Genomic DNA, 113488 nt, shown 5'->3' with positions numbered 1-113488 from the left:
GCCAGGATCGCCGCGGCGCCCACGCCGAGCGGCGCGATCCGGCGGATCCGGGAGCGCCGGGCCGACGCGGCGCGGTCGATCTCGATCACGGTCGAGTTCCCGGCGCGGCCGCCGGCGGGCCGGTCGTCCGGCTCGTGCAGCTCGGCGATGGCCAGCGCGGTCGCCGTGCCCGCCGCGCCTGCCGGGTCGGCTGTGTCTGCCGCGTCCCGTGCGCGGCGGTGCCGGCCGGACGCCGAGACCGGGGCCTCCGCGAGCAGGGTCGTCGCCGGGACGGCCGACGCTGCCGCGGGGTCGGCATGCCGGCCCCGGGGGGAGGGCACAGAGGGGGAGCTGTGCTCTGCGGCGACCCGCTCGATCAGGTAGCGGGGGTCGACCTGATCAGCCGCAGCGGAACTCTTCCGTCGCATGATCGAAGACTCTATGTAGCGTGACCCAGTGTGAACAGCCTCGCTGAGAAGGGTGGTTGCCTCCCCGCGCCGACAGGTAGCGAATCAGCGACGATCTGCAGAATTCGACCAAATCGGCAGGATCTCTGCGCCGAACGGCGCAGTAGCGGTCTCAGATTCACTCGTTCGACGTACGCCGACACAGTGCGTCGCACCGTTAGCCGATTGTGACCGGCTACCGGTCGCGGGAGGGTGACACCGATGTGCTCCCCGCCTTCCCGAACCCGACCGTCCGTGCCGTGAAGGACCACGCTCCCCGTGTCCTTCCCGGCCCCGCCCCCGGTGCCCCCGCCGGTCCTGCGTCCGGTGCTGTGTCCGGTGCGGACCCCCGTCCGTACATCCCGGCGCCGCGCGCCCCGTCGCGTCCGCTGACCGTGCTGCTCGCGGTGCCGCCGTCCGCGGGATCGGCCTCGCTCGGCCGCGGCCTGCGCCAGGATCTCGGCGCCGAGGGGCTCGACCTCGCCGTCGCCGCCGACGGCATCGAGCTGCTCGACGCGGTGCGCGCCGGAACCGCCGATCTCGTCGTGCTCGATCTCGAACTGCCCGGCCCCGATCCGACGGTCCTGCTGGGCGCGGTGCAGGCGGAGTCGCCGCCGACGCCGGTGATCGCCGTCGTCCCGCGCGAGCGCCGGGCGGGGGTACTCGGACTGCTCCGCGGCGACCGGGACGACTTCCTGGTCCGGCCGTTCGTGCCCGACGAGCTCGCCGCGCGGATCCGGCTGCGGCTGCGGGCCGCCGTCGGGCTGCCCGCGCCCACCGTGATCGGCCAGGGCGGGGTGTCGGTCGACGTCGACTCCGGCCAGGTGTTCGCTGACGGCCGCCGGGTCGCGCTCTCGCCCACCGAGTACGCGCTGCTGCTGGCGCTGGCCGAACGGGCCGGCGAGGTCGTCACGCACGACGAGCTCGCCCGCCGGGCCTGGTCCGAGCCGGTGTCGGCGAACCTGGTGCAGGTCTACATCTCCTACCTGCGGCGCAAGATCGGCCCCGAGCGGATCCGCACCGTGCGCGGCACCGGCTACCAGCTGGAGGGGTGAGTCAGAGCGCGAAGGCGCCGGCGACGTCGAGCAGGGTGTCGTTCTCCTGCGGGGTGGAGACGGTGACCCGCACGCCGTCCGACGGGAACGGGCGCACGATCACCTTCCGCTCGGCGCAGTGCGCGGCGAACTCGGCGGCCCGCTCCCCGAGCGGCAGCCAGACGAAGTTCGCCTGGCTGTCGGGGACGGTGAAGCCGCTGCCGCGCAACGCGTTCGCCACCCGGTCGCGCTCGCGGACGACGTCCGCGCAGCCGGCCAGGATCTCCGCGCTGTGCTCCAGCGCGGCGATCGCGCCGGCCTGCGCGACCGCGCTGATGCTGAACGGCGGGCAGACCTTCCGCAGCGCCGTCGCGACCTCGGCGGACGCGAGCGCGTAGCCGACCCGCAGGCCGGCCATCCGGTACGCCTTGGAGAACGTCCGCAGCACGACCAGGTTCGGGTGCCCGTCGAGCAGTGGCCGCCCGGAGACGGCGTCCGGGTCGGTGACGTACTCGGCGTACGCCTCGTCAAGCACGACCAGCACGTCCGGCCCGACGGCGGCCAGGAAGCGCTCGAACTCGGCGCGGTGCACCGCGGGCCCGGTCGGGTTGTTCGGGCTGCACACGAACACCAGCCGGGTGCGCTCGGTGACGGCGGCGGCCATCGCGTCCAGATCGTGCCGGAAGTCCGCGGTCAGCGGCACCGTGCGGACCGCGGCCGCGCCGATCTGGGTCACGATCGGGTACGCCTCGAACGAGCGCCAGGCGAACAGCACCTCGTCGCCCGGCCCGACGCAGGTGGCCTGCACGAGCTGCTGGCAGAGCGTCACCGAGCCGCAGCCGACGGCGATCCGCTCCGGCTCCAGGTCGTGCACCGCGGCCAGCCGCGCGGTCAGCTCGACCACCCCGAGATCCGGGTAGCGGTTGGCGCCCGCCGCGGCCCGCGCGATCGCCTCGAGCACCGGCGGTGCAGGTGGATCGGAGACCTCGTTGCTGGCGAGCTTGATCGCCCCGGGCACCGTCCGGCCCGGCACGTAGGCGGGCAGCGTGTCCAGATCGGGACGGATCGGCGTCATGCGGGCAACGGTAACGGGCGGGGGTCGAAACCCGGACGCCTGCTCTGGTTGAGTGACGCCCATGACGACGGGCATCCGGATCGAGGGCGTTCCGCTGACGGACGGGGGAGAACTCCGGCTCAGCGTCGCCGAGCCCGACGGTCCGGTGCGCGGTGGCGTGGTGGTGCTGCACGAGGCCCGGGGGGTCACCGAGATCGTCCGGCGGATCGTCGACCGGCTCGCCGCGGACGGCTGGCTGGCCGTCGCACCGCACCTCTACCGCGGGGACGACGATCCCGACGCCGGCGACGACGACACGGTCGCCGAGCGGGTCGGCAGCCTGACCTTCCAGCAGGTGATGGACGACTGCGACACGACGTTCGGCTGGCTCGCCGACACCGGCGTCGAGGCCGACCGGATGGGCGTGCTCGGGTTCGACCTCGGCGGCACCGTCGCGCTGCAGGTCGCGGCCCGGCGCACCTTCGGCGCGGCGGTCACCGTCGCCGGGGAGGGCATCGAGTCCTCGCCGTCGCCGAGCGTCCCCGCGCTGGTCGAGGCGGCGCCCGACCTGACCTGCCCGTGGCTGGGGATCTACTCCGAGGCCGACAGCGACGCCGTCGGGCGGCTGCGCGCCGCGGCCGAGTCCTCCGGTGTCGCGACCGACGTGGTCGTCTACCCGAGCACCGGGCACCGGTTCGACGACGACCCGGAGTCGGCCGCGGAGGCGTGGGAGCGGGTGCTGAACTGGTTCGACTCGCACCTGCGCTGATCGCGTGGGTCGGGGTGCGGTCCGGTGCGGCCGCGTCTCCGGATCGGCGTCGCGTCCGCTGACCCCGGCGCCGCACCTGCCGGGTCGGCGTAGCGCCTGCTGAGCCGATGCGGCGCCCCTGGCTCGGCCCCGCCCGCCTGGTCCGGGCGTCGCACCTCTGGCCCGGCGTCGGGCCTCTGGCGCGGGCGTCGGACCTCTGGCTCGTTGTCGCACCCCTGGCCCGGCTTCGTACCCCTGGCTCGTTGTCGCACTCCCTGGAGCAGGTGCGAGGTCGCGCTGGGGTGCGAATGCCTGGGCCGGGCGGAGTGCCGCACCCCCAGTTCGTCGCCGCACCTGCTGGAACGGGTGCGAGGTCGCGCCAGGGGTGCGGCGTCGCGCAGCGACCCGGCGCGGCGGTCACCGCCTCGCGCAGCGCAGCGGCGGGCCGACCGGCCGTCGGGACCCAGCGCCGGGCCGGCCGGCGCCCGCCGCTCAGCCCGCCCGCCGCGCAGCGGGCCGCGACCGCGACGGCACCGGGAGCGGCCACCCGGAACCCACCACCGGGGTGTGGTGCACCCCCAGCTCCGGAGCGGGGATGTGGGGCGCGACCACTGGTGCCGGGCCGGTGCGGTCAGGGAAGCTGATGCCATGGCGTCAGTGCAGACCGTGACCGATCCGGAGACCCCCGAGCTGCTGTGGAGCCCGGACCCGGAGCAGGTGCCGCACACCGAGATCGTGCGGTTCGCGACCTGGGCCCGGGACGAGCGGGGCGCGCCGATCGAGGACGTCACCGACTACCGGCAGCTGCACGAGTGGTCGGTGACCGACCTGGAGGGCTTCTGGGGCGCCGTCGCCGAGTTCTCCGGCGTCATCTTCCACGACCGGCCCACCGCCGTGCTGGGCTCGCGGGACATGCCGGGCGCCGAGTGGTTCCCCGGCGCGACGCTCAACTACGCCGAGCACGCCCTCACCCCCGGGCCCGGCCGGGCCGACGCCGACGTGGCGATCGAGTTCGTCCGCGAGGACGGCCTGACCCGCACCGTCACCCACGCCGAGCTGCGCGACCAGGTCGCCAGGACCCGCGCCGGGCTGGTCCGGGCCGGCGTCGGGCAGGGCGACCGGGTCGTCGCGCTGGCGCCCAACTCGGTCGAGACGCTGGTGGCCTTCCTGGCGACGGCGAGCCTGGGCGCGATCTGGTCGTCCTGCTCGCCGGACTTCGGCGCCCGCGCCGTGCACGACCGGTTCGCCCAGATCGAGCCGACGGTGCTGGTCGCCGTCGACGGCTACCGCTACAACGGCAAGGGCTTCGACGTCCGGTCGAACGTCGCGTCCCTGCAGCAGCAGATGCCCTCGCTGCGGGAGACCGTGCTCGTCGGGTACCTGGACCCGGAGGCCACCCTCGACGGGACGACGCCGTGGAGCGAGTTCACCGCGCAGGCCGGCCCGCTGGAGTTCACCCCGGTCCCGTTCGACCACCCGCTGTGGGTGCTGTACTCGTCCGGCACGACCGGCCTGCCGAAGGGCATCGTGCACGGCCACGGCGGCATCGTGCTGGAACACCTCAAGGCGATGCGGCTGCAGCACGGGCTCGGGCCGGGGGAGCGGTTCTTCTGGTTCACCACCACCGGCTGGATGATGTGGAACTTCCTGGTCGGCGGGCTGCTGGTCGGATCCACGATCGTGCTGTTCGACGGCAGCCCCGGCCATCCCGACCTGAACGCGCTCTGGGCGCTGGCCGCCCGCTACCGGGTGTCGCTGTTCGGGGTGTCCGCGCCGTACGTGCAGTCCTGCATGAAGGCCGGCCTGCGCCCCGGCGACGACCACGATCTCTCCGCGCTGCGCGCGCTCGGCTCCACCGGCGCCCCGCTGTCGGTGGAGGGCTTCCGCTGGATCGGTGAGGCCGCGGGGAGCCACATCCAGATCTGCTCGGTGTCCGGCGGCACCGACGTGTGCGCGGCCTTCCTCGCCTCCGCGCCGACCGTGCCGGTCTGGCTGGGCGAGCTGTCCTGTGCGGCGCTGGGCGCCGACGTCCGGTCCTACGCCGAGGACGGCACCGACCTGCTCGACGACGTCGGCGAGCTGATCATCACGACGCCGACGCCGTCGATGCCGGTGATGTTCTGGAACGACCCGGACGGCAGCCGGCTGCGCGAGGCCTACTTCGAGGACTTCCCCGGCCGCTGGCGGCACGGCGACTGGGTGCGGCGCACCCCGCGCGACTCGTTCGTCATCTACGGCCGGTCGGACTCCACGCTGAACCGCGGCGGCGTCCGGATGGGGACGGCGGACTTCTACTCCGTCGTCGAGGGCTTCGAGGGGGTCGCCGACTCGCTGGTGATCGACACCACCGCGCTGGGCGCCCACGAGGAGGGCGCGCTGCTCTGCTTCCTCGTGCTGGCCGACGGGTACACCCTCGATGACGTCGAGCCCGGCCTGCGGACGGCACTGCGCAAGGAGCTCTCGCCGCGGCACGTGCCGGACCGGTTCGTCGTCGTGGACGCGGTGCCGCGCACCCTCAACGGCAAGAAGTGCGAGGTCCCGGTGAAGAAGATCCTCTCCGGGACCCCGGCGGAGAAGGCCGTCTCCGCGGGTGCGCTGCAGAACCCGGAGTCGCTGAACCCGTTCGTCGAGCTGGCGGGTCGCTGAGCCGAACCGTCCCGGGGCCCCGTGCGGGGCCCCGGTTCAGCGGCCGGGGAGGCGCCGTGTAGTGTTGTCCTCGCTGGTGGCCGTAAGGCACCGAGGAGGCTTCGCCTAGTCTGGTCTATGGCGCCGCACTGCTAATGCGGTTTGGGGTAACCCCCCATCCCGGGTTCAAATCCCGGAGCCTCCGCAGCGGCACGGCGGACCTACCGGACCGGCGGGTCGACAACTGAATGATCATGCGCCCGTAGCTCAACGGATAGAGCATCTGACTACGGATCAGAAGGTTAGGGGTTCGAATCCCTTCGGGCGCGCACATGTGACCTGCGGAAACGCTCACGGTCACCGCCTCAACAGCTCAGGTAGATGCGACTGTGGTCGCACTGTGGTCGCCTGGCTGATCTGGGCCTCCGCGGCCCGCTCCGCTGCTGCGGCGTCCAGGACGGCTGCGAGGCCGTCCGCTGCGGCGTGAGAAGCCTCACGGGTCAGGTGCCCGTAGAGGTCGCTCGTGATGCCGACCTTCGAGTGGCGGAGCATCTTCGAGGCGACCGGCAACGGCACCCCGGACGTCAGCATGATCGTGGCGGCCAGGTGCCTGAGGTCGTGGATCGTGCACTGCGGCAACCCGGCCTCCTCGGTCAGCTCGTGGAACCTGCGCAACACGTACTCGGGCCGCAACGGGGATCCGTTCTCGCGGCAGAACACGAGCTGGTCGTCCTCGTAGGCGGAGCCCCACTGCTGCCGCAGCACGCTCTGCCGCTCCGCCTGCCGAGTCAGGGCTGCGACCACGCGGGCGGACAGGCCGACGCCGGCCGACGAGCCCGCTGTCTTCGGGGCGGTGAACTCCAACCTGCCAGAGGCCCCCGACAGGTTCCCGCGCTTCGGGTCGATCCACAGACTCCGCGCTTCGACGTCGACGAACGGCCACCGCAGGGCGAGGGTCTCGCCGCGGCGCATCCCGGTGCCGATGATGACCTCAAAACACTCGGCGAGTGGGTCCTCCTTCGTGACGACGAAGTCCAGGAACTGCACCGCCTGCGCGGCGGTCCACACCTTCCGCTCGGCCTTCTCGACCTTCGGGAGCGTCACGTGCTCACAAGGGTTGCGCTGCAGCCGGCGCTGTTTCACAGCGTCCGACATCGCCGAGGACAAGGTGGCCACGATCCGGCGGACCGTCGTCGCCCCCTTCCCGTCGCGGACCAGGTCGTCGACGAGCTGCTGCACGTGCTCGTGGCGAAGGGTCTCCAAGCGGATGCTGCCGATCCGCGGCACCAGGGTCTTGTTCACGTACTCCGAGTACATGTGCGCCGAGCTGGGCTTCAGCGCCTGGCACTTCACCGGCAGCCAGGCGAGCAGCCGGTCCCCGGTCGACTCGCGGTCGTCGAACGCGATCCCGCCCTCGTGCCGGGCGACCACGTCCTGCAGGGCGGCCTCGGCGAGCTTCTTCGTGCGGAACCCGCGCCGGTGCACCTCGCGTCGTCGGCCGTTCACGCGGGGCAGGTCGACTTTGAAGCTCCACGCTCCGTGCTTGCCGTCGCGCGCGAGCTGCGGGCACTTCGTCCCGAGCTGCTTCCCGTCGTCGCCGCGGCAGGAGCAGTAGCGGCGGACCTGGCCCCTCACGACTTCTCCTTCGGCGGGGCGAAGACCTCGCCCTTCTCCTGCATGACCTCGATGCCGCGGCCGCGGGTCGCCTTCCATGCCTCGCGGGCGACGGTCCGCAACGAGTCTCGGTGGCGCCGTACCTCTTCCTGGACGTCCTCGAACTGGTCGCGGCTCGTCTGTACCGCCTCGGCTAGGGCGAGGAGGTCCGCATTGGTCGCGGCTGCGGCGCGGAACTGGCGGGCGTCAACTTCTGCCCCTTCGGCCAGTTCGATCGTCTCCACTCCCTCCGGAGGTTCGATCAGCGTCTCGACGGTGCACCCCAGGGCGAACGAAAGGGCGACGAGTTCGGAGACCCCGAAGGCTCGTCCGCCCTTCTCGGCGTTGGAAACGGCCTGCCGGGGCCACGGTTTGTCGAGGTACTCGCCGAGACGCTCGCCGAGCTCCGCCTGAGTCAGGCCGAGCTCGGTGCGCCCCGCAGTGATCCAGTGAGCCACCACGTCTTCGATCCGCACGCCACCTCCAGGGAGTCCAGTTGAGGATGACACGACTTTCAGTACTGGACAAGGGCGGACCTGTGCTGTCACTCTCGAATGGCGCTGACATTCGCTACTGGACAGGGGGCGCGCCATGCCAACCATCAAGGGCGTCGAGGAGCTGCTGCGAGAGGCAGGGCTCACCGTCGACATCCCCACAGTCGCCCGCTGCTACGGGATCCACAGGGTCACGGCCTATGAGCTGGCGAAGCGCGACGAACTCGGCGTACCGGTGCTGCGGCTTGGTCGCACGCTGCGGGTGCCCACCGCTGAGCTGCGCAGGGTCCTCGGCCTGGAGGTCGAGCCGGAGGGTGACGCGGCGTGAAGAAAGAGAACAGCGCCGGTCGGGTCACCATCCCGACCGGCGCCACCAACCACGAGAAGGCCGCTCAGCCCACGTCGAAGGGTACCCCCAGCAAGGGGATCCCGGTGGTGTTCGCGGTCCTGTATCTCGCCACCGGCTCGGCGATCTACGACTGGCTGGTGGTCCGCACCTGCCCGTTCTGCGGTCACGCGCACCGCCACCTGCGGCTCGAACAGAACGCGCAGACCATCGAGCGGTCCCCGAGCTGCGCGGCGCATCGGAGCTACCTGGTCAAGGTGTCCGACGTCGTTCCCGCCCGCCGAACGGGGAGGGCCGCATGACCTGGGAGCGAATCGAGGCACGCCTTGGTCTGCGGCTCACAGAACGCGAGCGCACCTTGATGCCGGACGTCGATCCGGACGGTCCCGGAGACCCGGTGAAGATCGGAATCTGGCTTGCCAACGCACCGGCCGACGACGCGGTCGTGTGTGCTGCCCGCCTGGCGTTTCAGTTGCGCGAGGAGCGGGCCGCGATCCGTCAGGCCGGCCTCGACGTCCACGGTGGCGACACCGCGTACTGGAGGGCTGCAGCCGAGCGCAGCCGCGTCCAGTCGCACAACTTCGTGCCCCGCCAGCCCACGCGCTGCGATGCGTGCCACGACCGTCTCAACGCCACGACGCGGGACGGAGGGCTCGCTGCGTGACTATCCCCTACCCACCCACCGATCCCGACATCGACGGCGCGGCCATCCTCGATGCCGTCGAGAACGTCTTCCGCAAGTACGTCGCCTTCCCGTCGCAACACGCCTTCACCGCGGTCGCGTTGTGGGCCGCCCACACCCATGCGGAACAGGGGACTTGGTACGTGACGCCGAGACTGGTCCTCGACTCCGCCGAGCCCGGATCCGGGAAGACTCGAGTCCTCGAGCTTCTGGGGCTGCTGGTCCGCAATCCGGAGATGACCATCAGCGCCACCGTCGCGGCAATCTTTCGCATGATCGCCGACCAGCAACTCACCCTGCTCTTCGACGAGACGGACGCCTTGTGGAACCCGAAGAACAGCGGCAACTACGAAGACCTCCGCGCGCTGCTGAACGCCGGCTACAAGCAGGGCAACACCATCGCCCGCTGCGTCGGTGACGCGAAGAAGATGAAGGTCGAGCGGTTCGCCGTGTTCGCCCCGGTCGCGCTGGCCGGCCTCGCCGGACGGATGCCGAACACCATCACCACCAGAGCCGTCACCATCCACATGCGGCGTCGCGCCCCCGGCGAGCACGTTCCCCCGTTCCGGGAACGGGACGCTGAACACGCGGTCGAGCCGATCCGCGAAGCTCTCGCCGAGTGGATGGCGGCCGTCTCGCCCGTCCTCGCCGACGCCCGACCGACGATGCCTGACGGTGTCACCGACCGGCCTTCCGAGGTGTGGGAGGCGCTGCTCGCGGTCGCCGACGAAGCCGGTGGTGACTGGCCCGACCGCGCCCGGTCAGCGTGCCGCTACTTCGTGCTCGACGCCAAGCCGGATGAGATGTCGCTCGGCGTGCGACTGCTGGCCGACCTGCAGGCCGTGTTCCACCGGGCGGGCGACCCGGATCGGATGGCGACCAACACCCTGCTCGAACGGCTGCGCGAGATCGAAGAGGCCCCGTGGAACGACCTCTACGGCAAGCCGATCGACGCGCGCAGGCTCAGCCGAGAGCTCGGCCGCTACGGGGTCGAGTCGAAGAACCTCAAGATCGACGGCTCCGTCCGGAAGGGCTACTCGACTACCGGTGAGGACGGGCTACGCGACGCCTGGATCCGCTACCTGGATTCCAGCGCGACCAGCGCTACCGGCGCTACTTCGCAGGTCAGGCCGGTAGCGGATGAAATCCCGGTAGCGGATACATCCGCTACCGCTCAACTTGCCGCTACCGGCCTGACCTGCGATGTAGCTGAAGTAGCGGATGTAGCGCACGAATCCGGTAGCGGCTATTGGCGGGTCTCCGGCCAGCCGATCGACCGCTCCGCCTGACCCCGAAGGACGTTCCCCCATGGCTCACCGCTCCCCGGTCGCCCAGTCCGTGGCGACCACCCTGGCCCCCGTGCGCGGCAAGGTCGTCATCGCAGCACCCGAGCTGCGCGACGCCGGCCACCTGCACGACACCTGCCCCGGCTGCCAGTCCTCGCTCCCACCGGCCGCCGTGGTCGACGACACCAGTCCCGACCCGTACCCCAGCCGGCTCACCGTCCACTACTGCGCGCCGTGTACGACGTCGTGGCTCGCGTGGTGGTCGAACCGCGGGCGACAGGTGACGGTGAATCACCGTCACCTAATGGCCGGCCACGGCCACGCGAGCCCGAACCTGCCCTGAAGGAGCTCCCCATGCATGACGACGACGTACAGGACGCTCTCGCGCTCCTCGCCCAGCACCTCCCCGCCAGCATCGAGATCGGCACCGTCCTGGCGGTCACCCGCGACAGCGACGATGACAGCACGCTCACCGTCACCACCGACACGGCCGTGTTCATCATCTGGCCGGACATCATCTGCCGCGCCCAACGGCGCGACGACGGCGGCGGCGAACTCGCCACCTACGCCGCCGGCAACCTCATCGACACCCGCATCGGGATCCCGAAGGAGATCACCCCGTGAACCGCATGCAGCTCCTCCACACCACCCCCGACGCCGCGCTCGCCCTCGTCGAGCAGATCACCGCCCACGTACCCGGTGACGAACCCGCCGGGAGACCACACATCGTCGCCCAGAACAGTCTGATCACCGTTGACGACGAACGTTTCACCCTCGAAATCGACGCCGAAACTGGAAATGCCTTCGTCACCCGAGTCCGATCAGCCGGCCCGAACCTCGCCGAAATGACCGTCTGGCAGCACGGGCAGGAACTGTCGAAGACCACCGCACCATGGGGCGACCCGGCAGCCTGAACCGGGAATGGTGACCGGGCATCACCCATCCGGTAAGATCACACCGCAGTCGCTCATAGTCGGAACCGTCAGTCATCTCGGTTCCGGGTGGTCCGCCAAGCCAGCCCCGACAAGGGGGTCCGCGGGCCGGCCACCCGGAACCCACTGGCCACACCCACCTACCGGCGACATCACGCCCGCTAGTTGGCCGCCCGCCTCGCCCAGCCTCTCCTTCTGGTCCGGCAGTGCCAGCCCCGACAGCCCGGCGCATTCACTTTCCGAATCGCACCCCTGTCGGGAGACCCCCCGTAATGGACAAGAACCAGCTCCTCGGCGAGCGCCGGAAGCACATCGACGCCGCCCGCGCGATCCTCGCCAAGCAGGAAGCAGGCCAGAAGCTCACCCCCAGCGAGAACGCCGCCGGCCTCCAGCACATCGACGAGGCAAAGCGGCTCTCGAACCAGCTCAAGCAGGTTAACGGGGACGCCGCCGTCCACGCCGCGATCGCCGCGTTCAGCGACGGCACCACCGGGTCCGGCACGAAGAGCACCCCCACCTGGGCAGTGAAGTCGAGGCCCACCAGCCCGTGGGCGAGGGAGACCGCCGATAAGCTCCTCAAGGCCTCCGGTGGCCACGGGCAGAAGGCAGTGGTAGGCGGCGCCTACGAGACCTCCCAGGTGCTGCTGTCCGGGATCGACCAGGCACCCCAGTACCCGACCCGCATCCTCGACTTGCTGTTCAACATCCGCACCGTCACCAGCCAGACGTTCAACTGGCTCCACCAGACCGTGCGAACCAACAACGCCGCCCCGGTCGCCGACGGTGCGCTGAAGCCGACCTCCATCTACACGATCGCGGAGCGGGAAGGCCGGGTGTGCGTCATTGCGCACGTCTCCGAGGCTCTCCCCCTGCGCCTCGCCGACGACATCGACACCCTCTTCCCATTCCTTGAGTCTGAGATGGCGGAGGGGCTGCGCCGCGCCGTCGAGCAGCAGGTCCTCAACGGCAACGGCACCGGCGAGAACATGACTGGGCTGCTGAACACCTCCGGGATCCGCGTCCAGACGTGGGACGAGGGCGGTCTCCTCCACACGCTGCGCAAGGCCAGCACCGTCCTCGAGGTCGCCGGGGAGACACCGACCGCGTGGGCGATCCACCCGACCGACGTGGAAACCCTGGACCTGCTCACCGACGCCGACGCACGCCACTACTTCAACGGCCCCGCGCAGCAGCTCGGGCAGTCCGCCCCGGTTTGGTCGCTCCCGATCGTCCGGTCCGTCGCGGTCCCCCCGGGTAAGGCCATTCTCGGCGACTGGTCGCAGGTACAGCTGATCGTCCGCGAAGGCATGAAGATCGACGTCAACACCACGGGCGGCGACCTGTTCGAGAAGAACCTGTTCAAGCTGCGCGTGGAAGGCCGATACGGCAACGCAGTCCTGCGTCCGTCGGCGTTCGTGGAGGTCGCGACCGCAGAGCCGGAGGAGGAGCCGGGCGGCGGCGACTAACCGCCCCCTCTCCTCCTCCCACACCAGCCCCCCGGGTCGCTCCCGGGGTTAGGGCCGGCCTGCGGATCTCGCGGGTCGTGGGCCGGCCGGCCCTCCCCGCGAGGGAAGTCCCGGTGAAACCGTGGCACGTGATCTGCGTTTCGACGTATCCGCATTGGATCGGGCGAGTCAGGTGTTCGCCCGCATGGGGCGCGCCGTCGAGCAGTTCGAACGACGCCTCGACGACCTCGACAACAAGTCTGTTGACGTCAACGTCGACGTCGACACCCGACGGGCCGAGAACACGATCGGCCGGTTCGCGACCGACATGCGCCGCCGCATGCAGTCCGCCATCGAGAACATCCCGCCGATCGAGATCGACGCCGACAGCTCGGACGCCGACCGGAAACTCGCTGATGTTCGCCGGCGCATGGAGGAGCTCCGCGACGCCCGCATCGGGATCGACCTCGACGCTGACGAAGCACTCCGTCGGGCCCGCGAACTGCAGGACGAGCTCGAGGAGATCTCCCGCTCCGACCCCCGCGTGGATGTGCGCGCGAACACTGATGCCGCCGCCCGCGACCTGCGCGAAATCAACCGCGAAGTCGACCGCCTCGATGGGCGCACCGCGCACGTCCGCGTCGACATCGACCGATCGATCCTCGACTCCGTCCGCCACATCACGCGCCTCGGTCAGGCGATGCGGCGCCTCGCGATCCCCACCGCAATCATCACCGGCACACCCGCCCTCGTGTCCCTCGGTGGTGCTGCGGTCGTCGCATCCGGCTCCATCGGGTTGATCCCGGCCGCAGCGAACGCCGCCGGCCTCGCCGTCGGAACACTCGTGACCGCGTTCAACGGGTTCGGCGACGCCCTGTCCCGGAACCCGGAGACCGCCGCCGAAGGGCTGCGGAACCTCACCCCCGCGGCTCGCGAGGCAGCACAGGCGATCCGCGGCATGTACCCGGCTCTCACCGACATCCGCCGCGGCGTACAAGAGGCGAACTTCGACGGCCTCGGCACCCAGATCGCGGAGCTTGGTACCCGCTACCTGCCCCTCGTCGAACGCGCCATGACCCGCGTCGCCACCCAGTTCAACCTGGCCGGCGACCAGGTCCTGCAGTTCATGAACCACAGCAAGACCGTGGCGCTCGTACGGGCCGGGTTCGACCACCTCGGCACGACCATCGGGAACCTGGCATCGACGGCGATGCCGCTCACGTCGGTGTTCACCGACCTCGGGTTCGTCGGCGCGAAAGTGTTGGCCGACATCACCGGCGGCGCCGAACAAGCCGCCACCAACCTCGCCCGGATGGTGTCGGCGGCCCGAGAATCCGGGGCTCTCGAAGCAGGGATCCGCGCCGGCCTCGAAGAGCTCCGCCGGTTCGGGCAGCTGGCAGGGAACCTCGGCGGGATCCTGCGGTCGATGTGGACGGCCGCGTCATCTGCCGGCATCGACTTCCTCGGAACCCTGATCCAGGTCACCGGCCGCATGCGGGACTTCATGTCCAGCGCCCAAGGCCAGGCCGCCATGGTCGCGATCTTCACCGGCGTCAACTCCGCGGTCACCGCCCTACTGCCCGGTCTCGAAGCCGTCGGGAAGGCGATGGCGCAGATCGCGACCGACCGGGCCACCTCCGGTGCGCTCACCGCGATCGCGTCGGCGTTCTCCGCGCTCCTCGAGGCCGCCGCACCCACCGTCGTCGCGATCGCCCGCGTCGTCTCCGCCGGGATCCAGCCCCTGGCAGCCGCGCTGCAGTTCCTCGCGCCAGTGATCGGCCCCGTCGTCGGTGGGCTCATCTCGTTGAAGATGGCCACGTCGGCGCTGAATTTCCTCGGCGCTGCGACCGGGTTGAAGACCCTCGGAACGGCGATGGCGACCACCGCCGGCCAGATCCCGGCCGTGGCCCGCCACCTACCGCAGGTCGCCACCTCCGCCGCCGCTATCGGCGCTGCCGCCGGCGGCGCAGCAGCCGGAGTCGTCGCCGTCGGCACCGCCGCGGGGAGCGCAGCAGGGAACACGAGCAAGATCGCGACTGCGCTCGGCAAGGTACAGACGGTGGCCGGGCAGATCGGGCGGGCTCTGCCGCTGGTCGGGCTCGGATTCATCGGCGCCGATATAGCGGTGCGGGCGGCGACCGTATCGCTCACCGACGCCGTCACCGCCTACAACCAGGGCGGCGCAGCAGCCGACGAGATGCGCCGCAAAGTCGAGAACCAAACGAAGTCCCTGCACGACACCGGATACGCCCTGCAGGACGTCGTGAACGCCGCAGGCGACTGGATCATGTCCAACGCCTTCGGCATGGCCACCGTCGACGACCTCAACGCCGCCATCGAAGAGCAGAACCGGCTCATGCACGAATCCGTCGACGCGACGAACGTGTCCCGATCATCTTTCGACGAGATCACCGGGGCTATGGACCGGTCGAAAGAGTCCGCCCAAGCAGTCACCGACAGCCTCGCGCTGATCGGGCCCGCCCTCGGCGGAATCAAAGACGGTGTCGCACCCACCAAGGAACTCGAAACCGCCCTCGCCGGGGTCGGCACCGAGGCCGGCACCGCCGCCACCCAGATGGGCCACTCCGCGCAGGTCCTCGGTTGGTGTCGAGGCCGGCGCGAAAGCTGCAGCATCGAGCATGCAGGCCTCCCGCACCGCGTTCATCGAATCGGCGCAGGCCGCCGGCCTCACCGAAACCGCCGCGATCGCGCTCGCCGACAAGATCGGGCTCATCCCCGACAAGGCCCGCGTCGACTTCGAAACCAACGCCACCACCACCGCGATGGAGATCGAGCAGGTCGGCGACAAACTCGACGCCGTCCCCCTCGACAAGGCCGTCACCGTCACCGCGCTCACCGCCACCGCCGAAACCGCCCTCACCACCCTCGGCGTGCAGGTGACCCGGATGCCCGACGGCACCGTGCAAGTCACAGCGAACACCGAAGCCGCCCGCCACAACATGCAGTCCTTCGTTGCCGGGGTTCGAGACCAGCGCGCCACCGTCACCGTGGACGGGCAGATCCAGCCCGCCCAGACCGCACTCAACACCATCCTCGGCGCCATCCGGCAGGGCCGCGAGACCGTCACCATCGACGGCCAGACCCAACCGGTCATGCAGGCGCTGAGCTACGTGCTGGGCACCGTCGGCGGGGCGCAGGGCGACGTCACGATCGGCGCGCAGACGATGTCGGCCGAGGCGGCACTGACCCACTACCTGACCGCGGTCAACTCCGCGGACGGCACGGTGAAGATCGGCGCTGAAACGTTCACCGCCGACCAGATCCTCTCCGCGTTCATCAGCCGCGCCCAGACCCCGGCCACCAAACCGCTGCTCGCCGACCCCTCCGACATCCACGCCAAGGAGGCCGAGGTCGCCCGGGTCGTAGGCAACCCAGCCACGAAGCCGATCCACGGTGACCCGTCCCAGGGCCTCACCCAGGAACAGCGACTCGCTGAGGCAGTCCGGTCGCCGTCGATGAAGGCGATGTTGGGCGACCCGAACCCCGGGCTCGGTTCGAACGCTGCTCTCGTCGCAGCCGTGCAGGCCCCCGCGACGAAGCCGTTGGACGCCGACCCGTCCCGGGCCAACGCGAAGATCCACGGCGTGGTCGGGCTGGCGAACCAGTCGACCGGGACGCTCACGATCGACGGCAACCCGACCATGGCCAACGGGAAGGTCACCACCGCGGTCCGGTTCGCCGACGGGTCACGGGGCACGATCACTGTCGACGCGAACGAGCAACCCGCCAACGGCAAGATCAACGCGACGGTCACCTACGCGGACAGGTCAACCGGCACGGTGACGGTGAACGCAGATGATGCTGCCGCCCGCCAGGCGATCTCCAACCTGCAGAAGCCCACCTACTCCACGCACACCGTGCGCATCGCCACCGTCGGCCGTATCGCCGACGCCAACGTCGCCCTCGCTCGCGCCAACCGCGCCGAAGGCGCCTACACCACCCCGAGCGTTACTGCCTACGCCAACGGCGGCTACCGCAGCATGTCCGCCAGCCGCGCCGAAATCGTCCCACCACGACACCTGCGGATCATCGGTGACCGGATGCGCGGCGACGAAGCCTTCATCCCCATCAACCAGTCACCCCGCAGCCAGTCCATCCTCGCCACCACAGCAGGCGCCATGGGCTACGGCATCCACCGACTCACCACCAACCCCAGCGCCCTCGCCGCCGGCATCCACGACCAGACGAGGGCCGCAGCAGCAGCCGTGCGCGCCCGGGCCGCATCACCGTCGATCACCATCCGAGGTGGAGACAACGGCACGAACACTGCGTTGCTCACCGAGGTGCGGGCACTGCGCGATGCGCTCGCAACGCGAGGCGTGGAGATCACACAGAACTTCGCGGTCGCCGAGCTCGGACGAGCAGCCGAAGCAGTCGCGATGGCGAACCGTCGCGCAGCGGCGTTGGGTCTGTTCACAGGTGGACGATCACAGCGATGAACACGAAGCGTGACGATCAATGGAGATCATCAACAAGCATGATCAACGAGCAATGATGATCGACATGGTGATCCACATTCCGCAACGCTCTGACCTGCGGAAACGCAGCGCCGGGTAAGGGGGTCAGCATCATGACCAGCGGAAACAGCCATAGACGCCGCAGTCATTTTCGTTTCTCTCCCCGGTAGCCAGGGGGGCAATCACACACAGTGAGGTTGAGCTGGTGAGTACCTGCCTGGACTGCCCGGCCGAGCTCGTCCAGAGGGCGGGTCGTGGCCGTGCTCGGCTGCGGTGTGATGCCTGTCGGGACGCTTTGCCGCATCGTCGGACGCCGCGCCGGTGCCGGCGCTGTGCGGTGCTGTTGCCGGCGGGGTCACGGCGGTTCTACTGCGCTGAGCATCGAGGCGAGTGGGTCGGGAAGCAGTCCGCGGTCTAGTTCGCGTACTGCGGCCACACGATCTCAGGACGTCAGGTGTAGGTGCGTGACGCTGCTCAGGCCGCCGTTGACGAGGGCGTAGGCCTCGGCGAGCACCCGGATTTCGGCGGGTGACAGGTCGCGGTTGGTGAGCTGCGCGGAGATGGCGTCGAGCAACTCCACGCCGACGGTTTCGCTGCGCCGGTCGATGTCATTCATGAGTCGCAAGGTAGCTGCTACGGCGGGCGGGTCTACCGTGCGATCTCGTGGCCACCTGGGAGGAACACCTGGCGTCGCAGGCCGAGGCCGACCAGCTGGCGATCGCTCTGGTCCGCGCCTACCTCGACGAGGACGACACCCCGTACGAGGTGTTGACGGATCAGCTCGGTGAGCTCGCCGCCAGCGGCGCGGGGCCTCGGTTGGAGGAGGTCCACGCGGCGCTGGCGATGTTGGCGGTACAGCTGGGTACGGCGCTGCACGGTTCCGCGCCGGCGCTGGATGAGGTGCTCGCGCAGACTCAGCGGGAGATCGCCGCCCGTGAGGCGTTCCGCAAGCCCCCGACCTACTAGCCCCCACTGAGGGCCTCGTAGACCCGTCGCCCGATCCGGACCCGCCTTCCGGTGCCCGCGCAGCGTGGACACGGCCGCCACGCTTTCCCGCTCGGTGAGCGGAGCTTCGAGGTGCCCTCGCAGCGTCGGCAGGCGGCGAATGGCCAGAATGCGCACGCCGCGATGTAGACGATCAGGGCGGCTAGCGCTAGCAGGGTCAGGGTTCCCATGGTGGCCTCCTGGGCCGGTTCGGGGTGGGCCAGGCAGGGGCCCGCTAGACGCTAGTTCCCTGGTCAGCACCGTGTTCGGGTGCTAGCGGGGGTGCTAGGTCTAGCGGGCTGTCCTGCTAGGCGTTGATCGCGGTCGGGGTGTTCTTCTCGACCGCGGCGAGCACGTCGGCGCGGGTCACACCCCGCCGGTTCGCGCCGTCTCCGTCGCCGGTCTTGCCCCACACCTGTCCGGTGGAGATCCCCAACGGTTTGAGTGCCGCGGCGAGGATCTCCGGGGTCCAGCCGGCGTAGCGGGCCGGGGCGTGCTCGGCGAGTTTGGCCAGCACGGTCTCCGACCACACCCGCTTGTCGGTGACGGTCGCGAAGATGACAGCGAGGTCGTCGAGCAGCTGCGCGGCCGGGGCGAGGGTGTCTTCGCGTTCACCGGCCGCGTATCCGGCGATCGTGCCGGCCACTTCCCGCGCGGCACGGGCTCGTTCGGCGACCTTCATCGCGGCTGGGCCGTCGATGTAGAAGGTGCGGACGACCTGGGGTTCGTCCCCGGCGCCGACGAGGTAGCCGATGCCGCGGTCGGACGGGCTGAACGTCGTTGCCCTGACCCCGCCCTTGTAGGCGCTGGTGCCGAGCACCATGTCGTTGGCGACCTGGTCCATGACACGCAGGCAGAACCGCAGCCCGACGTTCCCGGACACCCCGGACGGGACGGACTTGGCGTCCGGGCGCTGCGTCGCGATCACCAGGTACACCCCGAATGCTCTGCCGCGCTTGATGATCCGCTCCGCGGTCTCGCCGGCCTCCTTCCCGAACTCGGGGTGGGTGAACAGCTCTTGGGCTTCGTCGATGACCTGCACGATCGGATGCAGCCCGGACCCCTTCTTCGCCGCGAGCTCCGGGGTGACCTTCTTGTCCGGCACCAGGTTGCGAGGCAGCTTCGCGACGACCTTCGCCCGGCGGGCAACTTCGTCGAGTAGCTCCTTGAGCGAGGCCAGGGTCTCGGCCAGGGCCTCGTCGTCGACTCCGGAGGAGTACCGGTAGGCGACCAGTTCGAGCGCCTCGAGGTCTCCGGAGCCCTTGTGCTCACCGATGCGGAGCTCGCAGTGCACGTCCAGTGCTGCGGCCAGGGCCAGGACCCGCACTGCGGCGGTCTTCCCGCCACCGGGAAGTGCCCCGATCAGCGCGTTGGTCTCCTCCAAGCTGACCTTCACCGTGCGTTGGCGCTGGTCGGTGCCGAACGGGAACACCCCGCCGATCACGTCGACGCTGCCGGTCTTGGCCAGCGGCCACGCGACTGGGCGGACCTTGTTCAACGGCTGGTCGCCCACCCACAGGATCAGCCGGCCGGCGTGCTGCTCGGCGGCGGGCTCGGGCCACACCGCGGACAGGGGGCGTCGCAGCCCGGAGGCGAGCCGGTCGCGGCGTTCCATCACGTCGGCGACGGTGACGCCGTGAGGGAGGTCGACGTCGGCCCGCCACCCGGGGCCGTCGCGGGTGATCGGGGCAACGAACGCGGGCGCCTGCGCCTTCGGGCCGGCGCTCATCGCGGCGATCCCCAACGCCTGCAGCGCCCGGGTCACTACATCGGCGGTCAACCGGGGTGGCGCCGCCGAGGAGGTGGTGGCCACGTCGGTGACCCGCCGGTCCCGCGGGGTGCCGACCTTCCCGAGTACGGCGACGGCCAGGACTGCGACCAGCACCTGCACCCATCCCGGGAGCCACCACCATCCCGCCACCACAGCGACGAGGGCGAGGATCGCCACCATGGCGGCGATGATCGCCCGCTCGTGCACCCGCCGGTTCCGTTCCCGGGCGAGAGTCATGTAGCCGGCGGAGTCCCCGCGGGAGACCGCCGCAGCTCGCAACGGGGCGGCCTCGGCGTCGAACTCCCACCGGGCGAGCGCCACCACCGCCACCCCGAGCCCTCGCGGGGCCCGTAGGAGCAGCCGTAACGCGTAGAGCGGCGCCCGGGTGAGGTGGTAGAGCGTGACGTGGGCGCCGAACTTCGCCAGCCACCCGGCGAGGTGGCGGGCCTCGTCCCGGTTGCGCAGGTACGCCGGGATGATCGGGCGCCGCTCGGTGTCGCGGGTTGACAGTGCTGTCGCGTAGATGGTCCGTGGGATCGGCTCCGGGTCGACCGAGACCCGCTGCACGGGTAGGTCGTCATCCCACCCCGCCCGGTCCGGGCGCCCAGCGGGCGACACAGCGGGCGTTGAGGTGCTCTCTACGGCGTCGCTCACGACGACGACACCTCCACCCGATGGCCGTTACGGCGCTCGGCGAGCAGCTCGCGGGCGGCGTGCTCGGAGATGGCGAGCTCGCGGGCGAGACGTCGCCGTCCGGCGCCGGCGGCGATCAACTTCCCGGCACGGTCTGCACCAGCCTCTGCCTGGTCCAGGTCAGGGGTACGGACAGTGTCCGTACCCTCTGCGCCGCCTTCGGAGCGGTCCAGGCCCGGGGTGTGCGGATCCTGCACACCCTCTCGATCGACGGTTCCCGGCGCCGGGAAGCTCGCGTCACGCTCCGCGACCATCGGGCTCAGCCCCACGGTCGCGCTCCCCGGCACTGTGCTGCGCCTAGCATCTGCCAGGTCCAGGGCGCTGGCCTCGGACTTTGCGGGCGCCCGCAACGGGGTCGGAGATAGTCCGGACTCCGAACGGGTGACTCGGTTCGGGGCGTCCCGAAGCGTCGCGTCCGGCCGGCCAGCCAGGACGGCGAGGTGGACCACCGCACCGAGCACTGCCGGCGGGACCGCGGACACCGCGACGACCACCCACCACGCCGGGGCGACCGAGTAGGCGCCCAACCCGTGGGAGAGAGCGTTCCCCGCGACGGACCCGCCGAGCAGGGTCAGGGCGAGGGTGCGGCCGAACCGCCGGGCAGCGCCTGGTGGACGACCGAGCCACGCCAGGGAACCGGCTGCGGCGCCGGCGTCGATCGTCAGGGGTAACAACCACGCCAGGATCGGAGTGAACCCGCACAGCAGGGCCAGACCGACCAGGGCGTCGAACGACAGGACCGCAGCGGATGCGGCGACCACGAACAGCAGCACGTAGAGGATGCGGGTCATCAGGTCACCCACCACCCTGCTCGCCGAGGGTGTCCGCCAGCTGGTCCCGCAGCACGACGGCCTGGTCGGGGAGCAGCGCCAGCTGCACACCACCGAGGCTGACGAACAGGATGTCGTTGTGTGGCTGGTCGTCGTCCCACACCCGCCGGGTCACGGTGATCTCCTCGGAGTGGGCGATGCTGATGCTGACCGTGGTCATCGCCGCACCTCCGCGAGGGTGTCGACCAGGCTGTTCAGCACGTCCCGGACACGGGAGTGGAGCTCGGTGACGTCGCTGCCGGTGTCGGCGAGCATCGACACCACCAGCGTTGCGGCCCGATCCAGCGGGGACACCAGGTACTCGCCGGCGGCGAGGTCGGCGTGGTTCAGCAGCGCCTGGGCGAGCTGCCGCGCCTCGGTTGGGGTGAGGTCCCAGCCGTCGTGGCCGTGCTCGCGCAGGAACACCGCCGGCCCGGCTGCGCCCTCGACTGGCTTCATCCGGCCGTCATGGTCGGCGGAGAAGAACTCCTGCGTGGTCACGTCGAGCTCGGCGTGCGGCCCGGCGGCCGTGGTCACCGTGGACGTGACGGACTGGTGGATCACGTTGGTGTCGTCGGCGACGCACTCGTCGGGGCGGCACCAGTAGTGGTGATCGGCCGGGTTGAGCGAGTCGAGCACGGTCCCGCCGGTGTCCTGACCGTTCATCGGTCGCCACCCGCCTCGATGCGCTCGGCGAACCCGATGAACAGGGCGGCCAGGATCCGCAGGTCGTTCGCATCGGCCCACCCGTCGACCGCCCGCAGGGTTGTCGGGTCGACGAGAATGTTCTCCGGGTCCTCGAGTCCGATGACGGCGTGCAGCGGCTCGGGGTCGCAGCCGGCGCTGTCGTGGCTCTTGATGATCCCGATGCTCACCACGGCATCCGATGCGGCCAGCCGGTAGGTCGCAGGGGTGCCGGCGTGCACGGTGGCCTGGCCGCGGTCGTCGCAGACTCGCGGGTCACACCACGCGGGGTGCTGGACAGGCTGGTGGATAGGTTGAGACATGGGTCAGCTCCTCGGGCTGATCAAGTCCCCGGGGCCGGCGTTCTGAGCGCCGCCCGGGGGCGTCTGATTTGGCTGGGTAGATCAGCCGAGGAGGGGGACCACGTGGTCTCCACGTGGTCGCAGACTGCGACCAACAGACCCGATCAGGACCGTATGTCGAGGTGACGGAAACGCCGTCTGACCTGCGGCGGACTGAAACGCGCACACAGGTCCAGACATCCAGAAGATGTCTACGGATCAGAAGGTTAGGGGTTCGAATCCCTTCGGGCGCGCACACCGAGATCCGGCCCTGACCAGCACGAGCGGTCAGGGCCGGATCTCTGTCCGGGGCCGGACGTGGAGCTCCACGGACCGGCTCACGCCCCTGGCCGACCCGTCCCGGCGGGACGTCGTTGCAGGGCTGCTCAGGGTCCTTCGGAGTCCTGCCGGAGGTACGGCTTGGCTCTGCGGTGCGCGGATGACCGGGCTACACCGGTAGCCCGCTCGATGGCGGGCCAGGACAGGCCGCACCGGTCGTGCAGCTCTGCGAGCAGGCGGCCGGACACGGCGAGGGTCTCGGTGCGGGTCGCTTCCGTCTCCCGGACGGCAGCGACCAGCGCGTCCTGGTCCAAACCGGAAGGGTCCACGCGGCGACCCTATGTCCAGAGAGCTCCGGCGCTGGAGATGTCACGAGGCCGACCGTCTTCGCGGTTCATGTGCTCAAGCACGGGGATGGAGTGGCCGGGCAGAACCGGCGGCCGCCTCGTCGATGGGCTCCGGGGCCGGTAGAGGTCGTCTTCGGTGACGAGGACGCAGCGTGCGCCTACGCGACCGGTCGGTCGACCGATCACCTCGTTGTGGCTGCGTCGGTGACCCGCCACCTGCTGGACGCTCCCGGCACGCGGACGCCGGTGGCCTGGGTCCGGGCCGGTGAGCGGCAACCCGTGCAATTCGATCGAGCGGGTCTGTACGGGAGGTGAACGAGCGCCCCGTGTCCGCAGGTGCACCCGAGTCGCTCGACGGCCGCGGGTCTCGCAGCTCTTGCGCTCACAGGCGACCTTCGAACTGAATCCACAGAATCGGGTACAGCAACCGATGGATTCCCTGAACTTCACCGATGAAATTACGCCGAGCCGGTGATACCTGTTCCCGGCACTGGCCGTGTGGTCGCTGCAGGTCGGGGCGGCATCGATTGCAGTCATGTCGGGACTGGCGACGACGTACATGCTCCTGCAGGCACCAGTTCCATGTGGGGCGCCCATCCGGAAGCGCGGTCGTGACAGCGAACAGGAGTACTGCCGCAGGAACGCCCGTGGCTTGCTCGGCGGGTGCAATCAGAATGTCCAGCACAAGTGGGCGAATGCAAGACTGCTCGCCAGTCGCAGCAAGTGGGGCGAGTTCCTGGGCAACGTCATGAACAACAGTAAGGGCGTCGCCGCCGGCGTCAGCGCTCTTGCTACGTCATTCGCCATGGTGATCGCGTTGGGGCGCTCGTGGTGTCGGTGCTCGCGTAGCCGAGTGGTCGTGTCCGGGGTGGTCACGGACTGCCGCCACCCCGGCTCACCCCCGCACGGTCTCGAACCGCTCGCCGATCCACCCCTCGATGATCTCCGCCGCGGCCGCGTAACCGGTCGGCTCACTCGGCGCGAGCGGCTGCCCGAAGTGCGCCCCGCGCACCCGGTGGCGGGTCTTGTCCCGGGCGGCGATCGACGCGAACATCCGGTCGCTGTCGTCCGGGAACGCGGCCTGGTCGCCGGTGAGCTCGACGAACGCGGTCGGCACGTGCACGCCCGTCGCGCACCGTTCGAACCCGGCGTTGCCGGCGAACGCCGACCAGGTGGACAGCCAGGCGTCCGGCGTGGTGAGCCGACCGAAGCCGACCAGGCCGGAGTTGGTGAGGTCCGGCCTGCGTCCGAACAGCGAGCCGTACGGGCGGTCGTTCGGGTCGATGGACGGGTCGACGAAGCGGGGATCGGCGTCGGTCCGGTAGGTGGTGATGATCCGCGGCGCCAGTGCCGCCCGGCGGTCCCGCGGGTCCGCGGTGCGGGCGAACCGGGCCCGGTGCCCGGCGGCCCCGGCCGCCCACTCCCGGGCGACGGCGTCGATCCGGGCGACCCGGCGACGCTGGGCCGCGCGGTACTCCCGGAGGAACCCCGGCTCGTACGACGACGCGTCCGGTGCCGGGACGAAGCCGTTGCCCGGGTCGTACATGTCCAGTTCCGGCACGACCGACAGCGGATCGGTCTCGTCGCCGACCGAGGGATCGATGCAGGTCAGGAGCAGCTGACCGGGCCCGGGATGCGGGGCGAGGAACAGCGCGCCGTCGGGCACCGGCAGCTGCGCACCGGCCAGCGGGACCGGCCTGCCGGCCGGGGTGACCTCGATCCGGGACCCGGGCTCCAGCCCGGCCTGCTCGATGTAGAAGGCCATCAGGGCGCCGCCGCCGGAGTGCCCGAAGGTCAGCACCGTGCCGAAGCCGAGCTCGCGCAACCGGACCTGGCCCGCCGCCAGGTCGAGCAGGGCCTGCTCGTGCACCAGGTTGATGTCGTTGTTCGGCGACCGGGTGTCCTGCGTCCAGACGGACACGCCCATCTGCAGCAGGTGCGCCACCATCGGATGGTGGGCCAGCACCTGCCGCGGATGGGCCAGCGCGACGACCGTCGTCGAGCCCTCGATCGCGTGCAGCACCCCCGTCACGCGGGCGCCGTCGGCGGTGGTGAGCTCGTGCAGGCTCGTCGTCACCCCGGCCGGTGGCTGCACCCGGTCGACGTCGCGGCCCGCGCCGAGCCGGTCCACCGCGCGGCCGGTCGGCGCGCTCACGTCGCGTCCCGGTCCGGGCCGGCACCGGGGACCGGGACGGCCGGGCGGGCCGGGCGTCCGGCCCGCCGGATCGGGTGTGCGGGTTCGGGCACCTCGGCTCTCCTGTCCGGTGCACGGGTGGCCCCGCCGCCCGCCACCTTCCGTGCGATGTCGGCGGCCAGCCGCTTCTTGTCCGTCTTCCCGACGAGGGTGCGCGGGATCTCGGGCAGGTGCTCGAGGCGTTCGGGCCATTTGAACGTCGCGACCCCGAGCGCCGCGAAGTGCTCCTGCACCGCGGGCAGCGCCAGCTCCTCCCCGTCGACGACGAGATAGGCGCAGGTCCGCTCGCCGAGCCGCGGATCCGGCATCGGCACCACGGCGGCCGCGGTGATCCGCGGGTGCCGCAGCAGGATCAGCTCCACCTCCTCGGCGTTGATCTTCTCGCCGCCGCGGTTGATGAGGTCCTTGATCCGGCCCTCGATCGACAGGTAGCGGCCGCCGTCGATCGTCACGAACGCGGCGAGATCGCCGGTGCGGTAGAAGCCGTCGGAGGTGAAGGCGCGGGCGTTGTGCTCGGGCGCGTCGAGATAGCCGCGCAACGTGTAGGGGCCGCGGGCGCACAGCTCGCCGGTCTCGCCGTCGCCGACCGGGCTCTCGGTGCCGGGTTCCAGGATCCGCACCTCGTCCAGTGTGGACAGCGGGGTGCCCACGGTCGTCAGCCGGGCCGCCCGCGGCGCACCGGGACGGGTGGTCAGGAACAGGCCCTCGCCCATCCCGAACAGCTGGCCGATCCAGAATCCGCGGGCCTCCAGCGCGTCGAACAGCGCCGGTGGCACCTTGCTGCCGGACAGGACGATCCGCTCGACCGCCCGGGTGGCGGCGGCGAACCCGGGATGGTCGACGGCCCGGTAGTGCCCGTGCCCGAGCAGCACGTCGGTGGCGGCCTCGCGGGCCATCAGCGGCAGCGACTCGTCGAGATCGGGGGAGCCGAGCACCAGGCAGCCACCGACGCTGTGCGCGGCGTGCACCGCGCAGACGATCCCGGCGTTGTGGATCACCGGGATGAGGTGTGCGATCCGGGACCTGCAGGTCCAGCCCCAGGACCGGGCGTACTCGGCGGCGTTGTACCAGTACTCGGCGTGCAGCCGGGGGATCACCTTGGGCACGCCGGTGGTGCCGCCGGAGAGCTGGTGGGCGGCGACGTCGTCCGGGTCGATGCCGGTCTGGATCCGCTCGACGACGGCGCGGGCCCCGGCCGGGTCCCGGTCCCGGCCGAGCGAGTCGACCGGCACGCCGCGCGGGTCGTCGCCGAGCACGAGCACGTGCCGCAGCGTCGGGTGGTCGCGCCGGGTCGCCTCGGCGAAGCCGACGAGATCGAAGTTGCGCACCCCGGCGTCGACCAGGTGCGCGACCGCGCCGACCCGCCTGCTGATGTCGCCGATCTCGTGCGCCCGGTGCGCGGCGAGGGTGGCGACCGGGACGAGTCCGGCCTTGAGGACGCCGTACCAGGCGACGACGGCGCCGAGCCGGTTGGTGACCTGGAACAGCACCGGATCGCCGGGGCGCAGCCCGAGCCCGGCCAGGCCCGCGGCGAGCAGGTCGGTGCGCTCGTCGAGCTCGGCGAAGGTGAGCCGCCCGTCCAGCGCGACGACGGCGTCCCGGTCCGGGTGGGCGCGGGCGATCCGGTGGAACTCGGTGGCGATCGTCGCGGTGCCCCACAGGCCGCTGTCGCGGTAGCGGCGGACGGCGGCCTCCGGGTAGGGGACGGGTGTCATGCGCTCTCCTCGGTGAGGGCGACGAGATCGGTGCGGCCGCTGATCAGCCCGGCGGCGAGATCGTCGCGCAGGCCGGCGGTCCCCTGCACGGCGGTGAGCACGCCGGTCTCGCACCGGACGCGTTCGGCGAGATCGAGCCGGGTGAGCAGGGCGGGCCGGTCGTCCGGCCCGGTGATCAGCACGCCGTCGGTGCCGCGGGCGCGGGCGACCAGCGCGTCGCCCTCCGGTGACCACGGGTCGTGCAGGTCGGCGTGCAGCCGGGGGAGGGCCGGGACGGCGGTGCGGTCGGGGAACGAGCGGGCGCCGTGCACGAGCGGGGTGCCGATGATCCGGTCGACCAGGTCGTCGGTGCCGGGACCGTCGTCGCCGTACTGCCGCAGGGCCGCGCCGACGACGTCCGGGCTGGTCCGGGCGAACCGGTCCAGCGGCACGTTCCCGGCCCGGGACATGTAGGCCACCATCAGCCGTTCCACCGGCAGCCCCAGCCGGGACGGGAACGACTCCCACCACAGCTGGCTGCGCCGGGCCAGCTCCTGGAGCCGTTCGACCCACGGCCGGCGGGCCGCCTCGTAGCGGTCGAAGGCGGTGCCGGCGTCCGGCGCCTCGCGCAGCGCGTCGACCAGCGCGATGGCGTCCTCCATCGCCAGCTTGGTGCCGGAGCCGACCGAGAAGTGCGCGGTGTGCGCGGCGTCGCCGAGCAGCACCGTGTTGCCCTCCGACCAGCGGTCGCAGCGCACGGTGCGGAAGCGCAGCCAGCGCGTCCGGTTCCCGATCAGCGGCCGGCCGCGCAGCTGCCCGGCGAAGACCTGCTCCAGGTAGCGCAGCGACGTCTCGTCGGAGTCCTCGGGCCCGGTCGCCGCGGTCGTCGCGTCGAACCCGGCGCGCCGCCAGGTCCGCTCGTCGGTCTCGACCAGGAAGGTGGAGCGGCCGCCGGAGTAGGGGTAGGCGTGCGTGACGAACACCCCGTGCTCGGTCTCGACCGGGGCGAACACGGCGTCGTCGAGCGGGAAGTCGGTGCCGCACCACAGGTAGAGGCCGCGCCCGGTCTCGATCCGCCCGCCGAAGCCGCCGCTCGCGCGGGTCGCGCTGGACACGCCGTCCGCGGCGATCACGACGTCCGCGTCGAGCTCGGCGGCGCTGCGCCGGACCCCGAACCCGAGCTCGACGCCGGCCTTCTCGGCGTGCCGCTGCAGCACGGCGAGCAGGTCGGTGCGGGCGATGCCGATCAGCCGGTCGTTGCGCACCCGCGCGACGCGCCCCCCGACCTGCATCGTCGAGTCGTGCCGCAGGCCGGTCGCGACCAGCTCGCGCAGGGTGTCCGGATCGGCGGCCGCCAGCCTGCGCTGGGTGCCGGCGGCGAGCCCGACCCCGAACCCGAAGGTCGTGTCGGCCCCGCCCTGCTCGTGCACCCGGACCTCGCAGGCCGGGTTCGCGAGCTTCAGCAGGCGCGCCGCGTAGAGCCCGCCGGGGCCCCCGCCCAGTACCGCGACCCGTCGTGGCTGCATCGGCGGACCTCCGTGACGTCGTGCTCGACAGAATGCTTGACGGAAACGTCGATTATTCGACGACGACTGGGCGCAGAAGTCAAGATTGACCCTGTCGTAGATGTAGAATACTCTACGCCATCGTCAGCCATCCCACTGCGCGAAGGAGCGCCAGCCATGGCCTATGTCATCGGCGTGGACGTGGGCGGCACGTTCACCGACGCCGTTCTCGACGACGACGCCGGAACCGTGCTCGCCGCGAAGTCACCTTCCACCCCGCCGGACTACTCCCGGGGCGTCCTCGACGTCCTGCGGCTGCTGGCCGAGCAGCTCGGGACGAGCCTGTCCGGGATGCTGGCGCAGACCCACCACATCGCGCACGGCACCACGTCCTCGCTGAACGCGCTGGTCATGGGCGACGTGCCGCCGGTCGGGTTCCTGACCACGAAGGGGCACCGGGACTCGATCTTCATCATGAACGTCGAGGGCCGCTACCTCGGCCGCTCCCCGCACGAGCTGCAGTACGTCCTCGGCCAGGACAAGGACCACGCGCTGCTGCCCAAGCGGCACGCGCTGGAGGTCACCGAGCGGATCGACCGGGACGGCACCGTCGTCGTCGGGCTCGACGAGGACGAGGCGCGCGCCGCGATCCGCAGCCTGCTGGCCGACGGCATCCGCGCGATCGCCGTCTCGCTGCTGTGGTCGTTCCGGAACCCGGCGCACGAGCGCCGGCTGCGCGAGCTGATCGCCGAGGAGGACCCGGACGTCTTCGTCGCGCTGTCCTGCGAGGTCAGCCCGCGGATCCGGGAGTTCGCCCGGAACGCCACCACGATCATGAGCACGCAGATCGGGCCGGGACTGCGCGACTACCTGGGGACGCTGGAGAGCTCGCTGCGGGAGGGCGGGCTGCGCGGCCCGCTGCTGGTCATGCAGTCCAACGGCGGCGCCGTGGCGGCCAAGGAGGCCCCGGCCGCCGCCATCTCCACCGTCGGCTCGGTGCTGACCGGCGGCGTGATCGGGAGCGTCGCGCTGGGCCGCCAGCTCGGCCACCGCAACATCATCTCCACCGACGTCGGCGGCACCACGTTCCTGGCCGGCCTCGTCGTCGACGGCGAGCCGGTGCGGGACACCACCACGGTGATCAACCACCACCCGATCAACGTCCCCACGCTGCGGGTCGACGCGATCGGCTCCGGTGGCGGCGCGATCGCCTGGCTGGACGCCGGCGGGAACCTGCGGATCGGCCCGCGCAGCGCCCAGGCCGTCCCCGGCCCGGCCTGCTACGGGGCGGGCGGCACCGAGCCCACGAACACCGACGCCAACCTGGTGCTCGGCATCCTGCCGGAGAAGGGGCTGCTCGGCGGGCGCAAGCCGCTGTCCCTCGAGCTCGCGCGGCAGGCCATCGACACCCAGATCGCGAAGCCGCTCGGCCTGTCCGTCGAGGAGGCGGCCGCCGCGATCTACACCGTGCAGAACGCCCAGACCGGTGACCTGCTGCGCAAGACGGTCGTCGAGTCCGGCCACGATCCGCGCAACTTCGTGCTCTACGCCTTCGGCGGGGCGGGCCCCGCGCACTGCGCCGGGTACGCCGCCGAGGTCGGCTGCGCCGAGGTCGTCGTCCCGCTGGGACCGGTCGCCAGCGCGTTCTCCGCGTTCGGGCTGGCGTCCAGCGACATCGTGCTGGCCGCCGAGCTGTCCGATCCGCTGACCGTGCCGTTCGACCCGCAGCGCGCGGAGCGGAACTTCGCCGAGCTGGAGCAGCGGGTCCGGGCGGGCCTGGAGCGCCAGGGCGTGACGTTCTCCACGGTGGAGCTGCACCGCGAGATCGACATGCGGTACTCGATGCAGCTCGCCGAGGTCACCGCGCCGGTCGCGGACGGCCCGCTCGGCATGCCGGAGGTCGAGGCCGCCGCGGACGCGTTCGAGAAGCGGTACGCGGAGCTGTTCGGCCGGGACGCCGGCTTCCGCGAGGCCGGGATCCAGGCGATCACCTTCCGGGTCCGGGCGGTCGGCGTGCTGCCGTTCAGCCCCGAGCTGCCCCCGGTGCCCGCGGCGACGTCGGAGGCCGTCGGGTTCACCAGCCGGCCGGTCCAGCTCGACGCCCGGCTCGGCTACGTCGACACCCCGGTGCACGACTACCGCGAGCTGCGGGCCGGCCACGTGCTGCACGGACCGGCGATCGTCGAGGTGCCGACCACCACCGTCGTCGTCCCCGGCGGGACCACCGGAACCGTCGACCACCTCGGCAACCTCTCCATCCGCAGGAGCGCCTGATGACCATGCCGATCCCCGGCTCGGAGGTCTTCTCCAGCCGTCCCGTCGATCCCGACGAGCTCGCCCGCTCGCTGCCCTCGGCGCTGGCCGTGCACACCGTCGGCCAGGAGCAGATCGACGCGCTGGACCCGCTCACCTACGAGGTCGTGCGGCACCGGCTGTGGTCGGTGACCGACGAGATGGGCGAGGCGCTCAAGCGCATGTCCGGCTCGCCGATCGTCACCGACGCCAACGACTTCGACTTCGCCATCTCCGACGAGCTGGGTCAGGAGGTGCAGGTCGGGCTCTACAACACGATGCTGGTCGGCGCCGTCGACCTGGCGATCTACTGGACGCTGCGGAACCGGGCGGACAACCCGGGCATCGAGGCCGGCGACATGTTCCTGTGCAACGACCCGTGGGTCGGCGGCGGGCTGCACCAGAACGACGTGATCGTCTACCAGCCGGTGTTCCACGACGGGAAGCTGTTCGCCTGGACCAGCGCCGTCGCGCACCAGCCCGATCTCGGCGGCGTCGGGCTCGGGTCGTTCTCACCCGCCGCGCAGGACGTGTTCTCCGAGTCGCTGCCCACCCCGCCGGTCAAGGTGGTGCGCGGCGGTGAGCTGCAGCGCGACGTCGCCGATCTGTGGGTGCGGCGCTCCCGGGTCCCGATGCTGGTCGGCCTGGACCTGCGGGCCAAGATCGGCGCGAACAACGTCGGCGCCGAGCGGCTGGCCGCGCTCGTCGAGCAGTACGGCGCGGACACCGTGAAGGCCGTGATGAAGCGGATGATGTCCGACGCCGAGTCCCGGCTGAAGGACAAGCTCTCCGCGCTGCCGGACGGCTCGTGGACCGCCACCGGCTACCAGGACCAGTCGCACGAGGGCGACCGCGGCCTGCACCGGATCGCCGTGCGGACGACGAAGACCGCCGACCGGCTGACCTTCGACTTCACCGGCACCGATCCGCAGGCCGGCGTCATCAACTGCACCTACGCCGGCATGGGCGGCGGCGTGATGCTGGCGCTGCTGCCGATCCTCGCCCACGACATCCCGTGGTCGGCGGGCGGGCTGATGCGCTGCTTCGACCTGGTCACCGAGGAGGGCACGCTCAACAACGCGACCTTCCCGGCCGCCGTCGGGCGCGGGCCGATCGGTCCGGCCTGGCTGACCGGCAGCCTGATCGCCGAGTGCCTGTCCCAGATGCTCGACCGCGACCTGGAGCTCGGCAAGAACGTGCAGGCCACCTGCTGCGGCACCTGGGACACCGCGGTCATCGCCGGGCTGGACGAGCGCGGCGAGCAGCCCGCGCCGTTCCTGTCGATCATGATGGAGCCGATGGCCGGCGGCTACGGCGCCCGGCCGCACGCCGACGGCGTGGACACCGGCGGGCTGCTCGGCATCCCGATGGGCCGGGTCCCGGACGTCGAGATGACCGAGTTCATGTACCCGGTCCTCGCACTCTGGCGGCGCGAGGTGCGCGACTCCGGCGGCCCGGGGCGGCACCGCGGCGGCCTCGGCGCCTCGATCGCGCTCACCCCGCACGGCACGAGCATCCCGATGGGCCTGGTCCTGGCCTCGGCCGGCAAGGCCGTCGCGCAGAACGCCGGGCTCTGCGGCGGGCATCCCGGCAACAGCGGGCTCGACGTCGTCGCGCGGAACAGCCGGATCGCCGAGCTGCTGGCCGCCGGCCGGCTGCCCTCCGAGCTCGACGAGATCAGCGACACCCTCGAACCCGGCCAGAACTACGTCTCCAGTCATCTCGCCCCCGGCGAGGTGTTCGCGATGACCTGGCAGGGGGGTGGCGGCTACGGCGACCCGCTCACCCGCGATCCCGCCGCCGTGCTGCGCGACCTGCGCGAGCAGAAGATCACCCCGGCCGCAGCGGCCGAGGTCTACGGGGTGGTCGCCGCGGACGGGGCGGTCGACCCGGACGCCACCCGGGCCGAGCGGGACCGGTTGCGGGACGGGCGTCGCGCGCGGTCCCGGACCGTCGGCCGGACCCGCGGCCGGGCGGACCTGACCTCGGCCAGGCGGATCGACGACAACCTCGCCGAGGTCGGCGACACCATCGTCTGCGTGCACTGCGCCGAGATCCTCGGCGACACCGGCGGCGGATCACCGCTGGCCCTGGCCGTGTACGACGGCCCGCCGACCGACGCCGGGCCGCAGATCATCGCCGTCGCGGCGGACTACGTCGACGCGCCCGTCGTGTTCCGCCAGTACAGCTGCCCGTCCTGCTGGACGGCGCTGTCCTCGGCGGTCGTCCCGGCCGACCACCCGGACCACGCGACCACCCTGGGCCGGCTGACCGTCACCACCGGATAGCGGACGACGGCCGGCCGGGGACGGAACGGGGCGGGCGGTACCGGGAGACCGGGGCCGCCCGCCCGGCGTCGTACCGGCGAACCGGGCGTCACCCGCGGCCGGGCTGCGGCCTCACGCCGCCTGCCGCACCACCCCGACGGCCCCGCGCAGGCCGACGCACCCCACGCAGCCGACACAGTCGACACAACCCGCGCAGCCCACGCAGTCGGTGCAGCGGACGCAGGCGGCGCAGCCGATGCAGCGGCGGCAGAACACGCAGGCGGCGCAGCCGACGCAGCCGAGCAGCCCGATGCCGAGGAACGTCAGCACGCTCCCGAGCACCGCGACTCCCGCCGAGGTGGCGACGCTGCCGAGCACCCCGGCACTGCCCGCGGTCGCGACGCTGCCGACCACCCCGGTGCTCCCCGCGACGGCGACGCTCCCGGCGACGCCCGCGCTCCCGGCGACCGCGACGCCGCCCGCCACCCCGACGCGGTCGGTGACCCGCACGCCGGGCCGCTTCCTCGATACGAGCATCCCGCAACGGTGCCCGAACGGCGCCGGCCGCACAGCCGTCACCAGGGTGGACTGCGGCGGATGGGGTCTTGACCCGGTGCCGTCCGTCCGAATAATTTGACTAGACGTTACGACAAATATCAACCGCCTTGCGGTACAGGACGCCGCGCCCCGGGTGAGGGGTCCCGGCGCGCGGCGTCCCGGCTCGTGACACCGGGGGGACCGGCGGCCGTGAACCGACGATGGCCCGACGAGCCCGCCGCCGGCGGGGACGGCGTCCCGGCCGGTCCCGGTACGGGACCGGAGGCGCCCGGCGCGGTGCCGGGACCGACCGGCCCGGCCGGTCCCGATCCGGTACCCGGGTTCGTGCCCGGGCCCGCAGCCGATCCCGAGCCCGCCGCCGGGTTGCTCGCCGCGCTGTGGGCGCGGTTCGTCGGCCAGAGCCGGTTCTCCTGAGCAGCCCGGCCCGCCGCACCGTGGATCATGCGTCCTGGGTGCCCCGGGTGTAGGTGCAGAGCGCCGCGATCACGAAGACGTCCAGCACGATGATCAGCAGCGACCACACCGGGTAGTAGGGGATGAAGACGAAGTTCGCGAGAATGCTCAGGATCGCGATCGTGATCCCGACCACCCGGTCCCAGGTCTGACCGGTGCTGCGCGGCCCGTGGGAGTGGGACGTGAAGCGGCTCGTCACCAGCGTGGAGATCGCCGCCCGGGAGGGCGGTATGCCGAAACGGGACCGGCGCGCGCTCGCCGGCACGGCCGCCCGCTCCTACCGGCTGGCGATGCGCCGGTTCGCCACGACCACCGCCGACGGGCTCCGGCTGACCGCGGCCCCGCCGCTGGTCGTCCCGCTGCGCGAACTGCTCCCGGCCCGGGCGGTGGCCGACCAGGAGGCGCTGCTGCGCCGGGTGCTGTTCGATGGCGACCACCTGGTGGACATCGCCCGAAAGGTGGTGGGCGTCGGGAGCGTCGGGACCCGCTCCTGGATGATGCTGCTCGGCCGCGACGACCGGGATCCGCTGTTCCTGCAGGCGAAGGAGGCGGGGCCGTCGGTGATCGAGGAGTACCTGTGGCCGGCGCCGCAGGACTCGCCGGGCCGCCGGGTGATCGAGGGTCAGCGGCTGATGCAGGCGGTCGGCGACATATTCCTGGGCCGGCAGTAGCAGCTCGGGCTGGGACGGCGTGCGGCGGAGGTCGAGACGATGGTCCCGCAGGGCATGGCGGTCGACGCGGAGCTGTGCGGCTGGACGCTGGCCCGCGCACGCCGCGCTCCGGCGACCGGGTCGCCGTCGCCCGCCAATCTCGGCTCGGGCAGCGCGTTCGACCGGGCGATGGTCCGGTTCGCCCACCGCGCTACGGCGACCTGAACGACCGGGACCACCGGAGCCTGCTCGAGGCCGTCCGGGACGACCGGGTCGAGGCGACGACCGGCGTGTGAGTCAGCCGGCCGGCCGGCCGCGGAGCACCCGGAACAGCGCGGTGACGCGCCCCGCACCCCGGCGGCCGCGGCGCCCGGCAGCGACCGGAACCGCAGCGGCGGCCGCAGCTGCAGGGTCTCCCCGTCCACGTCGACGTCGAGCAGCGGATCGGCGGAGCGCGCCTCGAACGGTCCACGCCCGGTAGCCGCGGAACCCGTCCAGCCGACCGCCGTCGATCCGCTCCCGGGTGCCTAAGCCGTTCAGCCTGCTCAGCCGGTAGGCGCCGTTGGAGACGAGCAGGACGTCGCTGCTGTGCCGCAACTCGCCGCCCGGGCCGGTGAAGCGCAGGTCCGGCCGGCACGCGTCCGGACCCAGCAGGTCGGGCAGCATCGCGGTGGCCGTCGCCAGCTTCGCCTCGCGGTACGCCTCGGACCGTGCGACGGCGGCGTACGCGCCGAGCGAGGCGTTGTTGACGAACACCCGGTCGCCGACCAGAGCGAGATCGATCCGCCGCTCGACGGCCGCCCCGAACGCGTCCAGCGCGGCGGCCTGCTCGGCGAGCGCGCGCATGTCGTCGCCGGGGCGCAGCAGCACCGGGCGGACGCCGATCCGGCGGGCCGCACCCATCAGGCCGTACCGGCCGACCTTCCCGCCGCCGGACCGCGGGTTCATCAGCAGCACCCCGGACCGGGCCGGGCCGACCGCCCGGGCCGCGGGCGGCTCGGGTGCGAGGTCGCGGCCGATCGCGATCCGGGCCGCCGCGGTGGCGAGCGGGACCAGCACGACCACCGCGACCAGCCGCAGCACCGAACCGGCGAGCAGCAGCACCCCGACCGTCGACAGCAGCGCGGCCACGGCGACCACGGCGGCGACGGCCCGGCGGGCGCCGCGCCGGACCAGCGCGGTCCAGCCGGCGAGCACCGCGAGCACGACGAGCAGCACGCCGGCCACCATCGCGAGCGGATCGGTCAGCAGCGCGAGCACCACCAGCGCGGCGGCCGCGACCAGGGCGGCCAGCGCCAGCGCCGCGGCCAGCCGCCGCCGGGTCGAGGGGCGCGCGCCGGATGGTCCGTCCGGCATGGTCATCACACTCCGGCTGCTCGGGGACGGCGTGTGCCGACGATGGCCGCGGGACCGGCGGGTCGCATCACCCGCCCGGGATGACCTGCCGGGCCCGGCCGGGGGCGTGCGCGGGCCGCCGGGTGTGCGGACGCGGGCCACGGGTGGCCGACCAGGACCGCGGACGCGGGTCAGCCGTCGTCGGCGGGGCCCAGCGCGTCGAGGTGCAGCCGGGCCCGCTCGCTCATCCGGCCCAGCGCGGCACGCCCGGCCCGCGGATCGCGGCCGCGGACCGACTCGACCATGTCCCGGTGGTCGGCGTGCGACCGGACGAGGTCGCCGCGGTCGGCGATCTCGGCCTCCAGCCGGTTCGCCATCAGCCGGCGCATCGGGCTGCGGATGGCGAGCATGTTCCGCAGCAGGATGCGGTTGTGCGCCGCCTCGGCGAGCACGATGTGGAACTCGCCGTCGGCGGCGAGGAAGCGCGGGATGTCCGTGCCGGCCTCGAACATCGCGTCGAGCAGCTCGTCGAGCCGGGTGAGCTGGGCGTCGGTGCGGCGCTGCGCGGCGAGATCGACGATCGCGGACTCGATGGCCTCGCGGGCCTCCACCATCTCGACGTACTCGGAGACGTCGGAGGCGCCGAGCGACCACGGGACGAACCGGCCGTCGTGCTCGACCTCCAGCACCACGGTGCCGACGCCCTGCCGGGTCTCCACCCAGCCGCGGGCCTGCAGGGTGCGGACGGCCTCCCGCACGGTGAGCATCGAGGTGCCGGTGTCCGCGGCGAACTCGCGCAGCGAGGGCAGCATCGTGCCGGCGGGCCAGACCCCGGTGACGATCTTCCTGGTCATCTGCTCGACGAGCTCGTCGACCACGCTGACCCGGCGGACGCCGGCCAGCCGGCCGTCCCGCTTCGGCGGTCCCGGGCGGCGGGGCCGGCCGGTGGTGGTGCCTGCGGACGACGACATGGGGACGACCCTAGGGCAGCCGCCGCCAAGATCACAGGCACGTTGAGAACGTGCCGGGCCCGTGCCCCGGCACGGCTCACCCGCCGATCGCCCCGGACCGGCTGCGGTGCAGCCCCTGGACCGTGCGCGCCACCGCGATCTCGTCCTCGATCACCCCGGCCAGCCGCCGGACGAACCGGATCGGATCGTCCGCGGCATCCGGTACCTCCGCGACGATCCGGTCGACCGCGCCCAGCGCGGCCAGCTCGCCCGCCGTGACCTGCTGGGTCCCGGCGACCTCGACCGCCCGGTCCGGGGTGCCGTGCACGATCGCGCTCGCGCCCTCGGGCGGCAGCGGCGCGAGCCAGCCGTGCCCGGCCGCGAGCACCCGGTCCGCGGGGAGCAGGGCCAGCGCCACCCCGCCGGTGCCGCGGCCGAGCAGCACCGACACCGTCGGGACGGGCAATCGCGTCATGGTCGCGAGACAGCGGGCGATCTCCCCGGACAGGCCGCCGTTCTCGGCGGCCGGACTCAGTTCCCCGCCGACGGTGTCGACCACGGTGACCAGCGGCAGCCGCAGCTCGCGGGCGAGCTGCATGCCGCGCTGCGCGACCCGCAGATCGGCCGGGCCGGGCGGGCGGCGGGCCGCCCGGTCCTGCCCGACCAGCACGCAGCCGGTGTCGCCGAGCCGGGCCAGGCACAGCACGGTGGCCGCGGCGATCTCGCCCGCGCCGGTCCCGTGCAGCTCGACGACGTCCCGGGCGTGGGCGAGCAGGTCCCGGACACCGGGCCGGTCGTCCCGGCGGGTCGCCGTGATCGCGGTCCGGGCGTCGGCGGGGCGGACGCCCGCTTCATGGGCCGGGGCCGGGCCGGATCCGGGGGCCGCGGGGGTGCGGGGCGGCCGGGCGCCCCGGCCGGTGCAGCGCACGATCCCGGCCACCCGGTCGCGCAGGCCCGCCGCGTCGACGACGCCGTCGACCAGGCCGTGCGCGTGCAGGTTCTCCGCGGTCTGCACGCCGGGCGGGAACGGCTCGCCGTGCAGCGCCCGGTGGACCTTCGGCCCGAGGAAGCCGATCAGCGCACCCGGCTCGGCGAACACCAGGCTGCCGAGGGACCCCCAGGACGCGAACGCGCCGCCGGTCGTCGGATGACGCAGGTACCCGACGACCGGGAGGCCCGCCTCCCGGTGCGCGGCGATCCGGTCGGCGATGTCGACCATCGCCAGGAACGCGGCGTTGCCCTCCTGCATCCGGGTGCCGCCGGAGGCCGGGGAGAGCACCAGCGGCAGCGTCTCGGCGGTGGCCCGGGCGACGGCGCGGATCACCCGGTGGGCGGCGACGGTGCCGACCGAACCGGCGAGGAAGGCGAACTCGCTGCACACGACGGCAACCGGGTGACCGTCGATCCGGCCCCGCCCGGTGATCACGGACTCGTCGGTCCCGGCAGCGCGGGCCGCGTCGTCGAGCTCGCGCCGGTGGTCCGGCCCGGCCCCGGCGGGCGGGGCCGCGGGGGAGTCCCACGGGTGGAACGAGCCGGGATCGAGCAGCGTGGTGAGCAGAGCGGCCGATCCGGGCGTCCGGATGGCCGGGGACGGAACCGGCTGCGGTGGCATGCGACCCCCTCGGTCACGGGTCACCGGCGTCGCTGCGATCGCCACCCGGTGGCGCAGTGGACAGTCCAATACGTCCAGTGGACTATCCACTCGCGCTACGGTGGGTGTCAACGAGATGCGCGGAGGTACCGGTGCCCGCAGAGCCCCGACGTCCGGCGACGCTGCAGCCGCTCACCCGGCCGCGGCTCTACGAGCAGCTGGTCGAGCGGTTGCTGGAGCACGTCACCGAGCACCGGCTCGGCCCCGGCGACCGGCTGCCGCCGGAGCGCGAGCTGGCCGGCCGGCTCGGCGTCTCCCGCGCCTCCGTCGTGCAGGCGCTGGTCGCGCTGGAGGTGCAGGGCGTGATCGAGGTCCGGCACGGCGACGGCGCGGTGATCCGCGAGGTCCCCGCCGACCGCCAGGTGCTCGCCGCGGTCCGCGCCCGCGAGCACCGGCTCCGCGAGGTGATCGAGGCGCGCGAGGCCCTGGAGGTCCGGATCGCCGCGCTCGCCGCGCAGCGGCGCACCGAGCAGGACCTGCGGCGGATCGACGAGTCACTGGCCGGCATGGCCGCCGACATCGCGGCGGGCGGCCGCGGCATCGCCGCCGACGAGGAGTTCCACGCCGCGGTCACCGCCGCCGCGCACTCCGGCCTGCTGGCGACCCTGATGGGCGAGATCGCCGGATTGATCCGGGAGTCCCGGATCGAGTCGCTCAGCCGGCCGGGCCGCCCGGCCGAGTCGCTGGCCGGGCACCGCGCGGTGCTGCTGGCGATCCGGGCCGGCGACCCGGTCGCGGCGTCGGCGGCGATGGGGGAGCACATCGCGGCGGTGTCGGACGTCGCGCTGGGGGAGGACGGGTAGCCGGGCTGCTGCTCGGCGAGCGGCCGGGCCTGGTGCTCGCCGCCGCGGCCCTGCTGCGTCCGGGGGCACCGGTGAACCGACCGGCGCCGGCGTGCGTAGCTCCAGGTGCGGGAGGTGCGCAGTGGCGGACGAGATCGACCTGGCCGAGCACGCGCGGCTGGTGGAGGAGATGCCGGTCCGGCTGACCGCGGCGGTCGCCGCCGGGGTGCTCGGTCCCGACGAGGCACACGAGCTGTTCCGGCGCGCCCGCACGGTGCTGCGGACCCGCACCGGGGACCAGCCGAAGTGATCAGCGCTTCGTGGGGGTCCGGTGCCACCAGTGGCACCGGACCCCCACCGGACGGCGATCAGCGCCCGGCGGCCGACTGCCACCCGGCGAACACCGCCACCACCACGGCCTGGGCCAGCAGGAACGCCGTACCGAGCGCGGTCGGCGCGGCCACCTGAACCAGCGCGACGCTCGCCACCACCCAGGCCACGTTCACCGCGACCACCGCCCACACCCCGCCGGGCGGGACCGGTCGTCGGGCGGCCAGCAGGAGCAGTCCGCCGGCGAAGAGCACCAGGAACGCCCCGGCCCCCACGAGCAGCGCGACCGGCAGCCCCAGCAGCCGTGCCAGCGGGACCGCCCCGGCGGCGGTGGCCGCGCCCAGGGCGCCGGACGCCAGCGCGTCGACCCGCAGGGCCGGACGGATCGCGATGACCGGGCGGGTGGTGGGGTACGTGGTGGGGTTCATGGTCGCCTCCTGGACGTCGCCCGGGGTGCGTCCCCGGTGTCTGCGTCCACCATCGGCGGGCCCGCGCCCCGGGTCGATTACCTGCGAGGTCGTGCCCGCGACGCACCGGTTGTGCTGGAATGCGGCCCCGTGAGCACCTCGGCGAGCACCCCTCCCATGACGGCGGCGACCCTGGCGGCGCCCGGCGTGTCGGTCGTCGGGTCGTTCCCGCGGCCGGTCCCCGGGCCCGGCGAGCTGCTGGTCGAGATGCACTACTCGTCGGTGTGCGGCTCGGACGTGCACTCGGTCTTCGACGGCTTCCACCGGCCGGACATGCTGGGCCGGCCCGGGTACCCCGGCCACGAGGGCACCGGCGTCGTCGTCGGGCCGGAGGACGCGCCGCTGCCGCCCGGCACCCCGGTGCTCACCGTCCCGCCCGGGACGACCGGGCAGTGCTTCGCCGAGTACCAGGCGGTCCCGGCCGGTTACCTGGTCCCGCTCGCGCCCGGCACCGACCTGCGCCGCGCGGTCACCGCGCAGCAGCTCGGCACCACGCTGTTCGCGATGCGCCGGGTCGGCCGCCCGGACGGCGACGTGGCCGTCGTGATCGGGGCGGGCTCGGCGGGCGGCTACTTCGTGCAGCACCTGTGCCGGCTCGGGTACCCGGCCGTCGTCGTGACCGACCGGGACGCCGATCGGCTGGCCGTCGCCGCCCGGCTCGGGGCGACGCACACCGTGCAGGTGCCCGGCGGGAGCCCGGAGGAGCTGGTCGCCGATCTCACCGGCGGGCGCGGCGCGGACGTCGTCGTCGAGGCGGCGGGCTACGACGACTGCCGGGCCGCCGCGATCGGCATGGTGCGCTGGGCGGGCACCGTCTGCTTCTTCGGGTACCCGGAGCGCAACGAGCCGAGCGCGTTCCCGGCGCACCTGGCGTTCCAGCGCAACGTGACGATCGTCTGGCCGAGCGGCGCGCAGTACGAGCCCGGCCTGCGCTCGTTCCACGAGGCGCTCGAGCTCGTCGACGGCGGGCTGGTCGAGGTTGGCCAGTGCCTGGAGCGGGAGCTGCCGCTGGCCGAGACCCCGGCCGCGCTGGAGCTGGCCCGCCGGGCGGGCGACGGCGCGACGAAGATCGGTATCCGGATCGCGCCGGTCAGCGGCCGGTGAGGCGGCGGTAGAGCTCGGGCCGCCGGTCGGCGAGGAACGGGTTCTCCCGGCGCGACGCGGCCAGCGCCGTCCGGTCCAGCCGGGCGTGCAGCAGCTCCTCGCCGCGCCCGGCTCGGGCGACGTCGGCGCCGTCCGGACCGGCCACGCAGGACAGTCCGCCGTAGACCGGACCGGCCTCGGCGCCGGTGAGGTTGGCGTAGCCGACGTAGATCTGGTTCTCGTACGCCCGGGCCGGGACGAGGGTGGTCGGCACCCGGTCGTAGCCGGTCATGTTCGCGGTCGGGACGAGCACCGCGTCCGCCCCGGCGAGCGCGAGATCGCGGACCGCCTCCGGGAACTCGACGTCGTAACAGATCAGCAGGCCCAGCCGCCAGCCGTCCAGCTCGACCACCGCGGGCCGGTCGGCACCCGGACTGAACTGCGCCCGGTCCAGCTCGCCGAACAGGTGCGTCTTGCGGTACCCGGCGAGCCGGGAGCCGTCCGGCCCGACCAGCGCGACGGCGTTGAACACCTGCCCGCCGTCGGACTCGGGATAGCCGTAGAGGACCGCCGTGCGGTGCCGCCGGGCCAGCGCGGCCACCGCGGCGGCCGACGGCCCGTCGGCCGGTTCGGCGAGCGCCCGCACCGCGTCGGCGCCGATCGCGTAGCCGGTCAGGAACATCTCCGGGGTGACGACGAGATCGGCGCCGGCCGCGGCGAACCCGTCGAGCCGGTGCAGGTTGCCCGGCACGTCCCGCGGCCCGGGGACGCACTGGGCGAGCGCGATCCGCATCAGTCGGGCAGGGCCGGCGGGGCGAGCTCGGCGAACCGGTCGCCGGGCCCCGGGTTGTCCGCGGGGCAGCTGCCGCCGAGGTGGTGCATGATCCCCCAGACGGCGTTGAGCGCGGTCTGCACCGCGCCCTCCGCCCAGGCCGGCGTCCACGACACGTCGTCGCCGGCCAGGAAGATCCCGCGCTCGGCCGGCGGCAGGTCGTCCTGCACGAACTGGCAGTACATCCGCCGGTTGTAGCGGTAGTGGCCGGGCAGCGCACCCTTGAACGCGCCGAGGCTGTGCGGGTCGGACTCCCAGGTCACGGTGATCGGGTCGCCGATGACGTGCCCGGCGATGTCGACGCCCGGGTAGATCTCACGCAGCGCGCGCAGCGCCAGCTCGACCCGCTTCTCGACCGGGTACGGCAGCATCTTCAGCGAGTCGCTCATCCAGGTGTAGGACAGGCAGATCACGCCGGGCCGGTCCGGGCCGTTGTCGAACAGGTAGGTGCTGCGGGTGAGCCGGTCGGTCAGCGTCATGCTCATGACGTCCCGGCCGGTCGCCGGATCGACGTCCCGCCAGAACGGCCGGTCGACCATCACGAACGTCTTCGTCGACTGCATGTAGCGGGTCCGGTCGATCGCCATCCACAGCTCCTGGCTGAACAGCGACTCGTCGGTCTCGATCTGGGTGGACAGCAGCCAGCCCTGGCAGGTCGCGAGGACGGCCGGGAAGTCGCGGACACCGCCGTAGACGTCGGTGATCCGGATCGTGCCGTCGTCCACCCGGTGGATCCGGGCGACGCCCGGCCGGGTCCCGCCGCCGTGCAGCGACGACAGGCTGGTCCCGGCGGGCCAGTGCGCGATCCCGTCCGGGGCGCGCCGCCACAGGCCCTGCGGGACCTGCTCGACCCCGCCGACGACGAGCAGCTGGTCCTCGTCGCAGGCGGTCGTCACCACCCGCAGGATCTCCAGCATCGAGTTGGGGAAGTCCGAGTCCCAGCCGCCGGTGCCGAAGCCGACCTGCCCGAACGCCTCCCGGTGCGCGAAGCTCAGCTCGGCGAACGGCTTCGAGGTGGACACGAAGTCGTAGAACGTCCGGTCGTCCCACTGCGGCACCAGGTCGTCCCACAGCCGCTTCAGGGTCGCCGTGTCGCGGTTCCGGATGGCGTCCTGGATCGCCGAGAACCCGACGCGCTCCTCCAGCGCCGCCGCCCAGGCGTCGGCGACCTCGGTGAAGAACGGCGGCAGATCGGCCAGGGTGCGGCCGTAGTAGGTCCGTCCGTGCAGGTCGATCACGGTGCTGCCGGACGCCGGGGTCAGCGGGTTCGGGAACGGCTCGGTGCGCAGCCCGAGCAGGTCCACGTAGTGGTGGAACGCGGTCGACGAGCGCGGGAACCGCATGCCGCCCAGCTCGGCGACGATCCCGTCGGCGCCCTCGAACGGCTGCGACCGCAGCCGCCCACCCAGGTGCGACGCCTCGTATACCACCGGCCGCAGTCCCAGCCGCATCAGCTCGTAGCCGGCGACCAGCCCGGCGATCCCGGCGCCGACGACGGCGACCTCGGTGCCGAGCCGGTCGGCCGGGATCCGGCCGAGCCCGGCGGGATGGGCGATCCAGTCGTCGAACGGGAACGGGAAGTCCGGACCGAAGGCGGTGACCGGAGGCTGCTGGCCGGGGCTCATCGGGCGGCTCCTGGGGGTCGGGCCGGGGACCGCCCGGCGGGGATGAGGGTCTCAGCTCCGCCGGGACCGGACGACCCCGGTGACGATCCGCTGGTAGGTGGTCGGCAGCAGCCGCACCATCGAGTCGATCGCCCAGGCGTCCGGTCCGATGAGGACCCGGCGCCGGTCGCGCAGCACGCCGTCCAGGATGGTCCGGGCGGCCCGGTCCGGCGTGGTCAGGAAGAGTGCCTCGAACTCCTTCGACGCGTCCTGCGGCGACCGCCCGGTGGCGTCGGCGACGCTGGGGTCCATCCGCGCGGCCCGCGCGATGTTGGTCTTGATCCCGCCCGGGTGCACGCAGGTCGCGGACACCCGGGAACCGGTCAGCTCCAGGTCCTGGCGCAGCGACTCGGTGAACCCGCGCACCGCGTACTTGCTGGCGTTGTAGCCGCTCATCAGCGGCTGGGCGGCGAGGCCGAACACGCTGGACAGGTTCACCACGTGCCCGTCGCCGGACTCCTCCAGGTGCGGCAGGAACGCCTTGGTCCCGTACACCACGCCCCAGAAGTTGATGTCCATGATCCACCGGTAGTCGTCGAGCGACAGCCCGGTGACCGTTCCGGACAGGGCGACGCCGGCGTTGTTGACGAGCAGGTCGACCGCGCCGTGCTCGGCGACGACGGTGTCCGCCCAGGCGTACACGGCCTGCTCGTCGGCGACGTCGAGCCCGGTGGTGGTCACCCGGACCTGCGGCCCGGCGAGCGCGGCGGTCTCGGCGAGCCCGGCGGCGTCCCGGTCGGCGAGCGCGAGATGACAGCCCTGGCCGGACAGCCGCAGCGCGAGTGCGCGGCCGATCCCGGAGCCGGCCCCGGTGATCGCCGCGGTGCGGCCGGTGAACGTCTTCATGCCGGGAGCCTCTCCATCGGGGGTGCTGATCGCCGAGCCTAATCTGATGACGGCTGATTCCCCATTTGGGGGTGACCGGCGTCGCTCGGCCGGTGGGCCGCCCCCGCGCCGCCGACCAGGAAGCGGGCGAGCGCGTCGGCCACCCGCGCCCGGGGCGGGGTGAACCCGCGCGCCGTCCAGGTCATGACGACGTGGCTGATCCCGCCGATCAGCGCGTCGGCGGTGAGACCGTCGTCGTCGACGTCCAGCGCGGTCCCGGTGTGCTCGGCGGCCAGCGCCGCGAGCAGCCTGCCGAAGTCCGACTTCGTCCGCAGCGAGGTCCGCTCGACCCGCTCGCTCACCCCGAGCACCTCGAACCAGACGACCCTGGCCAGCCGCGGGTCGTCCTCGACGACGGCCAGGAACGCGTCCAGCCCGGTCCGGGCGAGGCCGAGCGGATCGGCCGGCCGGCGCCCTCCGGCCGGCACCGCCAGCGCCGCGGACACCGCCGCCCGCAGCCGGTCGACACACTGCGCGTGCACCGCGAGCAGCAGGTCCTCGGTGCCGTCGAAGCACTCGTAGAAGTAGCGGTCGGCGACCCGGGCCGCCCGGCAGATCCGGCGCACCGTCGCCGCCCGGTACCCCTCGGTACCGAGCACCTGCAGGCCCGCGTCCAGCAGCCGGCGGCGCCGCTGCTCGGCGCGGTCGGCGGCCGACTCCCCGGCGTAGGTGCGGCCCGTGCTCACCCGGCCATTCCAGCACGGTCCTTGCGATGTCACCCACCTGCCGCGTAACGCACCCGCCCGATCGCTTCGATGGGCAGAGTGACGACGAGAGCGGCGGGGCGGGTGGATGGACGACGGCGGACCGTACGAGCGCTACTACGCGGACCGGCAGGCCGCGGGGGAGCGGACCGTCCTGTGGCCGTGGGTGCTGCTCGCGGTCGTCGTGCCGCTGCTGGTGGTCCGCTCGTTCGTGGTCCCGGGTGAGTCGGCGGAGGCCACCGCCACCCAGGCGTTCGCCGCGCCCGTGGCGGTCACGACTGCCGCGGACGGCGGGTTCCGGGTGGGTGCCGCACTGGAGCCGGGGGTCTACGGCACCCCGGGGCCGGTCCGGGGCGCGGCCTGCGAGTACACCCGGATCGGGGCGGACGGCGTGGAGGTCGCCCGGGCCGTGCTGAGCGGGCCCGGAGCGGTCCGGCTGATCGCGGGCGAGACCGTCACCTTCGCCGGTGGCTGCGCCTGGTCCCGGAGATGACCGTCCGGGCGTTGCGGTGGCGCCCGGGGCATGGTGCAGTGGACGGCGTGTCCGTCACCGGTCCGTCCACCGATCGCACGTTCGTCGTGTGCCTGATCGCGGTGGAGCTGCTGTCGGTCGACGACCGTCGCTGTCGCCGGGGGCCCTGCGCGGGCTGAGTGCCGCCGGTCCGGCGGTCCGGCCCGCTCCGTAGACCCGTCAGCCCCCGCCGCGACGCCCCCGGAGCCGATCCGCCGTGAACCCCGTGCTGTCCCCGCAGGTGGACGCGCCGCCCGCCGGTCCCGTTCCGGCGTCCGGCGCGGGTCCCGTGCCGCCACCGCCCGCCGAGCCGTCCCCGTCCGGCGACGGCGGGGAGCGCCGGCCCGGGCTGCTCGCCCGGATCGCCGGTGCGGCCCGCGCCGCACACACCGCGCACGTCCCCTTCTGACCGGCGCCCGTAACGCAGGTCACGTCCGGTGACGCCGGCCCTCCCGGACAAATGACCGTACATTAACGGGCATGACGGGGAACGGTGGTCCGGCGGCACTGCACCGCACCCCGGACCGCCGGCTCTGGCTCCAGCTGCTCGACGACCTGCGGCGCAGGCTCGACGCCGACGCCTTCACCGACGGCTTCCCCGGCGAGCTGGCGCTGGTCGAGGAGTACGGCGTCAGCCGGCACACCGTCCGGCAGGCGGTGAAGGTGCTGCGCGAGGAGGGTCTCGTCGTCGGGACCCGCGGCCGCCCCTCCCGCACCGCGGAACCGGTCGAGATCGTGCAGCGGCTCGGCGCGCTCTACAGCCTGCACGAGTCGGTCCGCGCGATGGGGATCGAGCAGCGCAGCGTGGTCCGCGCGCTCGACGTCCGCCGCGACGGCGTCGTCGCCACCCGGCTGGGCCTGGAGGAGTCCACCCCGCTGGTGCACCTGGAGCGGCTGCGGCTGGCCGGCGGCGATCCGCTCGCCCTGGACCGGCTCTGGCTGCCGCACGAGCTGGCTGCCCCGCTGCTGGAGGCCGACTTCAGCAGCGGCGCCCTCTACGAGCGCTACGCCGAGCTGTGCGGGGTGGTGCTGACCGGCGGCGAGGAGACCATCCAGCCGATCCTGCCGACGCCTGCCGAGCACCGGCTGCTGGGCGGCAGCCCGTCCACCGCGGCCTACTCGATCCGCCGGCTCGGCACCGCGAAGGGCCGCCGCGTCGAGTGGCGGCACACCCTCGTCCGGGGCGACCGGTTCGTGCTGCGCGCCGACTTCGCCACCCGTGACGGCTACCAGCTCGAGCTGCTGGGCAGCCCCGACCGGGCGGACCCGCGCCGGTGACCGGGATCGTCGCCGGGGTGCTGGGGCTGGTCGTCGGCCTGGTCATCGGCGCGCTCGGCGGCGGCGGCGGGGTGCTGTCGGTCCCGGCGCTGGTCTACGCGCTCGGCCAGGACGCGCACGCGGCCACCACCGGCAGCATCGTCATCGTCGGGATCATCTCCGTGGTCGGCGTGCTGAGCAGGCTGCGGGACCGGACCATCGACTGGCGTACCGGGCTCGCGTTCGGCGCCGTCGGCCTGCCGACGGCCTGGGCCGGCTCGGTGCTCAACCGGGCCGTGCCGCAGCCGGTGCTGCTGCTGTCGTTCGCCGGGCTGACCCTCGCCGTCGCCGCGCTGATGCTGGTCCGCGGCGGCGACGCCCGGGAGGAACCGGCGGCCGCGACCGGTCCGGCGGGCCGGTCGGTGCCGGCCGAGGACGGCCCGGACGGTCCGGCCGGCCCGGACGGCCGCACCGCGGTGCTGGTGCGGCCGCACCGCCGGGCGCTCGCGGTGCGCACCGCGAAGGTGCTGGCCGCCGGATCGCTGATCGGTTTCCTGACCGGGTTCCTCGGCGTCGGCGGCGGGTTCCTGGTGGTCCCCGCGCTGGTCGTGCTGCTCGGCATGGGCATGCCCGCCGCGATCGGCACCTCGCTGCTCGTGCTCACCCTGAACGCGGCGGGCTCGCTGGCCGCCCGGGCCGGCCACCTGCAGCCGGACTGGACGGTGCTCGGCCCGTTCGTCGCGGTCGCCGTGCTCGGCGCGCTGGCCGGGAAGCTGGTCGCCGACCGGCTGTCCGCGGCCGCGCTGAACCGGTCGTTCGCGGTGCTGCTGCTCCTGGTCGGCGGGGGCGTCGGGGTGCAGAGCGTGCTCGCGCTCGTGGCCTGACACCGGCGCCCGGCGTGCACCGCCTGGTCCGGGCTCCCGGCCCGGCTCAGCCGACGACCGCCGGATTGCCGCCCCAGCGCTCACCCGGGCCGGGGTGGCGAGCAGCGTGGGCACGCAGCACAGCGCGCTGATCCGCCGCTCGGCCAGGAAGACGTGCCGGTCCGCACCCACCAGCGAGACCCCGGCCGGCTTCGGTACCAGCGTCGCGCCGGTCAGGAACGTCGTCCAGATCTCCTCGACCGAGAAGTCGAAGGCCAGGGTCAGTCCCTGGTACATCCGGTCGTCGGCGCGCAGGCCGTAGCAGTCGGCGGCGACCCGGACGAAGTTGCAGATCGCCGGGTGCGAGATGACCACACCCTTGGGCCGGCCGGTCGAACCGGAGGTGTAGATCAGGTAGGCGGGGGTGATCGCCGCCGTCGCGGCGGTCCGCGGGATCGAGCCGGTCCGCCGGGCGCTGCGCGATCCGGGCGGCCGCGGAGCCGGGGCCGGAGACCACCAGCACCTCGACGCCCGGGTCGAGCCGCTCGGCCACCGGACCGGTCGCCAGCAGCAGGCCGGCCGCGGAGTCGTCCAGGATGTAGGAGATCCGGTCGGCGGGGAAGGCGGCGTCCAGCCGGTCGACCGCCTCCTCGAACACCTCGGCGAGCTGCTCGCCGGAGCGGGTCCGGGGCGGCTCCAGCGAGTCGCCGGGCACCAGGACGCGCTCCGGCCCGGCGGCCTCCGGGAGGTCACGGCGGACCACCTGGGGTGCGTCGTCCGGCGCCGCTGCGCGCTCGTCGTGGGCCGGGGCCGTTCGGTTGGACACGTCCGTCATACGATCGGGCTACCCGCCCGATGCACGGTGAACGTCCGCGGCCGCGGTGGGAGTCGTCACCGCCCCGGCGGTGAACCGGATGCGGGCCCGTCCCGTAGGTGCGGCCGGCCGGGGCCGTCGGCCAGCGCGCTGTCGAGATCCGGGAACCAGCGGATCACCTGGTCCAGGCCGGTCATCCGGACCGGCCGCAGCACCGCCCGGTTGTCCGGCCCTGTCACCCCGGACAGCAGCACCCCGAGCTCGACGGCGGCCCGGGAGGAGCGGACCACCGCGGTCAGCCCGTGCGACCCGAGGAACCCGACGCCGGACAGGTCGAGCACGGCCCGCGCCGCCCCGGTCCGCCGCAGGAGCTCGACCATGCGCAGCCGGATCGCCTCCGCCTCGGCCTGGTCGATCTCACCGATCACCTCGAGCACGGTGATCCCGGGGCGCGGGGCGTGGTCGCGCAGCCGCACCTTCGACGCCGGCCGCTCGGGGACCGGACCGGGGCTGCTCACCGGGCGCCCCCGGTCGCGGGCACCGGCGCGCGCCGGGCCTGCCGGGCGGTGCGGGCGGGACCGTGCGTCCGGTTCGGTGCGGCGCTGCGGATGATGCGGTCACGGTACCGAGCGCGGACCGGAAGTCCATCCTCCGACCTGCGGAACGCCCCGACGGGTCAGGTCGTGCGGCGGGCGCGGGTCCGGGCGGCGAGCGCGCCCAGCGCGGCCGGGAAGATCCCGGCCGGCGGGGTCACCAGCCCGGCGCCGACCTGGCCGGTCCCGGCGACCCGGCCCGCCATCCCGGTGTTGATCTGCGGCAGGATCCCGGTCCGGCACACCTTCGTCACGTCGATGCCGCTGGGGACGCCGGCGAACTCCAGCACCGGGACCGTCCACCGCGGGTTCGCGCCGAGGGTGATCTCGCGCATCCGGCGGGTGGTGGCCAGCGCGTCCGGCACGGTGCCGCCGACGAACCGGACGATCGCCGGGGCCGTCGCCATCGCGAACCCGCCGATGCCGGCCGTCTCGGTGATCGCGGAGTCGCCGATGTCGGGGTTCGCGTCGGCCGGCCCGTAGTCGCCGAGGAACAGGCCGTCGGCCAGCTGCGCGGGGCCGGTGAACCACTCGTCGCCGGTGCCGGAGACCTGGATACCGAAGTCGGTGCCGTTGCGGGCCATCGCGACGACCATCGTGGAGCCGTCGACGTCGCGGGCCGCGTCCAGCGCGAGCTTGCAGGCCGGCATCGCCAGGTTCAGGAAGAAGTGGTCGTTGCCGCCGACGAAGCGCAGCGCCGCGGCGACGTCGTCGGTGGAGCGCCCGGCATCCGCCGCGCCGGTGACCATCGCCGGGGACAGGTCGCGCAGCAGCATCAGGGTCCCCGCACGGTTGCGGTTGTGCGCCTCGTCGCCCATCTGCAGCATCTGGGTCAGGATCGCGGTGACGTCGACCGGATCGCCCGCGTCGCGGGTGGCGCGCACCGCGACCCGCAGCAGCGGGCCCAGCACGTCGCCGAGCCAGCGCAGCCGCGCCAGCACCTCGGGACCGTAGGCGCCGTAGCGCAGCACCTTGCCGAGGCCCTCGTTGAGCGAGCAGTACGTGCGCCGCCCGGTCGCCGCGTCCTCCAGCACGAACATCCACATGCCGGACGTGACGACGCCGGCCATCGGGCCCACCGTCGCCCGGTGGTGGCACGGCGCCAGCGACACCGAGGTGCCCGCCTCGAACAGCGCCGGGGCGTCCTCCGGGTCGTCGACCAGGCCGTCCAGCACGGCGGCGCCCATCAGCGCGCCGCGCAGCGGCCCGGACGCCCGGTCCCAGGTGATCGGCGGCCCGGCGTGCAGGAACTCGCCGGGCGCCAGCCCGAGGACCTCGGCGGCGGGGGCGACGTCGACCAGGGTCGCGGTCACGCCGAGCATCGCGGCCAGCGCGCGCTCGTTCGCCGCGGCCCGCAGCGGATCGGTGGCGACCGTCGCCAGGTCGTCGGCGGTGCCGTCCATCGGCGGCCGCCAGTCGACCCGGGTGACCGGGACGGCCTGGTCCTCGACGGCGTCGGCGAGCAGATCGGTGCCGGTGCTCACCACGGCGTCCGGGGTGCGGGTGGTGCTCACTGGGCGGCTCCGAGCAGCTCGACGGCGCGGCGGGTGGCGCCGGCCTGGGACAGGTGGACCTCGGCGCCGGCCGCGACCAGCGCGCCGACCTGGCGGTGCAGGTCCTGCGGGTCGGCGGCCGTCCCGACCACGGTGACGACGACCGGTGGCCGGGCGCCCGACAGCACCGGGACGAGGGCCGCGGCCGGATCGGGCTCGGCGCCGTGCCCGAGCACCACGTCGAGCAGCACGACGGCGGTGTCCGGATCGGCCAGCGCCGCCCGCAGGTGCTCCAGCCGCAGCGTCGGGTCGATCATCGGATGGGCGCGGCCCGCGGTGTAGGCGTCGTCGCCGAGATCGAGGAAGGTGTGCCCGGCCCCGGCCCCGGCCCCGGCCGCGACGGTCGCGGCCTCGGTGGCGAGGGTGCCGCCGGCGAACAGGCCGCGCAGGTACCGGCCGCCTGCGGCGGGCCGGGCGGAGCCGTGCACCGGCCAGTCCGGCACCGGCCTGCCGAGCCGGGCGAGCACCGAGCCGGCGGCCGCGGTCAGGTCCGGCCGGCCCGGCCCGAGCAGGGCGAACTCGACCGGGGTGGCCAGGCCGGCGGCCAGCGCGCGGATCTCGTCGGCGACGTCGTCGGCGGGGGGTTTGGAGACCAGCACGATCAGCTCGATGGCCGGATCGGCGTCCAGCCGGCGCAGCGCCTCCCGGGTGGCGAGCCCACGGACCTCGGCGGAGAGGTCCCGCCCGCCGACGCCGAGCGCCGAGGTCACGCCGACGCCGGCGTGGTCGAGCAGGGCGAGCAGCTGCTGGCAGCCGGTGCCGGAGGCGGCGACGATCCCGACCGGGCCGGGCGGGACGGTGTTGGCGAACCCGAGTCCCAGGCCGTGCACCACGGCCGTCCCGCAGTCCGGGCCCATCACCAGCACCGACCGCTCGGCGGCGGCCCGCTTGAGTGCGATCTCCTGCTCGACCGGGACGTTGTCGCTGAAGATCAGCACGTCGCAGCCGGCCTCGATCGCGTCCATCGCCTCGACGGCCGCGTGCGGGCCGGGCACCGAGACCAGCGCGATCGGCGCGGCCGCCCGGTCCAGCGCGGAGCCGGTGGTCCGCGGCGCGGCGGTGCCGGTGCCGTCACCGCTGCCCGCGGCGGGCCGGTTCGCCTCGGCGAGCGCGGTGTCCACCCCGGCCAGCGCCGCCGGGAGCTCCGCGTCGCCGGTCACCCGCAGCGCCACGACCAGGTCGTTCGGGCCGGTCCCGGCGGGGACCTCGAACCCCATCCCGGTGAGCACGTCGACGTTCAGCGGCGTCGCCATCGCGACCTGGGCCGCGGTCACCCCGTCCAGCCCGGCCACCGTGCGGCTCACCCGGAGCAGGGTCACCGAGTCGGCGTAGGCGCCGGGTCGTACCTCGACGTGCGTGCTCATGCGGCGGTCCCTCCAGGGTGCTCGTCGGCCGGGGGGCGGTGGTCGTGCTGCGCTGGGTCGAGCCGCGCTGGGTCGAGCCGCGCTGGGTCGTGCCGCGCGTGATCGTGCTGGGCGGGGTCGTGCCGCCGGCCGGCCCGGCGGGCCGGGTGCAGCTCCCGCAGGGCGAGCCGGGCGCCGTGCAGCATCCCGGCACCCGAGGTGTGCCCGACGGCGGTGAGCGCCGCGGTCGCGTGCTGCTCGGCGGGCGAGCCGAGCGCGGCGACGAACCGGGCGAACCGGTCCACCACCTCGCCGTCGAGCGCGCAGCGCAGCAGCGTCGCGGACAGCAGCGTGGTGCGGTGCAGGTGGGCCCGGACGGCGGCGTCGACGGCCGGGGTGGCCGCACCGGCGGCGCGGTGCAGGGCCAGCCAGCCGCACAGCACGTCGTCGCCGAGCGGGGTGAGGCCGTCGCCGCTGCCGACCAGGCCGGGCACGGTCGCCGGGCACACCCGGCCGGGCAGCACCGCGATCGCGGACGTGGTTGTCGTCGCGGGCCGGTGCCCGGTCGCCGCGCCCGGCTCCGCCGGGCGGCCGGTCCCGCCCGCCCGTGACGTGCCGGGCCGGGCGAGGGCGCCGGCCGGCAGCGGCGGGACCCGGGTGTCGGCGAACCGCCGGATCCGCAGCGGCTCGCCGTCCAGGTGCAGCACACCGTCGCGCAGCTCTGCTCTGCTCACCTCGAGCCGCTCGAGCCGGGTGTGCAGCGCACACGGCACGGTGACCGCGTCCCGCGCGGTCACCCCGACGCACTCCCCGCCGACGGCGAGATACACCGCGGCGGGCCCGCGGTGCACGATCCGCAGCGGGCCGTCGGCGGCCGACCGGAGCCGGTCCCGGACCCGGACGGGCGCGCTGACGGCGATCACGGAGCCGACGCTAGCCTGGGCAATCCCGCGATCCGATGTTAATTTGTGCCACCTTCGGCTCCGAGGGAAGGCAACTCTTGCTCAAACGAGATGGTCCGGATCCGGAGTTGCCGGCGCGGGCCGCGCTCGCCCGGGTCGACGCCCTGCACACCGGGCTCACCCAGATCGCCCTGGAGGGCGGCGATCTCGACGGCATCGCGGCGGAGGTCGGGCGGGTGCTCGGCGTCGGGGTCGCCTTCACCTCGACCGACGGCCGGGAGCGCGCCTCCGCGCTGTCCGGCGAGCTGCGCGAGCTGCTCGCCGAGCACGAGCTGGTCGACCCGACCGGGCGGCTGCGGGTCGAGCGGATGGGCGCCGACGGGATCGCGATCGGCGGCGGCGAGGCCCGCACGCTGCGGGTCGCGGCCGGGGGCACCAATCTGGCGCGCCTGGTCTGCCTGCGCCGGGGTGCCCGGCTCACCGCGGACGACGTGCGGGCGCTGGAGCGGGCCGCCGCGGTCGCCGCGCTGCTGATCGTCCGGGAGGAGGCGGTGACCGCGGTCGAGACGAAGTACCAGGGCGACTTCCTGCGCGACCTGCTGCTGCGCCGCACCGCCGATCCGGCCTACGTCGCCGAGCACGCCGACACCTTCGGCTGGGACCTGCGCCGGCCGATGGTGGTGGTCTCGGCCGAGCTGGACCCGACCGACGAGCCGGTGTCCGGCGAGCAGCGCCGGGCCTGGCAGAAGCGCTTCTCGGCCGCCTGGCGGCAGGTGTGCGCCGGGGTCGGCGACGGGATCCCGACCGTCGACTTCTCCTCCGAGGTGGTGGCCCTGCTGCCGGTCGCCGCGGACCGCGAGGCCGGTCCGGCGGGCCGGGACATCGTCCGGCGGGTGGTCACCGCGGTGGCCGGGGACAAGGGTGGCGGGCGCAGGCAGTTCTCGGCCGGGGTCAGCCGGCCGGCGGCCGACGTCGACGCGCTGCCCGCGGCCTACGGGCAGGCCCGCCGCGCGGTCGAGGTGGGTCGCCGGATCGGTGGCGGCGGCGGGACGACGTTCTTCGACCAGCTCGGCCTGCACCGGCTGATCGCGCTGATCCCGGACCCGGCCGAGCTGCGCTCGTTCGTGCGGGACGCGCTGGGCCCGCTGGCCGAGCCGACCGCCGAGGCGGCCGAGCTGCGGGAGACGCTGCAGATCCTGCTGGACACCAACTTCAACGTCGCCGAGGCCGCCCGGCTGCAGTTCTTCCACTACAACACGATGCGCTACCGGGTCTCGAAGCTGGAGCGGCTGCTCGGGCCGCTGTCCACCGACCCGAACCTGCGCCTCGACGTGGCGGTGGCGCTGCAGGCCCGCAAGATCGAGTACTGACGGTGGAAGGCGGGATCGACTACCGGGGCCCGCGGCTGCGACATCCCGGACATCCGCCGGAAACCTGCACGGGAACGCACGGGGCGAGAGTGTTCGCGTCATCAATTCGTGCCAGCGGATCCGGCGGACGATCGGCAAGGATCGCCGTCGAGGTGCGACCTGGGTCTCATTAGCTTGAGTCAGGTTCGCGAGGCACCGGACCGGAGGGACCAGCATGTCGATGTTCAAGTGGGAGGTGGTCGATCCCGCACCCGGCGAGCCGGTCGGAGCCCGCCAGCGCCTCCGCTGGGGGAAGACCGCCGGGCTGGGGATCCAGCACGTCGTCGCCATGTTCGGCGCCACCTTCGTCTTCCCGGTGGTGATGGGGCTCGACCCGAACCTCGCCATCCTGTTCTCCGGGCTCTGCACGATCCTGTTCCTGGTCGTCTGCAAGAACCGGGTCCCCAGCTACCTGGGCACCAGCGCCGCGTTCGTCGGTGGCGTCGCCGCGATCCGGGCGATGGGCGGCGACTCCGCCGACGTCACCGGCGCGATCATGGTGGCCGGCCTGGTGCTGCTCGCCGTCGGCGTGTTCGTGCACTTCGCCGGGCCGCGGATGGTGCACGCGGTGCTCCCGCCTGCGGTGACCGGCGCCGTCGTCATGCTGATCGGGTTCAACCTCGCGCCGGTCGTGGCGTCGGTCTACTGGCCGGTGGACCAGTGGACGGCGCTGCTCACCGCGACGTTCCTGGTGTTCGCCGCGGTGCTGTTCCCCGGCTTCTGGGGCCGGATCGCGGTGTTCCTCGCGCTGGTGTTCGGCTTCCTGCTGTCCTACCTGTTCGACGTCCTGCTGGGCCCGATCACCTCCTGCGGCGGCGACGGCTGCACCCCCGAGCCGCACCTGCGGGTCGGGTTCGACGGGCTCGCCGAGGCGGCCTGGTTCGGGCTGCCCAGCGGCACCCTCGACGACGGCGTCCCGGCCGTGCACGGCCCCAGCGTCTCGCTGGTGTTCGTGCTGCTGGTGCTGCCCGGCGTGATCGCGCTGGTCGCCGAGAACCTCGGGCACGTCAAGGCGGTCGCCGAGATGACCGGCGACGATCTCGATCCCTACATGGGCCGCGCGCTCGGCGCCGACGGTGCCGCGACCGCGCTGGCCAGCATGTTCGGCGGGTCCCCGACGACCACCTACGCCGAGAACATCGGCGTGATGAGCGCGACCCGGGTGTACTCCACCGCGGCGTACTACGTCGCGGCGGGCGTCGCGATCGTGCTCGGCCTGTGCCCGAAGTTCGGGGTGCTGGTCGCGGCCATCCCGGGCGGCGTGCTGGGCGGGATCACGCTCGTGCTGTACGGGATGATCTCGCTGGTCGGGGCCAAGATCTGGGTGGAGAACGGCGTCGACTTCGCCGAGCCGCGCAACCTGGTCGGGCTGGCCGCGGGCATGGTCGCCGGGATCGGCGGTGTCGCGCTCGACCTGGGCGGCGGCTTCGAGATCGGCGGAATCGCGCTCGGCACGATCCTGGTGATCGTCTACTTCCACGTCGTCGCGCTGCGCGACCGGCGGGTCGGCGCCGGGACCCCCGCCGAGGGTGTTCCGGCCGGCCGGATGGAGACCGAGGTCCCCGAGCAGGACGGGGAGGCCGGGAGGAAGCCGTGAAACCCCCGCCCTTCGACTACGTCCGTCCCGATCGGCTGGCCGACGCCGTCGCCGCGCTGGCGGCACCGGAGAGCAAGGTGCTGGCCGGCGGCCAGAGCCTCGTCCCGCTGCTGTCGATGCGGCTCGCGTCGCCGTCGCTGGTCGTCGACATCAACGGTCTGCCCGGGCTGGACGCGATCACCGTGACGGCCGGCGGGGTGCAGGTGGGTGCGCTGGCCCGGCACACCGCGGTGCTGGAGTCGCCGGAGGTGGCGCGGGTCCAGCCGCTGGTCCCGATGGCGCTGGAGCACGTCGCGCACGCCACCATCCGCAACCGCGGGACGACGGTCGGCTCGCTGGTGCACGCCGACGCCGCCGCCGAGATGCCGGTGGTGCTGAGCCTGCTCGGCGGGTCGGTCGAGGTCGCCGGGCCCGCCGGGCGGCGCACCATCGCGGCGCCGGAGCTGTTCGTCGGCCCGCTGGAGTCGTCGGTCGCGCCGGACGAGATCGCCCTCTCGGCGTTCTTCCCGGCGCTGCCCCCCGGCGCGGGCGTCGCCTTCGACGAGATTGCCCGCCGGCACGGCGACTACGCGCTGGCCGGGGCCGCCGCGCTGGTCGAGGGTGAGCGGATCCGGGTCGGGTACCTGTCGGTGAGCGACGTGCCCACCGTCGTCGACCTCACCGGGGTGCCGCCGGCCGATCGCGGCGACGCCGCCCTGGAACGGCTCGACCCGGTCGGTGACATCCACGCCACGGCGGCCTACCGGCGGACCCTGGTCCGGGTGCTGACCGACCGGGTCGTGGCCGCCGCCATCGCGAACGCCCAGGGAGGGACGCCATGAACGAGATCCGGCGCGAGACCCGGCACGAGATCCGGTTGCGGGTGAACGGGGTGACGCACGAGCTGCGCGTCCCCGCCCGGCGCCTGCTGTCCGACGCGCTGCGCCACGACCTGGGGCTGACCGGCACGCACGTCGGCTGCGAGCACGGCGTCTGCGGTGCCTGCACGATCCTGCTCGACGGCGAGCCGGTCCGGGCCTGCCTGATGCTGGCGGTCACCGCCACCGCGCACGAGATCACCACCGTCGAGGGCCTGGCCGGGCCGGACGGCGAGCCGAACGCGGTGCAGCGCGCGTTCGCCGAGTGCCACGGCCTGCAGTGCGGCTTCTGCACCCCCGGCTTCCTGACGACGGTCACCGCCGGGCTGCGCCGCGATCCGCGCCCGACCCACGAGGGCGCCCGGGACATGATCGCCGGGAACCTCTGCCGGTGCACCGGCTACCAGAACATCGTGCGCGCGGTGGAGCGCGCCGCCGAGCTGGAGTCGAGCCGGTGACCACGAGGCTGATGGGGCAGCCGGTCGCGCGGGTCGAGGACCGCCGGTTCCTGCTCGGCGAGGGCCGCTACGTCGACGACGTGCTGACCGGCCCGGACGGCCCCGGCACGCTGCACGCAGCCGTGCTGCGCTCCCCGCACGCGCACGCCCGGATCCTCGACATCGACGTGTCCGGCGTGCTCGACGTGGACGGGGTGCACGCCGTCTACACCTACGACGACCTGACCGGCCCGATGGCCGAGCCGCTGCCGGTGCTCATCCCGCATCCCGCGCTCACCCACGGCCGCACCCAGTACGCGCTGGCCCGCGACGAGGTGAACCACGTCGGCGAGGCGATCGCGTTCGTCGTCGCCGAGGACCGCTACCTCGCCGAGGACGCGGTGGACCGGATCGTCGTCGACTACGAGGTGCTGCCCGCCGTCGTCGGGCTCGACGCCGCCCGCGCCGCGGACCGGCTGGTGCACGACGACGTCCCGGGCAACGTCGGCGCCCGCCTGGAGCAGACCGTCGGCGACGCCCCGGCCGCGATCGCCGCCGCGCCGCACCGGCTCGCGCTGGACCTGGAGATCGAGCGCAGCGCCTGCATGCCGATGGAGGGCCGGGGCACCGTCGCCCGCTGGGACCGCGACGCCGACCGGCTGGTCCTGTGGTCGTCCACCCAGACCTCGACCGGCGTGCGCGCCGCCGTCGCGGCGAAGCTCGGCCTGGACATCGGCCGGGTCGACGTGATCACCCCGGACGTCGGCGGCGGGTTCGGCGTCAAGATCGTGCACCCGTGGCCGGAGGAGCTGCTGGTGCCGATGGCCGCCCGCGCGCTGGACCGGCCGGTGAAGTTCACCGAGGACCGCCGCGAGCACTTCGTCTCCTCGGCACACGAGCGCGGCCAGACCCAGCACGTCGAGGTCGGGTTCGACGACGACGGCCGGCTGCTCGGCCTGGACGTCGAGTTCTGGCACGACCACGGCGCCTACACGCCGTACGGGCTGATCGTCCCGATCATCACCTCCACCCAGCTGCTCGGCCCGTACAAGCCGGGCGCCTACCGGGTCGCCTTCGAGTCGATGTACACGAACACCGTGATCGTCACCCCGTACCGCGGCGCCGGCCGGCCGCAGGGCTGCTTCGCGATGGAACGCACCATGGACGCGATCGCCGCGTACCTGGGCCGCGACCGCGCCGAGGTGCGGGCGGTCAACTTCATCCGGCCCGACGAGTTCCCCTACGACCACGGCCTCGTCTTCCAGGACGGCCGGGCGCTGGAGTACGACTCCGGCGACTACCCCGCCTCGCTGGACAAGCTGCGCAAGCTGATCGACTGGGACGGCTTCGCCGGGTTCCGGCGGGCCTGCGCCGAGCAGGGCCGCACCGTCGGCATCGGGCTGGCCTGCTACGTCGAGGGCACCGGCGTCGGGCCGTACGAGGGCGCGCACGTGCACGTCGAGACCAACGGCAAGGTGAAGGTCGCGACCGGCCTGACCACCCAGGGGCAGAGCCACGCCACCGCGTTCGCGCAGATCGTCGCCGACGAGCTCGGGGTGCGCTTCGACGACGTCGAGGTGGTCACCGGCGACACCCGGCGGATGCCGTACGCGGTCGGCACGTTCGCCTCCCGGGCCGCGGTGATGTCCGGCTCGGCGATCCACAAGGCCGCCCGGCGGACCCGGGAGAAGGCGCTGCGGCTGGCCGCCGACGCGCTGGAGGCGTCGGTCGAGGACCTGGAGATCGTCGACGGGATCGTCGGCGTCCGCGGCACCGACCGGTCGATCCCGCTCGGGACGCTGTCGGTGCTGTCCAATCCACTGCGCTACGCCTTCGACGAGGCGTCGCAGGCCGCCACCCAGTTCTCCGTCGGGGACTCCGAGCTGCCGCCGGTCGCCGAGGGCGAGCAGCCCGGGCTGGAGGGCACCGACTTCTACAGCCCGGTGCACGCGACGTTCGCCTCCGGGATGCACGCCGCGATCGTCGAGACCGACCCGGCCACCGCGGAGATCCGGATCCTGCGCTACGCCGTGGTGCACGACTGCGGGAACCTGATCAATCCGATGGTGGTGGAGGGCCAGATCCACGGCGGCGTCGCCCAGGGCATCGGCGGCGCGCTGTACGAGCGGATGGCCTACGACGACTCGGGGCAGCTGCTCAACGCGTCCTTCATGGACTTCCTGATGCCCTACGTCAGCGAGATCCCGGACGCGATCGACATCGACCACCTGGAGACGCCCTCCCCGCTGAACCCGCTCGGGATCAAGGGGGCGGGCGAGGCCGGGGTGATCCCGGTGTCCGCGGTGATCGCCGCCGCGATCTCCGACGCCGAGGGCTTCCCGATCACCGCGATGCCGATCTCGCCGTCCGACCTGCACACCCTGCGTGAGGAGCACCGAGCGTGAAGATCAGCGGAACCGACGTCGTCCCGCACCCGGTCGAGCACGTCTGGGCGGCGCTGCTCGACCCGCGGGTGCTGGTCACCACGATCCCCGGCTGCGAGAAGCTGGAGTCCACCGGCGAGAACGCCTACGCGATGACGGTCACCGCCGGCGTCGCCGCGATCAAGGGCACCTACGCGGGCAGCTGCGCGCTGTCCGATCTCAAGGAGCACGAGTCGCTGGTGATGACGCTGCGCGGGTCCGGCGGGCCGGGCACCGTCGACGCCGTCGTCGACGTCGGGTTCGACGACCTCGGCGACGGCGGCACCCGGATCTCCTACGCCGCCGACGCCACCGTCGGCGGGATGGTCGGCGGGGTCGGGCAGCGGATGCTCGCGAGCGTGTCGAAGCGGATGGCCGCGGAGTTCTTCGGCAACGTCGGCAGGGCCATCGCCGCGCCGCCAGGCGCGGCCCCCGGCGCTGTGCTGCCCGGCGCGGTGCCGCCGACCGGCGGTGCGTGGTCCGCCGATCCGGCGGGCACGGCGCGCGTGGGCGATCCCGGGTCCACCGCACCGGCGGGGGTGTTCGCCGCGCCGCGCGCGAGCGGACCGGGGCCCGGATCAGCGCCCGAACCGGGGCCCGGCTCCGGGGCCGGCGACTTCACCCGGGGCGTCGGCGTCGGCGCCGCGGTGGCGCTGCTCGGCGTCCTGGTCGGCGCCGCGATCGGGCGGCGCCGGTGACCGGGCCGACGGTCGACTCCACCGCCCGCGAGCAGCTCGCCGCGCTGCGCGCCAAGGAGATCTCCGCGCGCGAGCTGACCGCCCTGCACCTGGACCGGATCGCCGAGCGGAACCCGGAGCTCACCGCGATCGTGTCGCTCGATCCCGAGCGCGCACTGGCCGGCGCCGCGGCCGCCGACGAGCGGTTCGCCTCCGGCGCCGAGGTCGGCCCGCTGCACGGGCTGCCGTTCGCGTTCAAGGACACGCACGCCGCCGCCGGCTGGCGCACCACCTACGGCTCGCCGCTCTACGCCGAGCACGTCCCGGACACCGACGACCTGATCGTCGAGCGGATCCGGCGGGCCGGGGCGGTGCCGATCGGCAAGACCAACGTGCCGGAGTTCGCGGCCGGCTCGCACACGTTCAATCCGGTCTTCGGCACCACCCGCAACCCGCACGACCCGTCCCGCTCCGCGGGCGGCTCCTCCGGCGGTGCCGCCTGCGCGCTGGCGGCCGGGATGGTGCCGCTCGCCGAGGGCTCGGACATGGGCGGCTCGCTGCGCAACCCGGCGTCGTTCTGCGGGGTGGTCGGCCTGCGCCCGTCCTGGGGGCGGGTGCCGGAGTGGCCGTCGCAGAACATGTGGGAGACGACGTCGACCGGCGGCCCGATGGCGCGCACCGTCGGCGACCTCGCGCTGCTGCTGTCGGTGCTGGCCGGGCCCGATCCGCGGGCGCCGCACGCGCTCGGCGACCCGGGCGAACTGTTCGCGGCGCCGCCCGAGCCGGTCGCGCCCGGCGGGCTGCGGGTCGCCCTCTCGACCGACCTGGGCGGCGCCTTCGCCGTCGATCCCGCGGTGGCGGGCGTCGTCGAGGCCGCCGGGACGGCGCTGGCCGGGGCGGGCGCCTCGGTCACCGGCGCCGCTCCCGACCTGTCCGGTGCCGACGAGTGCTTCCGGACGCTGCGCGCCTGGCACTTCCAGGCCCGGTTCGGCGAGCTGCTCGCGGCACACCCGGACGACCTCAAACCGTCCCTCGCCGCGAACATCCGGGCCGGCGAGTCGCTGACCGGCGCCGACGTCGCGCTCGCCTACCGGCGGCGGACCGCGCTCGCGCACCGGATGCGCGAGTTCTTCACCGACCACGACGTGCTGGTCCTGCCGGTGTCGCAGGTCCCGCCGTTCCCGGCCGACCAGGAGTTCCCGACCGAGATCGACGGCCGCCCGATGGAGTCCTACCTGGACTGGATGCGCTCGGCCTACCTGATCACGGTGACCGGCTGCCCGGCGATTTCGGTGCCGTTCGGCACCACCGCCGACGGACTCCCGGTCGGCATCCAGATCGTCACCCGGCACGGCGCCGACCGGTACCTGCTGGAGGTCGCGGCCGCCGTCGAGGCGCTCGTCGGCCCGACCGCGCCACCCGGGCCACGCTGAGGCAGCGGGCCGGAGAGCCTGCCGAGCGAGCTCCGCCTCCGCGCCCGGCCGACCGGGGCGGGCCGACGACGCCCGTCGCCGCGAGAACGCCGACGAGCTCGCCGCACTGACTCAGGAGCTGGATCTCGGTCCGGAAGCGAGAGCGTCCCGCCCCGGGTAACCCGAAGATCCACGTCTGTGGAGTGCACAGGCGCCTGGCGCACACCTCCACTCCCACGACACGGATCTTCGTCGGCGTCCTCGCGCCCGTCACCCGTCGGGGTAGAGGTTGGGCCGGTCCAACCGGACCGGCTGCTCCTCCCCGTCGACGTACCACGCGACCCACTGCCGGGTACCGAGCTCTCCGATCCGGAACGCGGTGGTGCATGATCGTGCTCGGTGATCCGCGGTCGGCGGCGCCGCTGCTGGACGCCGCGATCGACGGCTATCCCCCGGAGCATGCACGCGAGGTCGCGCTCTACCTGACCTGGCTGGCCGAGTCCTGCCTGGGGATGGGCGCGCTCGACGCCGGACGGGAGGCGCTCGACCGTGCCCGGCGCGCCGCGCAGGGTGTGCACTCGGCGCGGCCGGACGCCAGGATCGCCGCGGTGGAGCAGCTCGCGGGTGCCCTGCCCGGGTAACCCGACGATCCACGTCTCGGGAGTGCACGGGCGCCGGGCGCGCACCTCCACTCCCAGGACGCGGATCGTGGTCGGCACCGCCCCGGAACCATCGGCAGAACCTGTCAGTTGATTGCCGGTTCTTCGGCATTCCTTGCCATGTCAGCTCGGCGTGGGGGCCGGTTGAATCGGAGCCAGCGACGCGTGAGCGGGAGGAGCCCCATGACCCGGCGGATCCGGATCGGCATCGACACCGGTGGCACGTTCACCGACGTCGTCGCCTTCGACGAGGGGACGGGCGAGCTCGTCACCACCAAGACCCCCTCCACCCCGGCCAACCCGGCCGACGGGTTCCTGGCCGGGATCGACAAGGTGCTCGACCTGCTGGGGGCGACCGGCGCCGACGTCGAGGCGGTCAGCCACGGCACCACCGTCGCCACCAACCAGCTGCTGGAGGGCAAGGTCGGCCGGCTCGGCTTCGTCACCACTGCCGGTTACGAGGCCATGCTGGAGATCGCCCGCCAGTCCGTCCCGGACGGCTACGGCAACTCCTACTTCTGGGTCAAGCCGAACCGGATCGTGCCGCGCGACCTGGTGAAGGGCGTGGAGGGCCGGCTCGACCACACCGGCGCGCAGGTCCGCCCGTTCGACGAGGCGGGCGCCCGGGAGGTCGCCCGCTGGTTCCGCGACCACGGCGTCGACACCCTCGGCGTCTGCTTCCTGCACGCCTACGCCGATCCGTCGCACGAGGAGCGGATGCGGGAGATCCTCGCCGAGGAGCACCCGCGCGCCGTGGTGTCGCTGTCCAGCGAGGTGCTGCGCGAATACCGCGAGTTCGAGCGGGCCACCACCGTGCTCGTCGACGCCGCCGTCAAACCCCGGCTGTCGGCCTACGTCTCGAACATCAAGGACCGGCTCACCCGCTACGACGACCGCGAGATCCCGTTCTACGTGATGAAGTCCAACGGCGGCGTGCTCTCCGCCGACGAGGTCGTGCACCAGCCGATCACCACCGTCCTCTCCGGACCGGCCGCGGGCGCGCTCGGTGCCGGGCTGATCGCCCGGGAGGCCGGCTTCGACAAGGTGCTGACCTCCGACGGCGGCGGCACCTCCACCGACGTGTCGGTGGTGATCGGCGGCGAACCGACGCTGACCACCGAGGGCACCGTCGGCCGGTTCCCGTCCAAGATCCCGATGATCGACGTCGTCACGGTCGGTGCGGGCGGCGGGTCGATCGCCTGGATCTCCCCGGAGGGCACCCTGAAGGTCGGCCCGCACTCGGCGGGCGCCGATCCGGGCCCGCTCTGCTACGGCCGCGGCGGCACCGACGTCACGATCACCGACGCGCACGTGTTCCTCGGCCGGATCCCGCCGCACCTGCTCGGCGGCGAGATCCCGCTGGACGTCGAGGCGGCCCGCGCCGGGATCGAGCGCCTCGCCAAGGAGCTGGAGCTCACCCCGGAGGCGTGCGCCACCGGCGTCCTGGAGATCTCCGCCTGGAACCAGGCGAACGCGCTGCGCCAGGTCACCGTCAAGCGCGGGCTGGACGTGCGCGACTTCGCGCTCACCACGTTCGGCGGCTCCGGCTCGCTGCTGCTGTGCCGGCTGGTCGACGTGCTCGGCGTGCCGACCGTGCTGGTGCCGCCGAACCCGGGCAACGTCTCCGCGTTCGGCCTGCTCACCGTCGACGTCAAGAACGACTACGTGCGGACCCACGTCGCGCTCGCCGACCGGCTGGACCCGGCCGCCGTCGCCCGGATCGTCGACGACCTGACCGGGCAGGCCGCCGCCGCGCTGACCCGGGAGGGCTTCGCCGCCGACCGGCACGGCTTCGTGCGCTCCGCCGACCTGCGCTACTTCGGGCAGGCGTTCGAGGTGCGGGTCCCGGTGCCGGACGGCCCGGTCACCGCCGCCACCCTGGACGAGGTCGCCGGGTCGTTCCACGCCGCGCACCGCGCGCTCTACGGCTACGACTTCGCCGGCGACGACGACCAGCAGGTCGAGTGGGTCAACCTGCGGGTGTCCGGGATCGGGCCGATCCGGCGCCCGGAGATCCCGCGGCACGACCCGGTCGCCGATCCGGTCGTGACACCGGTGGGCAGGCGCCCGGTCTGCTTCGCCGCGGCTGACGGCTTCATCGACACCCCGGTGTACCGGCGCACCGACCTTCCGCCCGGCGCGACCGTCGACGGCCCGGCGATAGTCGAGGAGTTCGGCTCCACCGTCCCGCTGCACCCGGGCTTCACCGCCCGCGTCGACGGGTTCCTGAACATCATCGTGACCCGGAAGGCCCAGTCGTCGTGACCGGTTCCCGCCGCGCCCCCACCCAGTTCCCGTTCGGCGCCCTCACCGACGACGCCGGCGCGAGCGCCGATCCGGTGCTGGTCGAGATCGTCCAGGGCTCGCTGGCGAGCGTCGAGATGGAGGTCGAGACCGCCATCGCCCGCACCAGCCGCAGCCCGATGATCCGCGACGCGCACGACTTCCGGGCCGGCATCCACGACCGGCGGCTGCGCAAGCTCACCGGCCGCTCCTACTCGGCGCTGGTGCACCCGATCGCCCGCGAGTTCCCGCTGGAGCAGATGCGCGAGGGCGACGTCTTCTTCCACAACGACGTCTACCGCTCCGAGGGCGGCATCGGGCACCTGCCCGACCTGTGCGTCACCGTGCCGGTGTTCGCCGGGGCGGCCGGAGACCGCCGGGTGGTCGCGTTCGTGCAGGCATTCGGGCACCACGACGACATCGGCGGCGCGGTGCCCGGCTCGATGCCGTCGAACGCGACCAGCGTGTTCGAGGAGGGACTGATGGTGCCGCCGATCCGGCTGTGGGACGAGGGCGTCCCCAACCGGGCCGCGCTGGCGATCATGACCCGGAACTCGCGGATGCCGGAGTCGCTCTCGGCCGACCTGGACGCCGAGTGCTCCGCCTGCCTGATGGGCGCGCGCCGGCTCGGCGAGCTGTTCGACCGCTACGGGGTGGAGACCGTCGAGTCCTGCTTCGACGCGATCATCGCGCGCACCACCGAGACCTACCGCCGGGAGATCCTCGGCCGGATCCCGGTCGGCAGCTGGACCTGGGAGGACTACGCCGAGCACGACGGCGTCGACGCGCCCCGGCTGCACACCCAGCGGATCACGCTGACCCGCACCGCCGCCGACGACCCGGACGGCGAGCGCCTGATCATCGACTTCGACGGCACCTCACCGCAGGCCAAGGGGCCGATCAACCACTGCGGCGACTACTCCGACGGCGTCTTCCTGAAGAAGTGGCTCGCCCCGATCCTGCGGAACCTGGCCGACTCGCCGGAGCGGATGGCCGAGCTCGACGTCAACGAGGGCATCGTCCCGCTGATCGAGATGCGGTTCCCGCCGCCCGGGACACTGCTCACCCCGGTGTTCCCGGCCCCGACGAACGCCCGCACCTTCGTCATCCTGCGGCTGCTCGGCGTGCTCGCCGGGGTCGTCGCGAAGGCGGTCGACGGCCGGATGCCCGCCGACCAGGAGACGATCCGCTACACCGGCGTGTACGGCGAGGACGTCGACGGCCGCCCCTACCTGATGCGCGAGGTGCTCGGCGGCGGCTCCGGCGGCCGCTACTACGCCGACGGCGAGGACACCATCCACGTCGTCCCGGACTCCCGGAACCTGCCGACCGAGTTCACCGAGGCCCGGTTCCCGTTCCTCGTCGAGTCGCTGTCGCTGGCCGTCGACTCCGGCGGGCCGGGCGAGTTCCGCGGCGGCCTCGGCTACGAGAAGCACATCCGGATGCTCCGCGACGGCCACTTCATGTCGATCGCCGACCGCTCGATCCTGTCCTGCTGGGGGGTGCGCGGCGGGAAGGCCGGGCGGCCGTTCGAGGTCGTGATCGACCCGGGCGGGCCGAACGAGCGGCAGGTCGACGCGCTCGCCGACGCCGAACCCGTCGCGGCCGGCGAGATCATCCGGGTGCGCACCACCGGCGGCGGCGGCTGGGGTGACCCGCTCGCCCGCGATCCCGCCGCCGTGGTGCGGGACGTGCTGTGGCACAAGGTGTCCGCCGCGTCCGCGCTGGCCGACTACGGCGTCGTGCTGACCGGCTCGATCGACGACGACACGCTCGGCGTCGACGAGGCGGCCACCCGCGCCGAGCGGGCCGGGCGGGCCGCCTGGTCGGCGACCGACGACGCGTTCTTCGATCGCGGACCCGGCTACGCGACCCTCGCGGGCGCCGCGCACGCCGGCGTGGACCGGTTGTAGATGGGCGCCGCACAGGTGCGCATCGCGATCCCCGGGGGGAACGGGGTGACCGGCCGGGCGGTGCGGGCGGCGCTGCGCGGGCGCGGTGCCGACGCCGTCCCGCTCGGCCGGGCCGATCGGGTCCGTGACGCGGCCGCCGGCTGCGCCGCGGCGTACCTGATCGCGCCCAACATGCACCCGGACGAGCCCGCGCTGGTCGGCGGATGGCTCGACGGGCTGCGCGCGGCGGGCGTCGGCCGGGTGGTCTACCACTCGGTGGCCTCGCCGTACGTCCCGGCGATGCCGCACCACCTGGGCAAGGCCCGGTCCGAGGACCTGGTGCGCCGCTCCGGATTGCGCTGGACGATCCTGCAGCCCGGCGCCTACCTGCAGAACCTGGACCTGTCCGGGCCGGTCCGGGTGCCCTACGACGTGCACGCCCCGTTCGGTTTCGCCGACCTGGCCGAGATCGCCGAGGTCGCCGCGACGGTGCTCACCGGGCCCGGTCACGAGGGTGCGACCTACGAGCTGGCCTCGCGCACCGGCACCGTCGCGCAGCTGGCCGCCGAGGCCGGGACGACCGCCGAGCGGGTGCCCGGCCCGTCCGGCCGCGGCGCCTGGTTCGACGCGATGTTCGGCTACTACGACGCGCACGGCCTGCCCGCCGGGACGCGCACCCTGGACGCGCTGCTGGGGCGCGCGTCGTGAGGGTGCTGCTGGCGCTGGGCGGCAACGCGATGACCGCCCCGGACGGCCGCGCCCGGCCGGAGGACCAGGTGGCCGCCGCGCAGGTCGCCGCGGGTGCGGTCGCCGGGCTGCTGGCCGCGGGCACTGAGGTGGTGCTGACCCACGGCAACGGCCCGCAGGTCGGGAACCTGCTGGTGAAGAACGAGCTGGCGGCCGCCGTCGTCCCGCCGGTCCCGCTGGACTGGTGCGGTGCGCAGACCCAGGGGACGCTCGGCTTCGTGCTGACCACCGCGCTGGACGCGGCGCTGGCCCGGGCCGGGATCGACCGGCGCAGCGCGGCCGTCGTCACCCGCACGATCGTCGCAGGCGACGATCCGGGTCTGGTGCGGCCGAGCAAGCCGATCGGGCGCTACCTCCCGGCCGCCGAGGCGGCGGTGCTGGTTGAGCACGGCCAGCACTGGGAGGACCGCGGCGAGCGCGGCTGGCGCCGGGTGGTCGGCTCGCCGGAGCCGCTGGAGATCGTCGACGGCCCGGCGGTCCGGGCGCTGGTCGACGCCGGCTTCGTCGTCGTCGCGAATGGCGGCGGGGGGATCCCGGTCGTCCGGCAGCTCACCGGCGATCTGACCGGCGTCGAGGCCGTGATCGACAAGGATCTCGGTGCCGCCCTGCTGGCCCGCACCGTGCGGGCCGACGTGCTGGTCATCGGCACCGACGTGCCGCAGGCGGTGCTGCGCTTCGGCACCCCGGACGCGGAGCCGCTCGGCGTCGTCGGGGTGGGTGCGCTGCGCGCGCACGCCGCCGAGGGCCACTTCGCGGGCGGCTCGATGGGCCCCAAGGTCGACGCGGCCTGCCGGTTCGTCGAGGCCGGCGGGACCAGGGCCGTCATCACCGATCTCGATCATCTCCCGGACGCCGCCGCGGGCGCCGCCGGGACCGTCGTCGTCCCCGACTGAAGTCCGTCAACGGAAGGAGCCGTCATGCCCGACGCCATCGAGGTGCGCAAGGTCCCGATCCACTCCGTCGCCGACGCGAGCGAGCTCGCCGCGCTGATCGACGAGGGGGTGCTGCGGGCCGAACGGGTCGTCGCGATCATCGGCAAGACCGAGGGCAACGGCGGGGTGAACGACTACACCCGGATCATCGCCGACCGCGCGTTCCGCGAGGTGCTCGTCGAGAAGGGCGCCCCCGCCGAGCAGGTCCGCGAGGTGCCGATCGTCTGGTCCGGCGGCACCGACGGGGTGCTCAGCCCGCACGCGACGATCTTCGCGACGGTGCCGCCGGAGGAGGCCACGCCGTCCGAGGAGCCGCGGCTCACCGTCGGGTTCGCGATGAGCGAGCAGCTCGCGCCGGAGGACATCGGCCGCACGCCGATGATCACCAAGGTGGCCGACGCGGTGCAGGCGGCGATGAAGCGGGCCGGCATCACCGACCCGGCCGACGTGCACTACGTCCAGACGAAGACCCCGCTGCTCACCATCTCCACCATCCGCGACGCCAAGTCCCGCGGGAAGACGGTGTGGACCGAGCACACCCACGAGTCGATGGACCTGTCCAACGGCTGCACCGCGCTCGGCGTCGCCGTCGCGCTCGGCGAGATCGAGATGCCGACCGACGACGACGTGATGCACGACCGGGACCTGTACTCGGCCGTCGCGTCCTGCTCGTCCGGGGTGGAGCTGGACCGGGCGCAGGTCGTCGTCGTCGGCAACGCCCGCGGCGTCGGCGGCCGCTACCGGATCGGGCACTCGGTGATGACCGACGCGCTGGACGCCGACGGCATCTGGAACGCGATCCGCGACGCCGGGCTGGACCTGCCCGAGCGCGCGCACACCTCCGACCTGGAGGGCCGGCTGGTGAACGTGTTCCTCAAGTGCGAGGCGTCCCAGGACGGCACCGTCCGGGGGCGGCGCAACGCCATGCTCGACGACTCCGACGTGCACTGGCACCGCCAGATCAAGGCGTGCGTCGGCGGCGTGACGGCGGCGGTCACCGGCGATCCGGCGGCGTTCGTCTCGGTGTCCGCGGCGCACCAGGGGCCGGAGGGTGGCGGCCCGGTCGCGGCGATCGTCGACCTCGGCTGAGCACCGGCCGGGCACCCGTCCGGCACCCGGCTGCGCGGTGTCTCGGTGGCGGTCTCCGTGGCAGGACCGCACGGGGACCACCACCGTGCACCGGCCCGCCGAGGCGTGACGGGGCGGATCCCGGGTAGCCCCCGGACATGCAGATCGGCTACAAGCTCTTCGCCGAGGCCTTCACACCGCAGGAGATGGTGCGCCAGGCCGTCCGCGCCGAGGAAGCGGGTTTCGACTTCGTCGAGATCTCCGACCACTACCACCCGTGGCTGGAGAGCCACGGCCACTCCGGTTTCGCCTGGTCCATCCTGGCCGCGATCGCGGCCCGGACCGAGCGGATCCACCTGGCCACCGGGGTGACCTGCCCGATGATCCGCTACCACCCGGCGATCATCGCCCAGGCCGCGGCGACCACCGCGCTGCTCGCCGACGGCCGGTTCACCCTGGGTGTCGGCTCGGGCGAGCGGCTCTCCGAGCACGTGACGGGCGCGGAGTGGCCGGTCACCGGGGTGCGGCACGAGATGTTCCGCGAGGCACTGGAGATCATCCGGCTGCTCTGGTCCGGCGGCTACCGCAGCTACCGGGGCAAGCACCTGAGCATCTCCGACGCCCAGGTGTTCGACCTGCCCGATCCGCTCCCGGAGATCGCGGTCGCCGCGGGCGGGCCGAACGCCGCGCGGATCGCCGCCGAGCTGGGCGACGCGCTGTTCGTCACCGAGCCGCGCACCGACCTGGTCTCGGCCTACACCGCCGCCGGCGGCACCGGTGCCCGCTACGCCGAGGTGCCGCTGGCCTGGGCCCGCACCGAGGACGAGGCGCTCGCCGCCGCGCACGAGAAGTTCCGGTTCGGCCCGACCGGCTGGAAGGTGCAGGCCGAGCTGCCGAACGTGCGGAACTTCGAGGCCGCGACCCGGTTCGTGCGGGTCGAGGACATGGCCGACGTGTTCGGCGCCGGTCCCGACGTGGAGCGGCATCTCGCCGTCGCCCAGCAGTTCGTCGACGCCGGCTACGACCGGCTCGCGCTGATCAACGCCGGGCCCGACCCGGACGGCTTCTTCGACTTCTTCGAGAAGGAGCTGGCCGGGCGGGTACGCGAGCTGACCCCGAGCAGCTGATCCCGGGCTGCCCGGCCGGGCAGCCCGGGCAGCCCGGTCCCTCAGCCGTCGAGCTTGGCCGGGTCCAGCGTCGTCTTCCGCACGCCCAGCCTGCGGTTGAGCAGGATCGTGATCCCGTACAGGATCAGCCCCAGCAGGAGCAGCAGGCCGGCCAGCTCGTACTGGATCGCGTCCCGACCGGAGAACGGCAGCACCAGGTAGGCGCTGGTGATCACCCCGACCACCGGCAGCCCGGGCGGCGCCCGGAAGTGGTCGGCGTCGACCCGGTCGCGGCGCAGCACCAGCACCGCGATGTTGACGATCGTGAACACCGCGAGCAGCAGCAGCGAGGTGGTGCCGCCGAGCGCGGACACCACGTCCGACTCGTCGTCCAGCGACACGTAGGTGATCAGCGCGAACGCGATCAGCGTGGTGAAGATGATCGACACCCACGGGGTGCGGCGGAACGGGTGCACCCGGGCCAGCTGCTTGGGCAGCACCGCCTGGTTCGCCATGCCGTAGAGCAGCCGGGACGCCATCAGCATGTTGATCAGCGCCGAGTTCGCGACGGCGAACATCGAGATGAACGGCAGCACCGCGTCCGCCGGGATGCCCGGCGCGCCGGCCCGGACCACCTCGACCAGCGGCGTCTCGCTCGCGGCGAGCGGGCCGACCGGCACCAGCGCGACGGCGCAGATCGCGACCAGCACGTAGATCACGCCGGTGATGGTCAGGCCGGTGAGCATGATCTTCGGGAAGATCCGCCGCGGTTCGTGGCACTCCTCGGCCATGTTCACCGAGTCCTCGAAGCCGACCATCGCGAAGAACGCCAGCGACGTCGCCGAGGTGACGGCCAGGAACACGCCCTTGTCCTCCGGGGTGTCGAACGCGACCACCCGGGCCCAGTCGGCGTTGCCGCCGGCGATCGCGAACACCCCGACCAGGATCACCAGCAGCAGGCCGGAGAGCTCGACCAGCGTGAGCACCACGTTGACCTTCACGCTCTCGCCGACGCCGCGGAAGTTGACCGCCGCGACCAGCACCATGAAGCCCAGCGCGATCAGCACGATCCCGCTGTTGCCCAGGTCGAGGCCGAAGCCCTCGTTGAGGTTCGAGGCGAACGCCCGGGACGCCGTCGACGCCGAGGTGATCCCCGAGCACATCACCACGAAGGTGACCATGAACGTCAGGAAGTGGATGCCGAACGCCTTGTGCGCGTACAGCGCGGCGCCGGCCGCGGCCGGGTACTTGGTGACCAGCTCCAGATAGGAGAACGCGGTGACCATCGCGACCGCGAAGGCCACGAGGAACGGCAGCCACGCCGCCCCGCCGACCTCCTCGGCGACCTGGCCGACCAGGGCGTAGATCCCGGTGCCGAGGATGTCGCCGACGATGAACAGCAGCAGCAGCTTCGGGCCCATCACCCGCCGCAGGGCGGGCGGGTCCTCCCCGGTCCTCGTGGTGACCTCGGCCATCGGTCCCGTCCCCCTCCCGCGGATGGACCCACGTCCACCGCGACCGGGTCAGCCTGGTCGCCCTCTGTCACCGTGTCGAATCGAAACCGTTTCGTCGCGATCTCGTTCGGTCCCGCGGAACGGGTCCCGCGGAACGGGTCCCGCGGAGCGGGCCCCGCGGTCGGACTCGCGGTGCGGCCGCGGTCAGCCGCGGTGCCGGGACCGGCGCGGCGCGTCCGGCGGGTACGGCGCCGCCGGCCGGCCCGGCGGGACCGGCTGGGCCTGGGGGACCGGCTGGCCGTGCGGCGGCCACGGCCCGGCCGGTGCCGGTGCCGGGGCCGCTGTCGCAGTCGCTGCCAGGGCGCGCTCGCGCTCCCGCTCGGCCTGCTCCTTGAGCAGGTCCCGGATCTCGGCGAGCAGCTCGCTGTCGGTCTTCGGGGTCTGCTCGTCGGCCTTCTTCCGGCGCTCCTGCAGCCACTTCATCGGGAAGACGACCAGGAAGTAGATCACTGCGGCGGTGATCATGAACTGGATCATCGCGTTGAGGAACGCGGCGTAGTCCAGCCGGACCTCGTCGGTGAGCGGGATGGTGCCGGGCGGGACGGCGTTCTCGCCGCCGGAGAACAGCCGCAGCAGCGGCTCGAGGAACGACGTCGTGAACGCCGTGACCACGGCGGTGAAGGCGGCGCCGATGACGACGGCGACCGCGAGATCGATGACGTTCCCGCGCAGCAGGAACTCCTTGAAACCCTTCAGCACGCCGGCGCACTCCTCGATCGTTCGGGGTGAAATCGCGTCCGGCGAGGCAGGCTAACCGCGGTGCGGCCCCGGGTGCCGGGCGCCCGCGCCGTCCGCCGTCGTCGCTCGGCGGGGTGGATCGCCGGCTCGGTGAGCGGTGGCCGGGCGGGCCGCGTCCGCCCGGTGGCTCAGCCCCGGCGGTCGATCAGCCGCTCCAGGAAGTCACCGGCCTCGCGGGCGGCGCGCTCCACGTCGCCCGCCTCGATGGCCTCGACGATCCCGGTGTGCGACACGTCGTCGTCGGTGCCGACGGTGCTGGGCATCGTCGTCACGACACTGCCCGCGACCGCCTCGACGACGCCGCGGTACAGCTCGACGAGCAGGCTGTTGCCCGAGCAGCGCACGACGGCGAGATGGAAGTCGGTGTCGGCCCGGGCGGCGCGTTCCAGCTCGGCCGTGCCCGGCTCGGTGCCGCTGCGGGTGGCCGCGGCGACCGCCTCGACGGCGACGTCCCGGTCGGCGAGCGAGCGGCGCAGCAGCGCCAGGTCCTCGTCGGTGCGCCGGGCGGCGGCCAGCCGGGCCGCCTCGACCTCCAGGGTCCGCCGGACCTCCAGCACCTCACGCAGCTCCGGCCCGCACAGCGTGCGCAGCGCGCCGGACAGCTCCGAGGTCGCCCGCACGTAGGTGCCGTCGCCCTGCCGCACCTCCAGCAGGCCGCCGTGGGCGAGCGCGCGGACCGCCTCGCGGACGGTGTTGCGGCCGACCTCCAGCCGCGCGGTCAGCTCGGCCTCGGCCGGGATGCGGTGACCGACCGGCCACTGCCCGGACGAGATGGCGTCCCGGATCTGGGCGATGACCTGGTCGACCAGGCTGCCGCGACGTGCTGTGACGAGAGGCACCGGGACATCCTTTCATCCGAACATCCTACGTCTGTAACAATATCGTTTCGTGAGCATTGCTGATCAGGGGACCCGGGCCGGGGAGACGAACACCACCGGCCGGGCCGCGTCGCACCGGACCGGGGCGCTGGTCGGCACCCCGCTGCTGGTCGTCGGCGTGGCGCTGGCCGCGACCAACCTGCGCCCCGCCGTCACCAGCATGGCATCGGTGCTCGGCGAGGTGCGGGACGGTCTCGGTGCCTCCGCACCGTGGACCGGGCTGCTCACCGCGGTGCCGACCATCTGCTTCGGCCTCGCCGCGATCGTCGCCCCGCTGCTCGGCCGGCGGCTCGGGGTGGCCAGGGCGATCGGCGTCGCGCTCGCCGTGCTCACCGCGGGGCTGGTGCTGCGGGTGGTCGACGGGCCCTGGGTGGTCCTCGGGGGGACGTTCATCGCCGCCTCCGGCATCGCGATCGGGAACGTGCTGATCCCGGTCGTGGTGAAGGAGTCCTTCCCGCACGCCGTCGGCCGGGTGACCGGCATCTACACCGCGGCGCTCGCGGCGGGCGGCGGGCTCGGCGCCGCCTTCACCCCGATCCTGGAACCGCTGCTCGGCTGGCGCGGCGCGGTCGGCGCCTGGGCGGCGCTGTCCGCGGGCGCGCTGGTCGTCTGGGCGACCGGTGCCCGGCACGGCGCCGCGGCCCCGGTCCGGACCGACGGGGTGCAGCGGCGGTCGATGCTGCGCCGCCCGCTGGCCTGGGCGCTCACCGCCTTCTTCGGGCTGCAGGCCTGCGTCGCCTACGTCGCGATGGGCTGGCTGTCCGAGCTGTTCGTCTCCGAGGGCATCCCGCGCACCACCGCCGGGCTGATGCTCGCGCTGATCAACGTCATCGGGATCCCGCTGAGCTTCCTCATCCCGCCGATCGCGCTGAACCGCAGCTCGCAGTCCGGCTGGATCGTCGGGCTGGCGTTCTGCTCGCTCGCCGCGATCGTCGGGCTCGCCGTCGCCCCCGCGGCGGCGCCCTGGTTGTGGACGGTGCTGCTCGGCGTCGGGATGGCGGTCTTCCCGCTCGGCCTCGGCCTGATCGCGCTGCGCACCCGGGAGACCGCGGAGACGACCGACCTGTCCGCGATGGCGCAGGGCTTCGGTTACCTGCTCGGCGCGGCCGGCCCGTTCCTGTTCGGCATGCTGCACGGGATCACCGGGACCTGGACGGCGTCGCTGGCGCTGCTCGCCGCGGTGATCGTCGCCGAGATGATCCTGGGCTGGGTGGTCGGCCGGCCCCGCTTCGTCTGACGCCCGCCGGGACGCCCGGTCCGGCGTCCGTGCGGCGCAAAGTCGGTGGTGGGCGCGGTGTACCGTCGGGTTGCACCCGATCGGACCGGGGTCCGTCACCGACGTGCGGCGCCCGGCGATCGCGGGTTTCCGCAGATCCGTCAGGGAGTGACTCGTGACCGACACCGCCCGCCCCCCGGCCGGGGGCCCGGCGCGGCTGGTCGACCAGACCGGCCCGTACTTCGGCCGCTTCGGCGGCCGCTACGTCCCGGAGGCGCTGGTCGCCGCCCTGGACGAGCTGGAGCAGGCCTACCACGCGGCGATGACCGACGAGGCCTTCCAGGCCGAGCTCGCCGAGCTGCACCGGACGTACTCCGGCCGGCCGAGCCTGCTCACCGAGGCGCCCCGGTTCGCCCGGCACGCCGGCGGCGCGCGGATCCTGCTCAAGCGCGAGGACCTGAACCACACCGGCTCGCACAAGATCAACAACGTGCTGGGCCAGGCGCTGCTCACCAAGCGGATGGGCAAGAGCCGGGTGATCGCCGAGACCGGCGCGGGCCAGCACGGCGTCGCCTCCGCGACCGCGGCCGCGCTGCTCGGCCTGGACTGCGTCGTCTACATGGGCGAGGTCGACACCGAGCGGCAGGCGCTGAACGTCGCCCGGATGCGGATGCTCGGCGCCGAGGTCCGGCCGGTCGCCTCCGGCACGCGCACCCTCAAGGACGCGATGAACGAGGCGATGCGCGACTGGGTCACCAACGTGGCCGACACGCACTACCTGATCGGCTCGGTCGCCGGGCCGCACCCGTTCCCGGCGATGGTCCGCGACTTCCAGCGGATCATCGGCGTCGAGGCGCGCGAGCAGGTCCAGGCCCTGACCGGGCGGCTGCCCGACGTGGTGTGCGCCTGCGTCGGCGGCGGCTCCAACGCGATGGGCATCTTCCACGCCTTCCTCGACGACGCCGGCGTCGAGCTGGTCGGCTTCGAGGCGGGCGGCGACGGCATCGACACCCCGCGGCACGCGTCGTCCATCGGCGGCGGCGACGTCGGGGTGCTGCACGGCTCCCGCAGCTTCATCCTGCAGGACGAGGACGGCCAGACCCGCGACTCGCACTCCATCTCGGCCGGCCTGGACTACCCGGGCGTCGGGCCCGAGCACTCCTGGCTGCACGACATGAAGCGTGCCCGCTACGAGTCGGTGACCGACGCCGAGGCGATGGAGGCCTTCCGGCTGCTCTGCCGCACCGAGGGCATCATCCCGGCGATCGAGAGCGCGCACGCGCTGGCCGGGGCGCTGCGCGAGGGCCGCAGGCTCGGCGAGGGCGCGATCGTCCTGGTCAACCTGTCCGGCCGCGGCGACAAGGACGTCGACACCGCCGCCACGTACTTCCAGCTGATCGACGACGAGGGCCGGGCCGTCACCGACGAGACGGTGGCCGACGGGGAGGTCCGATGACCGGCGTGCGGAGCGTTGCCGAGCGGATCGGCGAGATCCGCGGCCAGGGCCGGGCGGCTTTGATCGGCTACCTGCCGGTCGGCTACCCGGACGTCGCCGGATCCGTCGAGGCGATGCGGGCGATGGTCGAGGGCGGGGTGGACGTCGTCGAGGTCGGCCTGCCGTACTCCGATCCGCTGATGGACGGCCCGGTCATCCAGCGGGCCACCCAGCAGGCCCTGGACAACGGTGCCCGCAGCCGGGACGCGTTCACCGCCGTCCGCGGGGTGGTCGAGGCCGGCGCACCGGCCGTCGTCATGACGTACTGGAACCTGATCGACCGCTACGGCATCGAGCGGTTCTCCGCCGAGCTGGCCGCGGCGGGCGGCTCCGGGCTGATCACCCCGGACCTGCTGCCCGACGACGCCCAGGAGTGGCTGGACGCGTCCGACCGGCACGGTCTGGACCGGATCTTCCTGGTGGCCCAGACGACGACGCCGGAGCGGATGGCGCTCACCGCCCGGGCCAGCCGCGGGTTCCTCTACGCGGCGTCGCTGATGGGCGTGACCGGCGTCCGGTCGGTCGGCGCCGAGGCCCGCGACCTGGTGACCCGGGTCCGCGAGGTCGCGACCCTGCCGGTCTGCGTCGGGCTGGGCGTGCGCACCGCCGAGCAGGCGGCCGACATCGCCGGGTACGCCGACGGCGTCATCGTCGGGACGGCGTTCGTCGAGGCACTCGGGACAGGCGGGCCGTCCGCGGTGCGTGAGCTCGCCGCCGAGCTCGCCGAGGGCGTCCGTTCGGCTACCCCGGCGCCCGCCTGACGCACGGTCCGGCGGGCCGGCCGTCGCCGCGGGGGCGGCCCGCCGGGTGTCCGGTGCGGCTCGGCGGGGGACAGGACGCCCACCGTCGGTGAACGGCCACGCCTGAGAGTGACGGCTCCATCCGGACGGACAGCACTACTCCGGGCGGCCTGATCGGTTGCCGTTCGCCGGACGGCGCCGCCCGGACGGCGGTGACGCCTCTCAGGAACGCAACCTCGGCGCCGCACACTTCCTATGTTCGACGCTGCCGGTCGGCGGCCCGCTCCCCCCAGAGCCGCCCCGGTGGCCGGGAACCCCCGCCCGGCCCGCTCCCCGAACCGGAAGTGACCCGATGAACCACCCAGGTCCTCTGCTGCCCGGACGTGTTCCCGACGTCCGCGCGACCGTAGCGGGTCGATCCCCGCGTGTCGCGCAGCCCCGCCCACGCACCGCCCGCCGGGCTCCCGCCACGACCGCCGGGCCCGCGCCCGGCACGCCGTGAGCCGGCCCGGCTCGCACCAGGTCACCGCACCCGTCCGGCGCGACGATCCCGCCGACGCCTGGCTGGCGCACCGCCGCGCCCGCCTGATCTGGGGATCGGTGCTGGTCACGGCCCTCGTCGGGCCGTCGGTGATCTGGATGCTCCGCTCCGGTCCGCAGCCGCTGCTGCACCAGATGTCGGTGCTCACCGGGCTGCTCGCGCTGTCCGCGCTGGTCGTCGTCGCGGTGCTGCCCTCCCGGGTGCGCGGCCTGTCCGGCGCGCTCGGGCTGGAGACGCTGCTCGGCCTGCACCGCAGGCTCGGCATCCTGGCCGGTGCGCTCGTCGCGCTGCACCTGGCGTGCGTGGTCGCCGACCACCCGGAACGGGTCTGGCTGCTCGTCCCGATGTCGGCGCCGGCCCGCGGGCAGGCCGCCACGATCGGGACCGTCGCGATCGCGGTGCTGCTGCTCTTCGCCGTGCGCGGGGTCCGCTCCGGCACCCACGAGGTGTGGCGGTGGGTGCACCTGAGCCTGGCCGCGCTGGTCGTCGGGGCGTCGTCGCTGCACGTGCTGTGGCTGAACAACCTGGTGACCGACGCCGTGATGGGCCCGGTGCTCGGCATCCTCGGCCTGCTCCTGGTCGGGGTGCTCCTGGTGCGCTGGGGGATGCGGGCGGTCGGCGACGCCGGCGAGTTCCGGGTGCACGTCGTGCGGCCGGAGAGCGCGACCGTGTCGACGCTGGTCCTGCAGAGCCGCGGACGGCACTCCGGTCCCTGGTTCCGGCCCGGGCAGTTCGCCTGGCTCCGGCTGGAGCGGATGTCGGTCGAGGAGCACCCGTTCACGATCGCCTCGTCCGCGGTGGACGGCGGCCGGATCGAGTTCACCGTCCGGCACACCGGTGACTTCGCCTCCCGGCTGCGCGAGCTGCACCGCGGCGATCCGGTGTGGGTGGACGGTCCGTACGGTTCGTTCACCCCGGACGCCGTGCCCTCGACCGGGTTCGTCCTGATCGCCGGCGGGGTCGGGATCACCCCGATGATGAGCATGCTGCGCACCGCGGCGGATCGCGGTGACCGGCGCCCGTACCGGCTCGTGGTGCACGCCCGCGACCGTGCCGACCTGCTGTTCCGGGCCGAGCTCGCGCACCTGCGGACCCTGCTCGACCTGCAGGTCACCGAGGTGCTGCGGCGCCCGTCGCGGGACTGGGCCGGCGCCACCGGACCGATCGACACCGCACTGCTGTCCGCGGTGCTGACCGATCTGGACGGGGCCGGCGGATCGCGCAGGCACGACTACTTCATCTGCGGCCGTCCGCAGCTGGTGTCCGACGTGCTGGACACCCTGTACTCGCTCGGCGTCCCGGAGGACCGGGTGCACACCGAGCAGTTCGCCCAGGTCTGAGAAACACCCAGGTCTGAGAAACACGAGGAGAAGCTGATGTCCCGCCGGATCCCCGGCCCGCTCCGCTGGTCGATCCTGGTCGCGCTGGCCGGTGTCGTCGTCGTCGCGGTGGCCCAGTCGTGGGTCGCCGCCGCACCGTTCGCCGCCGTCCAGGGCTGGACCCAGACCCAGTGGGGCCCGCTCGGCCCCGCCGACCGCGACCTGCTGGAGAAGGTCCGCCTCGCTGGCCTGTGGGAGGCCCCCACCGGGCAGCAGGGCGAGCAGCAGGCCAGCTCGCCGGCCGTCCGCGAGGTCGCCCGCAAGCTCGGCGTGGAGCACCACGACCTGGACGCCGAGGTCCGCACCGTCGCCGAGCAGCTCGGCGTGCAGCTCCCCAGCCGCCCGAACGACCAGCAGATCGCCTGGATGAACGACCTGACGGCGCGCACCGGCACCGACTACGACCGCCAGTTCGTGCAGATCCTGCGGGCCGCGCACGGCAGCGTGCTGCCGGCGATCACCGAGGTCCGGGTCGGCACCCGCAACGAGCTGATGCGCCAGTTCGCGATCGAGGCCGACACCTACGTCACCCGGCACCTCGGCTACCTGGAGTCGACCGGCCTGGTCGACTACGACGCGCTGCCCGCGCCGCCGCTCCCGGACAGCGTCCGCACCCCGTCCGACCTGGTCGTCCCGGGTCTCGTGGTGGGGGTGGCGCTGCTCGCCGCCGGTGGTCTGCTGATGACGCTCTACCGCCGGGGCCGCCCGGCCGGGGCGTCCGCGCTGGCCGAGGTGTCCCGGCTGCTCCCGGCCGGCGGGGCGATCCCGCGGCCGCGCCGGGCCCGCGACGACGGCGCCGCACCCGCGCGGGCCGCGCTCGCGGTCGGCCCGCCCGACCCGTGGGACGAGCTCGCCCGGGCACCGCAGGTGCGCCCGCGGACCGGCGGGGCGCACGCCGCGCCGGGCGAGGACACCGTCGCCGACCTGCTCGCCCCGGACGGCCACCCGCCGAACGGCTTCGCACCGGACGGTTACCCACCGGACGGCTATCCGGCCGACGGCTTCGCGCCCGACGGCTTCGCGCCGGACCCGTACGCACCGGACGGCCTCGAACCCGATCCGCCCGGTCCCCTCGACCCGGACCCGACCGGCCACGACCCGCTCGGCGGCGTGTCCGGCGCACATCCACTCGAACCCGACCAGGACGCCCACCCGTCCGGCGAACGTGAGCACGCGTACCGCCGTCGCGGGTCCCGATCCACCGGCTCGCACCGCGACCGGACCGCCCCGAGGAGTCGTCACCGATGAGCCCGTCCACCACCAACCGCCGCCGAACGGCCGCGGCCGCCGCCTTCGTCGCCTGCCTGCTCGTCGCCGGGCCCGCCGCCTACGCGGCGGGTGCCGCGACCGCCGACCGGGACGGCCCGGCCGCGGAGAACATCGCCGAGTCCCTCTCCGGGACCGGGCTCACCGGCTCCGGGCCGCGCTCCGGCTCGAAGTCCGGCGGGCACGACCACGGGACGTCGTCCTCCGGGCAGGACCCGGACGGCACCGGCTCGGGCACCGACGGTGCTGATGGCGCCGACGGCGCCGACGGTGCTGACGGTGCCGATGGCGCCGATGGTTCCGGCGGCTCGGGCCAGGACCCGGCCCCGGAGGGCCAGGACGACGGCAACGGCCAGGACGACGAGGCCGGCAACAACGACGGCCCCGACCAGGATGCCGCGGCCGCGCTGGAGATCCTCGCCTCCGACTGCTCCGCCAGCCGGCTCACCGCGCACAACGGCTTCCAGGAGGCCCCGCGCTGCGTGTCGACCGCGTTCGGTGAGGTCGCCGACGCCGAGCGCAGCCCGTCGCTGCTGATCACCGAGGCGCCGGACCGGGTCGCCCCGGGCGAGCCGTTCTCGCTCACCGTCAGCACCCGCAACCTGGTCCGCGACCGGTTCCTCGCCGCGGCGCAGGGCGGCTACTACGTCGAGTCGTCGCTGCTCGACGGCGAGGGCCTGCAGCGCGGCCACTTCCACACCGCCTGCCGGATCCTGGCCGACCCGGCCGAGGCCCCGGACTCCGCCCCGGCCCCGCTGTTCTTCGAGGCCACCGAGGACGGCGGCGGCGGCACCACCCCGGACAGCGTCACCATCGAGGTCCCGGGCGTCGACCAGGCCGGCGAGCTGCAGTGCTCCGCTTGGGCCGGCGACGGCTCGCACCGCACACCGATGATGCAGCGCGCCAACCAGACCCCCGCGTTCGACTCGGTCCGGATCGAGGTGGGCTGACATGCGGATCACCGGGCCGCTGCTGACGCTGGCCGCGGTGGCCGCCGTCGGTGCCGGGGTGGCGACCGCGAACGTCGTCCTGACTGCCCAGCCCGCGCAGCCCGCGGAACCGGCCGCCGTCGAACAGGCCACCGGTGCGCTCGCGCTCGGCTCGCCGCTGCCCGAGGCCGCACCGGCCGGGCCCGTCCTCTACTCGGGATGGTCGGCCGACCGCGAGGTCAGCGTGGACATCACCGTCGAGGACGGCCTGGCCAAGGCCTACGTCTGCGACGACGCGAGCGTCGAGTCGTGGATGCGGGGCCCGGTCGCCCAGGACGGCCCCACCCGGATGACCGCCGACGACGGCAGCTGGGTCGAGTACACCGTGCAGGACGGCACCGCCACCGGCACCGCCTCGACCGGCGGCCGGACCTGGGAGTTCACCGCGCCGACCGCCCCGGCAGGCACCGAGCCGCCGGCCGGGGCACCCGCAGCCCCGGCCGCCCCCGCGGCCCCGGAGGCCGGCGGCGGCTACGGCGGGGGCGGGTACTGATGGGCCGCGGCGCGCGGCACGCCGATCACGGGACCACCGATCCGTTCGGCTTCGCGCCGATCGTCCCGAACCCGCGGACCCCGGAGGACAGCGGCGGCTCCGCCCCGGTCGATCCCGCCCCGCGGGAGTGGCTCGAACCGGTGCCGCCGCCGCGCCGCCGCAGGGCCCGCCGCCCGCGGCCCCGCGCCGCGCGGCCCGATCCCGCCCGCGACGACCGGTGGTCCCCCGGCCCGCCGGGCGACGCCGACCGCCGGGCGGGCACCGCCGGGCGGCGGCGGGCGAACGCCCCGGGGGAGCTCTTCGAGCCCTACGGCCGGAGCGCACCACCGGGGTACCCGGCCGACGACCGCGCCGACCCGCGGAGCCGGACCGGGGAGCAGGAACCGGTCGGGGACCCGCCGCGCCGCCCGGCGCGGGACGCCGGAGCCGTCGCGCCCGGCCGCCCGCCCCGGGACGCCGGCCACGAGAGGTCCCCGGCCGGGTCCGGTTCCCGGCGGCGCACCGGCGCCGCCGGGGGCCACCGCGGACCCGGCCGGCCGGAGCCCGGCCCCGCTGCGACCGGGCTCGCCGAACGCCCCGCCGGCCCGGCCACCGCGGCGGCCCCCGCGACGGACACAGCGGCGGCCCCCGCGACGGACACAGGGACGGACACAGCGACGGACACCGCGGTGGAGCAGCGCGGGCCGGCCGGCCCGTCGCTGCGCGCCGTGATCCTCCCGGTCGTGATCGGGTCGCTGGTCGCGGTGGCGCTCGGCGTGTGGGCCCGCCAGCACGAGGGGACCGGGGTCGCGGTGAACCTCGCCGGGTTCTCCAGCGGCGCCGCCGCCAAGGCGTGGCTCGGCTCCGCGGCGCTGCTGCTGGCGATCCTGCAGGGCGTCACCGGCCGGATGCTGCGCCGCGGCTACGCCGATCCGTCGGTCGCGACGGTGCACCGGTGGTCCGGCCGGATCGCGGTGCTGGTGACCGTCCCGGTCGCCGCGCAGTGCCTGTACGCGTTCGGCTGGTCCGGGGCGACACCGTCGGTGCTGCTGCACTCGGTGCTGGGCTGCGTGTTCTACGGCGCGTTCGTCACCAAGATGCTGCTGCTGCACCGGCGCGGCGTGCCCGGCTGGGCACTCGCGGTGGCGGGCGGCGTGCTGCTCGCCGTCCTCGCCGGGGTGTGGCTCACCTCCGCGCTGTGGTTCTTCACCGGCCAGGGCCTCGTGTTCTGAGCCCGTCCGGCCCCGAATCCCGATCCGCACCAGGAGGCCCCGCATGTCCCCGATCACCCGCCGCAGGCTGCTCGCCGGCGTGGGCACCGCCGCCGCGGCGTGCTGCGCCGCGGGCTGCTCGACCTACGGCACACCCCGGGCCGCGGCACCCGCCGGGACCGGCGCCGCCCCGGAACCGGCCGCCCCGGTCCCGTCCGCCGAACCGCAGGCCGCCGCCGAGCAGGGCCTGGCCGCGGCGTCCGACATCCCGGTCGGCGGCGGCCGGGTGTTCGCCGAGGACGGCGTCGTCGTCACCCAGCCGCAGGCCGGGACGTTCGCCGCGTTCGACGCGACCTGCCCGCACGCCGGCTGCCTGGTCGACCAGGTGACCGCGACCGGCATCAGCTGCCCCTGCCACGGCAGCGTCTTCGACATCGACGGCGGCGCCCCGCTGGAGGGCCCGGCCGGCGCGCCGCTGGCGGCCCGCCCGGTCCGCGTCGAGAACGACCGGATCGTGCTGGCATGAGCGGGCCACCGGCCGTGAACGGCGATGCGGCGTCCGGCCGGTACCGGTGCGCCGACGAGCCGAACGCCTACCCGCCCGCCGTCCCGCCGGACCCGCTCGGCGGAGTGCACTCTCAGGAAGCGAACCCACCCCGGTACGACCTCGTAACGTCCTGCCCCGTCGGTGCCGCGACCCGCTCCCCGCACGGGGTCGCGGCGGACACCGGCGCCGCCGTCCGGCGTTGCTCCCCGCCGCCGGACATCCCCCGGCAGGCGTCGTGGTCCCCGGTCGTGGCTCCGAACCCCCGCCGTGCCCGGGCCCTCGACCCCGGGCACGGCGGGACCTCGACCCCCGGAGGAACCGTGCCCGCAACCCCGGCCGACACCGAGCCCGCGGGCCCCGGCCCGATCGGCACCGCGGATCCCGGCCCGGCCCCGGAGCGCGGCCACGACGGCGCCGCCGACCACGGCGAGCGCTGGATCGACCGGCTCGGCTGGGAGGAGGTCGCCTGATCCGGGCGGCCGGCCTCAGCCGTCCGCCGTCCCGGCCAGGAAGGCCCGCCGACAGCGCGATCTCCGGGGCGGTCCGCGCCCCGAGGTCCAGACCGGCCGGCCCGTGCAGCCGGGCCACGTCCGGCTCGGCGACACCGGCGGCGACCAGGTCGGCGCGGACGGCGTCGGCCCGGCGCCGGCTCGCGACGACGGCGACGTACGGGACGCCGGCCGCCAACGCCGCGCGCAGCACCGGGATCTCGTCGCGGCCGTGCGAGGCGACGACCACCCCGGCCGTGTCCGGCGCGACCGGCTGCTCCGGCGCCGGCCAGGCGGTCACCTCGAACTCCAGGCTGCGGCCGACCCGGGCCAGCGCCCTGGCCACCGGCGAGTCGCCGACGACGGTGACCATCGTCGGCGGGACGATCGACTCCAGGAAGATCTCCAGGGTCCCGCCGGACAGGCACGGGTTGCCGACGGTGCGCAGCCCCTCGACCGGGTCGCCGCCGTCGTCGCCGTCCGGGGTGATCCGCAGCAGCCCGGACTCGCCGGCCCGCAGCAGCCGCAGACCCTCCGACCGGACGGTCGACTCGGCACAGGAACCGCCGACGAAACCGTCGATCGTGCCGTCGGCGAGCACCACCGCCCGGTCGCCGGGCTTCGCGCTGGTCGGGCGCTCGGCACGGACCACGGTGGCGAGCACGAACGGGGTCCGGTGCGCGCGCAGGTCGCTGACCCTGGCCAGCATCTCGCCGCTGGTCACCGGGCTCACCGGATCGCCAGGTCGGGGCGCAGCGGGCGGCCCTGCACGGCCCGCCACACCTGGGCCGGGGTCAGCGGCATGTCGGCGTGCCGGACACCGATGGCGTCCAGCAGGCCACCTTGTCGACGCCCGGATGGCCGGCCAGGTGCGCGGCGGTGTCCCGGTCGTTCGTGGTCACCACGTTCACGGTCCCCGCCGGGAAACCGGCCTGCTCGATCAGCTCGGCGAAGCGCAGCGTCGAGGCCGGGGAGTGCTCGGACGGCTTGACGACGACCGTGCAGCCCGCGGCCAGCGCGGGCGCCAGCCTCCAGGTCATCAGCAGCAGCGGCGAGTTCCACGGGGTGATCGCCGCGACCACGCCGATCGGCTCGCGGCGGGTGTAGACCAGGTAGTCCGGGTTCGGCGACGGGATCTGGCGGCCCTCGATCGTCGGCGCGATCCCGGCGAAGTAGTGGTACCAGCCGCCCAGGCCGGTGAGCTGGCCGATCATCTCCCGGTAGGGCTTGCCGGAGTCGGCGACCTCGGTGCGGGCCAGCGCCTCCGCGTGCTCGGTGACCAGGTCGCCGAGCCGGCGCAGGCAGGCCGCCCTGGCGAACGGCGTCATCGCGCCCCACTCGCCGTCCAGCGCGGAGCGGGCCGCGGCGACGGCGGCGTCCACGTCGGCGGGACCGCAGTCCGGCACCGACGCCCACGGGCGTCCGGTGTACGGGTTCCGGGTCTCGAAGGTGGCCCCGGACGCCGCGTCGGTGGGCCTGCCGCCGATCAGCATCCGGAACGTCTCGAGCTCGGCCATCGGTGGTCCTCCGGCTGCGGCGACGGTGCCTCGCCCGGAACCCTACGAACCCGGACCGCCCCGCGCAGCGTCCGACCGGACGAAGGGAGGGCACGATGGGGGCATGGCACTGGACCTGCATCACGTCGCCGACGGCCCCGAGTCCGCCCCGGTCGTCCTGTTCGGACCGTCGCTGGGGACCGACCTGCACCTGTTCGACGCCCAGGTGGCGGCCCTGTCCGACCGGTTCCGCTGCGTGCGCTTCGACCTGCCCGGGCACGGCGGGTCGCCGGACGTCACCGACGACCTGACGATCGCCGAGCTGGCCGAGGGTGCGCTGGCCGTCGTCGGGGACACCGACTTCCACTACGTGGGCGTGTCGATCGGCGGCGCGATCGGGCAGTGGCTGGGCGTGCACGGCGGCGAGCGGGTCCGCAGCATCGCGGTGCTGGCGACGGCCGCCCGGTTCCCGAACCCGGAGGCCTGGCCGCAGCGTGCGGCGACGGTGCGCGAGCAGGGCACCGAGGCGATGGTCGCGTCCCGGCCGGGCACCTGGTACGTCGAGGACTGGGCGCGCCGCGACCCGGCGGGGGAGAAGCGGCTGCTGGACATGCTTCGCGCCGCGAAGCCCGGCGGGTACGCGGCCTGCTGCGCGGCGGTCGGCGCCTTCGACATCCGCGCCGAGCTGGGCTCGGTGTCGGTCCCGGCGCTGGTGGTGGCCGGCGCCGACGACCCGGCGACGCCGCCGGCGACGCTGCGCGAGATCGCCGACGCCGTCCCCGGCGCCGAGTACGCCGAGATCGCCGACGCGGCGCACCTGCTGAACTACGAGCGCCCCGACGAGGTGAACGCGCTGCTCGAACGGCACCTGGCCCGGGTGTGACCGCTCAGCCGCGGCCCGCCCGCCGGGCCCGGTAGGCGGCCACGTGCGCCCGGTTCGCGCAGTTGCCGGTGTCGCAGAACCGCTTCGAGCGGTTCCGGGACAGATCGACCAGCACGGCGTCGCAGTCCTCGCCGGCGCACCGGCGCAGCCGGGACAGGTCGTCGCCACGCACCAGCTCGACCACCGACATCGCGATCTCGGCGCCCATCCGGTCGGCCAGCGGGGCGTCGCGCGGGGTGACGTGCAGGTGCCAGTCCCAGCCGTCGTGCCGGGCCAGCCGGGGGCGCGCGTCGGTCTCGGCGAGGATCGCGTTGACCAGCTCGACCGTGCGGTCGCGGTCGGGGGCGGCTGTGCCTGTTCCCGCTGTGACCGTTCCCGCTGTGCCCGTTACCGGACCGGCGGGGGTGCCCGAGTCCGGGCCGGTGTGCGCGGCGGGGGGCCAGAGCGCGACCAGCCGGTCCCGGAGCGCCCGGACGGCGGCCCGCTCGTCGTCGGTGCGGGCGCGGTCGCCGGTGTACGGCTGGCCGTCCATCCAGGTCTCGAACAGCGTCGCGTCGCCCAGGACGTCCGGGTCGGTCAGCCCGGTGTTCACCAGCGACGCGGCCGCCGCGAGCACGACCTGGGTGTCATGGGCGAATTCCATGTTGACCCCTGACATCTTCGGTTCCTAGTGTCAGGAGTCTATGAGTACTTCGGTCGTGACACGGGACCACCTGGTCCGCGGACTCGCGTGGGCGCTGGTCTCGGCGGCCGCATACGGTTTCTCCGGCCCGCTCGGGGCCGCCTTCCTCGACGCCGGCTGGTCGCCCGGCCTCACCACCCTGATGCGGATCGCCGGCGCCGCGCTGCTGCTCCTGCCGGTCGCGGTGGTGCTGGCCCGCAGGCACCGGCCGGACCGGGCGGCCAGCCGCAAGATCGTGATCTTCGGTCTGTTCGCGGTGGCCGGGGTGCAGCTGTGCTTCTTCCACGCGCTGCAGTACCTCTCGGTCGGGGTGGCGTTGCTGCTGGAGTTCCTCGCCCCGGTGCTGCTGGTCGGCTGGACCTGGATCACCAGCCGGCGCACCCCGTCGGCGATCACCCTCGCCGGGTGTCTCGTCGCGCTCGCCGGTCTGGTGTTCGTCGTGGACCCGTTCGGGCCGCAGCGCGTCGAGCTGGTCGGGATCCTCTGGGGACTCGCCTCCGCGGTCTGCGTCTGCGTCTACTTCGCGCTGCCCGGCGGGAACCGCGAGGGCCAGGTCCCGCCGCTGCTGATGATCTCCGGCGGGATGGTCGTCGGCGCGGTCTCGCTGACCGTCACCGGGCTGCTCGGGATCACCCCGTGGGAGACCGGCGCCCCGGTCGGGACCCTCGGCGGCGCCGAGCTCGACTGGCTGCTGCTGCTCGGGATGCTGGTCGTGCTCGCGACCGCACTGCCGTACGTCACCGGCATCCTCGCGATCCGGCGCCTGGACACCCGGGTCGCGTCGTTCGTCGGATTGTCCGAGGTGCTGTTCGGGGTGCTCGCGGCCTGGTTGCTGGTGGCCCAGCAGCCGACGCTGATGCAGCTGCTCGGCGGGGTGCTGATCCTCGGCGGGATCGTGCTGATCCGGCGGGCGGAGAACCGGGCCGCCGCGACACCGAGCGAGGTGGCGATCGACGGGTGACTCGTCGTGGGCGGCGGGAACACGTACCGTCAGTGTTTCGGTGACACCGTGACACGAAGGTGGGGCGCATGGCTCTTCCCGGCCGATTCCGCACCAGCTCGTTCTGTCTCGGCGGTGAGTGTGTCGCGGTGTCCGTCACCCGGGAGGGTGTCGAGGTCGCGGTGAGCTCGGATCCCGATCGCGCGCTGCACTTCTCCGCGCCCGAGTGGGAGGCGTTCCTCGCCGGTGTGCGGGCCGGCGAGTTCGATCTCCCGCGCCCGTAGTGCACACCCCTTGACCTCGCTGCACACCCGCTGCGGGGGGTGTGCAGCGCAGCGAAGGGGTGTGCGGGGGGTGGGCTGCGACCCGGCGATGGGGGTGCACTACCGTGCCGCCACCGGTGTTCCGGAGCACACCACCCTGCGGCGTCGCCGTCTGGAGTCCGGTGTGGACCGGAGCCCCGGGCAGGCGTGGCTCCCCGTAGGCCCAGCGAGATCGAGGTCGTCGTTGTCCGAGAACCGGTTCGTCACGAGTTCCTTCTGCTACGGCGGCGAATGCGTCGCGGTCGCGGCGCCCGAAGGTGGCGTGGTCGTCCGCTCGACGGTGAGCGGGGCCGAGGTGAGCTTCAGCGACACCGAGTGGGCGGCTTTCGTCGCCGGCGTGCGCAACGGCGAGTTCGACGTAGATCGCCTGCGCGGCTGACCGGCTCTCAGTTCGCGAGACGGTTCAGCAGCGCCGCTCGGGTGGCCTCCGGGGTGAGGGCGTTCGCGAGCACGTTCTGCCAGACGGCCTCATAGCTCGCGACGGTCTGTTCGGCGTCGTAGTACAGGTCGTTCTCCGTGCTCTCGACGTTCACCACGGGCCAGTCGTTATCGGGATCGCGCGGGTCGAAGATCGAGAACGTGCTGGTCGCGCGGGTCCATCCGGCCGTGAACGGGAGCAGTTGCACCGTTACGTTCGGCTGAGTCGCGCGGTCCAGGAGCGCGTGGATCTGTCCACGCGCGACCTCCGGGTCGGTCACGCGGTGCAGTGCGAGCTCGTCGAGTACGAGATGGACGTCGAGCGGCGGCGCGTCGGCCCGGCCCGGTTCGATCACGTCCTGGCGGCGCATCTTGATCTCCACCAGTCGTTCGATCTCGCTACCCGGTAGGTTCGGCTGCGTCACGGCGAGCAGGTCTCGCGCGTACGCCTCAGTCTGCAGCAGGCCCGCGACTGGGATCGAGAAGGTGCGCTTCGCACGCGCCTCGGTTTCCAGAGAGAGCAGCAGATCCAGATCTGCTCCGGCGACCACCGCGCTGAGCGGCTGCCACCACCCCGGCGACTTCGCCTCCGTCGCCCAGTCCAGCACCCGGTCCCGCTGCTCGACGGGGGCCTCGTAGATGTCCAGCAGGTCCCGCACGTCCCGGAACTTCGGCTCGACCGCACCCGTCTCGATCCGGCTGAGCTTCGACGGCGAGATCTCCAGCCGCTTCGCCACCTCGGCGAGCTGCAGGTTCCGGTCACTGCGCAGCCGCTTGAGGACGTGACCGAGGCGCCGCCGGATGACGACGGGGCCGTGTGTGACGGTCATGTCCACTCCTCCACGCCCGGGCCTGCGATCATGTTACCGGCTGTTCCCGTGCAATTGCATGGGTCGGAAATTGCATCGGGTCTGGTGCAGGCGGTTGTTCGCACGCATACTGTCCTCCTGATCCTGAGCAGCGGCAACAGCCGCTGAAGGGGGTGCGCCATGCACGACCATGACGGCACCACAGTCAGTTCCCGGAAGCACGGTCCGGCCATCCGCGAGCGGGGGTGGCCCCGATGACGACCTATCTCGTCGCCGGCGGCGGCATCCTCCTGATGTTCTGGTTCGCCCTGCTCATCGGCACGTCACTGGACACCGAGGGACAGCGCCGCGAGTGGAAGCGGGTGGCAGAGCAGCGCCGGGCCGCCTGGGAGGAGCGCCAGGGGGAACGGCGCCCGCTCGAACCCGACGGTCTGTGCCTCGACTGCCCGCTGCGCAGATGAGACGGCGCGGGCACCGACACGGCGCGGGCACGTCGCCGAGATGCACGTCAGCGGGGTCGCGGGGCACCCACCGGCCCGCTGAGCTGCAGCTCGGCGAGTGAGGCGGACTCAGGCGTCCCAGCTGAAGAGCGGATCGCCCGGCCGGACCTCGCCGGTCGCGTGGGCGTGGGTGCCGTCCGGTGCGGAGTCCATCAGCACCACCGGGCAGATCGCGGACAGGCCGCGAGCGCGCACCTCGCCCGCGTCCATCGTGACGACCGGCCGGCCGGCGGTGACCCGGGCGCCCTCCTCGGCGTGTACGACGAAGGCGCCGAGGCCGACCGTGTCGATGCCGAGATGCACCAGCACGCCCGCGTCGTCGTCACCGACGACGACGTAGGCGTGCGGGTGCAGCTTCGCCAGCGTCCCGGAGATCGGGGCGACGGCCTCGACCAGCCCGCCCGGCGGCTCGATCGCGAGACCGGAGCCGAGCATCTGCTCGGCGAACACCGGATCGGGCACGGCGGTCAGCGGCGCGACCCGCCCGGCCAGCGGCGCCGTGACGTGCACGGTCACAGCAGGTCCCCGATGTCGTCGGCGATCATGTCCGCCTCCGGCCCGACGACGACCTGCACGACCGTCCCGGAGACCACCACGCCGTGCGCGAGCCGCTGCAGCGCCGCCCGGTCGACCAGCCCGGGATCACGGACCTCGGTCCGCAGCCGGGTGATGCAGCCCTCGATCTCGACGACGTTCGCCGCCCCGCCGAGGCCGGCCAGGATCGCCCCGGCCCGGTCGTCCGCCATCGTGTCGCCTTCCCGTGGTGCCGGAGGGGGCCCGGGATGCTCCGGGGCCTGGGATCACGGACCGTGCGCGGTGCCCGGTCCGTGATCAGCTCGCGGGGTTCAGCCCGCGGCGGCCTGGCGCAGCGCGTCCGGCGTCGGCTGCTCCAGCGGCTGTCCGTTGACCCGCACGGTCGGGGTGCTCTGAACGTCCGCCTGGAACGCCTGCTGGGTGATGCCCTGAGCCCACGTCTCGTAGCGCTCGTCCTCGACGCACTGGGTGAACTCGGGGCCGGCGCCGGCCTGCTCGCCGAGCTGCCCGAGCTGCTCGGTGGTCAGTCCCGGGCCGCCTTCGGTGGGCTGGTTGGCGTAGAGCAACTTCTCGAACTCGGGGAACACGCCGGCGTCGGCGGCACAGCCGGATGCGGCCGCCGAGCGGGAGGAGTACCGGTCCGTCGACGCCCGGTCCAGGATCGCGATCGGGTGGTAGATGATCTCCGCCTGACCGTTGTTTCGCAGCTCGTCGAGTGTCGATCCCGACATCTCCTCGAACTGCTTGCACGCCGGACACTGGAAGTCGAGGTAGACGTCGATCTTCGTCGGCGCGTCGGGGTTCCCTGTCGGGACGCCCTGGGCGGTCGCGTTCTGCGGCACGATCAGCTCGGCCGGCTGGTTGTTCCAGTACACCCCGAACCCGACGAGGGCGGCGAAGGCGACCACCACGATGATGCCGAGCACCGTCGCCTGGGACGGCCCGTTCTTGGCGGTGAGCGGGTTCTTCCCCTTCCCCGCGCTCCTCTTTGCGGCCATCATCCGTCCTCCTCGGGGGTGGTCGTCACACCCTTGTTTGTACTGGGCGGTTGTGTTCGACGCCGCTCCGGGGTACCGCGGTCCCGGGTGGTCGAGGTTTGACCTCGTGTAGAACCATGGAGGAGTGAGCATCGACGGCGCCGTGGACGTCCGCAGGGTCGAGCTGCGGATCGACGGCATGACCTGCGCGGCCTGCGTCGGGCGGGTGGAGCGCAAGCTCGGCAAGCTCGAGGGCGTCCGGGCGACCGTCAACCTGGCGACCGAGCGGGCGACGGTCGAGTACCCGGCCGGCACCGACGTCGAGACGCTGCTGGGTACCGTCCGCAAGGCCGGCTACGGGGCCACCGAGCTGCGCCCGGGTGTCACCGACACCGGCGACGCGGCCACCGAGGACGACACCGCGCTGCGCAGGCTGCGCACCCGGATGGCCGTCGCGCTGGTGCTGTTCATCCCGCTGGCCGACCTGTCGCTGGCGATGTCGCTGGTCCCGTCGCTGCGCTTCCCGTACTGGCAGTGGGTGGTCGTCGCGCTGGCGCTGCCGGTCGTGGTGTGGGCGGCGTGGCCGTTCCACCGGACCGCGTTCGTGAACCTGCGGCACGGCACCACCTCGATGGACACGCTGGTCTCGCTGGGCGTGATCTCGGCGTCGGCCTGGTCGCTGGGCGAGATGGCGTTCCTGGACACCCGCACCACGCTCACCGGGTGGGACGCGGTGCTGCACCCGTCGGGCCCGCTGTACCTGGAGGTCGCGGCGGGCGTCACGACGTTCGTGCTGGCCGGGCGCTACTTCGAGGCCCGCGCCCGGCGCACGGCCGGCCGGGTGATGCGCTCGCTGGCCGCGCTGGAGTCCGACGAGGTCACCCTGCTCGTCGACGGGGCGGAGACCCGGATCCCGGTCGGCCGGCTGCGGGCCGGTGACCGCTTCCTGGTCCGGCCCGGTGAGCGGATCGCCGCCGACGGCGTCGTCGCCGAGGGTGCCGCGGCCGTCGACACCAGCGCGATGACCGGCGAGCCGGTCCCGGCCGAGGTCGGCCCGGGCGACGCGGTCACCGGCGGCACCATCCCGGCCGGCGGACGCCTGGTGGTCGTCGCCGAGCAGGTCGGCGCGGACACCCGGCTGGCCCGGATGATCGCCGCCGTCGAGCGGGCGCAGGTGCAGAAGTCGGCGACCCAGCGGCTGGTCGACCGGGTGTCGTCGGTGTTCGTGCCGGTGGTGCTGGTGCTGGCCGTGCTGACACTGGGCGGCTGGCTGCTCGCGGGCGCCGGCTGGGCGGGCGCGCTCGGCCCGGCGATCGCCGTCGTGATCATCGCCTGCCCGTGCGCGCTGGGGCTGGCCACGCCGACCGCGCTGATGGTCGCCACCGGCCGCGGCGCCGAGCTGGGGATCTTCGTGAAGGGCTACCGGGCGCTGGAGACGACCCGGGCCGCCGACACCGTCGTGCTCGACAAGACCGGCACGCTGACCACCGGCCGGATGACCGTCACCGACGTCGCCGCCGCCCCCGGGGTGGACGCCGATCTGCTGCTGGCCCGGGCCGCGGCCGTCGAGTCCGGCTCGGAGCACGCCATCGCCGCCGCCGTCCGCCGGCACGCCCGGGACGCCGGGCTGGCGGTCCCCGAGGTCGGCGAGTTCGTCGCGCTGCCCGGCCTCGGCGCCAGCGGCACCGTCGACGGCGTCGCGATCACGGTCGGCCGCCCGCCCGCCGACACCGGTGCGCTGGCCGAGCGGATCGCCGGCTGGGAGGCGTCCGGGCACACCGTGGTCGCCGTGCAGGTGCGCGACGAGCTGGCCGGGGTGATCGCGTTGGCCGATCCGGTGAAGGAGTCCGCGCCGGTCGCCGTCGCCGAGCTGGTCGCGATGGGCCTGCGGCCGGTGCTGCTGACCGGTGACCGGCCGGCCGCGGCGCACGCCGTCGCGTGGGCCTGCGGGATCGACGACGTCGTCGCCGGGGCGCTGCCCGACGACAAGGTCGACCACGTCCGCGCGCTGCAGGCGCAGGGCCGGACGGTCGCGATGGTCGGCGACGGGGTGAACGACGCCGCCGCGCTCGCCGCCGCGGACCTGGGCATCGCCGTCGGGTCGGGCACCGACGTGGCGCTGGAGGCGGCCGACGTCGTGCTGGTGCGCGACGACCTGCGGGTGCTCCCGGCGACCGTCGAGCTGGCCAGGGCCACGATGGGCACGATCCGCGGCAACCTGTGGTGGGCGTTCGGCTACAACACCGCCGCGATCCCGGTCGCGATGGCCGGGCTGCTCAACCCGCTGCTCGCCGGCGCGGCGATGGCGATCTCGTCGTTCCTGGTGGTGACGAACAGCCTGCGCCTGCGCAAGGCCGCGAGCTGGGCCGACGAGACCCTGGGATCGGTCCGTACCTCGGACCGCGAGACGGAGTACGTCGAGGGCTGATCGGACTCAGCCCGCCGGCAGATCCCAGTGGGTTCCGTAGCGCCCGGTCAGCTCGCGCACCGCGTCGTCGTCCAGCCAGCGCGCCGGGGTGCCGGTGAGCAGCACCACCACCCGCGCCGCCTCCTCCAGCTCGACGGCGGCGTCGACGGCCCGGTCCAGGCCGGTGCCGCCGGCCAGCGACCCGTGGTGGGCGAGCAGCGCCGAGGTGAACCTGCCGGGCAGCGCGGTGAGCCCGTCGGCCAGCGCCTGCGAGCCGGGCGCGGCGTACGGCGCGAGCGGGGCCTGCCCGACCCGCATCACCAGGTACGGCGTCGCGGGCGGCAACGCCGAACCCGCCGAGAACGGCGGCAGGCAGGACGCGGCGACCACGTGCGGCGAGTGCAGGTGCACCACCGCGGCGAGATCGGGCTCCCGCCGATACATCGCCAGGTGCAGCGGCACCTCCTTGGACGGCCGCGCGCCCGCGACGTGCGTGCCGTCGGCGTCGGTCACGCTCAGCAGGTGCGGCTGCAGGTCGGCGAGGCCGACACCGGTCGGGGTCACGACGACGGCGTCGCCGGAGCGCTCGGAGAGGTTCCCCGACGAGCCCGGGCTGAGCCCGAGCGCGGCCAGCCGGTGCCCGGCCGTGCACAGCCGTTCCGCAACGGGGAGCAGGTGGGCCGGGACGTCGCCGGTCACCGGCCCGCCCCGGCGGTCCACGCCCGCACGAACAGGTCCTCGCCGCCGAAGTTGCCGGACTTGAGCAGCAGCGCCAGCGGCTCCCCGGACCCGGATCGCTCGGCGAGCGACCAGGCGACCCCCGGGTCCAGCCGGGGCCCGACGGCCAGGCTCCGCACGCCGAGCGCGGCGACGACCGCACCGGAGGTCTCGCCCCCCGCGACGGCAATCGCGCGGACGCCCCGGTCGACCAGCTCGCGGGCCAGCGAGGCCAGCGCCTGTTCGAACAGCGGTGCGTCCGCCGGGTCGGCGACGTCGCCGGGCTCGGCGGTCGCGTGGACCACGACCGGGCCGTCGGCAGCGCCGGCGTCGAGGACCCGGTCGGCCAGCGCGGCGTGCTCGGCCGCGGCGTCGGCGCGCAGCGCGGCCGGATCCAGCTTGATCCCGCGTCCGGCGGCGACACCGGCGCGGACCTGCCACTGGGTGGCCTGCGAGGCGCTGCCCGACAGCACCACGCGCGGCCCGTCCCCGACCGCGACGGCGACCTCGGCGACCTCCCGCGGCCCGGACAGCCCTTGCGCGACCGCACTGCCACCGGTCAGCAGCGGCAGGTCGACGGTGGCCTCGACCAGCGTCACCAGGTCGGCGTCGCGCACGGCGTCGGCCACGAGGTAGCGCGCCCCGGCGGCCACGGCCTCGTCCAGCGCCCGGCGCAGTGCCTCCGGGCCGGCCTCGACGTGGCCGAGCCCGACGTGCCCGACGGCCGCGGCGCCGTCGCGGACCTGGGGTGCCAGCAGCCGGACCAGGCTGGAGTCACGCATCGGGGTGAGCGGGTGATCGCGCATCGGGGACTCGTCGAGCGGATCGGCACCGACGAACAGGTGTCCGGAGTAGACGGTCCGGCCGTTCGCCGGGAACGCCGGTGCCACCACGGTCCAGCGGGACCCCAGCGCGTCCTGCAGGGCGTCGGCGACCGGGCCGATGTTGCCGGCCGGGGTCGAGTCGAACGTCGAGCAGTACTTGAACAGGAACCGGGTGCACCCGGCCTCGCGCAGGCCGTCGAGCGCCGCGAGCGACTCCGCCACGGCCTGCTCGACCGGGGCGGTGCGGCTCTTGAGCGCGACGACCACCGCGTCGGCGTCGTCGACCGATGACGGCGGGCCGTCGGCCATCACCTCACCCGGTACGACGGCGGTGCGGAACCCGGACGAGGTCAGGACGATCGCGAGATCGGTCGCGCCGGTGAGGTCGTCGGCGATGGCGCCGAGCTGGGGCACGGTCTCCTCCTGGGGTGGTGGTGGGGTGACTCAGACGACTCCGGTCACGAGCAACAGGTACAGCACGGCGAACCCGGTGACCCCGGAGATGATCGACGCGACGCCGATCGACCGGATGCCCTGGCCCACCGTCATGTTGGACAGCGAGGTGGTGACCCACCAGCCCGACGAGTTTGCGTGCTTCATGATCTGCGCCCCGGTGGCGCAGGCCAGGTACACCGCGACCGGCGACAGGCCCAGCGTCTCGATCAGCGGCTGCATGATCGCGGCGGCGGTCATCACGCCGAGGATGTTCGACCCGGTGATCGTGCACACCGCGGCGGCGACCAGGAACGGGATGATGATCGGTGAGATGGCGATCTCCTGCACCCCGCCGGCGATGTTCTCCGCGACCCCGGTCTCGCGGATCGTGAGCGCCAGAGCGCCGCCGACGCCGGTCAGCGCGAGCGGCATCGCGGCGATCCGCAAGCCGCTCTCGAACAGGTCGTTCAGCATCGCCTTCTCCTTCCAGCGCCCGCCGAACAGCGGCAGCGACAGCAGGCAGGCAAGGAACAGCGCCATGGTGGGCTCGCCGACGAACTCCAGGACCGTCCGGACCGGGCTCCCCTCGGCCATCAGCGGGCCGAGCAGCGACGCCGAGCTGATGAGGGCGATCGGTGCGACGATCGGGGTCAGGCAGGCCAGGAGCGTGGGGCTGCGGACACCGGTCCGCTCCTCGGTGGTGACGTCGGTATTCCCGGACCCACCGGCCCCGCTCCCGCCCGTGGGGTCCAGGTTCTCCACGAACTCGGGCTTCGGGTCGACGTGCGTCTTGAGCAGCGACAGGTAGAGGGTCGCGGTGATGATGCCGGGGATGCCGACGGCCAGGCCGAGCAGGATCGCCTCGCCGGTCGGCACGCCGAGCAGCGCGGCCGAGGCCAGCGGGCCCGGTCCCGGCGGGATGACCGAGGTCATCACGTACGCACCGATGTAGAGGATCGGGCCGAGCTTCATCATCGAGATCCCGGTGCGGGCGGCCAGCGCCGACACGATCGGAATCAGCATGACCACGACCGAGTCGGCGATCAGCGGGATGCCCACGATCGACGACGCGAGTGCCACCGCCCACGGGACCTTGTTCTCGGAGAACAGCTGCAGGCAGCGCTCGGTGATCGTCTGCGCGGCACCGGAGAGCTCCAGCATCTTGCCCAGCACGCAGCCGAAGATCACCAGCAGGCCCACGTTGGCCAGCGTGTTGCCGAAGCCCTCGGTGACCAGTTCGATCGTCCCCACACCGCCCATACCCAGCGCCAGGCCGAGCCCGACGACCACCACGAACAGCGTGGCGACGGGGTGGACCTTGAAGCGGGCGATGAGGACGACGAGGACGACGAGCGCGAGCAGGAACGCGCTCAGGATGTAGATGTCCGACACGACGATGTATCCGATCGGGGGTGAGAAGGTGAGCGGAAAGGTCAGCTCGGCGCGCCGGCGTGCCAGGCCCCGAGCAGTGCGGGATCGGGATCGGCGAGGTCGTCGATCCGGACCGGCTCGCCTGCGGCGACGTCGCGGGCGAGCGTGGTGTGCGCGGCGAGGTAGAGCGGGGCGGCCCCGGCCGGGGCCGCGCGCACGTCGAGCAGGACCGGGGCGACGCCGTCGACGTCGTGGTGGTGCCCGCCCATCGCGAGCGTCCGGCCCGCCGGAAGCGCCGTCCGGGCGCGGCCGCCCAGCACGACGTGCCGGCCCCGGTTCGCGGGCGCGGCGGCCGCGCCGCGCGCGGCGACGTCGAGGATCGACAGCGGGGTCTCGACGCCCATCAGGTGGTAGGGCAGGTACAGGCAGGCGTACCGGCCGTCCCGGCTCACCACGTGCCCCTTCCCGGCGAGCGTCTGCCAGGTCACCGGGTCGTGCGTGCGGACGACGACGAACACACCGCCGGCGAAGCTCGCCTCGTCCGGGCGGCGCAGGACGGTGAACACGTCCACGACGCCGGGCCGCGAGACGATCCCGCCGTGCTCGGCCAGCGCGTAGACGTCGGCGAGCTCGGCGGTCCGGGCCACCGGGTAGTGCAGGGTCTCGACGTCCGGGGTCAGGCCGGTGGCATCGGCGACGACGGCCATCTCGCAGAGATCGGCGGCCGCACTGCGACCGATCGCGGCGACCGCCTCGGCCCGGGCGCGCAGCGTGTCGCCGATCGCCGCGGTGCGGCTCAGCAGCTGCTCGGGGTGGTCGACCGTGATCTCCTGCTCGAGGTGCCGCAACCGCCCGGTGGCCGGGTCGAGGACAAGGTCGTACTCGCCGGACTTGCCGACGGCGACCACCTCCAGCCCGACCTCGCGGGTGCGGGCGAACCACTCGACGAGGTTGGCGGGCTGGTCCCCGGCGCCGGGCACGTAGCCGAGCCCGCGGCCACCGGCGCGGCGGGCGAGATCGGCCCCGGCGACGGTCTCGACCTCCTTGGAGACCATGACGACGTGCCGGTCGTGCTCCAGGGCGTCGACGGCGGCCCGGTACCCGGCGGCGGGACTGCCGGTGGCCTCGACGAGCACGTCGTGGTCGCCGCCGGAGAGCAGGCCGGTGTCGGGCACCACGGCGACCGTGCCCCGGGGACGCGCGGCGAGCTCGTCGGCGCTGCGGCAGACGGCCAGCTCGTCGGCGCGGAAGCCGAGCTCGCGGCACATCGTGACGGTGCCGTCGACGTCGAGATCGCACAGCACCGCCGGCTCGCCCCTCGGCGTGAGCCGGGTCTGCGCGAGCAGGGTGCGGCCGAAGCCGCCCTTCGCGCCGGTGAGCGCGTAGCGCACGACCGGACGGTTCATCGGGCCTCCTCACGACGTCCGGTGGCGACAGCACGGCGTGGTCGGCGAGCACCGGTCGGACGACAGCTAACACAGGAATTCACATCTGAGTCAACTATTTTCACGTATGAGCACAGACGCGGTACCGTGCGCTACCGTTCGGGATCGTGCGACGAGGTGTTTCGGAGGTGGCCGGGTGATCCCCGACCAGCGTCGTGAGCGGCTGCTCGTCGAGCTCCGGGGGGCGGGCGTGCTCTCGGTCCGCGAGCTCGTCGAGCTGCTCGGGGTCTCGCACATGACGGTCCGCCGCGACATCGCATCGCTCGAGGCCGAGGGTCGGGTCGCGTCGGTACCGGGCGGGGTCCGGCTGATCGACCAGCTGCACAGCGAGCCGCCGTACCGCGCGAAGGCGTCGGTCCGGCTGGACGAGAAGCGCGCGATCGCCCGGGAGGTGGTCGGCCTCATCGGCAACGACCAGGTCGTCTACCTCGACGCCGGCACCACCCTCGGGCAGGTCGCGCCGCTGCTGTGGTCGCACACCGGGCTCACCGTGGTGACCAACGACCTGACCACGGCCGTGCTGCTCAGCGAGCACCCCGGGCTGGAGCTCTACCACGTCGGCGGCCGGGTCGACCGGGCCAACCGGTCCACCGTTGGGGAGCTGACCGCGCGTGCGGTCCGCGAGCTGAACCTCGACGTCGCACTGATCTCGACCAGCTCCTGGGACGAGCAGCGGGGGAGCACCACGCCGCACGAGGGCAAGGTGCCGGTGAAGCAGGCCGTGATGGAGGTGGCAGCCCGGTCCTACCTGGTGGCCGGCTCCGACAAGTACGGCCGGGTGGGCACCTTCCGGGTCGCCGATCTCACCGGGTTCGACGCCGTGGTGACCGATTCCGGCCTGCCCGCGGCGGTCACTGCCCGGCTGCGCGCCCGCGGGGTGGTGCTGCGGACCGCCCCGCTCCCCGGCGCCCCGGCCTACGCCTGATCCTGCCGATCGCCCGTCCGGAGTTCCCGGCGGCAGCATTGACAAAAAGATCTGTCAATGCTCCCCTGGGTGCGTGCCCACCGACGCGGTCGACGTCATCGCCACATCCGGTGCGGCGATCGCCGCGCTGGATCCCGTCCGTGCGCGGCTGCTCGCGGAGCTGGCCGAGCCGCGCTCGTCGAGCGAGCTGGCGCGGATCCTGGAACTGCCCCGGCAGCGGGTGAACTACCACGTCCGACGGCTGGAGGAGCACGCCTTGGTCGCTGCGGCCGGCGAGCGCCGCTGGGGCGGGATCACCGAGCGACTGCTGGTCGCGACCGCACGCGGCTACCTGGTGTCGCCGGAGGCGCTCGGACCGGCCGGCGCCGCCGAGCCCGGCCGGCGACCGGACCGGCTGTCCGCCGGATACCTGGTGTCGGTCGCCGGCCGCGCGGTCCGCGAGGTGGGCGCACTGCTGCGGCGCTCGCGGACCGCCGGCAGGCCGGTCGAGACCTTCGCCCTCGACGTGGAGATCACCTTCCCGACACCCGCTGCGCGGGCGGCGTTCGCCCGTGACCTCGCCGACGCCGTCACCGGCGTCGTCGCCCGCCACCACGACGACCGGGCCCCCGGCGGCCGGTCGCACCGGCTCGTCGTCGGCGCCTATCCACTGGAACGTGAGGAGCACACCGATGTCTGAGATCCGCTCGTCGATCGACGACGAGGACGGCCGCTACCGGGCCGTCACCGAGCTCGAGGTGCCCGGCACCCCCGAGCAGATCTGGGAGCTCATCGCGACCGGTCCGGGGATCGAGGCCTGGTTCGTCCCGGCAGAGGTGGAGCCGGGGGTCGGCGGTCGCTACGTCACCCGGCACGGGGACTTCGGCGACTCCGAGGGCTTCATCACCGCATGGGAGCCGCCGCACCGGCTCGCCTACGAGGAGCCGGACTGGCAGGGGCCGGGCATCGAGGTCCCGGTCTGGAGCACCGAGATCCTCGTCGAGGCGGTGTCCGGGAGCACCTGCGTGGTCCGCCTTTCGTCGGGGTTCCTTGCCGGCGGTGACGCCTGGCACGACGACATCGATGGGACCTTCGCCGGCTGGTCGGGGGCGCTGCGCAACCTGCGTCTGTACCTGACCCACTTCGCCGGACTCCCGGTGACGACGCTGTGGATCCGCCACGAGCTCCCGCCCGGCGCAGTGGACGTGATCACCGCCGCCGGGCTGCGCGAGGGCCGGGTGGGCGCCCCGGCCGCCACCGCCGCCCCGGCCCCGACGCTGAGCGGGACGCTCGAGCAGCGGACCGACGACTCGGTCGTCGTCCGCACGGCCGAGCCGTGCCCCGGCATCGCCGAGATCACCACGCTCCGCCACGAGGGCACCTGGGTGGTGTTCGGCTGGACCCTCTACGGCGAGGACGGGCCCGAGGTGCTCGACCGGGAGCGGGCCGCCTGGGCGTCCTGGCTGGCCGGTCAGATCACCCGCACCGGCGGCTGAGCACCGCTCAACCGCCCTGGCGCAGCTTCGCCAGCATCTCGTTGTACGCCTTGAGCTCGGCGTCGTCGTCCCGGTCGGCCTGCCGGTCGGTGCGCACTGCCTCCCGGGAGTCGTCCCGGGACCACTGGACCACCAGCGTCACCATCACCAGCAGCATCGGCAGCTCGCCGGTGGCCCAGGCGATCCCGCCGCCGACGCTCTGGTCGGCCGCCAGATCGAGCCAGGGCAGCCCGACCTGCGCGTAGAAGTTCTCGCCGAGCACGTTCGACGAGCTCATCACGGCGATCCCGAAGAACGCGTGGAACGGCATGGTCGCCAGCAGCACCGCCAGCCGGCCCAGGTGCGGCAGCTTGTGCGGCGCCGAGTCGACGCCGATCAGCGGCCAGAAGAACAGGTAGCCGACCAGCACGAAGTGCAGGTTCATCAGCTGGTGCGTCCAGTGGAACCGCAGCGCCTCGTCGAACAGCGAGGTGAAGTACAGGACGTAGAACGACCCGACGAACAGCACCGCGGCGCAGCCAGGGTGGGTGAGCACCCGGGCGGCCCGCGAGTGCACCGCGGCCAGCAGCCACTCGCGGGGCCCGGGCGGGTTGCCCCGGCCGGCCGGGCGCAGCACCCGCAGCGCCAGCGTCACCGCGCCACCCAGACTGAACAGGATGGGGGTGAGCATGTTCAGCGTCATGTGGCTGATCATGTGGACGCTGAACATGGCCGGGGAGTAGAAGCCCAGCCCGGACGACGTCGCGAGGAGCAGCGCCGCGCAGCCCAGCATCCAGGCCCAGGTCCGGCCGACCGGCCAGCGCACCCCGCGGGCGGCGAGCCGGCGCACCCCGAGCGCGTACAGCGCGGCGAGCAGCAGCGCCCCGGTGCCGAACACGATGTTCCAGCGCCACTCGACCAGCAGCGTCAGCGCGGTGAACGGCCGCTCGACGTTCCAGCCGACCAGCGTCTCCAGCGCGGTGTCCGGGCGGACCAGGAAACGCGGCGGCACCAGCCGGGTCCCGGCGACGCCGAGCGCGGCGACCAGCGCACCGGCCACCGCGAGGACCGGGAGCAGTCGGCCGGCGGCGTCCGGCCGGACCGACGACAGCGACCGGGCCAGCACCGCCGTCCCGGCCACCAGTAGCACCAGCAGCACCGCGGAGGCGGCCACGGTCGTCGCGTAGGCGGACCCGGCCCACGGCCCGTTCCAGACGACGACGACCTGGAAGACGATCTCGCCGATCAGGTACACCGATCCGGCGGTGACGAGCACCGCCCGGCCGCGTCGCCCGGCTGCACCGGTGAGCGGGCCGCCGTGGATCCGGTAGGCGGCCAGCGCGGCGGCGACGCCGAGGAAGACCACACCGGCGACGGTCCGGAGCATCACGCCGTCGCCGCTCCAGTCGTGTGCCATCCCGGTCGCGGCCGGGTGCACCGCGGCCGGGAACAGCGCGGTCGCCGCGGCGAGGATGCCGAGCGCGGCGGTGGCCTTCCAGCTCAGGACGTACCCGGCGCCCGCGGCGACCAGCAGCAGCACGAACCCGGACAGCGTCCAGCCCATCGGCTCGTTCAGCGTCGCCGCCGCGCCGAGCCAGCCGAACGGCCCGGCGGTGGCCAGATCACCGAGCGAGGTGCCGGACATGTCGGCCACCGACAGCCAGCCCGCGGCGATCCCGGCGACGCCGCCCAGCAGCGCGGCCAGGCCGCCGCGGCGCAGCGCCCGGTAGCCCTGCACGTCCACCGTCCCGGACGTCTGCGGTGCCGCCACGAATCCGGCGACCAACAGCGATCCGGCGGCGAGCGCCATTCCGGCGACCGTCGCGACCCGCGCCAGCACGGTGCCGATCCGGACCACGTCGTCAGGCACGGGCAGCCCGCCCTGGCCCCAGTAGCCGTCGTCGCCGATGGTGAGGGCGACCGCGACGCCGCCGCAGACGGCGACCAGCAGCAGGGTCGCCGCCGTCGTGAACGGCCGGAGGTCGCGACCGCGCCGACCGGTGCCGTCACCGGTGTCCGGTCGCGCCCTGGCGGCTGCCGGCTCCGTGCTCGCGCTCACCGAGGTTCCTCCGCAGGTCGTGCTGGACGGGCCGATCCTCGGATGCGGCCCGCGGTCTCACCCACGATGGTCCCCGATGGCCCCCGCCCGCCGCCGCCCCGGGTAGCGGACGCCACCGGGGCAGGGCCCGCGGTCAGTTCCCGTCGGCGCCGGTGACGCTGCGCCACCACTGCTGGACGCTGTTCCAGAAGCCCTGCGCGCCCTCGGTGATCTCGTCCGGGTTCGGCAGGTTCGTGGGCAGGTCGGGCAGCTCGGTCGGGATGTTCGTCGGCAGCGTGGGCAGCTCGGTGGGGATGTTCGTCGGGATCGGGAATCCGCCGTTGCCGCCCTCCTCCTCGGTGGTCGGGGCGGGCTCGGTGGTCTCCTCGGTCGTCACCGGCGCGCTCGTCTCGGTCGGCGCGGGCGCCGGGGCCTCCTGGTCGTCCCCGCCGAACAGCAGGAACCCGATCAGCAGCACCAGCAGCGCGACGACGAACGCGCCGATCGCGATCCACTTCCCGGGGCTCGACGAGCCGAGATCGGCGTTGCCCGGCTCCGGCTCGGGCTGCACCGGGGCGGCCGGGGCGGGGCTCGCCGCGGCCAGCATCTCGGCGACCCGGTGGCCGTCCGGCCTGCGCTGCGGGTCGGTGGCGGTGGCCGCGGAGATCGTCGAGCGCAGCGGCTCCGGCACGTCGGCGGGCACCACCGGGGCGCGGTGCACCCGCTCGGCGGCGCCCTGCAGGCCCTCGCCCTGGTACTCCTGGCGGCCGGTCCACGCCTCGAGCAGCACCAGGCCGAGCGCGTAGATGTCGGCGGGCGGGCCGACGTCGGTGCCGCGGACCTGCTCCGGCGCGAGGTAGGCGGGCGTCCCGATGATCTCGCCGGCGGCGGTGTGGCCGTCGGCGCCGAGCAGCGCGGCGATCCCGAAGTCGGCGAGCCGGGCCCGGCCGTCGGAGTCGATGAGGATGTTCGACGGCTTCACGTCCCGGTGCGTGACGCCCTGGCCGTGCACGTAGGCGAGGGTCTGCGCGATCTCGGTGCCGATCCGGCGGATGTCGTCGGGCGGGAGGTCCTCGGCGGCGATGACGTCCTTCAGCGACGGCCCGTCGACCAGCTCCATCACCAGGTAGGCGCGGTCCGGCTCGACGGCGAAGTCGTGCACCGCGACCAGCCCGGGATTGCGCAGGTTGGCCATCACCTGCGCCTCCTGCTCGAAGCGCTGGTCGGCGGTCGGGTCGTTGCCCGGGCCGAAGATCTTCACCGCGACCGGGCGGTTCAGCCGGGTGTCGGTGGCCCGGTGCACGTCGGCCATGCCGCCCTGGCCGATCAGTCCCTCCAGCCGGTACCGGCCGCCGAGCAGCTCCGGCTCGGTGACCGGCGCGGGCATCATCCGGGTGGCGTCCGGGCGGTTCGGGCGGGCGGCCCCGTAGGCGGCGGTGGGCGGCGGCCCGACCCGGCGGGTGGGGTCGCCCGCGTCCATCCGGCGGGTGCCGTCGGGTGCGGGGGGACCGACCCGGCGGGTGGCGTCCTGACCCGGTGCGGCGGCGTGCCGGGTCGGGTCCTGCGGACCGCCGGGGCCGCCGGGGCCACCGGGGCCACCGCGGCCGCCGGGGCCGTGCGGCGGCGGGGCGGCGGCGCGGCGGGTCGGGCCGGGGTCGGCCGGGCGGGATCCGCCCCGGCGGTGGTTCCCGGTGCGCCACGCGTCGGGCGCTGCCCGGCGGGTCGCGTCCCGGTCTTCACCGCGGCGGGTCGCGTCCCGGTCTTCACCGCGGCGGGCCGCGTCCCGGTCTTCACCGCGGCGGGCCGCGTCCCGGTCTTCACCGCGCTGCACTGGCCCTCCCGAGGTCTGCTCGCCACCGGCCCCGGGACGGAGACGGCACGCAACGTGGGGCGACGCTACCGGCCCGCGGGTGCCGTGCGCTGCGACGGCACGCGGGCGAGCCGCGGTATCACCCGCTGGCGGCGATCCGGGCGAGCAGCTCGGCGGTCGGGCCGGGATGGACCTGGACGCCGATGTGCGAGGCGTCCAGGTCGTGCACGGTGAACGGGTTGTCCGGGGTCAGCGCGTCGGCCTCGGCGATGTAGCGGTCCTGCAGCGCGACCGGCAGCGCACGGTCGGCGGGCAACCGGACGTAGTGCCGCGGGATCCGGCCCCACCCCTGCGCCCCGGCCTGTACCAGGGAGTCGTCGATCAGGATCGACTCGTCCGGGTCCTGCACGTGCAGGTAGGCCAGCAGCTCGTCGCGGGTGCCGTCGGCGAGCAGTGCCTCCTGCAGCAGGTCCAGCATGTCCGGGTCGGCGGTGCGCCAGTTCAGCCGCAGCCCGCGGATCGTGGTCGGGTTCGCCACGACCAGCGCGGTGGTGCGGTGCAGCAGGCTGTCCGCGTTCTCCGGCGCGATCTGGTAGGCGCCGGAGTCGGCGTTCACCGGGCAGTGCGCCGAGATGTAGACGAGCCGGTCCACCAGCTCGGGGTGGCTGTTGCCGACGGCGTTGAGGGTGAGCCCGCCGCGGCTGACACCGGCCAGCACGACCGGCCCGTTCTTCTTGGCACGGCGCAGCACCTCGGCGACCGAGGCGACGTCGTCCGGCGTGCCGATGCCCTTCATCCCGCTGGACTCGGAGCCGAGCAGGGCCCGGTCCTGGGAGCCGAGGTAGCCGCGCGGGATGCGCGCCCCGGCGCCGTGCCCGGGCAGGTCGACGGCGAGCGCCCGGACCCCGCGCAGCGCGAGCTCGCGCACCACGCCGTTCCAGGACGAGGCGTTGCAGCCCATGCCGTGCACCATTACGACGGTCGGATCCCCGGTAGCCACGGTCGGCCATCCTGCCCCGGGCCCGCCCGGGCACGCCAGGCTTTCAGCGCGCGACGGCGGGGGTCCGCAGGTCGGCGGCCGGGAACGGCGGACGGTCGTCGAGCCGGACCGAGAGCTTCCCGGCGGCCCGCCAGGCCCGCGCGGTGAGGTCGGTGTCCTCGTCGGTGACCAGGTTGCCCATCACCCGCAGCGCGACGGTCATCAGGCTGCGCGAGCGCATCCCGATCGGCCCGGCGAGCGGGAGCAGCCGCGGGACGGTGATCAGCCCGGCGAGCCGCCGGGCGATGGAGAAGGCCAGGCCGTAGTGCGAGCGCAGGGTGGCGGGCCAGGCGGTGTCCAGGTCGGCGCCTGCGGTGAGCAGCTCGGCGACCAGCCGGCCGGTCTCCAGGCCGTAGTCGATGCCCTCGCCGTTGAGCGGGTTGACGCAGCCCGCGGCGTCGCCGATCAGCGCCCAGTTGCGCCCGGCGACGCCGGACACCGCGCCGCCCATCGGCAGCAGCGCCGAGCGCGGGAGCTCGACCTTGCCGTCGAGCTGCCAGTCGGCGCGGCGGGCGTTCGCGTAGTGCTCGACCAGCGAGCGCAGCTTGATGTTGGCCGGGCGCCGGTCGGTGGCGAGGGTGCCGACGCCGATGTTGACCCGGCCGTCGTTGAGCGGGAACAGCCAGCCGTACCCGGCGAGCACCTCGTCGTTCTCGCCGCGCAGCTCCAGGTGCGAGCTGATCCACGGGTCGTCGTGCCGCCCGGAGCCGATGTAGCCGCGGATCGCGACGCCGTAGGCGGTGTCCTGGTGCCACTCCCGGCCGAGCACCCGGCCGAGCGTGGAGCGCGCCCCGTCCGCGACGACCAGGCGTCGGCAGGCGATCCGGCGCCCGTCGGCGAACACCACGGACTCGACCCGGTCGCCGGCGAACACGACGTCGACGGCCTTCGCGCCGTCCATCGGCACGGCGCCGGAGTCGAGCGCGGCCTGCCGGATCCCGGCGTCGAGCTCGGTGCGCGGGATGGCGGAGCCGTGTGCGGGCAGCGAGCCGCCCGGCCAGGGCAGCTCCAGGACCTGCCCGAAGCCGTGTGCACGCAGGCCGCGGTTGGTGCCGTGCGCGTCGACCCAGTCGCCGAGGCCGAGCCGGGAGAGCTCGGCGATCGCCCGCGGGGTCAGCCCGTCGCCGCAGGCCTTGTCCCGCGGGAACTCGGCGGCGTCGGCGAGGACGACGTCGAGACCGTGCCGGGCGGCCCAGGCCGCCGCCGCGGAGCCGGCCGGTCCGGCCCCGACGACCAGCACGTCGGTGCGTTCGTGAGCGGGATGCGCCGGGGTGTCGGGGACGGCGGGCGACGGGGCGGGGCTCATGGACCCAGTGTCGCAACCGGCGGGCCGGGCCCGCCGCCGAGCGTGCCCCCGGTCACGGGCGGACGGTCCGGTCGAGCACGACGTCGTGCGCGTGCCGGGCCCGCTCCGGGTCCCGCAGCGCCAGCTCGTAGGTGCGCGCCCCGGCGGTGACGGCGATCCGGGTGGAGGGGACGAAGCCGCCGGCGGGGGAGCGCCCGGACAGCACCGACACCGCGTCGATCCGGGCGTACGGGATGGAGGTGAGCGCCGTCCGGTTCCCGCCGAAGACGTTGTCCTGCAGTAGGACCCGCAGGTCGGTCAGGCCGAGGAAGCCGGCCCCGGGATCGACCGCGTCGTACACCGCGACGATCCGTTCGCCGGGCAGCAGCGCGGCGGCGACCGTGTCCAGCTGGTCGCGCTCGTCGAACACCGGGCCGGTCACGACCGGTCCCACGCCTCGGCCGCGACCACTGCCAGGCCGAACAGTCCGGACCTGGCGTCGTGTGCCGTCGTCCAGCCGCGGTGCTCCCACTCGGGGCCGGCCAGCGAGTCGGCGGCCAGGAACACCTGGCCGTAGCCGATCCCGAGCCGCCGGGCGGCGGCGACCAGCGCGGACGCCTCCATGTCGACGACCGCGCAGCCCTCGTCCCGGCGCCGGTCGATGCGGCCGGGGGTCTCCCGGTAGACGGCGTCGGTGGTCCAGCAGCGGCCGACCACCCAGGGGATGCCCGCGTCGCCGAGCGCCCGCTCCAGCACCGCGATCCCGGCCGGATCGGCGTCCAGGGTGCGCGAGGGCGGCAGGTAGTGGAACGACGTGCCCTCGTCACGCAGCACGCTGCCCAGCACCACCGCGTGCCCGAGGGTCAGCTCGTGCCGCAGCGCGCCCGCCCCGCCGACGCCGACGATCCGCCGCACCCCCATCGCGACCAGGTTCTCCAGGAACATCGCGGCCAGCGGCGCCCCGACGCCCGGGTGCAGCACCGCGACCGGTCGCCCGGCCGGGCCGTGCGTGCGCCACACCGGGGTGCGGCCCAGCTCGGTGCGCAGCACGGACAGCGCGCGGGCGTCGCCGGCCCCGAGCGCGTCGACGACCTCGGGGAACCAGCAGAGCACCGCGGTGTCCGGCATGTCGGGCGGGCGGCGCACGAGCGAGGTGGCGCGGATGACGCCCTCGTCGGCCAGGTCGTCCTCGATCAGTGGCAGGTCCACGGGGGAGATCCTGCCCGGTGATCACCCGTTGTGGAGTGCAGCGTTCGCAGGGCGGCTCCCGTGCTCCACGACGGGTGATCACCGGCGGGGCAGTATGGTCGGACGGTGAGGGCCCCGCGAACCGCGGGCCGGTTGGACGGTGGAGCAGGCATGGCCGGAGAGTTCCGCGGCCCGCCCCCGCGAGGGGGCAGCCCGGGCTGGGCGAACCAGCCGGCGCGCGGCCCCCGCCCGCTCCCCGGGCGCGGCGGGCGGCCGATGCCGCCGCCGTCACCGCCCCAGCAGCCCCAGAATCCCCGGCAGCCGCCGCCGGCCCGCGGCCGCGGCCCGCTGCGCTCCCCGCCGCCCGGCCGGACGTCCCGCTCAAGCGCGCCGCCCCGCGGCACCGCGATGCCCCGCCCGGCCGGTCCCGCCGGTCCCGGCCCCGGCGTGCACCCGGCCTCGCTCGCCCCCCGGGACGGGCGGATCACCAAGGGGCCGACGCTGCCCGACTGGCGGCGGGCGCGCGGGATGCTGCGCGGCCGCTGGAAGGCCGTGCTGATCGTGCTGCTGGTCGCGTTCGTCGGGTTCGGGGTCTACCTGGACCAGAACATGACCCGGGTCGAGGCGCTCCCCGCGGAGAGTGCGGGCAGCGGCTCCGGCACGAACTACCTGATCGTCGGCTCGGACAGCCGGGAGGGCCTGTCCGCCGAGGACGAGGAGCGCCTGGCGACCGGCGACGCGGCCGGCCAGCGCACCGACACGATCATGCTGCTGCACAGCGGCCGGTCCGGCGACGTGCTGGTCTCGCTGCCCCGCGACTCCTACGTCCCGATCCCCGGGTACGGCAGCAACAAGATCAACGCCGCGTTCGCGTTCGGCGGCCCGCAGCTGCTCGTGGAGACCGTCGAGCAGGCCACCGGACTGCAGATCGACCACTACGTCGAGGTCGGGTTCGGCGGCTTCGTCGGCGCGGTGGACGCCGTCGGCGGCGTCGAGATGTGCGTGGACGAGGCGATGAACGACCCGCTCGCCGGGCTGGACATCGAGGCGGGCTGCCAGGAGATGGACGGCCAGACCGCGCTCGGCTACGTCCGCACCCGGGCCACCCCCGGCTCCGACTTCGACCGGGTGCAGCGGCAGCGCGAGTTCCTCTCCGCGCTGCTCAGCAAGGCGACCAGCCCGCTGACCCTGCTCAACCCGTTCCGCACCGTCCCGCTGGCGTCCGCGGTCACCGAGACGATCACCGTCGACGACTCGGACCGGCTGTGGAACGTCGCCGGGCTGGCCTGGGCGATGCGCGGCGCGTCCGGCAGCGACGGGGTCCAGACGACGGTGCCGATCGGCGGCAGCGCGGGCGGCTCGAACCTGCGCTGGGACCGGGAGCGGGCATCGGCGCTGTTCGGGGCGCTGCAGAACGACCAGCGCCCGCCGGAGTCGAGCTTCGGCCCCTGACCTCAGGCGGTCTTGCGGCTGCGCCGGCGGGTGGTGGCCGGCTTCGCGTCGTCGGTGCCGGTGGACGCGTCCCCGTCCGTGCTGCCGGACGTGCTGCGGGAGCGGGTGCCCGACGACGTCTTCCGGCCGGACGAGCCGGAGCCGCTCTCCGCGGCGGTGCCCGAGCGGCGGCTGCGGGTGCCGGTCTTCGCCCGGCCCGACGAACTGCTCTTCGTGCCGCCGGAGCCGGAACTGCCCGAGCTGCCGGAACTGCTGGAGCTGCCGGAACCCTTTCCGCTCGACCGGGCGGCGTCCACGCTCGCCTGCAGCGCGGAGAGCAGATCGCTCATCGAGTCGGCGCCGTCGTCGGACCGCTCCGCGGCGGGCGCGGGCCGGGCGTCGCCGTCGGACCGCTTGGTCTCGATCAGGTCGACCATCGCGTCCCGGTACTCGTCGTGGAACTCGGCCGGATCGAAGTCGGCGCCCATCGACTCCACCAGCGAGGCCGCCATCTGCAGCTCCTGCGGGCGCAGCTCGACGTCGGTGTCCAGCACGTCGAAGTCGGGTTCGCGCACCTCGTCGGTCCAGATCAGGGTCTGCAGCACGATCACCTTGCCGCGCACCCGGAGCAGCGCGAGGGTCTCGCGCTGGCGCAGCGCCACCTTCACCACGGCCGTCCGGTCGGTCTCGTTCAGCGCCTCGCGCAGCAGCGCGTAGGGCTTCGCGGCCTTCGTCTCCGGTTCGAGGTAGTAGGTCTTGTCGAACAGCATCGGGTCGATCTGGTCGTTCGGCACGAACTCGACCACGTCGATCTCGTGACCGGTGGAGACCGGCAGCGAGGCGAGGTCGTTCTCGTCGAGCGTGATCAGCTCGCCCTCGGGCGTCTCGAAGCCCTTGACAATGTCGGCGTAGGACACCTCCTCGCCGCACACCTCGCAGGTCCGCTTGTAGCGGATCCGGCCGCCGTCCTCGCCGTGCACCTGGTGGAAGCGCACGTCGTGGTTCGACGTCGCCGAGTACACCTTGATCGGGACGCTGACCAGGCCGAACGACACGGCCCCGCTCCAGATGGCACGCACTGGCTCATCCCCCTCGCCCCGGCGTTCGGTGACAGCATGACGGTGTGTTGCCCATGCTCGCCACCCCCGGACCGCTCCCGACCGGTCCGGGCTGGTCGTTCGAGGTCAAGTGGGACGGCATGCGCGTGCTGGCGTCGGTGACCGAGGGCCCGGCGGGCCCCGGCGGCGCGGCACCGGTACTGCGCCTGCGTACCCGTTCCGGCCGGGATGTCACCGCGAACTTCCCCGAGCTCGCCGGACTGGTGGAGCTGGCGCCCGACGTCGTGCTGGACGGCGAGGTCGTCCTGCTCGACGACGGCGCCCCCAGCTTCGCCGCGCTCGCCCACCGCATGCAGGGGGTGGTGGGCCCGGCCGCCGCGCAGCGCCGCCCGGTCACGTTCATGGTGTTCGACGTGCTGCGGCTCTACGGGGTGCCGCTGCTGGACCGGCCGCTGGCCGAGCGCCGCGCGACGCTGGACCGGCTGGACCCGGCCCGCGTCCCGCAGGTCGAGGTGTCCCCGCGCTACCCGGACGGCGCGGCGCTGCTCGCGGTCACCGCCCAGCGCGGGCTGGAGGGCGTCGTCGCGAAGAAGGAGACGTCGGTGTACCGGCCGGGCCGGCGCAGCCCGGACTGGGTGAAGGTCGCGCACCGGCACTCGCAGAGCTGCCTGGTCGGCGGCTGGCGGCCGGAGCGGACCAGCGGGAACCGGATCGGCGCGCTGCTGCTCGGCATCCCCGGCCCGGACGGGCTGGAGTTCGCCGGCCGGGTCGGGTCCGGCCTCGCCGGGTCCGCGGTGCAGCAGGTGCTCGCCGCGCGGCTCGGGCCGCTGGAGTCCGGCACGCCGCCGTTTGCGACGGCGGTCCCGCGGGTGGACGCGGCCGGGGCCAGATGGTGCACCCCGTCGGTCGTGGTGGAGGTCGCGCACCTGGGCCGGACGCAGGCGGGGCGGCTGCGGCAACCGGTGTTCCGCGGGGTGCGCGACGACGTCGACCCGTCCGACGTGCGCCGCGAACCCGGATGATGACACGATCATCACTCTTCTGCGCACGCGGTGCGGCGGTGTGCAATGGCAGTCCCGTGACGTCGAACCCCCGAGGCGGAGGTGTGCATGGCGATCATGCTCAGCTGGCGTGCCGATCCGGACGCCGACGGCGCCGACGGTCTGGAGTCCGCCCGGATCACCACCTCCGGCGGCGGTTTCCGCGCGGTCGGCCGGATGATCCGCGGCATCCGTGACCTGCCCGGCGGCGTGCTGACCGCGTCGTACCGGCTGGTCGTGGCCGGTGACGGGACGCTGTCCCGGCTGGCCGTGGACGTCGCGACCGCCGGCGGCGAGCAGCAGCTGACGATCAGCCGCAGCACCGACGGCGTCTGGCTGGTCGACGACGGCTCCGGCGGCACCCGCGGCGAGTTCCACGGCGCCCGCGACGTCGATCTCGCGTTCAGCCCGGTGTTCAACGCGCTGCCGGTCCGCCGGCTCGGGCTGCACCGGGACAAGGGCGAGCACGTCGTGCCGATGGTGTTCGTGGACCTCCCGACGCTGCGGGTGGAGGCCACCGAGCAGACCTACCGCACGGTGCGGGTGGGCACCGGCTCCGAGCCCGCCGTCGTCGGCTTCGAGGCGGGCGGCACGGCCGCGGACCTGACCGTCGACGCCGACGGCTTCGTGATCGGGTACCCGGGCGTCGCCGCCCGCACCGAGCTGCCCGCGGGCTGAGGCTCAGTCCTTCGGGCGCTCCACGACGTCGCCGCGGCGGCCCAGCTCGCGCAGCTCGGCCAGCACCGCCGACGGCTCCCCGTCCAGGGCCACCGGCAGCTCCAGCGGCTCCCGGGTGGACGCCCAGCGCATGCGCGCCTCGTGGCCGGCCCGGACGGTGGCGGCGAGCCCGCCGGTGGAGGCCAGCGCGCCGCGCATCGCGCCGAGCCGGCCCAGCGCGTCGTCGACGGCGGCCAGCAGCGCCGCGCGGTTGCCCTCGCACATCGCCAGCACCAGCTCGGGCCGGGTGCCGGCGACCCGGGTGCCGTCGGCGAACGAGCCCGCGGACAGCGCCAGCGCGAGATCGTCACCCTGGTCGCCGGCGCCGACCGAGGCCAGCACCGCGGCGAACAGGTGCGGCAGGTGCGAGATCCGGGCGACCGCGATGTCGTGCTCGTCGGCGACCGCGGGGACCACCCGGGAGCCGCAGGCCCAGGCCAGCCCGGCGACGTCGCGCCAGACGTCGAGGTCCAGGCCGTCGTCGGCGGCGACCACCCAGGCGGCGCCGTCGAACAGGTCCGGATCGCC

At 73.9% G+C, this 113488-nt stretch carries 109 protein-coding genes, 2 tRNA genes and 2 pseudogenes (2 of these 113 cut by a window edge); 63 read left to right on the top strand and 50 right to left on the bottom strand.

Translation table 11 applies throughout. The features are described from left to right. On the bottom strand, nt 1–407 hold the 5' portion of the coding sequence (locus tag ACVJO7_RS15330; protein WP_491673441.1) for a glycoside hydrolase family 16 protein. It extends 955 nt beyond the left edge of the window; only the first 407 of its 1362 coding nucleotides appear in the window; its start codon is at nt 405–407; the stop codon falls past the left edge of the window. Nucleotides 408–757: 350 nt separating this feature from the next. Here ACVJO7_RS15330 and ACVJO7_RS15325 point away from each other — a divergent pair, with 350 nt between their 5' ends. Further along, complete coding sequence (locus ACVJO7_RS15325; RefSeq protein WP_358480826.1) at nt 758–1480, top strand: response regulator transcription factor; 723 nt, start codon at nt 758–760, stop codon at nt 1478–1480. Between the two features lies 1 nt (nt 1481). Here the strand turns inward: ACVJO7_RS15325 and hisC are convergent, their stop codons facing one another. Further along, the gene (gene hisC, locus ACVJO7_RS15320; protein ID WP_491673440.1) at nt 1482–2534 is read right to left on the bottom strand and encodes a histidinol-phosphate transaminase; all 1053 of its coding nucleotides are present in this window, start codon (nt 2532–2534) and stop codon (nt 1482–1484) included. Between the two features lie 61 nt (nt 2535–2595). Between hisC and ACVJO7_RS15315 the strand changes: the two genes are divergently transcribed. From ACVJO7_RS15315 to ACVJO7_RS15300, 4 genes are all read left to right on the top strand, one after another. Then, nucleotides 2596–3282, top strand: coding sequence for a dienelactone hydrolase family protein (locus ACVJO7_RS15315; RefSeq protein WP_344022844.1), 687 nt, complete (start codon nt 2596–2598; stop codon nt 3280–3282). A 627-nt stretch (nt 3283–3909) separates the two neighbouring features. Next, nucleotides 3910–5907 carry an acetoacetate--CoA ligase gene (locus tag ACVJO7_RS15310; protein WP_491673439.1) on the top strand — a complete coding sequence of 666 codons (1998 nt, stop codon included), beginning with the start codon at nt 3910–3912 and terminating at the stop codon, nt 5905–5907. 94 nt (nt 5908–6001) lie between these two features. Beyond that, nucleotides 6002–6091, top strand: a tRNA-Ser gene (locus tag ACVJO7_RS15305). A 51-nt stretch (nt 6092–6142) separates the two neighbouring features. Continuing rightward, a tRNA-Arg gene (locus tag ACVJO7_RS15300) sits at nt 6143–6215 on the top strand. A 28-nt stretch (nt 6216–6243) separates the two neighbouring features. On the opposite strand, the gene ACVJO7_RS15295 is transcribed toward ACVJO7_RS15300, so the two are convergent. Both ACVJO7_RS15295 and ACVJO7_RS15290 read right to left on the bottom strand, forming a co-directional pair. Continuing rightward, nucleotides 6244–7521 (bottom strand): tyrosine-type recombinase/integrase, encoded by a 1278-nt coding sequence (locus ACVJO7_RS15295; protein ID WP_491673438.1) that lies wholly within the window; start codon nt 7519–7521, stop codon nt 6244–6246. Further along, nucleotides 7518–8015, bottom strand: coding sequence for a helix-turn-helix transcriptional regulator (locus tag ACVJO7_RS15290; protein WP_491673437.1), 498 nt, complete (start codon nt 8013–8015; stop codon nt 7518–7520). Before ACVJO7_RS15290 ends, ACVJO7_RS15295 begins: the two co-directional genes overlap by 4 nt. Nucleotides 8016–8130: 115 nt before the next feature. On the opposite strand from ACVJO7_RS15290, the gene ACVJO7_RS15285 reads away from it, so the two are divergent. The 9 genes from ACVJO7_RS15285 to ACVJO7_RS15245 all read left to right on the top strand — a co-directional run bounded on the left by ACVJO7_RS15285 (nt 8131) and on the right by ACVJO7_RS15245 (nt 15986). Further along, a complete protein-coding gene (locus ACVJO7_RS15285) occupies nt 8131–8361 on the top strand; it encodes a helix-turn-helix domain-containing protein (protein ID WP_491673436.1) in 231 nt (76 codons plus the stop codon). Continuing rightward, on the top strand, nt 8358–8681 hold the full coding sequence (locus ACVJO7_RS15280) for a hypothetical protein (RefSeq protein WP_491673435.1): 324 nt from the start codon (nt 8358–8360) through the stop codon (nt 8679–8681). Before ACVJO7_RS15285 ends, ACVJO7_RS15280 begins: the two co-directional genes overlap by 4 nt. Next, entirely contained in the window at nt 8678–9043 is a 366-nt protein-coding gene (locus ACVJO7_RS15275; protein ID WP_491673434.1) for a hypothetical protein, read from the top strand. The genes ACVJO7_RS15280 and ACVJO7_RS15275 overlap by 4 nt, the downstream gene beginning before the upstream one ends. Next, nucleotides 9040–10350: a DUF3631 domain-containing protein gene (locus ACVJO7_RS15270; RefSeq protein WP_491673433.1), complete on the top strand. Its 1311-nt coding sequence runs from the start codon at nt 9040–9042 to the stop codon at nt 10348–10350. Before ACVJO7_RS15275 ends, ACVJO7_RS15270 begins: the two co-directional genes overlap by 4 nt. Before the next feature lie 19 nt (nt 10351–10369). Further along, nucleotides 10370–10690, top strand: coding sequence for a hypothetical protein (locus ACVJO7_RS15265; protein WP_491673432.1), 321 nt, complete (start codon nt 10370–10372; stop codon nt 10688–10690). A gap of 11 nt (nt 10691–10701) precedes the next feature. Beyond that, complete coding sequence (locus ACVJO7_RS15260) at nt 10702–10971, top strand: hypothetical protein (protein WP_491673431.1); 270 nt, start codon at nt 10702–10704, stop codon at nt 10969–10971. Next, nucleotides 10968–11261: a hypothetical protein gene (locus ACVJO7_RS15255; RefSeq protein ID WP_491673430.1), complete on the top strand. Its 294-nt coding sequence runs from the start codon at nt 10968–10970 to the stop codon at nt 11259–11261. Before ACVJO7_RS15260 ends, ACVJO7_RS15255 begins: the two co-directional genes overlap by 4 nt. Nucleotides 11262–11551: 290 nt before the next feature. Continuing rightward, complete coding sequence (locus ACVJO7_RS15250; RefSeq protein ID WP_491673429.1) at nt 11552–12745, top strand: phage major capsid protein; 1194 nt, start codon at nt 11552–11554, stop codon at nt 12743–12745. 121 nt (nt 12746–12866) lie between these two features. Next, on the top strand, nt 12867–15986 hold the full coding sequence (locus ACVJO7_RS15245; RefSeq protein WP_491673428.1) for a hypothetical protein: 3120 nt from the start codon (nt 12867–12869) through the stop codon (nt 15984–15986). 1658 nt (nt 15987–17644) lie between these two features. Here the strand turns inward: ACVJO7_RS15245 and ACVJO7_RS15240 are convergent. Beyond that, nucleotides 17645–17818: a hypothetical protein gene (locus ACVJO7_RS15240; protein ID WP_491673427.1), complete on the bottom strand. Its 174-nt coding sequence runs from the start codon at nt 17816–17818 to the stop codon at nt 17645–17647. 47 nt (nt 17819–17865) lie between these two features. On the opposite strand from ACVJO7_RS15240, the gene ACVJO7_RS15235 reads away from it, so the two are divergent. After that, entirely contained in the window at nt 17866–18168 is a 303-nt protein-coding gene (locus ACVJO7_RS15235) for a hypothetical protein (protein WP_491673426.1), read from the top strand. A gap of 325 nt (nt 18169–18493) precedes the next feature. Here the strand turns inward: ACVJO7_RS15235 and ACVJO7_RS15230 are convergent, their stop codons facing one another. The 8 genes from ACVJO7_RS15230 to ACVJO7_RS15195 form a co-directional block, all read right to left on the bottom strand. Then, on the bottom strand, nt 18494–20524 hold the full coding sequence (locus tag ACVJO7_RS15230) for a cell division protein FtsK (RefSeq protein ID WP_491673425.1): 2031 nt from the start codon (nt 20522–20524) through the stop codon (nt 18494–18496). Nucleotides 20525–20607: 83 nt separating this feature from the next. Continuing rightward, nucleotides 20608–21441 carry a DUF2637 domain-containing protein gene (locus ACVJO7_RS15225; RefSeq protein ID WP_491673424.1) on the bottom strand — a complete coding sequence of 278 codons (834 nt, stop codon included), beginning with the start codon at nt 21439–21441 and terminating at the stop codon, nt 20608–20610. A 4-nt stretch (nt 21442–21445) separates the two neighbouring features. Then, nucleotides 21446–21640: a hypothetical protein gene (locus tag ACVJO7_RS15220; protein ID WP_491673423.1), complete on the bottom strand. Its 195-nt coding sequence runs from the start codon at nt 21638–21640 to the stop codon at nt 21446–21448. Continuing rightward, a complete protein-coding gene (locus tag ACVJO7_RS15215; RefSeq protein ID WP_491673422.1) occupies nt 21637–22125 on the bottom strand; it encodes a hypothetical protein in 489 nt (162 codons plus the stop codon). Before ACVJO7_RS15215 ends, ACVJO7_RS15220 begins: the two co-directional genes overlap by 4 nt. Continuing rightward, complete coding sequence (locus tag ACVJO7_RS15210) at nt 22122–22385, bottom strand: hypothetical protein (protein WP_491673421.1); 264 nt, start codon at nt 22383–22385, stop codon at nt 22122–22124. Before ACVJO7_RS15210 ends, ACVJO7_RS15215 begins: the two co-directional genes overlap by 4 nt. 1620 nt (nt 22386–24005) lie before the next feature. Beyond that, nucleotides 24006–25265, bottom strand: a complete 1260-nt coding sequence (locus ACVJO7_RS15205; RefSeq protein WP_491673420.1) for an alpha/beta hydrolase — start codon at nt 25263–25265, stop codon at nt 24006–24008. Further along, nucleotides 25262–27019 carry a (2,3-dihydroxybenzoyl)adenylate synthase gene (locus tag ACVJO7_RS15200; protein WP_491673419.1) on the bottom strand — a complete coding sequence of 586 codons (1758 nt, stop codon included), beginning with the start codon at nt 27017–27019 and terminating at the stop codon, nt 25262–25264. Before ACVJO7_RS15200 ends, ACVJO7_RS15205 begins: the two co-directional genes overlap by 4 nt. Further along, nucleotides 27016–28524: an FAD-dependent monooxygenase gene (locus ACVJO7_RS15195; protein ID WP_491673418.1), complete on the bottom strand. Its 1509-nt coding sequence runs from the start codon at nt 28522–28524 to the stop codon at nt 27016–27018. Before ACVJO7_RS15195 ends, ACVJO7_RS15200 begins: the two co-directional genes overlap by 4 nt. Before the next feature lie 156 nt (nt 28525–28680). Here ACVJO7_RS15195 and ACVJO7_RS15190 point away from each other — a divergent pair, with 156 nt between their 5' ends. Continuing rightward, nucleotides 28681–30777 carry a hydantoinase/oxoprolinase family protein gene (locus tag ACVJO7_RS15190; RefSeq protein ID WP_491673417.1) on the top strand — a complete coding sequence of 699 codons (2097 nt, stop codon included), beginning with the start codon at nt 28681–28683 and terminating at the stop codon, nt 30775–30777. Beyond that, on the top strand, nt 30777–33083 hold the full coding sequence (locus tag ACVJO7_RS15185) for a hydantoinase B/oxoprolinase family protein (protein ID WP_491673416.1): 2307 nt from the start codon (nt 30777–30779) through the stop codon (nt 33081–33083). Before ACVJO7_RS15190 ends, ACVJO7_RS15185 begins: the two co-directional genes overlap by 1 nt. Before the next feature lie 111 nt (nt 33084–33194). On the opposite strand, the gene ACVJO7_RS15180 is transcribed toward ACVJO7_RS15185, so the two are convergent. After that, nucleotides 33195–33599 carry a hypothetical protein gene (locus tag ACVJO7_RS15180; RefSeq protein ID WP_491673415.1) on the bottom strand — a complete coding sequence of 135 codons (405 nt, stop codon included), beginning with the start codon at nt 33597–33599 and terminating at the stop codon, nt 33195–33197. A gap of 210 nt (nt 33600–33809) precedes the next feature. On the opposite strand from ACVJO7_RS15180, the gene ACVJO7_RS15175 reads away from it, so the two are divergent. Further along, a complete protein-coding gene (locus ACVJO7_RS15175) occupies nt 33810–34034 on the top strand; it encodes a hypothetical protein (protein WP_491673414.1) in 225 nt (74 codons plus the stop codon). Nucleotides 34035–34059: 25 nt separating this feature from the next. Here ACVJO7_RS15175 and ACVJO7_RS15170 read toward each other — a convergent pair whose 3' ends face one another. Next, entirely contained in the window at nt 34060–34272 is a 213-nt protein-coding gene (locus tag ACVJO7_RS15170; protein WP_491673413.1) for a DUF7144 family membrane protein, read from the bottom strand. On the opposite strand from ACVJO7_RS15170, the gene ACVJO7_RS15165 reads away from it, so the two are divergent. Both ACVJO7_RS15165 and ACVJO7_RS15160 read left to right on the top strand, forming a co-directional pair. After that, nucleotides 34256–34744, top strand: a complete 489-nt coding sequence (locus tag ACVJO7_RS15165; RefSeq protein WP_491673412.1) for a DUF2252 family protein — start codon at nt 34256–34258, stop codon at nt 34742–34744. The genes ACVJO7_RS15170 and ACVJO7_RS15165 overlap by 17 nt on opposite strands. Before the next feature lie 39 nt (nt 34745–34783). After that, nucleotides 34784–34948: a hypothetical protein gene (locus ACVJO7_RS15160; protein ID WP_491673411.1), complete on the top strand. Its 165-nt coding sequence runs from the start codon at nt 34784–34786 to the stop codon at nt 34946–34948. A 72-nt stretch (nt 34949–35020) separates the two neighbouring features. On the opposite strand, the gene ACVJO7_RS15155 is transcribed toward ACVJO7_RS15160, so the two are convergent. The 3 genes from ACVJO7_RS15155 to ACVJO7_RS15145 all read right to left on the bottom strand — a co-directional run bounded on the left by ACVJO7_RS15155 (nt 35021) and on the right by ACVJO7_RS15145 (nt 38620). After that, entirely contained in the window at nt 35021–36079 is a 1059-nt protein-coding gene (locus ACVJO7_RS15155) for a diacylglycerol/lipid kinase family protein (protein ID WP_491673410.1), read from the bottom strand. A 170-nt stretch (nt 36080–36249) separates the two neighbouring features. Next, nucleotides 36250–37029 carry a FadR/GntR family transcriptional regulator gene (locus tag ACVJO7_RS15150; protein WP_491673409.1) on the bottom strand — a complete coding sequence of 260 codons (780 nt, stop codon included), beginning with the start codon at nt 37027–37029 and terminating at the stop codon, nt 36250–36252. Nucleotides 37030–37105: 76 nt separating this feature from the next. Further along, nucleotides 37106–38620: a carboxyl transferase domain-containing protein gene (locus tag ACVJO7_RS15145; protein WP_491673408.1), complete on the bottom strand. Its 1515-nt coding sequence runs from the start codon at nt 38618–38620 to the stop codon at nt 37106–37108. Nucleotides 38621–38751: 131 nt separating this feature from the next. Between ACVJO7_RS15145 and ACVJO7_RS15140 the strand changes: the two genes are divergently transcribed. Continuing rightward, nucleotides 38752–39462 (top strand): FadR/GntR family transcriptional regulator, encoded by a 711-nt coding sequence (locus ACVJO7_RS15140; protein WP_344022920.1) that lies wholly within the window; start codon nt 38752–38754, stop codon nt 39460–39462. A 121-nt stretch (nt 39463–39583) separates the two neighbouring features. Next, on the top strand, nt 39584–39751 hold the full coding sequence (locus tag ACVJO7_RS15135; RefSeq protein ID WP_491673407.1) for a hypothetical protein: 168 nt from the start codon (nt 39584–39586) through the stop codon (nt 39749–39751). A 58-nt stretch (nt 39752–39809) separates the two neighbouring features. Here the strand turns inward: ACVJO7_RS15135 and ACVJO7_RS15130 are convergent, their stop codons facing one another. Then, complete coding sequence (locus ACVJO7_RS15130; RefSeq protein WP_491673406.1) at nt 39810–40199, bottom strand: hypothetical protein; 390 nt, start codon at nt 40197–40199, stop codon at nt 39810–39812. A gap of 156 nt (nt 40200–40355) precedes the next feature. Here ACVJO7_RS15130 and ACVJO7_RS15125 point away from each other — a divergent pair, with 156 nt between their 5' ends. After that, on the top strand, nt 40356–41342 hold the full coding sequence (locus ACVJO7_RS15125; RefSeq protein WP_491673405.1) for a zinc-binding dehydrogenase: 987 nt from the start codon (nt 40356–40358) through the stop codon (nt 41340–41342). On the opposite strand, the gene ACVJO7_RS15120 is transcribed toward ACVJO7_RS15125, so the two are convergent. The 4 genes from ACVJO7_RS15120 to ACVJO7_RS15105 are packed head-to-tail and all read right to left on the bottom strand — an operon-like array spanning nt 41329 to nt 45388. After that, the gene (locus ACVJO7_RS15120) at nt 41329–42114 is read right to left on the bottom strand and encodes a carbon-nitrogen hydrolase family protein (RefSeq protein ID WP_491673404.1); all 786 of its coding nucleotides are present in this window, start codon (nt 42112–42114) and stop codon (nt 41329–41331) included. The two genes, ACVJO7_RS15125 and ACVJO7_RS15120, sit on opposite strands and share 14 nt — an antisense overlap. Beyond that, nucleotides 42114–43778, bottom strand: a complete 1665-nt coding sequence (locus tag ACVJO7_RS15115; protein ID WP_491673403.1) for a flavin monoamine oxidase family protein — start codon at nt 43776–43778, stop codon at nt 42114–42116. Before ACVJO7_RS15115 ends, ACVJO7_RS15120 begins: the two co-directional genes overlap by 1 nt. A gap of 51 nt (nt 43779–43829) precedes the next feature. Next, entirely contained in the window at nt 43830–44663 is an 834-nt protein-coding gene (locus ACVJO7_RS15110; protein WP_344022933.1) for an SDR family NAD(P)-dependent oxidoreductase, read from the bottom strand. A gap of 38 nt (nt 44664–44701) precedes the next feature. After that, nucleotides 44702–45388: a TetR/AcrR family transcriptional regulator gene (locus ACVJO7_RS15105; RefSeq protein WP_491673402.1), complete on the bottom strand. Its 687-nt coding sequence runs from the start codon at nt 45386–45388 to the stop codon at nt 44702–44704. Nucleotides 45389–45494: 106 nt separating this feature from the next. On the opposite strand from ACVJO7_RS15105, the gene ACVJO7_RS15100 reads away from it, so the two are divergent. The 4 genes from ACVJO7_RS15100 to ACVJO7_RS15085 all read left to right on the top strand — a co-directional run bounded on the left by ACVJO7_RS15100 (nt 45495) and on the right by ACVJO7_RS15085 (nt 48058). Beyond that, nucleotides 45495–45899 carry an Rv1352/Rv1906c domain-containing protein gene (locus tag ACVJO7_RS15100; RefSeq protein WP_491673401.1) on the top strand — a complete coding sequence of 135 codons (405 nt, stop codon included), beginning with the start codon at nt 45495–45497 and terminating at the stop codon, nt 45897–45899. A 235-nt stretch (nt 45900–46134) separates the two neighbouring features. Next, nucleotides 46135–46326, top strand: coding sequence for a hypothetical protein (locus ACVJO7_RS15095; protein WP_491673400.1), 192 nt, complete (start codon nt 46135–46137; stop codon nt 46324–46326). A 71-nt stretch (nt 46327–46397) separates the two neighbouring features. Further along, nucleotides 46398–47195 carry a GntR family transcriptional regulator gene (locus ACVJO7_RS15090; RefSeq protein ID WP_491673399.1) on the top strand — a complete coding sequence of 266 codons (798 nt, stop codon included), beginning with the start codon at nt 46398–46400 and terminating at the stop codon, nt 47193–47195. Further along, on the top strand, nt 47192–48058 hold the full coding sequence (locus ACVJO7_RS15085; protein ID WP_491673398.1) for a sulfite exporter TauE/SafE family protein: 867 nt from the start codon (nt 47192–47194) through the stop codon (nt 48056–48058). The genes ACVJO7_RS15090 and ACVJO7_RS15085 overlap by 4 nt, the downstream gene beginning before the upstream one ends. A gap of 150 nt (nt 48059–48208) precedes the next feature. Here the strand turns inward: ACVJO7_RS15085 and ACVJO7_RS15080 are convergent. From ACVJO7_RS15080 to ACVJO7_RS15060, 5 genes and pseudogenes are all read right to left on the bottom strand, one after another. Further along, nucleotides 48209–48790: pseudogene (locus ACVJO7_RS15080) on the bottom strand (AMP-binding protein); the annotation flags it as partial. A 138-nt stretch (nt 48791–48928) separates the two neighbouring features. After that, a complete protein-coding gene (locus ACVJO7_RS15075; protein WP_491673397.1) occupies nt 48929–49369 on the bottom strand; it encodes an STAS domain-containing protein in 441 nt (146 codons plus the stop codon). 158 nt (nt 49370–49527) lie between these two features. Further along, on the bottom strand, nt 49528–50958 hold the full coding sequence (locus ACVJO7_RS15070; RefSeq protein WP_491673396.1) for a YlbE family protein: 1431 nt from the start codon (nt 50956–50958) through the stop codon (nt 49528–49530). After that, a complete protein-coding gene (locus ACVJO7_RS15065; protein WP_491673395.1) occupies nt 50955–52361 on the bottom strand; it encodes an AllF/FdrA family protein in 1407 nt (468 codons plus the stop codon). Before ACVJO7_RS15065 ends, ACVJO7_RS15070 begins: the two co-directional genes overlap by 4 nt. Beyond that, nucleotides 52358–53263, bottom strand: a complete 906-nt coding sequence (locus tag ACVJO7_RS15060; RefSeq protein WP_491673394.1) for an oxamate carbamoyltransferase subunit AllH family protein — start codon at nt 53261–53263, stop codon at nt 52358–52360. The genes ACVJO7_RS15065 and ACVJO7_RS15060 overlap by 4 nt, the downstream gene beginning before the upstream one ends. 107 nt (nt 53264–53370) lie before the next feature. Between ACVJO7_RS15060 and ACVJO7_RS15055 the strand changes: the two genes are divergently transcribed. The 14 genes from ACVJO7_RS15055 to ACVJO7_RS14990 all read left to right on the top strand — a co-directional run bounded on the left by ACVJO7_RS15055 (nt 53371) and on the right by ACVJO7_RS14990 (nt 70762). After that, complete coding sequence (locus ACVJO7_RS15055; RefSeq protein ID WP_491673393.1) at nt 53371–54612, top strand: PucR family transcriptional regulator; 1242 nt, start codon at nt 53371–53373, stop codon at nt 54610–54612. A gap of 220 nt (nt 54613–54832) precedes the next feature. Next, nucleotides 54833–56248 carry a uracil-xanthine permease family protein gene (locus tag ACVJO7_RS15050; RefSeq protein ID WP_344023298.1) on the top strand — a complete coding sequence of 472 codons (1416 nt, stop codon included), beginning with the start codon at nt 54833–54835 and terminating at the stop codon, nt 56246–56248. After that, complete coding sequence (locus tag ACVJO7_RS15045; RefSeq protein ID WP_344022961.1) at nt 56245–57069, top strand: FAD binding domain-containing protein; 825 nt, start codon at nt 56245–56247, stop codon at nt 57067–57069. Before ACVJO7_RS15050 ends, ACVJO7_RS15045 begins: the two co-directional genes overlap by 4 nt. Further along, the gene (locus tag ACVJO7_RS15040; protein WP_344022963.1) at nt 57066–57563 is read left to right on the top strand and encodes a (2Fe-2S)-binding protein; all 498 of its coding nucleotides are present in this window, start codon (nt 57066–57068) and stop codon (nt 57561–57563) included. The genes ACVJO7_RS15045 and ACVJO7_RS15040 overlap by 4 nt, the downstream gene beginning before the upstream one ends. Further along, a complete protein-coding gene (gene cutA, locus ACVJO7_RS15035) occupies nt 57560–59947 on the top strand; it encodes an aerobic carbon-monoxide dehydrogenase large subunit (RefSeq protein WP_491673392.1) in 2388 nt (795 codons plus the stop codon). The genes ACVJO7_RS15040 and cutA overlap by 4 nt, the downstream gene beginning before the upstream one ends. Continuing rightward, nucleotides 59944–60663: an SRPBCC family protein gene (locus ACVJO7_RS15030; RefSeq protein ID WP_491673391.1), complete on the top strand. Its 720-nt coding sequence runs from the start codon at nt 59944–59946 to the stop codon at nt 60661–60663. Before cutA ends, ACVJO7_RS15030 begins: the two co-directional genes overlap by 4 nt. Further along, nucleotides 60660–62075 carry an amidase gene (locus tag ACVJO7_RS15025; protein WP_491673390.1) on the top strand — a complete coding sequence of 472 codons (1416 nt, stop codon included), beginning with the start codon at nt 60660–60662 and terminating at the stop codon, nt 62073–62075. The genes ACVJO7_RS15030 and ACVJO7_RS15025 overlap by 4 nt, the downstream gene beginning before the upstream one ends. A 365-nt stretch (nt 62076–62440) precedes the next feature. Continuing rightward, nucleotides 62441–62695: a hypothetical protein gene (locus tag ACVJO7_RS15020; RefSeq protein WP_491673389.1), complete on the top strand. Its 255-nt coding sequence runs from the start codon at nt 62441–62443 to the stop codon at nt 62693–62695. Nucleotides 62696–62896: 201 nt separating this feature from the next. Beyond that, nucleotides 62897–64978 (top strand): hydantoinase/oxoprolinase family protein, encoded by a 2082-nt coding sequence (locus ACVJO7_RS15015; RefSeq protein WP_491673388.1) that lies wholly within the window; start codon nt 62897–62899, stop codon nt 64976–64978. Further along, the gene (locus ACVJO7_RS15010) at nt 64975–66909 is read left to right on the top strand and encodes a hydantoinase B/oxoprolinase family protein (protein WP_491673387.1); all 1935 of its coding nucleotides are present in this window, start codon (nt 64975–64977) and stop codon (nt 66907–66909) included. The genes ACVJO7_RS15015 and ACVJO7_RS15010 overlap by 4 nt, the downstream gene beginning before the upstream one ends. Further along, the gene (locus tag ACVJO7_RS15005) at nt 66910–67596 is read left to right on the top strand and encodes an SDR family oxidoreductase (protein WP_344022980.1); all 687 of its coding nucleotides are present in this window, start codon (nt 66910–66912) and stop codon (nt 67594–67596) included. Further along, entirely contained in the window at nt 67593–68528 is a 936-nt protein-coding gene (locus ACVJO7_RS15000; RefSeq protein ID WP_491673386.1) for a carbamate kinase, read from the top strand. Before ACVJO7_RS15005 ends, ACVJO7_RS15000 begins: the two co-directional genes overlap by 4 nt. Before the next feature lie 24 nt (nt 68529–68552). Continuing rightward, nucleotides 68553–69656 carry a barbiturase gene (bar, locus tag ACVJO7_RS14995; protein ID WP_344022986.1) on the top strand — a complete coding sequence of 368 codons (1104 nt, stop codon included), beginning with the start codon at nt 68553–68555 and terminating at the stop codon, nt 69654–69656. Nucleotides 69657–69793: 137 nt separating this feature from the next. Further along, the gene (locus ACVJO7_RS14990; protein WP_491673385.1) at nt 69794–70762 is read left to right on the top strand and encodes a TIGR03557 family F420-dependent LLM class oxidoreductase; all 969 of its coding nucleotides are present in this window, start codon (nt 69794–69796) and stop codon (nt 70760–70762) included. Nucleotides 70763–70803: 41 nt separating this feature from the next. Here the strand turns inward: ACVJO7_RS14990 and ACVJO7_RS14985 are convergent, their stop codons facing one another. From ACVJO7_RS14985 to ACVJO7_RS14975, 3 genes are all read right to left on the bottom strand, one after another. Beyond that, nucleotides 70804–72216 (bottom strand): APC family permease, encoded by a 1413-nt coding sequence (locus ACVJO7_RS14985; protein ID WP_491673384.1) that lies wholly within the window; start codon nt 72214–72216, stop codon nt 70804–70806. 183 nt (nt 72217–72399) lie between these two features. After that, nucleotides 72400–72954 carry a large-conductance mechanosensitive channel protein MscL gene (gene mscL, locus ACVJO7_RS14980; RefSeq protein ID WP_491673383.1) on the bottom strand — a complete coding sequence of 185 codons (555 nt, stop codon included), beginning with the start codon at nt 72952–72954 and terminating at the stop codon, nt 72400–72402. A gap of 167 nt (nt 72955–73121) precedes the next feature. Beyond that, complete coding sequence (locus tag ACVJO7_RS14975) at nt 73122–73832, bottom strand: FadR/GntR family transcriptional regulator (protein ID WP_344022995.1); 711 nt, start codon at nt 73830–73832, stop codon at nt 73122–73124. 49 nt (nt 73833–73881) lie between these two features. Here ACVJO7_RS14975 and ACVJO7_RS14970 point away from each other — a divergent pair, with 49 nt between their 5' ends. From ACVJO7_RS14970 to ACVJO7_RS14925, 10 genes are all read left to right on the top strand, one after another. Further along, a complete protein-coding gene (locus ACVJO7_RS14970) occupies nt 73882–75108 on the top strand; it encodes a CynX/NimT family MFS transporter (protein ID WP_491673382.1) in 1227 nt (408 codons plus the stop codon). A gap of 154 nt (nt 75109–75262) precedes the next feature. After that, nucleotides 75263–76543 carry a tryptophan synthase subunit beta gene (trpB, locus tag ACVJO7_RS14965; protein ID WP_491673381.1) on the top strand — a complete coding sequence of 427 codons (1281 nt, stop codon included), beginning with the start codon at nt 75263–75265 and terminating at the stop codon, nt 76541–76543. Then, nucleotides 76540–77343, top strand: a complete 804-nt coding sequence (gene trpA, locus ACVJO7_RS14960; protein ID WP_491673380.1) for a tryptophan synthase subunit alpha — start codon at nt 76540–76542, stop codon at nt 77341–77343. Before trpB ends, trpA begins: the two co-directional genes overlap by 4 nt. Before the next feature lie 477 nt (nt 77344–77820). After that, a complete protein-coding gene (locus ACVJO7_RS14955) occupies nt 77821–79203 on the top strand; it encodes a ferredoxin reductase family protein (RefSeq protein WP_491673379.1) in 1383 nt (460 codons plus the stop codon). A gap of 36 nt (nt 79204–79239) precedes the next feature. Further along, nucleotides 79240–80490, top strand: a complete 1251-nt coding sequence (locus ACVJO7_RS14950; RefSeq protein WP_491673378.1) for a DUF4142 domain-containing protein — start codon at nt 79240–79242, stop codon at nt 80488–80490. Beyond that, nucleotides 80487–81458 (top strand): hypothetical protein, encoded by a 972-nt coding sequence (locus ACVJO7_RS14945; protein WP_491673377.1) that lies wholly within the window; start codon nt 80487–80489, stop codon nt 81456–81458. Before ACVJO7_RS14950 ends, ACVJO7_RS14945 begins: the two co-directional genes overlap by 4 nt. A gap of 1 nt (nt 81459) precedes the next feature. Continuing rightward, on the top strand, nt 81460–81990 hold the full coding sequence (locus ACVJO7_RS14940) for a hypothetical protein (RefSeq protein WP_491673376.1): 531 nt from the start codon (nt 81460–81462) through the stop codon (nt 81988–81990). Continuing rightward, nucleotides 81990–83201, top strand: coding sequence for a DUF6529 family protein (locus tag ACVJO7_RS14935; RefSeq protein ID WP_491673375.1), 1212 nt, complete (start codon nt 81990–81992; stop codon nt 83199–83201). The genes ACVJO7_RS14940 and ACVJO7_RS14935 overlap by 1 nt, the downstream gene beginning before the upstream one ends. Nucleotides 83202–83244: 43 nt before the next feature. Then, the gene (locus ACVJO7_RS14930; RefSeq protein ID WP_491673374.1) at nt 83245–83706 is read left to right on the top strand and encodes a Rieske (2Fe-2S) protein; all 462 of its coding nucleotides are present in this window, start codon (nt 83245–83247) and stop codon (nt 83704–83706) included. Nucleotides 83707–84047: 341 nt separating this feature from the next. After that, nucleotides 84048–84197, top strand: a complete 150-nt coding sequence (locus ACVJO7_RS14925) for a hypothetical protein (RefSeq protein WP_491673373.1) — start codon at nt 84048–84050, stop codon at nt 84195–84197. 61 nt (nt 84198–84258) lie between these two features. Here the strand turns inward: ACVJO7_RS14925 and ACVJO7_RS14920 are convergent. Then, nucleotides 84259–84924, bottom strand: a pseudogene (locus ACVJO7_RS14920) (XdhC family protein); the annotation flags it as partial. Nucleotides 84925–85009: 85 nt separating this feature from the next. Further along, nucleotides 85010–85732: an aldehyde dehydrogenase family protein gene (locus tag ACVJO7_RS14915; protein ID WP_491673372.1), complete on the bottom strand. Its 723-nt coding sequence runs from the start codon at nt 85730–85732 to the stop codon at nt 85010–85012. Nucleotides 85733–85835: 103 nt separating this feature from the next. Here ACVJO7_RS14915 and ACVJO7_RS14910 point away from each other — a divergent pair, with 103 nt between their 5' ends. Next, the gene (locus ACVJO7_RS14910) at nt 85836–86594 is read left to right on the top strand and encodes an alpha/beta fold hydrolase (RefSeq protein WP_344023058.1); all 759 of its coding nucleotides are present in this window, start codon (nt 85836–85838) and stop codon (nt 86592–86594) included. A gap of 4 nt (nt 86595–86598) precedes the next feature. On the opposite strand, the gene ACVJO7_RS14905 is transcribed toward ACVJO7_RS14910, so the two are convergent. Next, entirely contained in the window at nt 86599–87237 is a 639-nt protein-coding gene (locus ACVJO7_RS14905) for a CGNR zinc finger domain-containing protein (protein WP_491673371.1), read from the bottom strand. Between the two features lie 55 nt (nt 87238–87292). Between ACVJO7_RS14905 and ACVJO7_RS14900 the strand changes: the two genes are divergently transcribed. The 3 genes from ACVJO7_RS14900 (at nt 87293) to ACVJO7_RS14890 (ending at nt 88918) form a co-directional block, all read left to right on the top strand. Next, nucleotides 87293–88237, top strand: coding sequence for an EamA family transporter (locus tag ACVJO7_RS14900; RefSeq protein WP_491673370.1), 945 nt, complete (start codon nt 87293–87295; stop codon nt 88235–88237). 68 nt (nt 88238–88305) lie between these two features. Next, a complete protein-coding gene (locus ACVJO7_RS14895; RefSeq protein WP_491673369.1) occupies nt 88306–88500 on the top strand; it encodes a DUF397 domain-containing protein in 195 nt (64 codons plus the stop codon). Nucleotides 88501–88723: 223 nt separating this feature from the next. Further along, complete coding sequence (locus ACVJO7_RS14890) at nt 88724–88918, top strand: DUF397 domain-containing protein (RefSeq protein WP_491673368.1); 195 nt, start codon at nt 88724–88726, stop codon at nt 88916–88918. 7 nt (nt 88919–88925) lie between these two features. On the opposite strand, the gene ACVJO7_RS14885 is transcribed toward ACVJO7_RS14890, so the two are convergent. Continuing rightward, a complete protein-coding gene (locus ACVJO7_RS14885; protein ID WP_491673367.1) occupies nt 88926–89786 on the bottom strand; it encodes a helix-turn-helix domain-containing protein in 861 nt (286 codons plus the stop codon). A gap of 233 nt (nt 89787–90019) precedes the next feature. On the opposite strand from ACVJO7_RS14885, the gene ACVJO7_RS14880 reads away from it, so the two are divergent. Next, nucleotides 90020–90226 (top strand): hypothetical protein, encoded by a 207-nt coding sequence (locus tag ACVJO7_RS14880; RefSeq protein ID WP_344023070.1) that lies wholly within the window; start codon nt 90020–90022, stop codon nt 90224–90226. 108 nt (nt 90227–90334) lie between these two features. On the opposite strand, the gene ACVJO7_RS14875 is transcribed toward ACVJO7_RS14880, so the two are convergent. The 3 genes from ACVJO7_RS14875 to ACVJO7_RS14865 all read right to left on the bottom strand — a co-directional run bounded on the left by ACVJO7_RS14875 (nt 90335) and on the right by ACVJO7_RS14865 (nt 91797). Continuing rightward, nucleotides 90335–90781, bottom strand: a complete 447-nt coding sequence (locus tag ACVJO7_RS14875) for a PTS sugar transporter subunit IIA (RefSeq protein ID WP_491673366.1) — start codon at nt 90779–90781, stop codon at nt 90335–90337. After that, nucleotides 90778–91011, bottom strand: a complete 234-nt coding sequence (locus tag ACVJO7_RS14870; RefSeq protein ID WP_344023074.1) for a PTS sugar transporter subunit IIB — start codon at nt 91009–91011, stop codon at nt 90778–90780. The genes ACVJO7_RS14875 and ACVJO7_RS14870 overlap by 4 nt, the downstream gene beginning before the upstream one ends. Nucleotides 91012–91110: 99 nt before the next feature. Beyond that, nucleotides 91111–91797: a DsbA family protein gene (locus ACVJO7_RS14865; RefSeq protein WP_491673365.1), complete on the bottom strand. Its 687-nt coding sequence runs from the start codon at nt 91795–91797 to the stop codon at nt 91111–91113. A gap of 124 nt (nt 91798–91921) precedes the next feature. Between ACVJO7_RS14865 and ACVJO7_RS14860 the strand changes: the two genes are divergently transcribed. Continuing rightward, nucleotides 91922–94204: a heavy metal translocating P-type ATPase gene (locus ACVJO7_RS14860; protein WP_491673364.1), complete on the top strand. Its 2283-nt coding sequence runs from the start codon at nt 91922–91924 to the stop codon at nt 94202–94204. A gap of 6 nt (nt 94205–94210) precedes the next feature. On the opposite strand, the gene ACVJO7_RS14855 is transcribed toward ACVJO7_RS14860, so the two are convergent. From ACVJO7_RS14855 to ACVJO7_RS14840, 4 genes are read right to left on the bottom strand one after another with little or no spacing between them, the layout of a single operon-like run. Next, the gene (locus ACVJO7_RS14855; RefSeq protein ID WP_491673363.1) at nt 94211–94903 is read right to left on the bottom strand and encodes a class II aldolase/adducin family protein; all 693 of its coding nucleotides are present in this window, start codon (nt 94901–94903) and stop codon (nt 94211–94213) included. Beyond that, a complete protein-coding gene (gene otnK, locus ACVJO7_RS14850; protein WP_491673362.1) occupies nt 94879–96138 on the bottom strand; it encodes a 3-oxo-tetronate kinase in 1260 nt (419 codons plus the stop codon). Before otnK ends, ACVJO7_RS14855 begins: the two co-directional genes overlap by 25 nt. A gap of 30 nt (nt 96139–96168) precedes the next feature. Further along, nucleotides 96169–97551, bottom strand: coding sequence for a GntP family permease (locus tag ACVJO7_RS14845; RefSeq protein ID WP_491673361.1), 1383 nt, complete (start codon nt 97549–97551; stop codon nt 96169–96171). 41 nt (nt 97552–97592) lie between these two features. Next, nucleotides 97593–98936: a homoserine dehydrogenase gene (locus ACVJO7_RS14840; protein WP_491673360.1), complete on the bottom strand. Its 1344-nt coding sequence runs from the start codon at nt 98934–98936 to the stop codon at nt 97593–97595. Between the two features lie 175 nt (nt 98937–99111). On the opposite strand from ACVJO7_RS14840, the gene ACVJO7_RS14835 reads away from it, so the two are divergent. The 3 genes from ACVJO7_RS14835 (at nt 99112) to ACVJO7_RS14825 (ending at nt 101375) form a co-directional block, all read left to right on the top strand. Then, nucleotides 99112–99900, top strand: coding sequence for a DeoR/GlpR family DNA-binding transcription regulator (locus tag ACVJO7_RS14835; RefSeq protein WP_491673359.1), 789 nt, complete (start codon nt 99112–99114; stop codon nt 99898–99900). A gap of 73 nt (nt 99901–99973) precedes the next feature. After that, entirely contained in the window at nt 99974–100579 is a 606-nt protein-coding gene (locus tag ACVJO7_RS14830) for an ArsR/SmtB family transcription factor (protein WP_491673358.1), read from the top strand. Next, on the top strand, nt 100572–101375 hold the full coding sequence (locus ACVJO7_RS14825) for an SRPBCC family protein (RefSeq protein WP_491673357.1): 804 nt from the start codon (nt 100572–100574) through the stop codon (nt 101373–101375). Before ACVJO7_RS14830 ends, ACVJO7_RS14825 begins: the two co-directional genes overlap by 8 nt. A 7-nt stretch (nt 101376–101382) precedes the next feature. On the opposite strand, the gene ACVJO7_RS14820 is transcribed toward ACVJO7_RS14825, so the two are convergent. From ACVJO7_RS14820 to ACVJO7_RS14795, 6 genes are all read right to left on the bottom strand, one after another. Next, complete coding sequence (locus tag ACVJO7_RS14820; RefSeq protein ID WP_491673356.1) at nt 101383–103413, bottom strand: cytochrome c oxidase assembly protein; 2031 nt, start codon at nt 103411–103413, stop codon at nt 101383–101385. A 133-nt stretch (nt 103414–103546) separates the two neighbouring features. Beyond that, complete coding sequence (locus tag ACVJO7_RS14815) at nt 103547–105223, bottom strand: serine/threonine-protein kinase (RefSeq protein ID WP_491673355.1); 1677 nt, start codon at nt 105221–105223, stop codon at nt 103547–103549. A 118-nt stretch (nt 105224–105341) separates the two neighbouring features. Beyond that, complete coding sequence (locus tag ACVJO7_RS14810; protein WP_491673354.1) at nt 105342–106202, bottom strand: alpha/beta hydrolase; 861 nt, start codon at nt 106200–106202, stop codon at nt 105342–105344. A gap of 43 nt (nt 106203–106245) precedes the next feature. Continuing rightward, complete coding sequence (locus ACVJO7_RS14805) at nt 106246–107547, bottom strand: geranylgeranyl reductase family protein (RefSeq protein ID WP_491673353.1); 1302 nt, start codon at nt 107545–107547, stop codon at nt 106246–106248. Between the two features lie 52 nt (nt 107548–107599). Further along, a complete protein-coding gene (locus ACVJO7_RS14800; protein ID WP_491673352.1) occupies nt 107600–107968 on the bottom strand; it encodes a hypothetical protein in 369 nt (122 codons plus the stop codon). Continuing rightward, on the bottom strand, nt 107965–108735 hold the full coding sequence (locus tag ACVJO7_RS14795; protein ID WP_491673351.1) for a nucleoside phosphorylase: 771 nt from the start codon (nt 108733–108735) through the stop codon (nt 107965–107967). Before ACVJO7_RS14795 ends, ACVJO7_RS14800 begins: the two co-directional genes overlap by 4 nt. A gap of 387 nt (nt 108736–109122) precedes the next feature. Here ACVJO7_RS14795 and ACVJO7_RS14790 point away from each other — a divergent pair, with 387 nt between their 5' ends. Continuing rightward, on the top strand, nt 109123–110166 hold the full coding sequence (locus ACVJO7_RS14790; RefSeq protein WP_491673350.1) for an LCP family protein: 1044 nt from the start codon (nt 109123–109125) through the stop codon (nt 110164–110166). 2 nt (nt 110167–110168) lie between these two features. On the opposite strand, the gene ku is transcribed toward ACVJO7_RS14790, so the two are convergent. Beyond that, nucleotides 110169–111224: a non-homologous end joining protein Ku gene (gene ku / locus ACVJO7_RS14785; RefSeq protein ID WP_491673349.1), complete on the bottom strand. Its 1056-nt coding sequence runs from the start codon at nt 111222–111224 to the stop codon at nt 110169–110171. A 53-nt stretch (nt 111225–111277) separates the two neighbouring features. On the opposite strand from ku, the gene ligD reads away from it, so the two are divergent. Both ligD and ACVJO7_RS14775 read left to right on the top strand, forming a co-directional pair. Continuing rightward, a complete protein-coding gene (ligD, locus tag ACVJO7_RS14780) occupies nt 111278–112225 on the top strand; it encodes a non-homologous end-joining DNA ligase (protein ID WP_491673454.1) in 948 nt (315 codons plus the stop codon). A gap of 87 nt (nt 112226–112312) precedes the next feature. Continuing rightward, on the top strand, nt 112313–112921 hold the full coding sequence (locus ACVJO7_RS14775) for a putative glycolipid-binding domain-containing protein (protein ID WP_344023107.1): 609 nt from the start codon (nt 112313–112315) through the stop codon (nt 112919–112921). Nucleotides 112922–112924: 3 nt separating this feature from the next. Here the strand turns inward: ACVJO7_RS14775 and ACVJO7_RS14770 are convergent, their stop codons facing one another. After that, nucleotides 112925–113488 carry the 3' portion of a prephenate dehydrogenase gene (locus ACVJO7_RS14770; protein WP_491673348.1) on the bottom strand. It continues 387 nt past the right edge of the window, so 564 of the gene's 951 nt are visible here — the last part of the coding sequence; its start codon lies beyond the right edge, outside the window — the gene reads right to left on this strand; the stop codon is at nt 112925–112927.

Source organism: Pseudonocardia sp. DxW, from assembly GCF_058448985.1.
This window is presented reverse-complemented; position numbering and strand designations above follow the sequence as displayed.

Bases quoted from the DNA above. Each gene is read 5' to 3' on its own strand.
- ACVJO7_RS15090 (WP_491673399.1), top strand. From the start codon at position 46,398: ATGACGGGGAACGGTGGTCCGGCGGCACTGCACCGCACCCCGGACCGC.
- ACVJO7_RS14935 (WP_491673375.1), top strand. From the start codon at position 81,990: ATGGGCCGCGGCGCGCGGCACGCCGATCACGGGACCACCGATCCGTTC.
- ACVJO7_RS15145 (WP_491673408.1), bottom strand. From the start codon at position 38,620: ATGCCACCGCAGCCGGTTCCGTCCCCGGCCATCCGGACGCCCGGATCG.
- bar (WP_344022986.1), top strand. From the start codon at position 68,553: ATGCCCGACGCCATCGAGGTGCGCAAGGTCCCGATCCACTCCGTCGCC.
- ACVJO7_RS15315 (WP_344022844.1), top strand. From the start codon at position 2,596: ATGACGACGGGCATCCGGATCGAGGGCGTTCCGCTGACGGACGGGGGA.
- ACVJO7_RS15015 (WP_491673388.1), top strand. From the start codon at position 62,897: ATGACCCGGCGGATCCGGATCGGCATCGACACCGGTGGCACGTTCACC.
- ACVJO7_RS15220 (WP_491673423.1), bottom strand. From the start codon at position 21,640: ATGACCACGGTCAGCATCAGCATCGCCCACTCCGAGGAGATCACCGTG.
- ACVJO7_RS15065 (WP_491673395.1), bottom strand. From the start codon at position 52,361: ATGAGCACGCACGTCGAGGTACGACCCGGCGCCTACGCCGACTCGGTG.
- ACVJO7_RS15250 (WP_491673429.1), top strand. From the start codon at position 11,552: ATGGACAAGAACCAGCTCCTCGGCGAGCGCCGGAAGCACATCGACGCC.
- ACVJO7_RS14825 (WP_491673357.1), top strand. From the start codon at position 100,572: ATGTCTGAGATCCGCTCGTCGATCGACGACGAGGACGGCCGCTACCGG.
- ACVJO7_RS15275 (WP_491673434.1), top strand. From the start codon at position 8,678: ATGACCTGGGAGCGAATCGAGGCACGCCTTGGTCTGCGGCTCACAGAA.
- ACVJO7_RS15130 (WP_491673406.1), bottom strand. From the start codon at position 40,199: ATGAACCCCACCACGTACCCCACCACCCGCCCGGTCATCGCGATCCGT.
- ACVJO7_RS15160 (WP_491673411.1), top strand. From the start codon at position 34,784: ATGGTCCCGCAGGGCATGGCGGTCGACGCGGAGCTGTGCGGCTGGACG.
- ACVJO7_RS15215 (WP_491673422.1), bottom strand. From the start codon at position 22,125: ATGAACGGTCAGGACACCGGCGGGACCGTGCTCGACTCGCTCAACCCG.
- ACVJO7_RS15265 (WP_491673432.1), top strand. From the start codon at position 10,370: ATGGCTCACCGCTCCCCGGTCGCCCAGTCCGTGGCGACCACCCTGGCC.
- ACVJO7_RS15040 (WP_344022963.1), top strand. From the start codon at position 57,066: ATGAACGAGATCCGGCGCGAGACCCGGCACGAGATCCGGTTGCGGGTG.
- ACVJO7_RS15110 (WP_344022933.1), bottom strand. From the start codon at position 44,663: ATGAAGACGTTCACCGGCCGCACCGCGGCGATCACCGGGGCCGGCTCC.
- ACVJO7_RS14910 (WP_344023058.1), top strand. From the start codon at position 85,836: ATGGCACTGGACCTGCATCACGTCGCCGACGGCCCCGAGTCCGCCCCG.
- ACVJO7_RS15310 (WP_491673439.1), top strand. From the start codon at position 3,910: ATGGCGTCAGTGCAGACCGTGACCGATCCGGAGACCCCCGAGCTGCTG.
- ACVJO7_RS14930 (WP_491673374.1), top strand. From the start codon at position 83,245: ATGTCCCCGATCACCCGCCGCAGGCTGCTCGCCGGCGTGGGCACCGCC.
- ACVJO7_RS15125 (WP_491673405.1), top strand. From the start codon at position 40,356: ATGACGGCGGCGACCCTGGCGGCGCCCGGCGTGTCGGTCGTCGGGTCG.
- ACVJO7_RS14985 (WP_491673384.1), bottom strand. From the start codon at position 72,216: ATGGCCGAGGTCACCACGAGGACCGGGGAGGACCCGCCCGCCCTGCGG.
- ACVJO7_RS15190 (WP_491673417.1), top strand. From the start codon at position 28,681: ATGGCCTATGTCATCGGCGTGGACGTGGGCGGCACGTTCACCGACGCC.
- ACVJO7_RS15155 (WP_491673410.1), bottom strand. From the start codon at position 36,079: ATGCCGGACGGACCATCCGGCGCGCGCCCCTCGACCCGGCGGCGGCTG.
- ACVJO7_RS14940 (WP_491673376.1), top strand. From the start codon at position 81,460: ATGCGGATCACCGGGCCGCTGCTGACGCTGGCCGCGGTGGCCGCCGTC.
- ACVJO7_RS15260 (WP_491673431.1), top strand. From the start codon at position 10,702: ATGCATGACGACGACGTACAGGACGCTCTCGCGCTCCTCGCCCAGCAC.
- ACVJO7_RS15150 (WP_491673409.1), bottom strand. From the start codon at position 37,029: ATGTCGTCGTCCGCAGGCACCACCACCGGCCGGCCCCGCCGCCCGGGA.
- ACVJO7_RS14790 (WP_491673350.1), top strand. From the start codon at position 109,123: ATGCCCCGCCCGGCCGGTCCCGCCGGTCCCGGCCCCGGCGTGCACCCG.
- ACVJO7_RS14945 (WP_491673377.1), top strand. From the start codon at position 80,487: ATGAGCCCGTCCACCACCAACCGCCGCCGAACGGCCGCGGCCGCCGCC.
- ACVJO7_RS14865 (WP_491673365.1), bottom strand. From the start codon at position 91,797: ATGGCCGCAAAGAGGAGCGCGGGGAAGGGGAAGAACCCGCTCACCGCC.
- ACVJO7_RS14775 (WP_344023107.1), top strand. From the start codon at position 112,313: ATGGCGATCATGCTCAGCTGGCGTGCCGATCCGGACGCCGACGGCGCC.
- ACVJO7_RS14880 (WP_344023070.1), top strand. From the start codon at position 90,020: ATGACGACCTATCTCGTCGCCGGCGGCGGCATCCTCCTGATGTTCTGG.
- ACVJO7_RS15225 (WP_491673424.1), bottom strand. From the start codon at position 21,441: ATGACCCGCATCCTCTACGTGCTGCTGTTCGTGGTCGCCGCATCCGCT.
- ACVJO7_RS15115 (WP_491673403.1), bottom strand. From the start codon at position 43,778: ATGAGCCCCGGCCAGCAGCCTCCGGTCACCGCCTTCGGTCCGGACTTC.
- ACVJO7_RS15285 (WP_491673436.1), top strand. From the start codon at position 8,131: ATGCCAACCATCAAGGGCGTCGAGGAGCTGCTGCGAGAGGCAGGGCTC.
- ACVJO7_RS14990 (WP_491673385.1), top strand. From the start codon at position 69,794: ATGCAGATCGGCTACAAGCTCTTCGCCGAGGCCTTCACACCGCAGGAG.
- ACVJO7_RS14885 (WP_491673367.1), bottom strand. From the start codon at position 89,786: ATGACCGTCACACACGGCCCCGTCGTCATCCGGCGGCGCCTCGGTCAC.
- ACVJO7_RS15100 (WP_491673401.1), top strand. From the start codon at position 45,495: ATGGACGACGGCGGACCGTACGAGCGCTACTACGCGGACCGGCAGGCC.
- ACVJO7_RS15020 (WP_491673389.1), top strand. From the start codon at position 62,441: ATGATCGTGCTCGGTGATCCGCGGTCGGCGGCGCCGCTGCTGGACGCC.
- ACVJO7_RS14805 (WP_491673353.1), bottom strand. From the start codon at position 107,547: ATGAGCCCCGCCCCGTCGCCCGCCGTCCCCGACACCCCGGCGCATCCC.
- ACVJO7_RS15005 (WP_344022980.1), top strand. From the start codon at position 66,910: ATGGGCGCCGCACAGGTGCGCATCGCGATCCCCGGGGGGAACGGGGTG.
- ACVJO7_RS14950 (WP_491673378.1), top strand. From the start codon at position 79,240: ATGTCCCGCCGGATCCCCGGCCCGCTCCGCTGGTCGATCCTGGTCGCG.
- ACVJO7_RS15050 (WP_344023298.1), top strand. From the start codon at position 54,833: ATGTTCAAGTGGGAGGTGGTCGATCCCGCACCCGGCGAGCCGGTCGGA.
- trpA (WP_491673380.1), top strand. From the start codon at position 76,540: ATGACCGGCGTGCGGAGCGTTGCCGAGCGGATCGGCGAGATCCGCGGC.
- ACVJO7_RS14895 (WP_491673369.1), top strand. From the start codon at position 88,306: ATGGCTCTTCCCGGCCGATTCCGCACCAGCTCGTTCTGTCTCGGCGGT.
- ACVJO7_RS15195 (WP_491673418.1), bottom strand. From the start codon at position 28,524: ATGCAGCCACGACGGGTCGCGGTACTGGGCGGGGGCCCCGGCGGGCTC.
- hisC (WP_491673440.1), bottom strand. From the start codon at position 2,534: ATGACGCCGATCCGTCCCGATCTGGACACGCTGCCCGCCTACGTGCCG.
- ACVJO7_RS15200 (WP_491673419.1), bottom strand. From the start codon at position 27,019: ATGACACCCGTCCCCTACCCGGAGGCCGCCGTCCGCCGCTACCGCGAC.
- ACVJO7_RS15120 (WP_491673404.1), bottom strand. From the start codon at position 42,114: ATGCGGATCGCGCTCGCCCAGTGCGTCCCCGGGCCGCGGGACGTGCCG.
- ACVJO7_RS14870 (WP_344023074.1), bottom strand. From the start codon at position 91,011: ATGGCGGACGACCGGGCCGGGGCGATCCTGGCCGGCCTCGGCGGGGCG.
- ACVJO7_RS14905 (WP_491673371.1), bottom strand. From the start codon at position 87,237: ATGGAATTCGCCCATGACACCCAGGTCGTGCTCGCGGCGGCCGCGTCG.
- ACVJO7_RS14915 (WP_491673372.1), bottom strand. From the start codon at position 85,732: ATGGCCGAGCTCGAGACGTTCCGGATGCTGATCGGCGGCAGGCCCACC.
- ligD (WP_491673454.1), top strand. From the start codon at position 111,278: ATGCTCGCCACCCCCGGACCGCTCCCGACCGGTCCGGGCTGGTCGTTC.
- ACVJO7_RS15185 (WP_491673416.1), top strand. From the start codon at position 30,777: ATGACCATGCCGATCCCCGGCTCGGAGGTCTTCTCCAGCCGTCCCGTC.
- ACVJO7_RS15180 (WP_491673415.1), bottom strand. From the start codon at position 33,599: ATGCTCGTATCGAGGAAGCGGCCCGGCGTGCGGGTCACCGACCGCGTC.
- ACVJO7_RS15240 (WP_491673427.1), bottom strand. From the start codon at position 17,818: ATGAATGACATCGACCGGCGCAGCGAAACCGTCGGCGTGGAGTTGCTC.
- ACVJO7_RS14840 (WP_491673360.1), bottom strand. From the start codon at position 98,936: ATGAACCGTCCGGTCGTGCGCTACGCGCTCACCGGCGCGAAGGGCGGC.